The sequence below is a fragment of the Arthrobacter sp. LFS091 genome (assembly GCF_047977885.1).
In the GTDB taxonomy this organism is placed as follows: Bacteria; Actinomycetota; Actinomycetes; order Actinomycetales; family Micrococcaceae; genus Arthrobacter.
Map to the genome: position 1 here is coordinate 1 of NZ_JBFPFP010000011.1, position 94,141 is coordinate 94,141.

Below are 94,141 nucleotides of genomic sequence, written 5' to 3' on the forward strand. Positions count from 1 at the left end.
TCCCGGAGGAGGCGTCACCGGCGGACCGGTGGGCGGAGTGCCTGTGGTGGTCGCAGCGTTCGCCACGTGACCGGCGTCGATATCAACCTGCGTGATCGCGTACGTTGCCGTGGCCGTCACCGTCTGGCCTGGCTGCAACTCGCCCGGAGTACCGGGCCAGGTGTAGTCCAGCGCCGAAAGACCAGCCAGCGGATCCGTGATGGAGACGTTGGTGAGCTTCACGTTGCCGGAGTTCTTGGCCGTGAACGTGTACGTGATTTTGTCGCCTGCAACAGACGGGTCCTGAACGGCTGAGGCATCAGCCGTCTTGGTGAACTGCATCGCCGGAGCCGGGGTCAACGGGGTGTCCGTGGTTCCCGGAGGAGGCGTGACAGGCGGACCAACCGGCGGAGTGCCTGTAGTGGTCGCAGCGTTAACCACGTGGCCTGCGTTGATGTCAGCTTGGGTAATCGCGTAGGTTGCCGTAGCCGTCACCGTTTGGCCTGGCTGCAACTCGCCCGGAGTACCCGGCCAGATGTACGTCAGGGCCGAGAGACCAGCCAGCGGATCCGTGATGGAAACGTTGGTGAGCTTCACATTGCCCGTGTTCTTGGCCGTGAAGTTGTAGGTGATGGTATCGCCAACAGCTGCAGGGTTCTGAACGGCGGAGGCATCCGAGCTCTTGGTGAACTGCATCGCCGGAGCCGGGGTCAGCGGAGTATCCGTCGTTCCCGGCGGAGGCGTCACGGGCGGTCCAACCGGCGGAGTACCGGTGGTCGTGGCGCTGTTCGCAACATGGCCGGCTTCAATATCGGCCTGCGTGATGGCATACGTTGCCGTAGCCGTCACGGTCTGACCGGGCAGGAGTGTTCCTGCCGCTCCAGGCCAGGAGTACGTAAGAGCCGAGAGACCAGCCAGCGGGTCGGTGACCGACACGTTAGTCAGCGTGACGTTTCCCGTGTTCTTGGCCGTGAAGGTGTAGACGATGCGATCGCCTACAACCGACGGGTTCTGAATACCGGAAGCGTCTGCTGTCTTGGTGAATGCCATGGCCGGAGCCGGGGTCAACGGAGTATCCGTGGTTCCCGGAGGAGGCGTCACCGGCGTCCCCGTGGGAGGCGTACCGGTGGTCGTGGCGCTGTTCGCAATATGTCCGGCGTCGATATCAGCCTGCGTAATCGCGTACGTCGCCGTAGCCGTCACCGTCTGACCGGGCAGCAACTCGCCCGGGGTACCGGGCCAGGTGTATGCCAAAGCCGACAGACCGGCCAGCGGATCCGTGATGGAAACGTTGGTGAGCTTCACGTTGCCGGAGTTCTTCGAAGTAAAGGTGTACGTAATCACGTCACCAACCTTTGAAGGATCCTGAACAGCCGAAGCATCAGCAGTCTTGCTGAACTCCATGGCCGGAGCCGGGGTCAACGGAGTATCCGTGGTTCCCGGCGGAGGCGTCACTGCGGGCCCCGTGGGCGGGGTTCCCGTGGTGGTCGCCGCGTTGGCAACGTGGCCTGCGTCGATATCAGCTTGGGTGATGGAATACGTTGCCGTAGCCGTCACCGTCTGACCGGGCAGCAACTCGCCCGGGGTACCCGGCCAGGTGTAGGTCAATGCCGAGAGGCCCGGAAGCGGGTCGTTGATGACCACACCGGTGAGCTTCACATTGCCGGAGTTCTTCGAAGTGAAGGTGTACGTAATGACGTCACCAACCTTGGAAGGATCCTGGACAGCCGAGGCATCAGCGGTCTTACTGAACTCCATGGCCGGAGCCGGGGTCAACGGAGTATCCGTGCCAGCCGGAGGAGGCGTCACTGCGGGCCCCGTTGGCGGGGTTCCCGTGGTGGTTGCGGTGTTGGCAACGTGGCCTGCATCGATGTCAGCCTGCGTGATCGCGTACGTTGCCGTAGCGCTGACCGTCTGGCCCGGAAGCAACTCGCCGGGCGTGCCCGGCCAGCTGTAGGTCAATGCCGAAAGGCCCGGAAGCGGGTCATTGATGACCACACCGGTGAGCTTCACATTGCCCGTGTTCTTCGAGGTGAACGTGTAGGTGATCTGGTCACCCACAACAGACGGATCCTGGATGGCTGAAGCGTCAGCAGTCTTGCTGAACTCCATGGCCGGAGCCGGGGTCAACGGAGTATCCGTGGTTCCCGGAGGAGGCGTGACAGGCGGACCAACCGGCGGAGTGCCTGTGGTGGTCGCGCCATTGGCGACGTGACCGGCGTCGATATCAGCCTGTGTCACGGCGTACGTTGCCGTAGCCCTCACAGTCTCGCCGGGCAGCAGCTCCCCTGGAGTTCCGGGCCAGCTGTACGTCAGTGCAGACAGGCCAGCCAGTGGATCATCAATCACCACACCGGTGAGCTTGACGTTGCCTATGTTCTTGGACGTAAACGTGTAGGTGATCTGGTCACCCACAACCGACGGCGACTGGATAGCCGAAGCATCAGCGGACTTGGTGAACTTCATCGCCGGAGCCGGAATCAACGGGGTATCCGTCGTTCCCGGAGGAGGCGTTACCGGAGGGCCAGTGGGAGGCGTTCCGGTTGTCGTAGCACTGTTGGCCACGTGACCTGCGTCGATATCAGCCTGTGTAACCGCGTATGTTGCCGTAGCCGTCACCGTCTGGCCGGGAAGCAGTTCGCCCGCAGCACCCGGCCAGGTGTAGGTCAATGCCGAGAGGCCCGGAAGCGGGTCGTTGATGACCACACCGGTGAGCTTCACATTGCCCGTGTTTTTCGAGGTGAAGGTGTACGTAATGACGTCACCAACCTGCGAAGGATCCTGGATTGCCGAAGCGTCGGCGGACTTGGTGAACGTCAAGGCAGGGCCAGGAGTCAACGGAGTGTCCGTGCCGGCCGGAGGCGGGGTTACCGCAGGACCGGTGGGCGGAGTACCAGTGGTAGTCGCCGTGTTGGCGACGTGACCGGCGTCGATATCAGCCTGCGTGATGGCGTACGTTGCCGTAGCCGTCACCGATTGGCCCGGAAGCAGTTCGCCCGCAGCACCCGGCCAGGTGTAGGTCAATGCCGACAGACCCGCCAAGGGATCGTTGATGACCACACCGGTGAGCTTCACGTTACCCGTGTTCTTCGAGGTGAAGGTGTAAGTGATCTTGTCACCAACAACCGACGGCGACTGGATGGCCGAAGCATCAGCAGACTTGGTCAACTCCATGGCCGGACCGGCCGTCAACGGAGTGTCCGTACCAGCCGGGGGCGGGGTTACCGCGGGACCGGTGGGCGGAGTACCAGTGGTCGTAGCAACGTTCGCTACGTGACCGGCGTCGATATCAGCTTGCGTGATGGCATACGTTGCCGTAGCCGTCACCGATTGGCCCGGAAGCAGTTCGCCCGCAGCACCCGGCCAGGTGTAGGTCAAAGCCGACAGACCTGCCAGCGGGTCATCAATGACGACGCCGGTGAGCTTCACGTTGCCCGTGTTCGTGGACGTGAACGTGTAGGTGATCTTGTCACCCACAACAGACGGGTTCTGGATTGCGGACGCGTCAGCGGACTTGCTGAACTTCATGGCCGGAGCCGGGGTCAACGGGGTATCCGTGGTTCCCGGAGGAGGCGTTACGGACGGTCCTGATGGCGGTGTGCCGGTTGTGGTTGCCGCATTGGCGACGTGACCGGCGTCGATGTCGGCCTGGGTGATGGCGTACGTTGCCGTAGCGGTCACGGTTTGGCCGGGAAGCAGCTCGCCCGGGGTGCCGGGCCAGGTGTAAACCAGCGGCGAAAGCCCAACCAAGGGGTCGTTGATGGACACGTTGCTCAACGGGACATTGCCGCTGTTCTTCGAGGTGAAGGTGTAGGTGATCAGGTCGCCAACAACAGACGGATCCTGGATAGCCGAAGCATCAGCGGACTTGCTGAACTGCATGGCCGGAGTTGACGTCAGCGGCGTATCGGTGGTTCCAGGAGGAGGAGTCACCGGAGGGCCAGTGGGCGGCGTACCCGTGGTCGTTGCAGAGTTTGCGACGTGGCCGGCCGTAATGTCGGCCTGCGTGATGGCGTACGTTGCCGTGGCCGTTACGGTCTGGCCGGGAAGCAACTCGCCGGGAGTGCCGGGCCAGGTGTAGGTCAGAGCCGACAGCCCAGCCAACGGATCGTTGATGGAGACGTTGGTCAGTGGAACGTTGCCGGTGTTCTTCGAGGTGAAGGTGTAGGTGATCTTGTCACCAACAACCGACGGCGACTGGATAGCCGAAGCGTCAGCAGTCTTGCTGAACTCCATAGCCGGAGCCGGAGTCAGCGGGGTGTCCGTACCAGCCGGGGGCGGGGTTACCGCGGGGCCCGTGGGCGGAGTACCAGTGGTAGTCGCCGTGTTGGCGACATGGCCGGCATTGATGTCGGACTGCGTGATGGCGTACGTTGCCGTAGCTGTGACGGTCTGTCCGGGCAGGAGGGTTCCTGCGACACCCGGCCAGGTGTACGTCAAAGCAGACAAGCCAGCCAACGGGTCGTTGATGGAAACGTTGCTCAGGGACACATTGCCGCTGTTCTTCGCGGTAAAGGTGTAGGTGATCTTGTCACCCACAACCGACGGCGACTGGATGGCCGAAGCGTCAGCGGACTTGCTGAACTCCATGGCCGGAGCCGGGGTCAGCGGGGTATCGGTACCTGCAGGCGGCGGGGTAACAGGAGGACCTGTCGGAGGATTACCCGTGGTGGTGGCAAGGTTGGCTACGTGTCCGGCATCGATGTCGGCCTGCGTGATGGCATATGTAGCCATTGCGGTCACGGTTTCACCCGGCAGCAAGGTGCCAGGAGTTCCCGGCCACGTGTAGGCGAGCGGGGACAGTCCAGCCAGGGGGTCGTTGATGGTGACACCCGTCAGCGGTACGTTGCCCGTGTTCTTCGATGTGAAGGTATAGGTGATCTTGTCACCAACAACCGCCGGTGAGTTGATAGCCGAGGCGTCAGCGGACTTGGTCAATGCCAGTTCCGGTGCCGGTACGGCCGTATTGGTGAGAACACAACTGATGTCGGCGCCAGCAACCGGCACCAGGGAGTAAGCGCCATTTACGACGGCGCCGGTGGGCAAGCCTGCCTGGAGTCCGTTGGCGTCAACACAGCTGATCACCTTGCTGTAGCCGGACAGGTTGGTTCCGGACTCCGTCAGGTAGTACGTTGCACCTGCGTCAGCGACGTATTTTCCGGTAACACCCGTACCCGCAGTAACAGTGGATCCCGTACCCGACGTCGTCGCATTGGCAGTGTTGCTGACAACAGGTCCCGTCGCGGATCCGGTACGGATTTCAGTGGTGAACTGGTCCGAATCCATCAGGCGGGTGGCGTCCAGCGCCTTGCTCAGTTGCAGGCGCGGGGCCTTGACCACCAGGGTGGCATCTGCCGGAGGGTTCAGATTGGTGACGATGTTGGCCGGACCATTGACGTAGGTGCCCTCGGCCGCAGCCGTGACGTCCACGGTGATGGTGCACGAAGCCACGGCGTCAGCCAGGTCGCCACCGGTTACCGTGAGGACGTCACTGCCTGCAACGGCGGTCCGAATAAACGGGTTGGTTCCCGCGGCTTGGACACAAGTGCCGCCAATGTTCGGCGCGTTTGCGATTTTCAGCCCGGCAGGAAGGGTATCCGTGACGGACCAGTCGGTCTTTGCCTTGACGTCATCGGTGTTGGTGACCGTGAGCGTCAACGTGGAGGTTCCACCGGGCCCAATGAGCGCGGGAGAGAACGACTTGTCCAGTTGCGGGGTAACGTCCACGATCTGGGGAAGGTCGAAAGCGACGTCGTTGCCCGAGCCACTGGTGGCTTCGTTGCGCACTTCCAGGCCCAGCGAAGGAGTCGTGCCTTGCGGGACCTGGTAGGCCCCGGACTGCAGTTTGGTGATTTCGGTGACTCCACCGTTGGTGGTGTTGGTTCCACAGGGATCCAGCCCGGTACCCAGGACAAGTGGCGTGCCGTTGACGAGGAGGCTGAATGTCTCCTTGGCGTGGGCGGCGTGACAGTTGACCTGCGCAAAGTAGGCCGAAACAGCGTAGTAGTGGCCGGCAATGGCCGGGATCGTGTTGGACTTCGTGCGGAATTCTGTTCCAGCCGTGATCCTGCCGTTGCTTGCGTTGGTGTACTCAGACAGGACCTGGTTTTTGGCGGCCTCTGCTGCTGTCATTCCCTGCGCAAGGCCCAGTTTGACGGCCATGTCACGAATCTGTCCCCAGCCATCAGGCTGGTTATTGACACAGCCAGCGTCCGACGTGGGCAGTGGGGTGGATGAATTCAGGATCCACCCGTCGCACTGCCCGCCAGCTGGCGTGTACGGGGTATCAGCCGTGTACGTTTCATTGGCCGCCTTCGCCCCGCCCGTGTAATTGAGGAGGCTGATGGCGCCGCCGGTGGCGTCTTGGTTGGAGAAGTCCTCCGTGTAGACCGGAGTTCCTGGTTGGGTAATTCCCGGCGACCCCGGGACAGTCGCCAAGGAGGGCGGGGCCAAAGCGCCACCTACCCCCAATGACATCACTGCTGTAGCGACGACAGCCGCCAGCAGTTTCTGTGGACGTGTGTGTTTCATGGGTTCTCTTGTTTTCTTTCGGTCACACGGGGCGCCGGCCCTAGGAGGGCTTCGACGTCCCGTTTGGGCTACTCACCAGTAGTCCAGTACGCGCAACAGACGATTCGTGTCGCTGAAAGCCCAGGCTGTTCAGCGGGGACCCCGATACGCGGTGACCCAAACGCCTAGTGGAGGTTGCCGTCAGTTCGTGACGCGAAAAACAAGAGAATTTTTAGAAAGTTTTTTGAACCGCTCAGATACTCGGCCAGGGACGCTTATCCGTACTGGTTCGCAAACGTCTTGGTGACGATATTCTGCCCGCCAAAAAGGTAGTTCAGTGTTCCGCTGTTGGCCTTCGCAGGCATGGACACTCCCAGCTTGAACGCGAGACTCCCGCGGTCAAGGGAGTCAGTGGTGCATCGGATCCGACGCATCGTGGTATCGGTGGCGGCGCATGTCCATCCCGCCGGAGCCAACGTACTGCCTGCCACGAACGTCGACTGATCCGGCAACGCAAAGACAGCCTCGGCCGACGTCGGAGTTCCGTCGCCCTGGAGGGAGAACGCCACCCGAAGCTCCCTGCCTGTTGGGGTGGAACCAACAACGGCACTGAACGTCGCATCAACCGTTTGGCTCGGAGACGCCGCCGGAGCGGTTGCTGCAGGCGCCGTCGTCGAAAACACCGTACCGGAGCCCACCACAACGGCACCCCGCGAGGGTGTCACCGCCGAGGGAACCACGACGGCGGGTGGTTCCGGCGCTGCTGCCACAGGCAGGTCCGATTCGGGAACCGGTTCTGGGTCCTCCGCTGCGGCGCTGGGCTCAACAGACGGCCTTGCCGACTCAAGCGGAGCTGCCGACTCCTGTCCTGGAGGAACAGTGGCAACTGCCTGGTTTTCAACTGTCGATTGTGAACCGGTATTCATCTGCAACAACCAGACAAGGAGTCCGGCCAACGCGACTGCTCCCAAGACAAGCGACGCCGTCAGCTGCCATGCTTTGCTGATCCCACGGAGTCCCGCCGTGGAAGCATTGCCCGGCACTGCGGTGCTGCCGGCACCCGAAGATGCAGTCCCGGACATTGCTCCGGCTCCGATAGCGGCAATGACACCAGGTGTGAAGGCCAGCCCAGTGAACAGCGGGAACAGGATGGCACGCATGCCGCCTTGGACATCGTTGAGTTCAATCAGCAAGGCGGTGCACTTGGCACAACTATCCAGGTGGGCCGCGACCTTTTCCTGCGAAGTGCGCTTCAGCGCATTCCGGGCATACTTACCCAGCTGGCTGGCGTACTCATCACAGGCCCGGTCAACTGTCTGGCTGATGTGGTGCTGCAAGTAGGCCTGCCGAAGGCCCTCCCTGGCCCGGGTAGCCAAGGACGAAACGCCATTTGGCGTGAGCCCGACGAAGGGCGCGGCCTGCGAGGGTTTCAACCCCTCGATATCCAAGTGCCACAGCACGGCCTGCCAGCGCTCAGGCAGCGATTTGAACGCCTTGGCCATGATGGTGGACTCGAGAGCGCCGATGACGGGGTCATCATCCAGCACCGGAGAATCGAGAATGGCGTCATCCGCCGCGGTTGGCATCCGGCGGGCCTTGCGATTCCTGTCGTGGGCAGTGCGCCGCACCACGGTCAGGAGGTACGAACGGAAGAACTCCTTTGGGCCCTTGCCTTCCTTCAACAGCTGGAAGATGGCGGCGAATGACTCGGCAACAACGTCATCGGCGTCACTTGGGTTGTCAGTCTGTGCACGGGCAACGTACTGGGCAACTTTCAGGTGCCGTTGATAGAGCACATCGAAGGCCTCCGTGACGCCTTGCCGCACCAACGAGATGATCTGGGGATCACTGCCTGAGGCCTCTGCGGAAGTCAGGGACGCCCCTCCGGCCCCACCCGCTAATACTTGATCCATAAACAATAGTGTGCCATCACAAGCTGTGTGACTTGAATCCGCGACCGCTGCCCTGTAGAGAACTTGGTTTTTCGCATCACGATCCGGGCCCTCGCATTACTTGTTAGGCGAGAACTTCCCATCCCCAGAAGCCAAGCGAGGATCCATGGTCGTCAGGCGCCCACGCCCTTTCCTGAAATTAATGCGTGCCACCCACAAAAACCTGCTCGAACAACAGAACGAGATTGTCCGGTCTTTGCCCACCAACCGTTCAGGGCCGTTGGCCCGGAAGAAGAACGCGGGGCATGTCGCCCTCGTCTACGGAGCGGACCGGCCAGTGGCCATACCCGGCGATACCGTCATCTTTACGGCGTGGATCACCAACGACTCCACAAGTCACGTCCGGGATATCACACTGGTGCCAAGGTCCTTCACAAATGAGGGGATGGAGATGCTGGCATACACGTCGGAGCCGGTGGAACGGGACCTTCGCATCGGACTCCTGGCCCCGGGCCAGTCAGTCATGCGCAGTTTTTCCTATTTGGTGACGGAATCCGATCACGTTCACGGCGGCAGCATCATCAGTGCCATGCAGGTGCGCGGTACGTGCCGCGGCCTCGCAGTGCTCGATGAGCACGATGCCATCGTCTCCCTCAGCGGGACGCGAAAGGACTGGCCTTTTGGGCCCACAGGATACCAAGCCCCCGCCCGGACCTCCGGATACCAGCCCCAGGCCCACCTTGCCGGGGCCTAGCTCCGAGCTATACCGTGGCTAGGGCAGGAGGCATTCAAAAAGCAGTAAGCAGGGGGAATTCCGCGTGCCGGAAACGATTGCACGCCGGACCATCTATGACCAATTCATGGTGGCCCTGGGTGATGGGTATTGTCCTGAGGAAATGGCCGAGCTACTGGGGCTTCCGATTGCCACTGTTTCGCTTTGGCTGTCACGGCTCGGGAACCTGGCGTCTGACTTTGCCGCCAGCGCCGACGCCCCGCCGCCGCAGGCTGCAACTCCCGACACCCTCCCAAGTCTGACCTTGGTCTACACACCGGATGTCCTGGAGGCGTGCGCGGGCCAAGTGGTAACTTTCACCGCGAACATCCTTAACGATGACGTAGAGACGCTGCTGGATACCAGCCTGCTTCCGGCACGCCCCCTCGAGGCCACAACCGAGGTAGGCGCCGTCATCTTCGCCGCCATCACGTCACCTTTCGACATGGGCGACCTCCCCGCGGGCGGCATGAGCTCCATCTCGTTCAGCCACAAAGTCTCCGAGCATGAGGCCCGCAGCGGAGGGGAACTTGTGAGCCGCCTTTCCGTCAGGGCCACGAGCACCGGAAGCAACGCCGAAGTCACCGACCAATGCTGTGCCCGTGTGAAGCTCAGTTACATCAGGGCGGCCGGCTAACCCGCTACTCGTTGTCGGGCTCGCCGGTGGGCGGCTCTGCAGGCCAATCGACATCCTGTTCGTAACCTTCGTGCTTCTTCAGGTAGGCCGCGATATAGGGGCAGTGCGGAATGATGCGTTTGCCGGACGCCACTACGTCGTCCAAGGCAAAGTGGGCGAGCACTTTGGCCAAGCCCTGTCCGTTGAAGCCGGGCTTGGTTTCGGTGTGAATGAAATCGATGTGGCCGGGCCTGTCGAGGAACTGGGAGATCACCGCCAGCTCGCCGTCTACGTGAAGCTCATAGCGGTGAAATTTGTCGTTGCGCACCGTAGTGACGCCAGCGCGGAACGACTCTGCCAGTGAATCCGTGTACTCGGTCATGGTTCGAGATTGGCACTTAAATCAGGCGCTGGCAACGTGGGCGCCTGGGCCTCACTCCTTTCCGTAGCGTTTGCTTCCGGCTCGGCCTGCTGCGGCGTCGGAACCCTGCCCAGCAGCAGGACAGCGAGCGCGAAGCAGGCTGCTCCCCCACCCAGGAGGGAAAGCGTCAGGCCGTTGAAAGCGGCATCAGCGACCGGCACGAAAACCACGACGGCGGCCGTCACCACAGCGACACGTGAGGGACCGCGCGCGTGGTTGGCCGCCGTCGGACGTTCCTCAAGCCGGCCGAAAAGCCACACGACCGGGACAAGCAAGGTGACTACCGCGGCGAAGACGGGAATCCGCGCCCACCACCAGTCGGCAGTGCTGGCGTCGGGTATCGGCAGGTCCGTCAGCAACAGCAGGCCCGAGAATCCCACCAGCAGCGGAAGATGCCACAAGTAGATGGTCATGGATCTGCGGCCGGCGAGCGCCATTACGGTTTGGACCCATCGGGCACTGGCAACCCACCGCACGGCCGGCTGGAGCAGCTGGAGCGTTGCTGTTTGGGAGATGCCCAAGAGAAGCAAACAGAGGTTGGGTGGGTTGATGTTCACCACCATGTTTCCCGGATATACGGCCACGCCGGTGACGAGACCCAGCAGGAGGTTGCTGGTCACGGCTGCGCCCACGAGCCACGTGCGGCTGCGTCGCTCGAAGAAGCCGTCGGCCATCAGGAAACCCAGCTGCTGGACGGCGCACCAAACGAAAATCATGTTGGTGAACGCGAGCACGGGAATGGCTCCGCGGAGGGAATCAACAGTGATAATCGCTGCCACCAGGACACCGAAAACAACGAACGGCGACTTTTGATGCAACCGGGCCATCAGCGGAATGCTCAGTTGCGCGGTCAGGAATGCCGCAAGGAACCACAGAGGCATCGCGGCACCAGCGGTCATGAGCTGAATGACCTGGGGATGTACCCCCATGAGCAACGCCACCCATAGACCGCCCCACATCAGTGCAAGCAAGGCCATGGCGGGGCGCACCAGGCGCAGGAGCCGGAGCTGCGCGAAATCGAAGCCCGTTCCCCCGCGGGCCGCAAGCCGCCGCCACGACTGAAGCCCGGTCACCCCGCCCATCACGAAGAACAACGGAACAATCATGAGGAGCCAGAGCACTGGCGTGAACCAGCTTTGGTCCATGAGGACGTTTTGTGTCTCAACCGTGCCGTCTTTGTGCAGGACAGGACTGACCATCATGCAGTGCGCGGCAACAACCAAGAGCAGGCAGGTGAAACGGACAAGGTCGATCGCCGGATCCCGCCGCACAGCCTCATACAGGCCGGTGGCAGGGTGTGTTTGCCTGGCTCTATCCATGGCTCTCCCTACGAGCGCACCGCGCGCTGCCTCCATTGTCCGCCCGCTTAGGACAGGGGGCCAGCAGGCGTGCCGCTTGAGCCCTACCCGGGTGTCTTATGCAGCAGGCACTTCCGCTGCTCCGCGTCCATGGCCGCAGCGCACGCCGCAGCGGCCATGCCGAACGATCCATCAAGGACCGCCTTGTCGGCGCCCGCAGAGGCGCCGAATGCTGCGAACTCGGCCGTGTGGTGCACAGCGCCCCGGACGTCGTAGCCCACTATGGGGTGAATGGATGGCACCCTTTGGGAGACGTTGCCCATGTCTGTGGAAGCTACAGGGTCGGTGTTGAACACTACGTCCCTTCCCGTGGCCTTCATTGCTTCCTGGTACGCCCCGGACAGGAACGGATCCTGCTGCAGTTCTGCGTAGTCGTTGCCTTGGGAGTTCAGTTGCAGGGTGCAGCCGCTCGCGTGCGCACCGGCTTCGAGGCAGCGCCGGACCTTGTCCTGGATGAGGCGCAATTGCTCAATACCGGGTGCCCGCATTTCCACACTTGCCCGGGAGCGCTCCGGAATGACGTTGACGGCGCTGCCACCCTCGGTGACGATCAGCGACACGATCGAGCCAACGGGCAGCTGCTGCCGGGCCAAGGCCATGGCCAACTGCGCCACCACCAGCGCGTCCAACGCGTTGACGCCCTCGGACGGCGCTGCTGCGGCGTGCGCCGGGCGGCCTTCGAAGACGACGTCCCACATGGACATGGCCAATGACGAGCCGCCCACCACATCCGCTGCGCCGGCGTGGACCATCATGGCCAGTGAGACGTCGTCGAGGAAGCCCGCCTCGATCAGGTCCACCTTTCCCCCGGTGGTCTCTTCCGCCGGAGTTCCCAGGACCTTGACGGTGATGTCCAGCTCTTTGGCCACAGCGGCCAGAGCCAACGCTGCGCCCACCGCGCTGGCCGCGTTGACGTTGTGACCACAGGCGTGCCCAATATCGGGCAACGCATCGTATTCAACGCAGAGTGCTACCACCAGTTGACCGCATCCTAAGCGCGCGCTGAACGCGGTGGGCTGTTCCGGCTGTTGTTCGTCGAAGGTGAACCCGGCCTTTCGGAGCACCCGCTTGACCCGTTTGACCGCACGGAATTCCTGGCCACCCAGTTCCGGGTCGGCGTGGATGGCGTGGCTAAGGTCCAGAATGTCCGGTTTCCATCGCTGGACTTCGCGCTCCACTACAGCCTGGACGTCGGCCAGGGAGGCGGGCACGACGGCGGACCGTGCAGTTTCGCTGTCCAGCCCGGCGGTCATGCCGTCACCTCGGCGGCCTGTCGCTTCGGGTACCGGGCACTGGCCGCTGCGGCGATCAGTGCCGCCACGGCGAGGGCTCCCCAGATGGTCAGCAAACCGGTTTCGGTGATCCGTCCGTTGGCCACAGAGGCGGACGACAACAGCTTGACCACTGCTGCGCCCACGGCGATGCCGACTGACAACGCCAACTCGTTGAGTCCGGCGGCTGTTGACGTTTCTTCCAAGGGCACTCCTTCCACGGACAGCGAGCGGGTGCCCGCTTGGTACATGCCCAGGCTGAGGTTGAACATGGCAAAGCCGACGCAGTATCCGGCGAACGAGTCGTGCGCGAACATCATGACCAGGAACCCTCCAGCCAGCAGAACGCCGGCAAAGACCAACGTGGGCCGCTCTCCGAACTTCCGCAGCGCCCGTGCCGTCGAAAGGGACGCGACCAAGGAAAGTACGGATGCCAGGGCAAGGACAATCGCGATCATCAGCGGACTGAGAGCGAACCCGTACCCTGTTTTGTCCGGGTTGGAGTGCAGGAAGATGCCGTTAGTGCCGAAGTAGCTGATAGAAGCGAAGCCGAAGAAGAACGTTGCCACGGAAATGGCGCGGATCCGCGGCGTGGCCAGCATTCGGAGGTCCATGAACCGCCCACCGGCGGCACTGCCGTAGTCTCGCTTGACCCAGAAGGCCAGCAGGATAAGCCCCAGCAAGCCAGCCCCAAGGGTGCGGGCGTCCAGCCAACCCCATTCAGGCGCCATGGAGAGCGCCACCACGAAGCCGATCAGCCCCATTGCGCAAGCCAGCAACGGCGCAAGGGCCATTCCCTCACGGGTCGGGACTCCGGCGTCGGGCAGCAGGAACGAGCAAACAAAGGCGATGACCGCGAATGGCACCGCCACCCAGAATCCGAGTGTTGGGTTGGTGACACCAACGATTCCGGCCAGCAGTCCGCCGGCTCCCACCATGATCATGAGCATGCCGATCATGACACTGACGCCAGTGCGTATGTGGGCGGGGCTGGTGACTCGAAGGACACCCATCATGAGCGGGATGAAGCCCACCACGCAGGTCAACATCACTACACCTAAGGTCACCGTCCATAGCGTCGGCCACAACGCCATCTGCAAAACACCGACCGTCACTACACCCGTGGACCAGCGGAGTATGAGTCGGTAGCCGTAGCTGTCGCCGAGCCTTGAAATGATGGGCGTGAGGACGGCAAAGCTCACATTTGAGATGAGGAAGATGCCGTTGATGGTGGGATCATCAATCTCGAAGACCGGTCCCAGTGCGGGCAGGATGGGGTTTAGATACCCCTGGGTGACACCGCTGAGCGATTCAATGAGAGCCATCGCCAGGATCATGCCTGCGATGGTTTTGCGCGTAGTGGCCGCTGCCGGTGGTGCTGTCTTGCTTGCCATGAGCTTCCTAGGGTCCTGGGCGGATTCGCCGGTGGTGATGCGAGTCACAACGCTATGGCTGTCAGTTATGCTGACGTTCAAATTGTTTGAAACCCACACGAGGAAGTGCGTATTGAACGAATCGGCCATAGTTTCCGAGCTGGACCTCGAAATCGTGAATGCCCTCCAGATCAATCCGCGGGCGGAATGGAGCCGGATTGCGGATGCCCTGGGCCTGTCCGGCCCTACTGTGGCGAGGCGTTGGAAGGCGCTGGCCGAACAAGGACTGGCATGGATCACGCCGTCTCCGGGACAGCGCTACCTCAGTGCCGGATGGTCCGCTTTCATCCAGCTCTCGTCTCTGCCCGGCGAAAGCGAAGCCCTGATACAGAGGCTGTGTGAGGTGCCGGCGTTCGGCACCGTTTCCATGGTCACAGGCTCCCACGATGTCTTCATGGATTGCTTTGCGTCCAGCCACGAGGAACTTATGGACATCGTGACCGGAGCCTTTCCTGTGCTGCCTGGCCTCACCCATCGGGAGGTCGTCTTCGTCACCAAGCTTTACCGGCAGGCCTCGGAATGGCGCAGTGGAACACTTGAACCCGCACGCGCGCGGCTGGTCTCAGCTGAAGCCAAGACAGCACCGGCAAGCTACTCGCCGGATCACCTGGACGCCTCGTTGCTTGAGGAACTGGCCAACGACGGACGTGCCTCATGGGCTGAACTGGGAGAAGCCTGCAACGTCTCGCCGCAAACTGCCCGACGCCGCGTGGAACGCTTTCTGGCGTCCGGCTACATCACGCTGAGGTGCGATGCGTCCACTGCGGCGAACCGGGGCCTACGGGAAGTGACGCTTATGCTCAATGTTCCGGCACAGTACGTGGAGGACGTTGGCCGCTACTTCGCTGCACAGACGAACTGCAGGCTCAGCGCCCAGGTGCTCGGTTCGCACAACCTGGTGGTCACGTTGTGGGTCCGGGACTACCTGGAGGCACAGGCATTTGAGCGCGAATTGGCCGAGCGGGCACCAGGCAGCACGGTGATCTCCCGGCAAGCGGTAGTCCGGACATACAAGCGCCTTGGCCATGTCCTCGACGAATCCGGGCGAAGCCTCAGGGTTGTGCCGCTGCCGCTCTGGAGAGAAGGGTCTGGACGGGCTACGGAAACACCGGCAGGATCATAGCCATGACTACCTCTATTTTCGTGAATTTGCCTGTCAGCGACCTCGAGGCTTCCAAGTCCTTCTACACAGCACTTGGCTATTCCATCAACCCCAACTTCACAGATGACACTGCTGCCTGCGTTGTCTTCAGCGACACCATTTACGCCATGCTCCTGACGCACGCCAAGTTCAGCGAGTTCACCAAGCAGCCCATCGCGGACACCAAGAATTCGACGGCGGCCATTGTCGCCATTTCCGCCGAGAGCCGCGAAGATGTAGATGCTTTGGCGAACAAGGCCCTCGAGGCCGGCGGATCAGAGACGTATGACGCCCAGGATCTCGGATTCATGTACAGCAGGGCCTTCCGCGACCTCGATGGCCACCACTGGGAGGTGCTGTGGATGGATGACGCCGCAGCCCAGGCCGGTCCCCCGGAGCACTAATTTCAACACGCACGTCGCGGCACCGCTGTTCCGTCGTTGCCCAACAGCGGAACAGCGGGCCACCAACGTGTTCTAGCCGAGCGTCACGGCCAAAACGCCCAGGACGACGGCGAGCAGCGGCGTAATGCCTTGGGTGGTGGCTGCGCGGAGGTACTTTTTCCCGCTGGCCGCGAGGACCAGCGCTGCCAGGAGCATCGACCCACAGCTGCTGAACACGAGGGTCCAACCTACCTGTGGAGCCCCGGCCCAGACTGCGATGATGCCGATCAACGCGCCTATGGCCAGGAAGAGGTTGTAGAACCCCTGGTTGTAGGCGAGCGGCTTGGTGGTCTCGGCGTCGGCCTGCGAGGTGAGGCTGAAGCGTTTCCACGTGGATGGCTTGGTCCAGGTGATGGACTCCATGGTGAAGATAAATACGTGAAGCAAAGCCGCAATCAGGGCGAAAATCAGGGAGGCCAGAATCATGGTCTGATCCTAGCCTCCCGTGTTGTTGGGACCGGGCCGTCAGGCGCTCAGCAGCTCCAGCGTGGCGCCCGCGAATGCGCCCGCAGTGCCGTTCCAACGCGCCAACAAACCCTGGAGATTCTCGCCATCTGCCCGGTATGCCGCGGTTTCCGCCTCAAGGGTAGACAGGATGCCGGTGCGTAGTTCAGTGTTGAAGTTCACCTTGCCGACCCGCAGCGAGGGAGCTTTGGCGAGCTCGTCCGCCGGGATGCCCGAAGCGCCGTGCAGTACCAACGGGACGCCGGTCTTCGAGGCAACGTCCTGCAGTACATCCCAACGAATATTGGGCTCACCCTTGTACTTGCCATGCACGTTGCCGACGGCGACAGCCAGCAACTGCGCACCCGTCCGCTCCACGAAGTCGGCCACCTGCGCGGGGTTGGTGAGCTCCTCAACCGGAGTACCGGCGTCGTGCGTTTCACGGGCGGTACCGAATGCCCTGTCCTCATCGCCGGCCAGCCCGCCCAGTTCCGCTTCGATCACGACGTCGGTGCGTCCGGAAGCGTCCAGCGCGGCACGGACTTTGCGGACCAGGGCAATGTTGTCCTCGAACGGCAACGACGAACCATCGGCCAGGACGGCGTCCGCACCGGCGGCCACGGAATCGCGGATGACCTTGAGATCCGAAGCGTGGTCCAGCTGGACGGACACCGGGACGCTTGCGGAGTCCGCCAGGCCGCGGAGGGCTTTGATCAGGCGGAGTCCGTTGGGAGTGGAAGCCGTCTTGGGCGCAACCAGCAGGATGACGCCCAGCCGCGCTTCCTCGGCAGCCGAAACCACGGCCAGGGCGGTGGTGAAGTCGTAGCACGTGAAGGCCGGAACTGCGGAGCGGGAGGCCAGTGCAGAGGCGACCATTGAGTCCAGGGAAGCGCGCATCAGTGGCCCAGGCCTCCCACCAGGATCCAGGCCACGTAGGTGAGGACAAAGCCGGCCAAGCCAAGGATGGTGGTGAGGACGGTCCAGGTCTTCAGGCCGTCGGACACTGTGAGGCCGTAGTAGCGGATGACTGTCCAGAAGCCTGCGTCGGTCACGTGTGACAGGCCCAGTGCGCCGAAGCCGATGGCGATCACGATCACTGCGATCTGGGCGGGCGTGTAGCCGCCTTCCATGACGGCGGACGTGAGCAGGCCGGTGGTGGTCACAATAGCTACGGTTGCCGAACCCTGGGCGGCGCGAAGCGCCAGGGAGATGATGAAGCCGAGCACAATCACCGGCAGGCCAAGGCTGTCCAGCGTATGGGACAGCGCGGCACCGATACCCGAGGTGCGGAGGACTTCACCGAACACGCCACCGGCTGCAACCACCATGAGGATGGAGGCGATGGGAGGCAGCGCGCCTTCGAAGATCTCACCGGTTTCCTTGAGTGACCAGTTGCGGCGAACAGCCAGCAGGAAGAAGGAAAGGGCCACGGCCACGAGGAGCGCAAAGAACGGGTTGCCGATGAACGAGGCCACCCCGTACCAGTAGTTGTCCTTGGCGATGGTGAGGGTGCCAACAGTACCGAGGAGGATCTGCACAATCGGAGCGGCGATCAGGAACATGATCAGTCCGGGGCGCGGCGGAGCGATGGCGCGGGCGCCGGGGCCGTCGTGGCCGACGCGGACCAGTGAATCGGAGCCGAATTCTTCAACCTGGGCTTTGACGCCGGGAAGGAGCTCGTAGTCCTTGCGGTTCATGATGCTGGCAACCCAGTAGGACAGGAAACCGAGCGGCACGCAGATGATCAAGGAAATCATGGTGATGAGGCCGATGTCGGCTCCGAAGACACCCGCGCCCGCAACGATGCCCGGGTGCGGTGGGACGGCTACGTGGATGGAGAGCATGATGCCGGCCATCGGGAGGCCGAACTTAACGGGGTGGACCTTGGCGATCTTCGCGAAGGCGTAAACGATGGGCACCAGGACGATCACGCCCACTTCGAAGAAGACCGGGATGGCAACCAGGAAGCCGACGGCGGTCAACGCCACCGCAACGCGCTTGGCCCCGAGCTTCTCAGTGAAGTGGGTTGCCAGAGACTGCACGCCGCCCGAGACTTCGATCATCCGGCCAAGGATGGCGCCGAGGGCAATCAACAAAGCGACCTTGCCCATAGTGCTGCCCACACCGTTGGTGACCACGGTGAAGATGTCCTTCAGCGGAATCTGCGCGGCAACGGCCACCAGGATGCTCACTGCGAGGAGGGCTACGAAAGCCTGGATCTTGAAGCGGATGATCAGCACCAAGAGCAGTGCAATGCCTGCAGCTGCGATGGTCAGCAAGAGGGGTGTTCCCAGCTCCACTGCGGGTTTGATGGCGGGGGCATCGGCCGCCCGAACCATCAGCGAGTTAACGAGGGGGTTCATTGGGGGTGTCTCCTTTGACAAACCAGTCTAGAGAGAAGACCGGCGGGAGGTGGCGACGACGGCGGAGGGGGGACCGCCGTCGTCGCGGGTTATCTGGGGTGGTTAGGCGGTGCGCTTGGTGGGCGCGACAACCTTGATGACGGCGGAGTCGTCTGCGGCGGCGAGGCCCTGGGCCTGGCCGAGCAAGTAGAGCTGTTCAGCAGCTGCGGCAACCGGTGCGGCCAGACCTGCGGCGCGGGTTGCCTTGCCCACGATGCCCATGTCCTTGACGAAAATGTCCAGGCGGCTGAGGACCTCGGCTCCGTCCTCCGTGTAGGCCTCGAGGATGCGCGGGCCGCGGTTGGAGAGCATGAAGGAACCGGCAGCGCCGGCTTCCAGTGCGGCCAGGGTCTTGGCCTGGTCCAGTCCGAGGGCGTCGGCGAGGGCCATGGCCTCGGCAGCGGCGGCGATGTGGACACCGCACAGGAGCTGGTTGACGGTCTTGAGTGCCTGTCCATCACCGGGCTTGTCGCCGACGATGCTCAGGGTGGAAGCCAGCAGTTCCAAGGCGGGCCGGGCCTTTTCGAGTGCCTCGGGCTCTGCACCGACGACGATCAGCAGGTCGCCTTCGCCTGCGCGCTTAGGGCCGCCGGACAGTGGAGCGTCCACCAGGGCCACGCCGTATTCAGCGAGCTTGGCAACGGTGGCCGGGATGGCTTCGGTGCCAACGGTGCTGCCGAGGATCACGACGGCGCCCGGCTTCAGTACCGACGCAACGCCGTTCTCGCCAAAGAGGACATCGTTGAGCTGCTCGCCGTTGCGGACTGCAAGGAGCAGGGCGTCGGCGTCCTGGGACGCTTCGCGGGCCGAGGCGAAGGTCTTGATGCCGGCGGCTGCGGCAAGTTCCAGGCGGGGCTCGGCGATGTCGAAGCCGTGGACGGTCAGCTCGGACGCGAGGCGGGTGGCCATGGGCAGGCCCATGGCGCCGAGGCCCAGGACGGTGACGGTGTAGTTGCTGCTGGTCATGGTGTTCTCCATTGAAATTTTGCTGTTAGAAGGTGGCGCTGAGCTTGCGGGTGACCTGGGTCAGGGATTGGTCGTCGCCGACGTTGCCGGCAAAGACGATGTACGGGATGCCCTTCGCGGGACCATCCACCGGCTCCCAGAGCGAGACGATGCCCGGAAGCATGGGCCCTCGGACGATTGCGTGGCGGATTTCCAGGCCGTGCGCCGCGACGTCCGAGGACGTGATGCCGCCCTTGGCAATAACGAATCGAGGCGGGAACGTTTTGAGCGTGCGGTTCACCACGGCCACGACGGCGGCGGAGACGGTGCGGGCGATCTTCAGGCTTGCCGCGGCGTCGTCGGTCTTGATGAGGAGGCGGCTGGTGTGGACGATCACGTCGCCTTCGCGAAGAGCGCTGACGACGTCGGACACGACGGTTCCGATGTAGGGTTCGGCCTCCGCACCGAGCAGCCGCTCTACATCGATTTCGATGGTCCGCGCCGAGCTGTGCTCTGCGGTGAGGTCGTTGAGCTGGCGGGTGGTGACGCCCACATGGGAGCCCACAACGATCAAGCCGCCTGCAGTAGAGGGAGTGTTGCCGGCGTAGGCTTCCTCGGCGGTGAGGGCCGCGCGGATCTCCTGGCCAATCCGGCCACGGACGAACGGCGGACCAACGCGGTAGAGGAGCTTCTTGCCGCGTCGTTCAGCTTCTCCCAGGCCCAAGGCCAAGGCACGGAAGTCGTTCTCGGTGACGATGTCGGCCACGATCGGGGTGGAGTTGGTGGCAGACTCCAAGGCGTCGGCGATGGCCTTCGCGGAAATGGCGGGGTCCTGGGCGGAGGCACCGGCGCGGATGATGTTCAGGTCCAGGACGATCACGCTTTCTGCAGCGAAGCGGCCCTGCGACTTCTCCTCCACATACTTGGCCATCTCCGAGTTGGCGAAGCCGAAGCTTGCGTCCTTGGCGAATTCCGTCTCCGCCACCGGGGTGAGCGATCCGGCATCGCCGCGCATGTAGTGCACACCGCCGATGGTGACCCGGCCGGCGTCGGGGAAGGCAGGAACGATGACTACGCCGTCGGTTGCTTCACCGGTTTCAGCGGCGACGGTAGCGGCGATGACGTCGGGCTCCAACGGGTAATGGCCGCGGAGGGTGGAGTCGCTGCGGCTGACGAAGCCGAGCTTCACACCGGCCAGTCCGGCCGCGGCCAATGCATTGCGCACGACCTCTTCGTTACGGGATGCGGCTTCGGCGGGGTCCAGGCTGCGGGTGTTGGTGAGGACGTAGACGGCAGGCTTGGTGTTGTTTTCACTGATGTGGGTGAAGGCCCACGTGAAGTCCTGGACATCCCAGCGGGTGAGGACCGCGAGGTCTGCGACGGACTGCGTGCCGGTGGGGTCGTCGTCGAGGACCACCAGGATCTTCGGGGCAACGGCGGAGGACGCTGCAACGGCGTCGGCCACGAGCTGCGCGGGGATCTGAACTTCCGCGGGGAAAGCGGCCAGAACGTCGGCTTCAAAAGTCACTTTGCACTCCATCGTGGGAAATCTCTGTTGCTGTTTGGTGAATGTAAGATGTCAGACATCTAACATTTGAATGCCAGTGTGACACACAGCTCTTCCCTGCGCAAGATGCCCTGCGTCACTAGGCTGGGGCCATGGCTGACAGTGCGGTTCCGCTCCCCTTCGTGGACGTTCGCACGCCTGCCGACGCCGGCGATCACGTGCCGGCAGTACTGATCCACGGCTGGGCATCCAGTTCGTCGTACTGGGAACCCCTAGCCGAGAAACTGCTCGACGGCGGCCGGCCGGCTTGGATTCTGGATCTCCCCGGGTACCACCCGGGTGAGGAGTTGTCCGGCTTCGACTGGACACTGGACTCGGCCGCGAAATCCGTTGCGGCGGCCATCAAGAAACGCGGCGGCAAGCCGGTGCATCTGGTAGGGCACTCCATGGGCGGAAGCGTCGCACTGACGGTTGCGGCCAACTATCCGGAGCTGGTGGCGACGGTTGCGTTGGTGGGAATGGTGCCAGCCCCGCCAAATGAGGGATTCAGGGCCATGTTGGTGTCCCAGTTGGAACAAGGATTCTTCGACGCGGCCACCAAGGCGAAGCTCATGAATGCGTGGTACAGGCCGCTGACCGACGACGAGATGGCACGGCTGGGCAAAGGCTTCGACGTACCCTTCCCGGTGCTGTCCGCCAGCGCGCTGGCGGCGATATCCGGCGTCGAACCGTCAGTACCCGGGCGCGTCCAGGCGCCCTTGCTGGTCATCGCCGGAACCGGGGACCGGGTGCGTTCCATCGACCAGATGCGTGAATTCGTGGCTGCAGAACGCAACCGAAAACTGAAGACCATTCCCGATGCGGGCCACAGTGTTCACTGGGAACGGCCGGATGAATGTGCCCAAGCGTTGCACGGGTTTTGGAGAACGAGCTGGCAGCCGCCAGCGTAAGATGTCTGACATCCATCCGGTCCCGCGGGAAAATCCACAGGGCGCCGGGCGGAGCGAAGGACAGGAAACGGGGAAATATGGCACGCAAGTCGCTGGTCGGCGTCGTAGCTGATGAGTTGCTGGACCGCATTGTGGCGGGCGAATTCCCGCCCGGAACGGTGGTCCCGGGCGAGCTGGAACTCAGCGCCAAGCATGAGGTGAGCCGCATGACCGTGCGTGAAGCCATGAAGACCCTTGAAGCGCAGCGGATCCTCAGCGTGGAGCGAGGCCGTGGCACGTTCGTGAATCCCTTGAATCAGTGGGCCTCACTCGAAGCTGTCTTGCGCGCAGCTTCCGAAGGAACCAAGGACGCCGCGGCTGCCATCCAGCTGATCGAGCTTCGTCGGATGCTCGAGACCGGCGCTTGCGAGCTGGCCGCCGAACGGATTTCGGACGATGAACTCGCGGCCCTCAGGGAGCACGTGGAAAAGATGCAATCCGCACACGAAGTCAACGACCTCGGCGGATTTGTGGAAGCCGACCTCGCCTTCCATGACGTGATCCTCCATGCTTCCGGCAACGTGTTTGTGGCCGTCCTGTTCGAACCCCTGCACCGTGTCCTTGAAGCCCGACGCACGGAAACCTCGGCATTCCCCGAAATCCAGGAACACGCAATCGGGCACCACCGGAAGATAGCCGCCGCCTTGGAGTCACGGAATCCCAACGAGGCCCGGCTCGCCATGGACGCCCACATGCAGCAGACGCTGGACGACCTGAAGACGTACGTGCTGGAGGCGTAGCTCGCTGGCCAACTCACCGACGCAGGCTCTCCGACGGCAGCTCGCCGAAAGTCTTCAGATACAAGGCCGAGAAACGGCCCTGATGCGTGAATCCGCACAACTCCGCGACCGCCGTGACGCTCTGCTCGCGCGGGTCGGCCTCCAGCAGCATCTCCCGGGCCCGGTCCAACCGGATACTGCGGAGCAGCTCCGAGGGCGTTGCGCCGGTCTCCGCCCTGAGCGCGGTTTGCAGGGTCCGGACGGACACGCCCAGGCATTCCGCAATGTCCGGGACGGTGAGTTCTTCGAAGGCGTGGCGCTCCAGTAGCTCACGGCACTCACGCACCAGCCTGCTCTCGGCTTCGGGATCGCGGACGTCGTCACCTGGGCGTTCCATGGCCATCAGCAAACGCGACACCATGCTGTCCGTCAGGAGCCCCTGGACAAACACAGGAGCGGCACTAGCCGGCCGGCTGATCATATCGTCGTGAAGTTCGACGACGGCCCTCAGGAAGGCGCGACCCGCCCCACCGCTAAGGTCCATACCGTACCCCAGGTCCACGGCCCCATCGCCGTACAACTGCCCGGCGACGCGCTCCAAGGCCGGGCGGCGCACATAGACGATCAGGTGCGGGCTGCCACCGTCCCAGCTCATGGAGAACGGCTTATCGATCGGAGGGACGCTGGCCATAGTGGGACTGGACTCCACAATGGTGGACCCCACCTGCATGGTCGCATGGCCCGCCAACGGAATCTGCACAAGGTGGAAATCCTGCAAGCCCTCGGGGTCGATTCGGACGTCCGCGCCGTAATCCAGGAACTCGATTCCAACATCGGCCCGATGAAGGGACCGCAACTTCATGCCACGGCGGATGTCCTGGTCCGCGGCGCCAGCTCGTGGCTGCAGAACAGTTCGGCAATCTTCGCGTGGGCTTCGTCCACGTCCTTGGTGGCCATTGTCGGTCGTCCCCGCAGAACGTCCCGGGGAAGAATCCTCACCATCCGCCACCTACTTCACAGGGTTTTTTGCAGCTTTCGCCTTTCGGATGATCCCCGCGCCATGTGGATATTCCGGAGTGCAGCGGCTGTCTAGAGTCGCTTTTAGGACAAGTATGACCCAGCTCACAGCACCGAAACAACGCTCGAAAGGCAGGTGGGGAAAGTGAAGAACATCAAGCTCGTACACGATCGTCGCGAAGAGCGGGACGTGAACCACTTTGACTTGTGGGCCGCGGAACTCCTGGCAAGGGAAGCGCGGCTGACATCAGCGGCGTGGGTGGGCTGGCACGAGGAAGAAGACGAGCCTGCGTAATCCGGATGATGCCTGCGCCTAACGGATATTCACGCGGCCACGCGCTACCTAGAGTCGCAACCAGAACAAATATGACGCACGTCATAATTCCGCAACAATCCACCAAGGAAAGGCTCAAGCCATGTCAGCACTGAAGGGCAGGACGGCAATCGTCACCGGGGGCGTCACCAAGGTAGGCCAGGGAGTGGTTACCGCGTTGCGGGATGCCGGCGCCACCGTGGTGGTTGCGGACATAGCGCCCGACGGCGGAATGGTCACCAAGGAGCTCGGCGAAAGTATCCACTACTCCCACACGGACATCACGGACGACGCCGCCGTCACGGAACTCGTAGAGAACACTGCCAGGGAGCACGGAGGCCTGGACATCCTGGTAAACCTCGCCTGCACCTACAAGGACGACGGCGCATCCTCCGGCAGGGCCGACTGGCTCGAAGCCCTCAACGTCAACCTGGTGAGCGCGGTAATGGCGGCCAACACGGCCCGGCCTCACCTGGCAAAATCCGGGCACGGAGCCATCATCAACTTCACCTCCATCTCCAGCTCCGTAGCCCAGACCGGCCGCTGGCTGTACCCGGCCAGCAAGGCAGCCTTGGTCCAGATCACCCGCAGCATGGCCGTGGACTTCGCGGCCGACGGCATCAGGGTGAACTCCGTCAGCCCGGGCTGGGTATGGAGCAACATCATGGACTCCCTGAGCAACGGCAGCCTGGAAAAGACGGACTCCGTCGCGGCCCCGTTCCACGCACTGGGGCGGGTCGGCCGTCCGCACGAGGTGGGCGACGTCGTCGCCTTCCTTGCAAGCGACCAGGCCAGTTTCGTGACGGGAGCCGATTGGGCGGTCGACGGCGGCTACTCCGCTTTGGGGCCCGAACGCGCCGAAGAGACCATCCCGCTGCTCGCAGCCAACTGACAACAGCGATCCGAACCAACAGAAGAGGACACCACCATGACGCAACGCCACATCACCATCGTCGGCGCCGGCCAGTCCGGACTACAGCTGGGCATCGGCCTGCTGGACGCCGGTTTCCAGGTCACCACGATTTCCAACCGCACACCCGAACAAATCCGGGACGGCAAAGTCGCTTCCAGCCAGTGCATCTTCCATGACGCCTTGGAAAATGAGCGGGCGCTGGGGCTGGATTTCTGGCCGGACGCACCCACCGTGGACGGGATCTCATTCACCATCCCCCACCCCGAGGTGCCTGGCGAGAAGGCCATCAGCTGGGCCTCCCGCCTGGACAATCACGCCAAGTCGATCGACCAACGGGTGAAGTTCCCGCGCTTCATGGAAGAGTTCGTGGCGCGCGGCGGCGAGCTGGTCTTCGAAGATGCGGGGGTTGACGAGCTGGAAAGGTACACGCTGAACTCGGACCTGGTGATCGTGGCCGCCGGCAAGGGCGAGATCGCGCAGCTCTTCACCCGCGACGCCGAACGCAGCACCTATGACGCACCGCAGCGGGCGTTGGCCTTGACCTACGTGAAGGGCCTGACACCACGGGAAGACTACTCGGCAGTGTCGTTCAACCTCATCCCCGGTGTTGGGGAGTACTTCGTTTTCCCTGCACTCACCACCACCGGCCCTTGCGAAATCATGGTTTTCGAGGGCGTCCCCGGCGGCCCGATGGACACGTGGAAAGGCCTGACGCCTGAGGAGCACCTGGCGAACTCCAAGAACATCCTGCAGACTTTCCTGCCGTGGGAAGCCGAGCGCGCCACGGACGTGGAACTCACGGATCCCAACGGCATCCTCCAAGGCCGATTCGCGCCCACGGTCCGGCACCCGATCGCCACGCTCCCGAGCGGTCGGCAGGTACTGGGCCTGGCCGACGTCGTGGTTCTCAACGATCCCATCACGGGCCAGGGGTCCAACAACGCCAGCAAGTGCGCGGCGTCGTACCTGGACAGCATCGTCCAGCACAGTGGCGCCTTCGACGCCGGGTTCATGCAGGCCACGTTCGAGCGCTATTGGGATTACGCCCAGCACGTTGCACACTGGACCAATGCGCTCCTGGCCCCGCCACCGCCGCACGTCCTGGAGCTTCTGGGCGCGGCCAACCAGGAACCCGCCATCGCCCACCGGTTCGCGAACGGATTCAACCATCCACCGGAATTCCAGGAGTGGTTCATGTACCCCGACAAGGCAGCCGGCTACCTTGCCGAACTCGCCACCGCCAAAGTTTTGTAGCACACCCCTGCCAGCAAGGATTCAACCATGCGAAAAATAGCAATCGTCGGGGCCGGCGAATCCGGCGCCCAACTGGCCCTTGGCCTGCAACGGGCCGGCTATGAGGTGACGCTGCTGTCCGACCGCTCGGCCGCGCAGATCCGCACGGGCAAGGTCATGTCCAGCCAGTGCATGTTCTCCACGGCCCTCGACGCCGAAGCGCAGATGGGCACGGCGCTCACGGAATTTTATGAGTCGGGGGCCGTCCCGGGCATTAGGTCGATCCGGCTACACGTCCGGGCCGAACAAGCCATTGAATGGGAGGCACTCCTGGATGGGCCTGCCCGTTCCATCGACCAGCGGATCAAGAGCGCCCTGTGGATCGAGACGTTTGTTGCCAACGGCGGTGACTTCCGGATCGAGAAAGTCACCCCGCGCATGCTGGAAGAACTCGCCCGGGATTACGAGCTGGTCATTGTGAGCACAGGCAAGGGCGAAATCGGCCAGATCTTTCCGCGGGACAAGGCAAAGTCGCCCTTCGATCGCCCACAGCGGGTCTTGGCCCTGAACTACGTCACGTCTTCCGACAGCATGGACACCCACGGAGACGCCATCCGCATGTCCATGGCCCCCGGCATCGGCGAGTTCTTTACGTTCCCGGGCCTGACCGTCTCCGGCCCCTGCCGCATGATGGTTTTCGAAGGCGTGGTGGGCGGCCCCATGGACTGCTGGACCGACGTCGGAAGCCCTGAAGAGCAGCTGGAACGCTCCCTGCAGATCCTGCGTGAGCACTTCCCGCATGAGGCCGAAAATTTCGCCAACGCGCAACTGACCGATAGCGGGGCCACGCTCCTGGGGCGCATCACGCCGACCGTGCGGTCCGCCGTCGGGGAACTCGGGAACGGGGACCTGGTGTTCGGCCTCGGCGACGCCGTGGTCCTCAATGATCCCCTCACCGGGCAGGGCTCCAACAATGCAACCCTGGCCGCAAAGTACTACCTTGACTCAATCGTCCGCCGGGGCCAGCAGCCCTTTGACCGCGCATGGATGGAGCGCACTTTCGATGAGTTCTGGCGCGGATGGGGCCAATGGGCGGTGGAGTGGACCAACGATCTGCTCAAGCCACGCAGGGACCACCAGAAAACACTCCTGGCAGAGGCCGCCGAGCACCCCGCACTGGCGGCAAGCATTGTGGCCGGCTTCGACGACCCCCGAACCTCATACCCCTGGTGGTTCGACCCCACGGCCGCCGCGGACTTCATGCAAGCCCGGAAGGAGGACGATACCTCCGCCTTCGACCTCCGCGATTTCCGGGGCGCCTTGGGCCAGTACGCCACGGGCGTTACCGTGGTGACCACTGTTGCCGCCGACGGCAGGAAGGTAGGCATGACCGCGAACTCCTTCACGTCAGTCTCCATGGAACCCCCGCTGGTGCTGTGGTGCCCCAGCAAGCGGGCGCCCAGCCTGGGCGACTTTGAGGATGCCACGCACTTCGCCATCAACATCCTCGCCAGCGACCAGCACGTCCTGTCCCGCCAGTTCGCAACGCCCGCCACGGACAAGTTCGCGGGGACGGAGACCACCGAGGGCATCGCCGGTGTGCCGCTCCTCAACGGCGCCGTCGCTACGTTCCAATGCAGGACAGTCTCCCGGCATGACGCCGGTGACCACGTCATCTATGTGGGTGAAGTGGAGAGTTACAACCACGACGGCGGCGCTCCCCTGGTGTTCCATGCCGGCAAGTACCACGCAACAGCCAACCACCCGGATTTCTGACACCTCCTGAAAGGAGCGGTTCTGTATGAACGATCCCGTTGACGTCGCCATCATTGGTACGGGCATCAACTCCCTGGTCGCCGCGGCCGAACTTGCCCTGGACGGGAAGCGCGTGTGTGTCATCGAGCGCTCGGACCGGCTGGGTGGTTTCATCGACTCATCCGAGCGGACCCTTCCGGGTTTCATCCACGACACTTTCTCCTCCTGGCATCCCCTGTTCGTTTCCGGCGGCGCTTACGCAACCTTGGGCAAGGAACTGCAGGCCAGGGGCTTGGAGTACTGCAACACCACCGGGCCCGTGACGGCGAGCGTAGCGACGGACCCGGCCACCGGAGCCCACCGCGTGGTCATTGCGCAGCGGGATCCAGCGGAAACGGCCGCAGCATTCAAGGTCGCCTCGGACCAGGCTGCGTACTTGGCCATGCTGGATGACTTGGGCAGCAACGCCGGGACGGTCTTCGGAGCCTTCGGCGCGGAGCTGCGTTCCTTCAATGAGGTCGCGAAGATCGCGTTCGGGGCCTTGCGGCGGGGCCGGCTGGCAGGGACTGAAGCCTTCCTCAGGGACTCGGTGATGAGCGGACGGAACTACGTCCGCAGCCGTTTTGATGGCTGGGAAACCGACCAGCTGTGGTCGCCATGGCTCCTCCACGCAGGGCTCGGCCCGGACCAGGCGACCGGCGGCGTCATGTTGCCGGTGATGGCCATGAGCATGCACGGCTTTGGACTTCCGGTGGTCAAGGGCGGTGCTTCGCGGTTTGTTGCGGCGTTCGAGTCGCTCCTGAAGGACAACGGAGTGCAGATCATGCTGGGTACTGAGGCAGAAGAGGTCCTTGTCGGAGCAGGGTCGGTTAAGGGTGTTCGGACCTCGCATGGCGTGGTTGCAGCCGACACTGTCTTGGCGAATGTTTCACCGCAGGCGCTGTACACGCAGCTCCTCCGCCGGCCACCCGCCGCTGCTGCCGCGGCGGCTGGGAAATACCAGAACGGCCGGGGTGCCATGCAGATCCACCTCGCCCTGGACAAGCCTGTTGAATGGCTGGACGCGCGCCTGAACAAGGTTCCCTTGGTGCATCTCAGCAATGGCTCGGACAGCACGGGAATCGCTTGCGCCCAAGCCGAAGCCGGACTGCTGCCCGCTGAACCTACGGTGGTGGTGGGCCAGCAATGCGTGTTGGATCCGTCGCGGGCACCGGAAGGCAAGGCGACGCTGTGGCTGCAGTTGCAGGAAGTGCCATTTGCTCCGGTGGATGACGCTGCGGGAAAGCTTGATGTCAGTGAAGGCTGGACGGACGAGCTGAAGCAGGCCTACCTGGACCGTGTTCTTGACCGGCTGGAACCGTTCGCGCCCGGGACCCGTGACACCGTCCTCGCCTCGGACATCCTGGCACCCACGGACCTGGCCGCTACCAACCCCAACGCAGTCAAGGGCGACCCCTATGGCGGATCGGCCGAGCTGTTCCAGAACCTTTTGTGGCGGCCCTTCCCCGCGGCGGCAGGACACCAAACTGCCGTCAAGGGACTCTGGCACATCGGAGCGTCCACCCACCCCGGGCCGGGACTGTCGGGCGGCTCCGGGCATTTGGTGGCACAAAAATTGATCAAAAAAGCACTGAAACCACGCAAGCGATAGGAGAACAATGTCTGTTCTGGCCGGGCTCACAGCAGCCCTTTCGAATGGCTCGGTGGAAATCATCGACCTCACCACCCCGCTCAGCTCCGAAACCCCCATCCTGAACCTGCCGCAACCGTTCGCGAATACGGTTGGGCTGTCCGTCTCGCCAGTGAGTAATTTCGACGACGCCGGTCCGGCCTGGGCATGGAACGACGTCACCGTTGGCGAGCACGCCGGGACACACCTGGATGCTCCCGTCCACTGGATCACCGGCAAGGACGGAAAATCCGTGGACCAGATCGAACCCCACCGCCTGATTGGGCCCATCGCGGTGATCGACAAGACAGCGGAGGTCGCTGCCAACCCCGATTTCCTGCTGGAACCTGAACACTTCGAGCAGTGGCAGCAAGAGCACGGCGCGTTCCCGGAGAACTGCTGGATCGTCTTCCGCACCGGATGGTCGGTCCGGGGCGCCGACGCTGCGGCTTTCGTCAACGCGGACGACGCCGGACCGCACACTCCGGGGGTCTCTGCGGCAGGTGCCAAGTGGCTGGCCGGCAACGCCTCACTCAGTGGCTTCGGGGTGGAGACGGTGGGCATCGACGCAGGTCAGGCGGGTGCACTGGATCCGATGTTCCCTGTCCACTCGTTCCTCCTCGGAGCAGACAAGTACGGGGTAACGTCCCTTCGCAACGTGGATCGCCTGCCGGTCACAGGGGCCACCATGGTTGTTGCCCCGCTGCCGATCGTCGGCGGCACAGGCAGCCCGAGCCGCGTGTACGCCTTGGTGGAGCACGCATGAGCGAGGAGCCAAGGGTTTCAACACTCGTCGGGCGGACGCTGGCGAAGCTCGGCGTCGGGCATGTCTTTGGAGTAGTGGGCAGTGGCAATTTCGATGTGACCAGCACGCTCATGGAGGCCGGAGTCCCGTTCACCGCGGCCCGGCACGAGGGCGGCGCGGCAACCATGGCGGACGCTTACACGAGAATGTCGGGCAAGGTTGGCGTGGTGACGACGCACCAGGGCTGTGGCCTCACGAACGCCATCACCGGCGTTGGCGAGGCGGCCAAGAGCCGCACCCCCATGATCGTGCTCACGGCAGATACCCAGGCCGCCGCGATCCGATCGAACTTCAAGATCGACCAGGATGCCCTGGCCCGCAGCGTCGGGGCAGTCGCGGAACGGATCCACTCCCCCGCCACCGCCGTCGCGGACACCGTCCGGGCTTTCCGCACTGCTGTGAATGAGCGCCGCACGGTGGTCCTGAGCTTGCCGCTGGACATCCAAAGTGGAGCCGCCGGAGACGAGGTGGGTGCCGTCGTCGTACCTCAACCGCTGAAGGTGCGGCCGGACGCCGCCGGAGTTGAACAACTGGCGGGGCTGATCGCCGCGGCGGAACGCCCGGTCTTTGTTGCCGGACGTGGTGGGCGCGGCGCCCGGGAGGAACTCCTGGAGTTGGCCCGGCATGCTGGCGCGTTGGTGGCGACGTCGGCGGTAGCCAACGGCCTGTTCAACGGAGACCCGCACAACCTGGGAATTTCGGGTGGGTTCTCTTCGCCGCTGACCGCAGAGCTGATCAGCGGCGCGGATCTGATCGTGGGCTGGGGTTGCGCGCTGAACATGTGGACCATGCGCCATGGGCGGTTGATTTCTGCCGATGCGAAAGTGGTACAGGTCGACGTCGAAGATGCTGCGCTGGGCGCCAACCGGCCCATCACGCTGGGAGTACTGGGCGACTCCGCGCTCACTGCCTCCGATGCCCTGGCGGCGCTCAAGCAAGCACAGCCCGAATCAGCCGAAAAGTACCGCACCGAAGCCAACGCTTTGGCCATCAAACAGGGTGCGCGGTGGCGCGATATCGCCACGGAAGACCTCTCCACCGCCACGTCCATTGATCCGCGCGTGCTGACCCGCGAACTCGATTCCATGCTCCCAACAGAGCGGGTAGTGGCCGTGGATTCGGGGAACTTCATGGGTTATCCCAGCCAGTACCTGGCGGTGCCGGACGAGTTTGGTTTCTGCTTCACGCAAGCGTTCCAAGCCATCGGGCTGGGGCTGTACACGGCAATTGGCGCGGCTGTTGCCCAACCGCACCGGCTGCCGGTCCTGGGGGCCGGCGATGGCGGTTTCCTGATGGGCATCAGCGAACTGGAGACAGCAGTCCGGATGAAGCTGCCGCTGGTGTGCATCGTCTATAACGACGCCGCCTATGGGGCCGAAGTGCATCACTTCGCGTCGAACCATTCGCCGGAGGACCTGTCCAGCGTGGTGTTCCCGGACACCGACATTGCCGCGATTGCCCGCGGTTTCGGGGCTCACGGAGTCACCGTCAGGACCGTAGCGGACCTGGACGCTGTGCGCCCATGGATCGCGGCCTACGAAGCCGGAACCCAGGACCGGCCACTGGTCATCGACGCAAAGATCGCCTCAGACGGCGGCTCGTGGTGGCTGGCGGAGGCGTTCCAAGGGCACTAAGTACCGGGGTGTAGCAGCAGAGGCCGTTGCGGGCATCCACAACGGCCTCTGTCACCTCAATTCGGGCTTATGCGTCCACGTCCGTGTTCACGATGTAGACATCGCACGGAGCACCGTGTGCCACGCTGTTTGCGATGCTGCCCAGCACGCGTCCCAAGCCCTTCATGCGCTTGTTTCCCACCACGATCAGCGAGGCGCTGTTGGTCTCGGCGTAGTTGATCAGGGCGTTGGCCGGAGTGCCGCGGGCAGCGAAGTACTTGACGTTACCGGCGGGAATGTCCAACTCTTCGGAGACCTTGCGGGCAACGTATTCTGCCGAGTCCGCGGAAGAGACAGTGATGCGGTCGCTGCCGCTGCCGAATTCCTCAATGCGGTCATCGGAGAAACCGCTGATCACGTGCAGTTCCGCACCGAGCGCGGTGGCGAGCTTCGCTGCTGCCACTGCCGCCCGCTTGGCCGTTTCGCTGTTGTCGACGCCGACCACAATTACTTCTGACATGAGTACTCCTGGTTCAGGGGATTTACTGGGTACTGCTGCAAGAAATCTACACTCCATCCGTATCCGCCGGGGCAAGTACAGGCATACGGTGTTTACGGCGCGGCTGGTCCGGGTAGGGATAGGTCATCGGAACGATCACACGACCGAAAGGCAGGACCATGAGCGACGCACCATTCTCCCCGCAGACCGCCATCGTCACGGGATCGGATTCAGGCATCGGACGGGCTACCGCGGTGGCTTTGGCCCTGGCCGGCATGGATGTAGGGATTACCTGGCATTCGGACCAGCAAGGCGCCGAAGAAACCGCGGAGGAGGTCCGGGGGCTGGGCCGCAAAGCCGTCATCCAGCAGCTGGACACCACGAACATCCGCGGAACAGCCGCCGCCATCGGGAAGCTGGCCGATGAACTCGGCGGCGTCGACGTCTTCGTCAACAACTCCGGCACCGGCGACGGCATCAAGTTCCTGGAGCTCGACTACGACACTTGGATGTCCACCCTGGACACCAACCTCAACGGCGCATTCGTTGCCATGCAGACTGCGGCTAAACGCATGGTCAAAGCGGGACGCGGCGGACGCATCATCGCGGTGACCAGCGTGCACGAGTTCCAACCCCGGGTGGGAGCCTCGGCCTATGACGCCTCCAAGCATGGCCTGGGTGGGCTGATTAAAACCATGGCCTTGGAACTGGCCGAGTACGGGATCACCGCGAACAACGTCGCACCCGGCGAAATTGCGACCCCCATGACGGGGCAAACCGACCAGGACCCGGAGCAGGAGGAACGGCCGGGGGTTCCGCTGGGACGGCCAGGAGATGCCAGGGAGATCGCCGCAGTCATCGCGTTCCTGGCGTCCCCGGCAGCCAGTTACGTCAATGGCGCATCGTGGCCGGTGGACGGAGGAATGCTGCAAATGGGACCGCAGGCGGGATCGCACATTACCAGCAACGACTGGCGCGAAAGCTAAGCCCCGGCTGGCTCTGGCCGCCCGGTGGACAGTGAGCTAGTCTGCTTGGACGGCCTGCTTGGCGGGCCAGATTTTCCTTCCATATATTCGCAAGACGTTGATGAGGAGCACCATGGCTGGCCACACATATAGCGTTTCCGAAATTGTAGGAACTTCCAGCGAAGGCGTTGACGACGCGATCAAGAACGGCATCGCCACCGCGTCCCAGACCCTGCGCAACCTGGACTGGTTTGAGGTCAAGGAGATCCGCGGTCACCTTGAGGACGGCGCAGTGGCCGACTGGCAGGTCACCATCAAACTTGGTTTCCGCCTGGAGCGCTGAAAAGCTCTGCGCGAGATGACAGATAATGCCGATGTTTCAGAGGAACATCGGCATTAACTGTCATCTCGGCGCGCAGGCTCGGGCACCTGCGAGGCAGTGCCCACGTCGCCAAAGTTCAGCAGCGTCAAAGCGTCCGACGACGGCGAACCCGCCTTCGCCGAATACACCCTTAGCAGCTGGTCGGGGTCGTCCGGGAGACTGAGGGTTTCAAAGTTCAGTTCCAGGTCCCCCACCACGGGGTGGTGCAGCCGGACTGTGCCGGCGGACCTGGTGGCCACACGGTGACCGGCCCACCATTGGCGGAAGTGTTCGCTGTGCACGGCAAGTTCACCCACCAGCTGGTTGGTTTGGGGATCGTTGGGATGCCTGCCGACGTCCATCCGCAGAGCTCCGACGGCTTCGGCGGCTACCGTTTTCCAGTCCCTGAACAGGCTCCCCGCTGCTGGATCCAGAATGATCCACCGAGTCAGGTTGCGTTCGGGTGCGGGCAGCGCGGAGAAATCGGTGAAGAGCAGGTGCGCCATCCGGTTGGCGGCCAAGACGTCCGCCCGCCTGCCCAGCAGCATTGCAGGAACATCGCCGACGGCGTCCAGGAGTTGCCGCAACGCCGGACGCACCTTTTGCACCGGGCCCGGGTTGCCGGAGGAGCTGGCACAGTGTTCCAGCAGGTCCATCATGTGTGCCTGCTCCCCCGCGTCAAGGCGGAGCGCCCGTGCGACGGACTCCAGGACTGCCTTGGAGGGGTGGATGTTGCGGCCCTGTTCCAGCCGCGTGTAGTAGTCGGTGCTGACGCCCGAGAGCCTGGCGACCTCCTCACGGCGGAGTCCGGGGACACGGCGGGAACCGCCCGACTCCTGCGTCCCGGCGTCGTCGGGTGAGAGGCGGGCACGCATGACTTTGAGGAATTTACCGAACTCCGCGCTTTGACCCATCCGTCCATTCTGCCGTTCCGGGTGCTTGAAAGACCACCATTTTGGGTAGGACTACCAGACCTAGGAAAAACAGGATCAGGCAGGATTGCTGACTCAGCCCCCAAAACTGCATAGGCTCAGTATCGAGCCCCCGAAAACGCTTTCTGGAGTGTCACCACCCAAACCATCCAGTCGAAGGAGACCGTCATGCCAGAGCTGACATTGAACAACGGCGTCACCATCCCACAGCTGGGATTTGGTGTATTCCAAGTGCCTGCGGATGAAACGCAGAAGGTGGTGGAAGATGCATTGGAGGCCGGCTACCGCCACATCGACACCGCGGCCGCGTACCGCAACGAGGCCGGAGTCGGCGCGGCCGTCGCGGCCTCGGGGATTCCCCGCGAGGAACTTTTTATCACCACCAAGCTCCGCAACGGCGAGCAGGGCGAGGCTTACGACGCGTTCCAGCGCAGCAGGGACGCACTGGGCCTGGAGGTCATAGACCTCTATCTGATCCACTGGCCCGTCCCGTCACAGGGACTTTACACGCAGGCATGGAAGGAGATGGAGAAGCTGTATCAGGACAAGCAGATCCGGGCGATAGGCGTCTCGAACTTCCTATCCGACCATCTGGACACCCTCCTCCGGGAAACAGAGGTGGTGCCTGCCGTCAACCAAATCGAACTCCACCCCACGTATCAGCAGGGTGATCTGGCGAACAAGTGCCGCGATCTGAGCATCGCCGTCGAGGCTTACAGTCCGCTGGGACAGGGCAAGGACTTGAACGCCGAGCAGGTGGCGTTGGTGGCGGCGGCGCACGGCACCACTCCTGCCCAGGTGATCCTGGCCTGGCACCTGGCCCAAGGGACCATCGTGATCCCGAAGTCCGCTGACTCCACCCGCATGCGCGAGAACTTCGGCGCGGCAGACCTCACCCTGACCGAATCGGAATTGGCAGCAATCACCGCACTGGAGGCGGGCGCCCGCATCGGCTCCGATCCCGCCGTCGCCGCTTTCACCCAAATGTAGCCACTCAACGAGACAAAAGGACCCCGCAGCTATGCAGTACACCCACTTGGGCCGCTCCGGCCTGAAAGTTTCACGTCTCTGCCTGGGCACCATGAACTTCGGTCCGCAAACCGACGAAGCGACCGCCCACTCGATCATGGATTCCGCACTGGATTCCGGCATCAACTTCTTTGACACCGCGAATGTCTACGGCGGAGCCGAGCACCGCGGCTGGACCGAGGAAATCATTGGCCGCTGGTTCGCGAAGGGCGGCGAGCGCCGCGAACGGACCGTCCTGGCCACCAAGCTCTACGGCACCATGACGGACCGCCCCAACGAGTCCAAGTTGTCTGCACTGAACATCCGGCGGGCCCTGGATGCCAGCCTGAAACGGCTGCAGACGGACTACATTGATATCTACCAGTTCCACCACATCGACCGCGATACGCCCTGGGACGAGATCTGGCAGGCGATCGAAGTCGGGGTCCAGCAGGGCAAGATCCTCTACTCGGGCAGCAGCAACTTCGCGGGCTGGCACATCGCGCAGGCGCAAGAGGCCGCGCGCCGGCGGAACTACACCGGACTGGTCAGCGAGCAGTCCATCTACAACCTGTTCAAGCGCGAACTGGAGCTGGAAGTCATCCCGGCCGCACAGCAATATGGCCTTGGCCTGATCCCTTGGTCACCGTTGCAGGGTGGCTTGCTGGGCGGTGTGCTGAAGAAGGAAGAGCAGGGTGTGCGCCGCACAGAGGGCCGTGCGCTTGAAACCCTCAAGAAGCATGAGGACCAGATCCGCCAGTACGAGGATTTCGCGGACGAGCTCGGCCACGCCCCTGGCGACGTAGCACTGGCCTGGTTGCTCCACCAGCCCGCCGTGACGGCACCGATCGTGGGGCCCCGCACGCAGGAACAGTTGGACGCCGCCATCCGGGCACTGGATGTAACACTGAACGAGGACGCGCTCAAGCGGCTCGATGACATCTTCCCGGGCCACCGTCCCGCCCCTGAGGACTACGCCTGGTGAGCAGCCCCCTCCTAAACAGTCTCGGCCAAACTGCGGATACGGTCGCACCACGGAACATCCTGTTCATCGGTGGGACCGGGGTCATCAGTGCGTCAGCGGCTGAACGCGCCGTCGATCTGGGCCACCGGCTGACCATCCTCAACAGGGGACGGTCAGCCGGCCGGCCGGTCCCTGATGGCGCTGAGGTGCTGCATGCCGACATCCGCGATCCCCAGGCTGTGCGTGAGGTACTTCAGGGAAGGGAGTTCGACGCCGTTGCGGACTTTATCTCCTACACCCCGGACCAGGCGCTGGCCGGCGTGGAGATGTTCCGCAGGCGGACGGGGCAGTATGTATTCATCAGTTCCGCTTCGGCGTACCAGAAGCCGCCCACCACACTGCCCATCAGGGAATCGACGCCCTTGAAGAACCCGTTCTGGCAGTACTCGCGGGACAAGATCGCCTGCGAGGAAGTGCTGTTCGAGGCGTACCGTGAGCAGGACTTCCCACTGACGGTGGTGCGGCCTTCTCATACCTATGACCGGACCAAAATTGCCATGGTGGGTGGCTGGACGGATATCCACCGTATGCGTGTGGGGATGCCGGTCATGGTCCATGGTGATGGCACCTCGCTGTGGACTGTGACCCACAGCCGCGATTTCGCCAAGGCTTTCGTGGGCCTCCTTGGACGGCCACAGGCTGTTGGCGAAAGTTACACCATCACCTCCGACGAGTACCTGCCGTGGAACCAGATCTACCGCTTGTTTGCACGGGCGGCCGGGATTCCGGAGCCCGCGCTTTTCCACGTGTCCTCCGAAACCATAGCCGCCCACAGCCCGGAGCTGGGACCCAATCTGCTGGGCGACCGCTCCCACTCCGTGGTTTTCGACAACTCCAAGATCAAAGCCCTCGTTCCGGACTATCGGGCAACAATCCCCTTCGCGGACGGTGCAAGGGAGATCGTGGCGTGGCATGATCAGCATCCTGAGCTTCAAGTGGTGAACGAGGACTACATGGAGCTCAGCGATCGGCTCCATGAGGCTCTATGAAAGGAACAGACGGCCATGACATTTGCCCCGCTCATCGAGCTCAACGACGGCAACAGGATTCCCCAACTGGGACTGGGCACGTGGCCCCTGAATGACGCACAGGTGGCGGATGCCGTTGTGGAGGCTGTATCCCGCGGCTATCGCCATATCGATACCGCCGTGAAGTATGGCAATGAGAAGGGCGTGGGCAACGGCATCCGGGCCTGCGGGGTGGACCGCGGGGACCTCTTCATCACCACCAAGCTGGACGGGGAATTCCAGGGTTCCGGCAAGGCCGTTGCTGGTCTGGACGGCTCGTTGGAACGCCTGGGGTTGGACTACGTGGACCTGCTCCTCATCCACTGGCCGCTCCCCCGCCGCGACGAATTCGTCTCCACGTGGAAGACCTTCGAGGAACTCCGGGCGTCCGGCAAAGCACGCTCCATCGGGGTTTCCAACTTCAAGCCCGCGCACCTGGACCGCCTTTTCCGGGAAACGGACGTGGTTCCCGCCGTCAACCAGATCCAGGTCAGCCCTTCCATTCCCCGGCCCGCCGCACGGGCTTTCAACGAACGCCACGGCATCATCACCGAGTCCTACAGTCCATTGGGGGCCAGCAGCGAGTTGTTGAACGCCCCTGTCCTGGCTGCGGTTGGCGAGAAACACGGAAAGAGCCCGGGCCAGATTGTGCTTCGCTGGCACGTGCAGCAGGGCCTGGTTGCCATTCCCAAGACCGCCAACCCGGAACGGATGAAGGAGAACCTGGAGGTGTTCGACTTCGAGCTGGACCAGGATGACCTCAGCAAACTGCAAACACTCGACGCCGGCCCGGACGCGGGCGTCGACTCGGACGTTCAGGGGCACTGACCATGGAAACAGCAGAAACACTCATCTGGACCGGCTCCTACACTGCCGACAGGAACGGAAACGGGAAGGGCATCACAGCCCTTTCCGCCGATGACAACGGCCAATTAACCTCGGTCGGTCTGGCCATCGAGGCAAACTCGCCGTCGTTCCTTGCGCTGCACCCCACGCTCCCGGTGCTCTACGCCGTGGCGGAGGAGGGCAAGACTGTGCAGGCCTATCGCAGGACGGGTGCCGCTGAGCTGGAGGCTTTCGGGGAACCGTGGCCCGCGGGCGAGGCCACGTGCCACGTCGCTGCGGATCCCCAAGGCCGTTTCATCGTGGCCACCTGCTGGGGCGACGGCCAGGTCATCCTGTACGAACTGGACGACGACGGCGCCATCACCTCGCGCACCAGCGCGGAAGCCGCCGTCGATCCCCACACCGCAGTGGCTCCGGAGCCGGGCCGGCCCAGCCGCGCCCATTCGAGCCTGATGCTTCCCGATGGCCGCGTCATGACCACTGACCTTGGACACGACCTGGTGCGCATCTGGAAGTACGTGGCGGGTGAGGGGCTGGTGATCGACCACCAGGTGGTCCTGCCGGAAGGATCCGGCCCCCGGCACATGGCCCGCCACCACAGCGGCACAGTGTTCGTGGATACGGAGTACTCGGTGGAAGTGGCCGCACTCCGTATGCAGCCCGAAGGCACGTACGAGCTGACTGCGATGGTTCCGGCAAGCACCAACGGCGCAGAGGAGGGCGACGCGGGAGCTGAAATCGCCCTGTCTCCGGACGGCCGCTTCGCCTACGTTGGCGTCCGCGGAACCAACCGCATCTGCGTGCTTGCGGTCTCCGAGGACGGCACCGAAATCGAACCCCTGGCGGACGCGCCGTGTGGCGGCGAATGGCCGCGCCACCACTTGGTCCGCGAAGGCTGGCTGTACGTCGCGAACGAAGGTTCCGACGACGTCGTGAGCTTCAGGCTCCACCCGGAAACGGGACTGCCGGGTGGCCAGGTGGGCCGGGTAGAGACGGGTTCTCCCAGCGTCCTTGTCCCGGCGGGTTAACTGACACCGAGATGGCACTTGATGACAATCATCCGCTCAGACATTGTCATCATGTGCCATCTCGGCGAGTTTTCAGGCGGACCAGACCTCGACGTCGTCCGTGCCGCAGATGAGCTTGCGGCCCGTCGGTTCGAGGACGACCCAGAGCAACTCCTGGTGCTTGGAAACGTCGTCCACCCGACCGACCCCTGCGCCCCACGCGACATCGTAAATCCACACGGGATCACCGGCGCTGAGCTCAGACCATTCCGCCGACGGGACGTGGCGGTAATCGGCGGGCCTGTTCAGGATGGTGCTGGTCATGCCGGGACTTCAGCCGTGGATCGCCGCCGCCAAACCGTGGGCGTGCCCTGGTAGGACGGAAGAACACTGCCCTCTGCGAAGACTTGGACTGCTTCCGGGTCGGAGTCCGGGCTCCACAGGCCCGACGCCGGGCAGTGGGAACCGGTAGGCATGACGCGGGTGGCTCGTTCGCGCAGGAGGGCGATGCTCTTCATCGTTGAAACTCATCCTTGGGTAGTTCGGGGGATTTTGTGAAGCAGATCTCCTCAACCCTATGAAACTCAAGCGATGATCGTTATGGACAAATGAATAACGTTCTCCTGCGGCACAGTGCTTTTGCACAGGAACCCTGCGTGGCCCCGGCTACTTGTAGCTCAGGCTAAGAAAAAGTGCCTTCAGCTGCGCGTATTGCGTGGTCTTCATCCAGGCTTTGGCTGCCTCTGGAGTGGCGAAGGCCGGCTGCTTGGCGGGGTCGAAGATCGCGTAGGCACTCATGATTCCGTTGGGCACACGGACCTGATTGATACCTGAGCCCGTTTCCCCGGATTGCATCTCTGAGGCCAGGCGGACATCCATGATGTATGTGGGCGTCTGATCCAGCTCCGTGGTCGAAGGCGTTTCTCCCGGGTGAACCATCATGGCCGCCTGATGGGCAAAGAAGCCGAACTGCACGGGATCACTGGCTGAGGTTGTGGAAACCACTCCAGGTACTGTGGTGCGGTCGTAGACGGTTCGCTTCACCCAGCCGCCCGTCCCATCCGCGTAGTTTCCGTTGAACACGCGCGCTACCTCGGCCCCAGCGGCATCGAAAACAGTCACAATGCGTGAGGCTTCCGCGGTCCCGGGCGGATCGTACGGTCCCTGTTCCGCCCGGACACTCCAGCCCACCGGGTACGTGAAGGACAGGTGCCCGTCCGGGAAGGTGAAGGTCTGGCTCGTGGGAACCTGCACCGGCGGGACCACCGGAGCGGTTGTCGGTGCAGCAGGCACGGTGGGGGTCGGCGCCTGGGTGGTTGTGGGCGTCGGGCTTGCCGTGGGCGTTGCGGACGGCGTCGCCGTAGGAGTCGGCGTTGCGGACGCACTGGGTGTGGGGGTCGCCTCCGTCGACGTCACCGTGTTCGCGGGCGCCGGGGTTGAGGTCACGGTCCCGAAATTCGCTGCGACAAGCACCCCGGCCGTTACTGCGGCGGCGCCCAGCAGGAGCCCGCCGGCGATCTGGGCCTTGCGCCGCCGTCGGTTTTCCAGGGACGTGACCCCAGCCAGTGGGCTGCTGTCGCTGTACACAGTGGATCCCGACAGGATCTTGTGCAGGGCTTCTTCGCCGTTCGGTTCCGTCACTGGATCGATAGTGAGCGGGTCAATAGCTGAAATTTGGTTCTTGATCGGATCCATTGTCTTCAGACCCCCATCTTCTCTGTAGTCGGGTCGGCCCCTGCAGGCATCTGCTTCCGGAAGGCCGCGCGTGCCCGGTGGAGACGGACTTTCGCTGCTGATTCACTGCACTGCAGCACAGCGGCGATGTCGGCGATCCCCAGGTCGTCCCAGTAGGCCAGCTGCAATATGTCACGGTCCTTCTCGCGAAGGCGGTCCATCGCTTCCTGAACGGCAACGTTTTCCGAGTTGTCGCCAAACCGCTGGACCGCCGTCGTGCGCAATTTCTCCTGCAGCGCCTGCCGCCTGTCGCGGCTGCGGTACGCGTTGCCCACCAGGTTGCGGGCAATGGTCAACAAGTAGGCGAGGTCCGGGCGTGAGTCGTCCACCCATTTTTGCCACACGACGCGGAATACATCCGCTGCTATCTCCTCCGCCACATGCGACGATTCAACGCGTCGGCAAACGAACTTGTAGACGGATGGATAGCTGTCTTTGTGAATGGCGATGAATGCCAATTCGCGCTCGGAAAGCACGATTCCCCCTGAAAAATAGAACCCGGACCTGCAGGATACTTGTTTAGTTTCCGGCCCGGTCGCCATGGTTACACGCGGCGAAGAGTTTTTGCTGTGATCCCTGCGATAGTTTCGAGTCATGGTGAAAACAGGAGCGTCAGTTGAGTGGGCGCGTCAGCAGGTAGACCTCGGCCGCGTGCCGCTTTCGGTTCTGGGGATCGCGTCAAGCAACGGCATTGAGGACGTCGTAGCCTTCGGGTCCGACGGCGGCCGGCAAGCGACCGTCGACGACCACTTCGCGCTGTTCTCCGTTTCAAAGCCCATCAGTGCCCTGGCCGTCATGCGCCAGGTCGAGTTGGGAAAGCTATCGCTGGGCAACGCGCTCTCGACGGCGGTTCCGGGTTTCGGCGCCGGCCGCACCGACACCGTAACGCTGGAGCACCTGCTCAGTCACCGGTCCGGGATCACCGACCCGGAGCTCGACGACGGTGTCCCCCTCCGCGACGCCCTCACCTCGGCGGGCCAGACCTTCTACGCGGGATCCTTGGTCCAGTACTGCAACATCGCTTTCGAGGGTGCAGCAGCCATGGCCGAGTGGGCTGATGGGCGTCCTTTTGAGGAGCAGGTCCTGTCCCTGGCAGCCGACACCGGCGCAAGCGGCCTCACTTTCAGCACGGACTGCAACCCACATACGGTGCACGGAACCGAGGCGGAGGGACTGAACGCCGAGGCCATGTTCCAGCAAAGGCATCCGGGGGCGGGACTCTTCGGAACAGCGACGGACCTGCTCAATCTCGGAACGGAGTTGCTCAGGGATTCCGGCAAGGCCGTCCAACCAGCCACACTGGCAGCCATGCGCCGGCCTCGGACCACGGAGCTTTCACACATCACCACCCGGCCCAAACCTCTTCGCCACACCGGTCTGGGATTCCAATTGCCGGCCAACGAGTCCGAGTTGATCGCACGGGGGATCTACGGCCACCCCGGTTGGTCAGGAACGGAGTGGTGGATGTTCCCTGAGCAGGATCGCTGCGTGGTGTTCCTGACGAATGTCCTGGACACCCCGGACCTGGGCGTGGACACCACAGCGTTGTTCAACGCAGTGGCAGCTTCCTAGTCCCTGCGGGCAACCCGTCCCCGCCATGCGGACACAGCCCACACCATGGCGAACAATGCCACGAGGATCAGGCCCGCGTCGCCGAGGTCCACTTCGCCGAGCCACGAAGTCAGCGGGTCCTGCAGCCCAAAAGCGGCATTCGCGAACCCGCCCAGCGTGATCACGGAAATGAACAGGGCCGACACAGCCGAGATACCTGTTATCAGCGCGTTGAAGCCCAGCTTGCGCTGCGGATTGTTGATCGCGGATTTGTACATCTTCATCATGGCCACGCCGTTGGCGGAATCGCACAGGGTCATGGCTGCGGTGAACGCAAGCGGCAGCGCCATCAAGGCGAGCGGCGATACTCCGGCGAGTGACGCCGTCGTGGTTATCACCAGCAGCCCGATGGTGGTGGCGGTATCGAAGCCCAGCCCGAACAGGAAACCGATCACGTATATGTTTCGTGGCCGCTCCACCTTGGACAGTGGTTTGGCCAGCAGCCGGGCGACGAAGCCTTTCGCTTCGAGGTCTTCGTGGCGGACCTCGCTGCCGGCTTGCACGTCCCGGTACAGCTTGGTGGCGCTCACGAAGGCCGAGCCGTTGAAGAGGCCCATCGCCAGCAGGAACAGCCCCGAGACGCCGCTCCCGATCAAGCCCAGCACCTTGTTGCCTGTGGTGCCGTCCTCCATGAACTGCCCCACCAGCGTGGCTCCCGCCACCACCAGCAATCCGGCCAGCACCACCACCGAGCTGTGGCCCAGGCTGAACGCGAAACCCACGCTCACGGGGTCCTTGTGCTGGGCGACGAACTTCCGGGTGGAATTGTCGATCGCAGCGATATGGTCCCAGTCGTAACTGTGCTTAATGCCCGCCACGTACGCGGTGACCACCAGACCCAGCGCCAACGGTTGGGCACCGCCGGCGGCGCCGGCGAGCAGAAGAACGACGGCGGCGGCATGCAACGCGGATACGGCACCGAAGGTGAACAGCAATCGGGTCCGCAGGGAAAGGTTCTCGCGCTCCCGGTACATGGTGGCGAACTCAGTCAGCGCGGTCATCAGTACTTCCTCAGGTTCAAAGGCGCCTGGCCGAACCAACGTTCCCGCAGAACGCTGGTGCAGGCACCTAGTAAATTGTTGAGTTCCCCAGTGCTGTTCGACAACGATCGCAGCACGAGACCGGTGCTTCCGGCAAGGGTCTGCGTCAACGAAACACCCGTATAGGCGTCAAAGTCACTAGCCAAGTGGCTCAGTTCGTCAGCAAGTTCCTGGCCCACCCGTGGGTCCACCACCACCAACGAGCCCAGATGACTGAAACCCTCCATGAACCCCATCCCACTGACGTCGTTTACAGGCGGGCGGATCAAAAGGTTGTCCACCGCCAACAACGCCGGCCCGGCGTCGTCCTCGATCCAGATCTCGTTGCGCAGCCGCACCTCTTCATACTTGAAGGCAACACCGTCCGGCGACCATCCCGGCGTGACGACCTCCGCCATGACAAGGCACGACGACGGGTGGAGACTGATGCGCGAATTCTGCCGGTAGCTGGCCTCCCGGTAGGCGATCAACTGGTCGGGCACCAGCTCCAACCGAGCGCCCTCCCCCAGCCTGATGTTCATGCGCTGCTCAGCAAAGGACCCCGGAGTCCGGTAAATCTTGGTAGCCGACTGCGTGGTGAGCAGAAGGTCCGCCCCGTCTTCCACCTCCACGTCGACAAGGAACAAATCCGCCCCCAGATACGCCCCACCCGGATTGACCATGACGTAGCAAACCTGCCCACTCTGATCCAAGTAATGCGCCCGAAGCACCCGCAAAGCCCCCTCATGGAACTGCCGCGCAGCAACAGACCGTCCGTTCCGCACGGCGATCTGTAACCGGAGTTCACCCCTTGGCGACGTGACCGCCGAGGTGGGTGAGCCGGATTTTTGGGCCGCGGCGTGGCGGGCATCGCGAAGCGGGCACGGCCCAAAATCCGGCGAAGCCGCCGTCGCGATGCGGCTCATTGCGCCAAGTCGAGCATCAAGACATCCCGCCGGATCCAGCTCAGGACGTTTTCGAGCCCTTCGTCAGTTTTCAGGTTGGTGAAGCAGAACGGTTTGTTGCCGCGGAACTCCTTGGAGTCCCGCTCCATGATGGCCAGGTCCGCCCCGACGTGGGGGGCGAGGTCTGTTTTGTTGATGATGAAGAGGTCGGACTTGATCATGCCTTGCCCGGCTTTGCGGGGGATCTTCTCGCCCTGGGCGACGTCGATGATGTAGATGGAGAAGTCCACGAGTTCGGGGCTGAAGGTGGCGGAGAGGTTGTCGCCGCCGGACTCTACGAAGATGACCTGCAGGTCGGGGTGGCGTGCCTTCAGTTCTTCGATGGCCGCGGTGTTCATGGAGGTGTCTTCGCGGATGGCGGTGTGCGGGCATCCGCCGGTTTCGACGCCGATGATCCGGTCTTCGGGGAGGATACCGTTGGCGGCGAGGATTTTGGCGTCTTCGATGGTGTAGATGTCGTTGGTGATGGCAGCCATGGAGATGTCGCCGCTCATGTGCCGGGTGATGCGTTCCACGAGTTGGGTTTTGCCTGCTCCGACGGGTCCGCCTACACCGATCCTGATGGGTTCTGTCATGTGTTCTGTCCTTTGCATCAGTTAGCTCATGAACATGCGGGCACGTTGCCGTTCGTGCCGCATTTGTGAAATTTCAAGTCCGGGGCTTACGGCCCCAAAGTCGTCCCAGCACAGCTGTGCTACAACCTTGATGGCGGTAGCGACGGCGTCGTGCGCGTCCCGAAGTACCCGCTGCCCGGCGTTCTGCCCGAGCGGTATGGCGCGTACCGCGTTCTGCGTCAGGGAAGTGACGGTGGCAAAGAGGTATGCCGACAGCGCCTCCTCGAAGGGCACCCCCAGCGACCGGGCAATCACACCGAAGGCCAAGGGCTGGTGTCCCGATGCGCGGCCGTCGCGGACCAACTCCCGGTAGGCCTCCAACCCCGTGGACGGGAACACCTCGCCGCCGATCTCCAGGAGGCGGCCGCCCATCTTCAGGGAAGCTTCCCGCACCTCCCGGGCCAGCAACTGCCCGGACAACACGCGGTCCAACAATCCAACATCCATCCCTTCGTAAAGGAAGCGGATAGCCAAGCCATCGGAATAACTCAGCTGCTGCCCCACAAAGGCACCCAGCCAGGTACCAAATGAGCCCTCATCACCCACAAAGCCGCGCTCAATGTAGCCCTCAAACCCCAAGGAGTGGGCAAACGCCCCTGTAGGTAGCGCCGAGTCAGTCAGCTGTTGAAGAGCCAGCTGATAGCTAGTGCGAGTGCTCAGCATGGCGGAACGGCACCGGCATGACCCGCTCTTGCCTGTCGTAGGGGACGCCGACGCTCTTCACATAGTCTTCGACCGTGTGGTCGTACTGGCACACCATGACTTCGGCCCGGTACTCGGACGACGCATCAAAGAACTGCGCCTGCAGGTGCCGGTTGCCAAGCGAATGTGCCACCACTCCCATCTCATGGATGCTCCGGGGCGCGATCACCAGGACGTCGGTGGGCAGCACGGAGATGACAATCAGGTTGGTGTCTTCGATGGCCAGGATGTCGCCGTCACGCAGGTCCCCTGTTCCCGAGGGAAGCCGGATGCCGAGCTCCTTGCCGTGATCGGTGGTGACGCGCTGGATGCGCTTGACCAGCAGGCTGCTGGGGAGCACCACCTTTTCCTTGTGGTGACCCTCGTAGGCGTCGCCCGGTAATTCGTGCAGGTTGCCGAGGATTCTTTCGATGATCATGGATGTCCTAGAAGAGGAAGTAGCGCTGCGCCATGGGCAGCACGTCGGACGGCTGGGAGGTGACTTCTTCGCCGTCGACCGTCACTTGGTACGTTTCGGGGTCGACGCCGATGTCCGGGGTTTCGCCGTTGTGCTTCAGGTCCGCTTTGGTGAGGTTGCGGATGCCGGAAACGGGTTTGATGATGCGTTCGAGGCCGAGCTCGTCCGGCACCCCGGCCTCGATGGCTGCCTTGGAGAGGAAGGTGATGGAGGACTGTTGCAGGGCCTTGCCGTACGTGGCGAACATGGGCCGCATAGTGCGGGGCTGCGGGGTCGGGATGGAGCCGTTTGAATCTCCCATGAGAGCGTAGGCGATCTCGCCACCCTTGATGACTACTTCCGGCTTCACGCCGAAGAACGCCGGATCCCAGAGGACCAGATCGGCGAACTTACCCGGTTCCACCGAGCCGATGGTGTCCGCCATGCCCTGCGCGATGGCCGGGTTGATCGTGTACTTGGCGACGTACCGCTTGAGCCGGAAGTTGTCGCTGTCAGGCGAGCCATGGGGGGCGCCCGACGGATCATGGAGAACTCCCCGTTGGCGCTTCATGGCATCGGCTACCTGCCACGTGCGGGTGACCACTTCGCCCACCCGTCCCATGGCCTGGGAGTCGGATGAGGTGATCGCGAAAACACCGAGGTCGTGGAGCACGTCTTCGGCGGCGATCGTTTCCGCACGGATGCGGGAATCGGCGAAGGCCACGTCTTCGGGAATGTCCGGGTTGAGGTGGTGGCACACCATGAGCATGTCCAGGTGCTCTTCGATGGTGTTCTTCGTGTACGGGAGCGTGGGGTTCGTGGAGGCCGGCAGCACGTTGGGCAATCCGGCAATCTTGATGATGTCCGGTGCGTGTCCGCCACCGGCGCCTTCGGTATGGAAGGTGTGGATGACACGGCCGTCGATTGCCGCGATGGTGTCTTCCACGAAGCCGCACTCGTTCAGGGTGTCGGTGTGGATGGCCACCTGGACGTCATATTCATCGGCCACACGCAGGGACATATCTATGGACGACGTAGTGGATCCCCAGTCCTCATGGACTTTGAGCCCGACGGCGCCTGCGCGGATCTGCTCGGCGAGGGGCTCGACGGCGGACGCGTGGCCCTTGCCGAACAGGCCGATGTTGACCGGAAGCCCCTCGACGGCCTGAAGCATCCGCGAGATGTGCCAGGCGCCGGGCGTGATGGTGGTGGCCTTGGTCCCCTCAGCCGGACCGGTGCCCCCGCCCACCATCGTCGTGATGCCGTTGCACAGGGCCGTGGGAACTTGTTCCGGGGAAATGAAGTGGATGTGCGTGTCGATGCCGCCGGCAGTGAGGATCTTCCTCTCTCCGGCGATGATCTCCGTGCTGGCCCCAATGACGATGTCCACGCCGTCGGTGATCTGGGGGTTGCCGGCTTTGCCGATCTTGAAGATGTGCCCGTCCTTGAGGGCTACGTCCGCCTTGTAGATGCCGGTGTAGTCCAGGACGATCACGTTGGTGATGACGGTGTCCGGAATGTCTTCGGAGCGGGTCAATTGTCCGTTCTGGCCCATGCCGTCACGGATTACCTTGCCGCCCCCAAAGACCACTTCTTCGCCGTAGAGGGTGTAATCCTTTTCGATTTCGAGGAACAACTCCGTGTCAGCCAACCGAATGGCGTCGCCCGTCGTCGGGCCGTAAAGCTCGGCGTACTGCCGGCGGGGAATTTCGAAGCTCACTGGTGGTCCCTTTCCGCTGCGACGCCCGGGCGGGCTGACCCGTCAACCCCGGTTCCGCCGTCGAGCTTTCCGTTGACTGCGTTGCTGAGGCCGAAGACTTCGCGGGCCCCCGCGATCTCGATCAGTTGGACAGTTTTCCTGTCTCCCGGCTCGAAGCGCGCCGCCGTGCCTGCGGGAATGTCCAGGCGGCGGCCGTAGGCGGCTTTGCGGTCGAATTCCAGGGCGCGGTTCGCCTCGGCAAAGTGGTAATGCGAACCAATCTGGACGGGCCTGTCGCCGTGGTTGACGACTTCGACGGCGATTGCCTCGCGGCCGCTGTTGCACGCAATGGAGCCTGGCTGGAGCCTGTATTCACCGGGGATCATGAGGGCCGCCTATCGGATGGGGTTGTGCACGGTGACGAGCTTGGTGCCGTCAGGGAAGGTGGCCTCGATCTGGACGTCGTGGATCATTTCCGGCACGCCTTCCATCACGTCTTCGCGGCGGAGAAGGGTAGTGCCGTAGCTCATGAGCTCAGCTACGGTCTTGCCGTCCCGGGCGCCTTCGATGAGCTCGTAGCTGATGATCGCCACAGCTTCGGGATAGTTGAGCTTGAGCCCGCGTCCTTGGCGGCGCCGGGCGAGGTCGGCGGCCACTACGATCATGAGTTTCTCTTGCTCACGGGGCAAAAGATGCATCGGCTCTCCTGGAACTGGGCATGGGCTATGAAGTTGAAACCAGCCTAGGGAGCGCAGGTTTCGGTCAGGTTACCAAATGGTCTCACCCGCTGGTCGAATCTACAGGAATTGACCTCAACTTAAGTTGAGGTCCTAGCATCAGTTCCGGTGCGCGCACAAAATCCAGCGCATCCCGGCCAGTTCCCCAGAGGTGTTTGAATGAGCGGTTCCCTACCCGTGCCATCCCCGCGAGTCAGCGAGCTCTTCAAGAGCGCGTTCCGCGGCCATCCGGCAGGCGTCGCCATCGTTACGGCTACCGGACCCGACGGCGCGGTGGGGCTCACTGCATCATCGGTGGCATCAGTGGCCGTCGATCCACCGACGCTGGCATTCTCAGTCACGAGCGGGCGATCCGCTTCCGTCATTGCGGCGGCCCAGACGATCGTGGTGCACCTGGTAAGCGCTGACCAGTTGGAACTCGTCCGGATTTTTGCCAACCCGGCGGCTCCACGTTTCACCGACCACATGGACTGGGAGGTGCTGCCCACAGGTGAGCCCCTGCTCAGGGAGGCCCAATGGGCGCTTCGCTGCGAAATAGTCCACCGGGCAGCCCTGGGCAGCTCCGTACTTCTGGCCGCGGAGGTCCTGGATATCAGGTCCAGTGCTTCCAGTTCAGCTCCGCTGGTTTACCACAACCGCGAATTCCACACGCTGGTCCAGGGTATTCCGGCTGTGGCCTAGTTGTTTCGCCCGCGGGCCGCCACCCTCCAGGTGTCCACCACGGTGCCATTGCGGACCACGGTGACCTCATCCACCAGGTTCATGGCAAGGCACACATGGTTTGGGATGACCCGAAGCCTGGTACCCAGTGCAGGGAGTTCGGCAGAATCCGGCCACACAACGGTGGCGTGATGCTCCGAAAGTGCGGTGACCCTGGCTTCGGGATATTCAGGCAGCCGAGCGTAGCCAGTGGCCCAGTCGGGGCGGTCGCTGCCCAGGATTTTACTGCCCGCATCCACCACAACGCGTCGCACGTTTCCACCCGTGGCCTCGTGGCGGCTGACGACGGTGGCGGCTACCGTCAGGGCGATGTCCTCCCACGTGCAGCGTTCCAGTTCCAGTTGCTGCGCGTCGCCGAACACGTAGACGCCGGGGCGGAGCTCCGTGGCTACCGTTTCCCCGGCGATAAGGGCCGTCGGCGTCGATCCCCCGCTGATGGTGGTCACCTCGAAGCCCGCTTCGGTCAACGCCGTCGCGGCCCGGCCCAGTGCATCGTTTTCGTTGCTCGCGGCACCGGTGGGCATTCCCGGTTTGTAACTGTGGCCAGGGAACGTGAACACGCCCGCCACCGTCAGACCCGCTCCAGCAGCGGCACGGGCTACGTCCGCTGCTTCGCCAGGGAACACGCCGCTGCGGTGATGCCCACTGTCGATTTCGACGAGCACCTCAATCCGCCCCGCGTCGGCGCCCATCTGGTGACCCATCGCCGTCGCGCTTTCCGCAGAATCCACGCCCACAGCGATCCGGCCTGAGGCCGCGAGCGCCCTCAGGCGTTCAGCGCGTGGCGCGTCCACCCAGAGCGGGTAGGCGATGAAAATGTCCCTCACCCCGTCCGCCGCGAAGACCTCGGCCTCGCCGATGGTTGCGACCGTGATCCCCTCAGCCCCGGCGGCCAACTGCTTCCGGGCGATCTCCAGGGTCTTGTGCGTCTTCACGTGCGGGCGAAGCCGCAGGCCCCGGCTGAGCATGCTCGACGCCATGCGCTCTATGTTCCGGTCAAGGACATCGGCGTCGATCAGGACTGCAGGAGTAACCACTTCGGCGGGGATCACGTTCATGCCTAAAACACTAACGTCCTGGGGTGCGGACTGCTTTCCCTGAATGCCCGACGGCGGCGGCCCCGCCAGCTGTATCTTGTGGGCGTGCACAGGCGTACTGTCCCAAGTAGGAGATTTCGGGTGGTGACGGTCCGGGGTTGAATGATCCGGGTTGCGCTCGAACGCGAGCACAACCTCCGCCCAGCCGGAATTGCGTGAAATCCGGTCTTTCCGAAGTGAGGCCACATGGCCCAGGACACTGCAGTACCACCGCCCGAAGGCTTGCAGGATCTGCTCCACAGGAAAGACCAATGATCAACCACAGCCCGGGCGCTTTGCCTGATGAAGCCCAGCTGGACCTGACGGATTTCCTGGAGCACCTGCAAAACCTGCTGGTTAATAACACCGACATCCGCGAGTTCCTTGAGGACCTGGCAGAAATGACTGCCAGGAAGCTCACCACGCCCGCCAATACAGTTGCTTGTGGCGTGACGGTGATCCGGCGAAAGAAGCCGGTGGCCGTCGCGGAAAGCGACCTCCTGGCGCGCAGGCTGGAGGACATCCAGAACAGCTTCGATGATGGTCCGTGCCTGACAGCCCTGCGGACAAGGAAAATAACCCATGTGCCGGACATTCGGCACGAAGTTCGCTGGCCCGACTATATGAAGGCGGCGGCACGCACCAACGTCGGCTCCATCCTGGCGTTGCCCATGGAGCTGAACAACACCGCCGAGGCAGTAGTTAACCTGTATTCGACCCGTGTGCATGGCTTTGGCGAGGAGGATCTACTCACCGCGCAGCGGGTTACTGCCACGGGGGCCAAAGCGCTTCATCTGGCCCTGAAAATCGCCCAATTGAAGGACGCCCGTGAAAATCTTGCCGCCGCGTTGGATTCCCGGGCCGCTATCGATACGGCTGTCGGCATCATCATGGCGCAGAACCGTTGCAGTCGCGACAACGCATTCCAGATCCTGGTGAATGCTTCCAGCCATCGCAACATCAAGCTCAGGGCCGTAGCGGAGGGCGTGATCGCGCAGATTGCGGGCGACCAATGCATAACTGCGGTCTTTGACGAGTAGGTACGACGCTGTCCTGCGTCTCAGCATCGGAGGAGCGGGGGCACGTCACACACCGCTCATCCCCTTGCAACGCGCCCGCAACAAAGATGCACAAAGCTGGAGGCATACGCACGGCGACAGTTTGAGGGGAGCGCACATGACTATCGCGAACAGGGACCTTTTCCAGGCGTTGAAGACGCAGGCCAGCCTGGCCCAGGCCTTCGGCGCAATGCCGGGAACTGCCGAAGCAGCCCACGCACTGAACGCAGGCGAGTACGTCGAGGCCTGGCACAACGGCCGCCTCTACCATCGGGGAACCGTGGTCAAGACGGTGGCCGGAACCGAGCTCTTCTGGCTTCAGGATGAGACCGGAAGCCGACGACTGCTCGATATGGAATCCATGGAGATCGTGACCGTTGACGAACCTGTCGGGGCAGCCCCGGCGCAGGAACCGGAGCCCGGCCCGACCGCCACGGTCACACCTATCTCCGCATTTCCCATGTTCCACGACGGAACGCAGCAGATCGCCTAATTGCCTGCTGTCGCGGCACACTACGTTTGCGCAGGTGAGGGCCTCGATAGGCTGTGCCCATGTCACACGGATCCGTCAGATCAGCCTATGGTGCACGCGCCAAGGAGTACACCGAGCTTTTCGGGACCATCGACAACACCCATCCCGCTGATCAGGCGTTGATTGCGGCCTGGGCTCACGGGCTCGGCGGCAAAGTGATCGACGCTGGCTGCGGGCCCGGACAATGGACCAACTTCCTTCATGCCCTTAGGGTTGACGCGGAGGGTGTAGACATCGTCTCGGAATTCATCGAATCCGCCAGGCAGCACTATCCAAACACCGCATTCCGTGTGGGGTCGCTGGAACAACTGCAGGTACCGGACCAGTCCTTGGCGGGCATCCTTGCCTGGTACTCCCTGATCCACACCAGCCCGGATGACATCGCCTCCGTTTTGGCGGAGTTCTCCCGGTGCCTTGAACCCGGAGGCAGTCTCTTGCTTGCCTTCTTCGAAGGCGAAGCTGTCGAAGAGTTTCCGCACGCGGTGATGCCCGCGTACTTCTGGTCCGTCGCGGAGATGGGGAAGTGCCTCGACAGAGCCGGATTCCTGGTAACCAGCTCAAACTCCAGGAAAGACCCAGAGGCGCGCCCCCACGCGTCGATCATCGCCACCCGCACACCCGGTCCCGCGCTGGTTCCCTGAGCACACCGTTGTCCGGCGGGATTGACGAATTGCCGAGGGCTCGTGCGGCAATAAAAAACAGGCCGGAGACTCAACGTCTCCGGCCTGTCTTGGAGGGTGGGCCCTGTGGGGATCGAACCCACGACCCACGGATTAGGCGGCGGCCAATGTTGACGTGAAGCGTAAGGAGTCATTCTGCGTTACAGACAGGGCCATCCACGCTCACCCGCAGCAACGCAACTAGTCATTGAATGTCATCGCATGTCGTCGTTTTCGTTGGGTAAACGTTGGGTCGAAGCTGCTTGATCCGGTGCCCTTCGCCGGGTCTTCTGCATCGCTGCAACTGAGCAGACGTCAGCATTTTCTGTCAGGGCCGAGACGGTACGCTGGGGAAGTTCGATAAGGATCATGAAGAAAGCAGCGCACGATGTCCGACGTCTACCTCTATGCCGACGAAACAGGCAACCTGGACTACGACGGTGAAGGCAAGAATGGTGCGTCCACCTACTTCGGGTTCGGCACCGCGGTTTTCGTTGGAGACCATGCGGACGCCCTCTTCGGCGGCATGAAATTGAGGGCAGAAATCTCGAGCTCTGGCGTGTATCTGCCGGAAGGCTTCCATGCTGTCAATGACAAAAAGGACACCAAGGACCGTGTCTTCCGGCTTATCGGTGAGCAGGCTCCGCGCTTCGACAGCACCTTTTTGTACAAGGCTCAAGCATATGAGTCTGTCAAAAGGAAGGGCCAGAACTACCTGTACAAGATGGCTTGGTACCTTCACCTGAAAGAGGTCGCGATTCAGGTCTCCAACCGAGGCGATACCTTGTACGTGGTCGCAGGAACTTTCGGCACCGCAGCACGTCAGACGGCCGCGAAGATGGCTTTGGAGGACGTCTGTCACCAGATTAACCGTGATATTAAGCTCTGCGTGTGGAAGTCCTCGTCATCTTGGGGGCTCCAAGTGGCGGACTACGGTCTGTGGGCCATCCAGCGGCGGCTCGAGGGTAAGAGCTGCTCTTGGCTGGAGCCACATGTCCTACCAACCCTGAGGACCGAGTTCCACCCGTGGGGACGGCGAACGCCAGGAATCACAAAAGTTTAGTGCCGGCTATCCTGTCGGAAGACTTCCCTGGGATGTCTTGTCACCGGCACTCCTTATACAACCCGGTGTGCAGTTTGGTGTCAATACAGTGTCAGGAACATCTCAGTTCGAGCGCCACTGAGGCCGGCGGACACTAGGCGGTCGGGAGGGCTATCTGCTGGCTCGCGGGTGGAGTTCCCGCCAGCGGTCCACGTCAGACCAGGGGATCCGTAATGGGGAGTTCTTGCTGCCGCTGCCGGCCTTGTAGGCATTCGGGAAAACCCCTTGTCGCGCCATATTGCGGATGGTCACAGGGTGGTGCCCCAAGAACTCAGCCACCTGCTTGACCCTTGCATCACCGCGAAGGTTGTTAGAGGAAGTTGTCATGGCTCGGAATCTATCGAGCGTTACGCGTTGGGCCTAGTTTTCCCTACGCGGCCGGCGAGCCTACCCCAACATTCCCTATACAACAACCCGATATTCCCTAAACTGCCGGGAACTTGGCCCGGGGTGTTGATCTGAGTGGTTTGGGTCTGTTCCGTCGCCTCTGTTGCGGGGGCTGTCATGGTTTCCTCCAAGGGTTTTGTGTCGGTGCTGATGGGTACGCTTGTAGCTGTTCTGCTGCACAGGGCAGCGGCTATTGATAAAGGGGGAATGGCGAAGTGGCAGTGGTCATTTACAGCAATGAGGATGCTGAGCTTTCACGGCATAACGACGACGAGAACGGCCACCACGCCTACAAGATCCTGGACTCAGGAGTACTTCAGGTTCTCCAGGGCACGGGTAAAGCGAACAACGACTGGTCGGCAATTTGGGAGTATGGTCCCGGGGCCTGGCACAAGGTTCAGGGAACGCGGTTCATTAACGAAACAACCAGGACGCCGGGAGCAGATGGTTCAGCGCCTCGCCGTACCGGGAACGAAAACCGGATGATGGTTCTCTAGCGAGCCTTCAGCGAGGTCCTGTAGCTGAGGTCCTTGTGTTCGCTGACTTCACGCCACGTCTTGAACTCCGCTTGCGTGGCGTGAAGGTCCTCCACTTCGCTATCGCTGCGGCTGATCCGCCGAGCTCACGCATCATGACCTTTTAGCTTCCGGAGCCTGTCATGAACTGGGCTAGGTCATCGTCCGAGAGCTCGGCCTCGTGGCCGTCCAAGGGGTCACTGACGAGGGCATAGGGAATGCCAGGGCCGAACATCAGCCGTATCCGCTTCGGCACCACACCCGGCAGGTCGAGAACGAAATACCGGTATTCCCCAGAGTTCTGAATGTTTTGAAGGACGTTCGCGAGCTCATCAACCTTGATCCCCTCTGGCAACTCGATAGATGTCCCTGAGTAGTTGATAGCTGCTGGCATTTTGAGTCCTAACGATTGAAATTGAAGTGTCTTGCCAGGCTGGCCGGGAGTGGCCAGCGCTTTTAATTCGGATGCCCTGACACTAGGATTCAGGGCATGAGGAAACTTGGGGGAATCATCCTGCTGGCCGCCGTGATGGCCCTTTCGGCCTGCAGTGGAGCGTCGTCACCTACTGCCAGCTCGACGCCGACAGATGCGACCACCACGGCCAGGACCCATCCGCGGTGAGCAAGCAATGGCGGAGGGTACGTACTGCACTCAACCTTGACTGGGTAACCTCGCACACCTTCCGGAAGACCGTGGCCACGCTGATTGATGAACAGGGCCTCTCTGCCCGCGTTGGAGCAGACCAGCTCGGCCACGCCCAAATCTCCATGACCCAGGATGTCTACATGGGCCGCAAGACCGTACACACCGAAGTCGCCGATGCGCTGGACAGGATCGTTCAATGAATAGCCAAGATGATGACATGGAACCAACGTTTTCACCCCTCCCCGAGCAGATCGGCACAGGCCCGCTCGGCAAGGGTGCAGTGGCCGCCAGCGCAGCCGCTGTAAGCATTGCATTTCCGCCGATTGCAATCCCAGTGGCTGGCGTTACGGCTGCCTTGCAGGCCTACGGCGACCGACTCAACAAACATCAGCAGGAACGAATAGATCAAGTAGTCGGGGCGGCGTCCGGCAAGTCGGGCCTGACACCTATTGAACTCATCAACCGCTGCACTGAGGACGAGGATCTCAGGCTTGCCTTTGCCGAAGCTGTCGACGCTGCGAGACGCAGCAGGCTGCAAGGTAAGGCTGCGTCCTTGGGGAACGCTCTTGGCGCCATCCTGAGCGACGACGCACTCATCGATCAAGAGACTGTTTGGATACGCATTTTGAGCGTGGTTGAACCTCCGCACATTAGAGTCCTTCGAGGGTGGGTCTACCCATCCACTGAACCTGGCTCTGACACTCCAGCGTGGAGTTCCAACGGAACTCGAGCAGTCTTTGATGTAGCTGGACAGCTAAGCATCGGCCACGGCATTCTTCCGCTCGTTCAGGACCTAATTGGCGCGGGACTGCTCATGGCTCCACTCATCATGCACCAGCCGAATGTCTATCAGCCGGGCGATTTCAATCGGATGCTTGCGGCTACAGGCCTGGGAGTTGAGTTGTTTGCTCGGCTTCAAGACGGAGGGACAGAGCTGAAATAGTTGGGTTTCCGTTGGATTTGGGCCTGCAAACGAAAACAGGCCGGAGACTCTACGTCTCCGGCCTGTCTTGGAGGGTGGGCCCTGTGGGGATCGAACCCACGACCCACGGATTAAAAGTCCGATGCTCTACCAACTGAGCTAAAGGCCCCTCCAGCTGTAGAAACAGCCATGAATACTGTACCCCAACGTCAAGGCAGACGAGGAACTCAAGGTGACGGGCGCCGTCGTGCGTCCAAGCAACCGTTACTCGACCCCGCTAGAGCACAGGAGTACGGTGAACTCATGAGCGAACAGCCAGAACCGCGAGCGTACGGCGGAGCAAACCGGCATCACAAGCCGAAGCCCTTCGCGCCCATCGATTTTGAACCGTTCGCAGGGGGCGCCGACCCCGCGCGGGTTTCCGAGGCCGCCCACCTTGCTGCGCAGGCCTTGGTGAGGCGAGGCCGCGACAGCGACGACCCCAAGGTCACGCGTCGTCTGGTGAAACTGGCCGACGAGCAGGGCTTGGAAGCCATCGCCGAGATGTGGGCAGAAAGCCCCGCCCGCAGCCTTCCCGGCGCGCTGTGGCGGCTCTACGCCCTCCGCGCCGCTACCATCCAGAACCCCGAGAAGATCTCGGTCTACTTCAGGGCCGGCCGGGACACCGCGCAGGTCTCCAACGTCGTTGCCGGGGCTGCCGAGCCTCCCGGGGCCGAGGAAATGAAGACCATGGCTGACGCCATTCTCTCCGGCGCGTTCGACGGCGAGTTCGACGTCGCGCTGGAACGTTCCGCTGCTTTCTGCCGCGTGGTGGCACTCGGCCAGGCGACCCTCGCCGACGGCGCAGAGCACAGCAACGAAGGCCACGCCAGCAAGCTCACGCGCAATTCGCACCAGCTCGTCAAAACGGCCGAGGACCTTGAGCACGCCGCCAATGCATGGCGCCTGGGCGAGCTGGACTAGCCAGCAAAGAGGGCAAAACGTACCCACGTCGGCCCCCGACTGTCAATGTTGACTTAGCCGGCCGGACGGTGAAAACTAAAACTGGTGTCGAACCGCGAAACCCCCGGGCTTCAACATATAGCCGCTTCGAGCGGCCTACCGCCGAGAGGCGTATCCGGTTCGGCACCATTTTTATGCCCGGATGCAGAACGCCCGGGCCAGCACTGGGCCGAACCCGGGCAAACGCGCCAATCTACTTCAGGGTGACAGTGGTTTTGGCCTGTTCCTTCTTGTCGTGATCCAGCTTGCCGTCCGCCGCCGCAGGAGTCATGGTGGCCGAGATCTCAGCCTCCTTGCCGGGCGTATAGCCGAAGTTCTCGGCGATGTTGAAGGATTCGCCCGGTTTCAATACGAACGGGTCCTTTTCCTTGAGCTTCATGCCTGAGCTGCTCAGTCCGTACTTCTTGAAGCCATCGCTGCTGGAGTCGGACGGCATGCCACCGAGGTACTTCCAGTCCGCGTACTTGGCGCTGGGAGTGACCAGCGAGTGGCTCAAGGGGATGTCAGCGGATGATGTGTTGGTGACCACGTAGTTCACGTAGACGATCGGCGCACCCTTCTTCAGCAGGTTTTCCTTGGTTTCCTTGTCCAGGAACATGCTGTCCTTGGAGGCTACATCCGTGGCCACTTGGTAGATGTCGACGCTGAAGCTGTCGCCCTTCATGCTGCCAAGCTTGTCGCCCTTGTCCGTGATCGGGAGGGCCCAGGCCGCTGCCTTGTACGAGCCCGAGGATGCTGCAGCCCCGTCGGAACCTGCCGAGGCGGAGGCGGAGGAGGACGGGGCCGCTGAGGCCGCCGAAGAGGAGGACGACGACGGTTCGGAACCACCCGACGTCGTGCTGGTGGCAGTAGCTCCACAGGCGGTCAAGGCGAGCAATCCCGCCGCCGCAAGGCTGGTGATCTTCACAGTGTTGTTGATGCGCACGATTCCCCCATTGAGTGGATAAATTCATTGACGCGCCAAGTTTTGCATGGATGAAAGGGGCGCGGCGATGGGGAGCTCTGCCCTTCGGGGCCGGGGCGCTCACCAAGCAGCCGCGCGGGACCGGTAAAGTTGGGGACGAAACGGGCTGCGTCAAGTCAAGCCGTCCGCCGCCCTATCCGTCCCCAGCCCGGAAGCGACATGAAGCTGCGCCTTTTCCCCCAGGAACCCGCCGGACTCGTACTGCTCGCGCAGATGGCCGGTGTCATCGTGGCCGCCACCGGGACGCTCTCAGAAATCCTCGGAGCCCAGGCCAGCGAACACCAGCGCCTCGCCGAAGAACTGCACGAGCACGAGTCCAAGTCCCTGGACCTGCACTTCGCCCTCCTGACTCACATGCGCACCAGCTTCGTGAATCCACTCCCCCGCGAGGACATGTACACCCTCTCCCGCCACCTCAACGAGGCGATGGAAAAGCTCGACGCCGCGGGCGACCTCGTGTCCCTTTACAAACTGGACCGGCTGCCCAAGCGTGCCGCAGACCAACTGGAAATCATCAGCCGCCAGGCCGAGCTCACCGTGGACGCCATGCGTAAGCTTGAAGACCTGGACGAGCTGGAGGACTACTGGATCGAGATCCTCCGCCTTGCCAAGCGCGCGGAACGGACCCACCGGATCTGGGTCGCCGAGATGCTCAAGGACATGAAGTCGGCGCAGTACGCACGGCACCGGGACATCGCCAACCAGCTGGTGGAAGTAACCAAGGACATGCGGAAGGTCGCCACCCAGGTAGGCAGCATCATCGTCAAGGAATCCTGACGTGACCATCGTCTTCCTTGTCCTTGTGGTGGGGCTCGCCTCAGGGTTCGCGTTCCTCAACGGTTTCCGCGATGTCTCCAACGCGGTGGCCCTGTCCACCCGGACCCGCGCCCTCACGCCGTCCATCGCCGTGCTTTTGGCGGCAATCTTCAACTTTGTGGGCGCCATGCTGAGCGGCACCTTCATCCTCGCCTTCACGCAATCGTGGATTACGTTGCCTGCAGGCCCCGGCGGCCTGACCATGCTCGCTTCAGCCTTGGCAGCCTCCATCTTGTGGGGTATCTACGCGTGGTGGAAGGGCGTTCCCCTGTCCTCCACGAACTCGCTGGTGGGCGGCCTGATCGGTGCCGGCAGCGCAAGCATCCTGGTGGGCGAAAGCTCGATCGGCGGGGTGGACGGCGTCCTGCTGACCCAAGTGGTCCTGCCCCTGGTACTGTCCCCGCTGGTAGCCTTCGGGGCGGCGTACCTGCTGGTGTGGCCGGTCACCTGGGCTGCCCGCTATACACAACCCAATGTGGTGAACAGGCGTTTCCGGCGCGCACAAGCCGTCTCCACCGCAGCAGTCGCCTTCGGCCACGGACTCCAGGACGGGCAGCGCACAGCAGCGGTCATTCTCCTGGCAATGGTGGCCGCGGGGTTGTCAGGCGGGGACAACGTGCCGCTGTGGATCCTGCTGCTCACGGCCGTCATGCTCACCGCGGGAACGATGTTGGGCGGCTGGAGGATCTCGCACACCCTGGGCCATAAGCTCATCCGGATAGATCCCCTGCGTGGATTCGTGGCCCAGACCCTCACGTCCGTCATGCTCTTCATCGGTGCGATCGGCTTCCAGCTGCCGCTCTCCACCACCCACACCTTGACGGCGTCCGTCCTCGGTTCGGGGATCAACCAGCGCTTCCACACCGTCAACCGCCGGCTGGTGCGGAGGATCCTCCTGCTGTGGGTGGCAACCCCGGTGGTGACCGCCGTCGTCGCCTTCATCCTCGAGTTGGCGTTCTCCCCCCTCGCTAAACTGCCCAACTAGGGTAAGAAAAAACGACGGCGGCCGTACCCCCAAGGCGACGGCCGCCGTCGTTATGTGCCGGCTCCCCCCATAGAAGCCGGAACCCTACCTCCCGCTTATCCGAAGCGCCCGGAGACGTAGTCTTCCGTGGCCTTCTGGGCCGGGTTGTTGAAGATGCTGGTGGTGTCAGCGAACTCGATCAGCTTGCCGGGCTTGCCGGTGCCGGCGATGTTGAAGAACGCGGTCTTGTCCGAAACGCGGGCGGCCTGCTGCATGTTGTGGGTCACGATCACCACGGTGTACTGGTCCTTGAGCTCGTTGATGAGGTCCTCAACGGCCAGTGTGGAGATGGGGTCCAGCGCGGAGCAGGGCTCGTCCATGAGGATCACCTGGGGTTCAACGGCGATGGCACGGGCAATGCAGAGCCGCTGCTGCTGGCCGCCGGAGAGGCCGGAACCGGGCTTGTCCAGGCGGTCCTTGACCTCGTTCCACAGGTTGGCGCCCACCAGGGACTTCTCCACCAGCGCATCTGCTGCGCCCTTGGAGATCTTCTTGTTGTTCAGCTTCACGCCGGCCAGCACGTTGTCGCGGATGGACATGGTGGGGAACGGGTTGGGCCGCTGGAAAACCATGCCCACCTGGGTGCGCACAGTCACCGGGTCAACACCGGGGCCGTACAGGTTGTCCCCGTCCAGCAGGACCTCGCCCTCGACGCGTGCGCCGGGAAGGACCTCGTGCATGCGGTTCAGCGTGCGGAGGAAAGTGGACTTGCCGCAACCGGACGGGCCGATGAAGGCCGTGACGGACTTGGCTTCGATGTTGATGTTGACGTCCTCAACGGCCAGGAAATTGCCGTAGTAGACATTCAGGTCTTTGACGTCGATGCGCTTAGACATGGTGTTCCTTTGTTCCTTGGGGGTTCTGGAAGTGTAAACGTGGCCTGAAGGGCCAGGCCCGGCTAGCGTCCTGTTTTCGGAGCGAAGATGCGGGCGATGAGGCGGGCTCCGAGGTTCAGGAGCATCACCAGGATGATCAGCACCAGCGCGGCGCCCCATGCACGCTGGTCCGAGGGGCCAGGGTTGGACGGCGACGTCGGGTTGAGGATCTGCGTGTAAATGAACGTGGGCAGCGAGGCCATCCAGCCGCCAAACACGTTGTTGTTGATGGTGGTGGCAAAGCCTGCGGTCACCAGGATCGGCGCGGTTTCGCCGATAACGCGTGCGATCGCCAAGGTGACGCCCGACGCAATACCGGAAATCGCCGTCGGAATGACCACCTTGGTGATGGTGCGCCATTTACGGACGCCCAGCGCATAGGAAGCCTCACGAAGTTCGTTAGGGACGATCTTCAGCATTTCCTCGCTGGAGCGGACCACCACCGGGATCATCAGGACGGAAAGCGCGACGGCGGCTACCGCACCGGTCTTGGTGCCGGGGCCGACGATGGCGAAGAAGAACGCTGCCGCGAAGAGGCCGGCCACGATCGACGGGATGCCTGTCATGACATCCACGAAGAACGTGATGGCGCGGGCCAGCGGACGGTCGTTGCCGTATTCCACCAGGTAGATGGAGGTCAACAGGCCCACAGGCACGGAAATGACCGTGGCAAGAAGCGTGATCTGGATGGTGCCAAGCAGGGCGTGGTAAATACCGCCGAGGACGGGCGCACCGTCTTCCGCTGCTTTGTTGTCGAAGGCACCGGTGACACCGTTCATGGAGGTGCCCAGGAAGCCGGGGGTGATGAGGCCTGGAATGCCGTTGACCAGCACGGTCCAGATCACCGAAATCAGCGGCAGGAGCGCGATCAGGAAAGCACCGACAACCAGGCAGGTCGCGAGCCGGTCCTTGGCTTTACGGGCACCTTCAACGGCTCCGCTCCAGGAAACGAGGCCCACTGCGAACAGGATCGCGGAGACCAGGCCCCAGCCGAAGGCGTTGAAACCGATCAGCGCCAGGATGGCCGCACCCACGACGAGCGCGACGGCCAGCACAATGTAGGGCGCGGACTTGGGCAGTTGGCCCTTGGTGAGCGCGGAGCGTTTACGGACTGCTGTGGCGGTCATTTAGTTGGCTCCCGAGAATTCTTTGTGCCGGGTGATGATCCAGCGGGCGATCATGTTCACGCCCAGCGTGATGACGAACAGCACCAGGCCGGCGGCGATCAGCGTATTGACCTTGAGGCCGCTGGCTTCGGGGAAGTTCAGGGCGATCTCGGCGGCGATGGTCTGGTTGCCGGACTGGATGAGGCTGGCGGTCAGGACGCCGGAGGACAGCACCAGGGCAACAGCCATGGTCTCTCCCAGTGCGCGGCCGAGGCCCAGCATGATCGCGCTGACGATGCCCGGGCGACCGAAGGGCAGCACGGCCATCTTGATCATTTCCCAGCGGGTTGCTCCCAGTGCGAGCGCTGCTTCTTCGTGCAGCTTGGGGGTCTGCAGGAAGATTTCGCGGGACAGGGAGGTGATGATGGGAAGGACCATGACGGACAGTACGATGCCTGCGGTCAGGATGGTCTTGCCGGTTGCGGATGCCGGACCCGCGAAGATCGGGATCCAGCCGAGGTTGTTGGCCAGCCAGTCATACGCCGGAGAGATTTCCTTGGCCAGGAAGGCCGCACCCCATGCGCCGTAGACGACGGAAGGGATGGCTGCGAGGAGGTCCACCACATAGCCGAGGCCGGAAGCGAGCCGGCGCGGGGCGTAGTGCGAGATGAACAGGGCCACGCCGATCGCTACCGGAGTGGCGATGACGAGGGCGATCACAGCCGCGATGAGCGTGCCCACCACGATCGGGGCGATGTAGGCGAAGAAGCCGTGGCCGCCCTGGATGCTCTCGGGAGGTGCGGTCAACGCAGGGATCGCCTGCACCACAAGGAACAACGCGACTCCGAAGAGAACAGCGAGAATCAGGCACCCTGCGGCCATGGCGGCCCCGGAGAAAACCTTGTCCCCGGCGCGTCCTGCGCCTTGGGAGGTTGTCAGGGAGTTGGTGGTCACTTCACGATCCTTCAGTCTGGAGTGAACTGGTCTTACATGGCCAAGTTCCCTGCCCCGGTCCGGTGCCGCGGTGGCCACCGGAGTGCGGGACAGGGAACTTCAGTGTTCAGCCGGGTTCAGCAAACCCGCCGGGAAACCTTAGGCCTTGGCCTTGATGGTTTCGATAGCGGCCTTGGCCTTGTCCTGCAGCGTCTTGGAGAGCGGTGCGGACTTTGCGGCGTCAGCTGCGGTCTTCTGTCCTTCGTCGGAAACGACGTAGGTTTCGAAGGCCTTGACCAGATCGGCAACTGCCTTGGTCTCGTAGGTGGTGCAGACAACGTGGTACGAGACGAGGACTACGGGGTAGGCGCCCGCTGCGGTGGTCTTGCGGTCCAGCTTGATGGCGACGTCGTTGGCGGCGCGGCCGTCAACAGGCTTGCCGGCTTCGACAGCCTTGGCGGCAGCGTCTGCGGAGATCTTGACGAACTCTTCGCCGACCTTGATGGAAGCGGTACCGAGCTTGCCGGAAACAGCGGAGTCGTCAGCGTAGGTCACGGCACCGGGGGTGTCGGTGACGGTCTTGACGACGCCGGAGGTGCCCTTGGCGTTTTCGCCCTTCAGGGATGCGGGCCAGACGCCGGCAGCCTTGTCGGTCCAGACCTCGGGAGCTGCAGCTGCCAGGTAGTCGGTGAAGTTGCTGGTGGTGCCGGAATCGTCAGAGCGGTTCACCGGGGTGACCTTGAGGTCCGGGAGCGTTACGCCTGCGTTGAGGGCGGCGATTGCGGGGTCGTTCCAGTTGGCGATTTCGCCGCGGAAGAGTTTGGCGACCGTAGCGGCGTCGAGCTTCAGTTCCTTGACGTTGGGAATGTTGAAGGCGACGGCGATCGGGGAGATGTAGACGGGGAGGTTGATGGCACCCTCGGGGCCGCACTTGGCCTTGGAGGCAGCAAGCTCGTCGTCCTTCAGGTAGGCGTCCGAGCCGGCGAACTGTGCCGAGCCGTCGATGATCGCCTTGCGGCCTGCGCCGGAGCCATCCGGGGAGTACTGCACGGTGGCGCCCTGGTTTGCGGTGGCGAAGCCGGCCTTCCAGGCATCCATTGCTGCGCCGGTGGAGGAGGCGCCAATGCCGGTCAGGGTGCCGGTGACCTTGGTTCCGGAGGCTGCCGACTGGGTGCCGGCCGGAGTGCCCGTTGCGTTGTCTGAACCGCAAGCAGTGAGCGCGAGAGCGCCGGCTGCGATGACCGCGATTGCCGCGTTGCGGCCGAAGTGAGTTGCCTTCACTTGGATGTGCCCCTTCCAGGGATTCTTCGATGCGGGCCGAACGGAGATTTCGGCGTGCGCGAGCTGTGGACCTTTTTGTTCCTTTACTGAAGGTAAGGAGCGCAGGTAACGGGACCTGTGGTGGAAGGTGAACAGGAGATGAACGACGGCGGACCATTGGGTGATGTGGCGCGCGCCACCTTGAGCGTCGCCCGGGTTGCCGTCGTTGCGGATGCCAGGACAAATAGACTGGAGCACATGGCTGCCGCGAAGGGATTTTCTGCAAGCAAGAGGTTTCTGCGCGCCAGGGTCCGGACCGGCTTGGTTCGCAGCCGGAATTCGTTGACACCGGCCATCCAAATGACAGTGTGCGCCGTTGGTGCCTACGCCTTTGCCGAATACGTGCTGGGCCACCAGGGTCCCCTGTTTGCTGCCACGTCGTCCCTGATTGCCTTGGGCTTCTCCCGGGACCCCCGCCTACGCCGGGTTATCGAGGTGGGCCTTGGCTGCACCCTCGGGATCGTTGTTGGCGACTTGCTGCTCCACTGGCTGGGCGCTGGGATCTGGCAGGCCGCCGTCGTTCTTCTTTTCTCCATCCTGTTGGCCAGGTTCCTGGACAGCGGCACTATCTTCACCACCCAGCTGGGGCTGCAGTCGTTGTTGGTGGTGCTGCTTCCGGCTCCGGCCGGCGGGCCGTTCACGCGCAGCATTGATGCTGTGGTGGGTGGCGTGTGTGCGCTGCTGGTGACCATCCTGGTGCCCAAGGATCCGCGCAGGGAGCCGCGCAAGGACGTCCAACAGATCCTGCACGAGCTCGCCGAAGTGTTGCGGGAATGCGCCAAGGCCATGATCGAGAGCGATTCCACCATGGCCTGGCACGCCCTGATCCGCGGCCGCAATTGCCAACCGCTGGTGGACAGGATGCGGCAGACCCTGCGTGCTTCCGGCGAGGTAGCCACACTGGCTCCCGCACACCGGAGGCATCGCGACGAACTGGCAAGCCTGGAACATTCGTTGGAGTACATCGATCTGGCCTTGCGCAACAGCCGTGTGTTCGCGCGACGCCTGACCAGCGCCATCAACCATGCCGCACTCTCCGACGAAGCGATCGACAGCATCTCCGAGGTCCTGCAGGAAACCGCGGCCGCAATCGACGAGATGACCATCGGGCTCGCCGAACAAAGCGAGGGTACCCGGCGGGTCCATCTGCGGCGCGCCCGGAACGACCTCAGTGACATCGCCGCCCGGCTCCACCCGAAGATGCTCGACGTCCAACGGCTTGAGGGCGAGACCGTGGTCATGCTGTTCCGCCCTCTCATGGTGGACCTGCTGGAGGCCAGCGGGATGGAACCGGAAGAGGCACGGACGGTCCTCCCACCGCTGTAGCTCCTCCTGGGCCAATAGTGTCGGCCCCCGCCACTACGCTTGGACGCATGGCTTCAAAGACTTCCCGCGCATCAAAGACCCCCGCCTACAAGTGCGCCGAATGCGGCTGGACGGCCATCAAATGGGTGGGCCGCTGCGGCGAATGCCAGGCGTGGGGAACCGTCGAGGAATACGGCGCCACAGTGGCACGTACGACGGCGGCCGCCACCGTCCTGGAACCGGCCCGCCGTATCGCTGAGGTAGACGGAACAACCGCCGCGTTCCTGCCTACCGGGGTGGACGAACTCGACCGCGTACTCGGTGGAGGGCTTGTGCCAGGCGCTGTCATCCTCCTGGCCGGGGAACCCGGCGTCGGAAAGTCCACGCTGCTGCTGGACGTCGCGGCAAAGTTCGCGCGCACGGGCCAGGACGTCCTGTACGTCACCGGCGAGGAGTCTGCCGCTCAGGTGAAGCTGCGCGCCGAACGGATTGACGCCGTCGCGCACACCCTCTACCTCTCAGCTGAGACGGATCTGGGACAGGCCCTTGGCCAAGTGGAAAAGCTTGAGCCGAAGCTGCTCATTGTCGACTCCGTCCAGACGCTCAGCAGTGCAGACGTGGAGGGCAGCGCGGGCGGTGTGTCACAGGTACGTGAGGTAGCTGCCTCGATCATCGCCGCTGCCAAACGACGAAACATGACAACCCTTTTGGTGGGCCACGTGACCAAGGAAGGCACCATCGCCGGGCCGCGCCTGCTGGAGCACTTGGTGGATGTGGTGTGCCAGTTCGAAGGCGAGCGCCACTCCCGCCTTCGCCTGCTGCGGGCGGTCAAAAACCGCTATGGTGCCACGGACGATGTCGGCTGCTTCGACCTCAACGAGTCCGGCATTGAAGGCCTGGCGGACCCAAGCGGGCTTTTCGTGTCGCGCACGCGTGAACCGGTGTCCGGCACGTGCATCACGGTGACCATGGAGGGCCGGCGCCCCTTGCTCGCCGAGGTGCAATCGCTCCTTGCGGAGAGCCCCAATTCCCAGCCCCGGCGCGCCACAAGCGGACTGGAAAGCTCCCGGGTGGCCATGCTGCTGGCGGTCCTTCAACAGCGGGCAGGGTGCATGCTGCACAAGGATGACTCCTACGTTGCCACCGTGGGCGGGGTGAAGCTGACGGAACCGGCCACTGACCTGGCGGTGGCATTGGCTGTTGCCTCGGCGAAGTCGCGGAAGGCACTCCCCCAGAGACTCATCGCTTTCGGCGAAGTCGGGCTGGCCGGCGAGGTCCGTCCGGTTCCCGGAATCAACCAGCGCATCCAGGAGGCACACCGCCTCGGATTCACCCACGCGATCGTTCCGGCAAGCCCGGCGGGGGCCGGTGTGATTCCCGAGGGCTTCTCCGTGCGCGAGGTGGGCCACTTGGCAGAGGCCTTGGAGTTGCTGATTACTCAGGCATCATGATTGAGCTGCGGACCGCGGATCCCTAGGATAGGACGAAAGCGCAGCTCAGGAAGGCTCGGTGTTTGTTTTTGGGGGAGCAACCAGTGGAAGACAGCGCGTCCCGCAAGGAGAACCGCGCCGAGCTGTTGAGGGCGTTCACGTTGCCGGCGGTGATTGGCTTGGCGGTACTCGGTATAGCCGGGGTTAACTTCGCCAACTCACTGTCCCAGCGGGAGGCAGCTGCAACGCCGTCGGCCGCGGCCTGCGAAGTCACTCCGCGAAGCGAACTGGCCCCGGCGAACGGGACGTTGTTTGGCGTCAATCTGGATTACCATTCCAAGTCCTTGGCGACATTCGCCAAAGACCTGGGCCACAAACCCGCCGTCAGTGTTTCATTCACCGGCTTTCCGTTGACACCCAAGGATGAAGAAGACCTCCAGAAGGCCGTTGAGCAGATCCACGCAGACGGCCGCATGATGCTCCTGACGCTGGAGCCTGCCCAGGGCTTGAACGCCGTCACCGATGACACAGCCACGGCCTTGGCCAAGGACTTGGCGCGGTTCAACAAGGAGGGCGTCCCGGTCATCGTCCGGTTCGCGCACGAGATGAACGGCTCCTGGTACGCGTGGTCGCAGCAGCCCCAAAAATACGTGGCCGCGTTCCAGACGCTTGCCAAGGCAGTACATAGGGACGCGCCCGGTTCAGCCATGATGTGGGCACCCAACTACGGCGGCGGTTACCCCTTCGCCGGGGGCCAGTTCGAGGCCAAGCCGGGGACCCCGGAATTCGCTGCCTTGGACACTAACGGCGACGGCGCACTGACGATGAACGATGACGCGTATTCGCCCTATTACCCGGGTGATGAGGCCGTGGACTGGGTGGGCATGTCGCTGTACCACTGGGGCAACAAATATCCGTGGGGTGAGAACGAACTCCCAGAGCCCAACAAATTCACGCAGCAGCTCACGGGAACATATTCCGGCGCCAACGGTGACGACACCCTGCTGCCCGATTTCTACAACGTCTACGGCGTCCAGCACGGCAAGCCGGTAGCCATCCCTGAAACGGCGGCGCTCTTCGCTCCGTCGGCCGGAGGGGAACAGGAACTGGCCATCAAGGAGGCCTGGTGGAACCAGGTCTTCAGCCCTGCAACCCATCAGCAGTTCCCCTTGCTGAAGATGATCAACTGGTTCGAATGGGACAAGCAGGAAATCGAGGTCAAGGGCCGCGTTGACTGGACTATTTCCAACACGCCGGCCGTGCGGGAAGCCTTCACAGCTGCGTTGCCGGAATGGTTCCAGTACGGCCCGGACCAGCCCTGCCAGGCCAAGCCGTAGGGAGGCGGGCCCCACGAGCCGCTGATCCGTTAACCCTTCCGGGGTGTCGTTCCTTATCCGGCTGGACGGTAGGCAAGGATTGGTCCATGACAAAGCGGAATGTGCTTATTGGGGGACGCTTCTTCTTTGGCCTTTTGACCTTGGTGGCTGTTGGTGCGCAGCTGACGGTTCATGTGGGCTTGGGGTACGACGTCTGGAATTTCTTCTCCTACTTCACCAACCTGTCCAACATCTTCGCGGCACTTGTGCTGCTGATCAGCGGGTACAGGGTCCTGGTCCGGAAGCGGCCCAGCGAGGCTGACGACGTCACGCGCGGCACGGCCACGATCGCCATGGCCGTGGTGGGCCTGGTGTTCGGTGCTCTTCTGGCCGGGGAGGACCTCGGTTCCCTGCTGCCCTGGGTTAACTTCGTGGTGCACTACCTGATGCCCGTGGTGATGGTGGCGGACTGGCTCTTCCAGCCGCCGAGGACCACCCTCCGGCCGAAGCACATCTGGTATTGGCTGCTGTACCCCATTGGGTACCTGGCCTACAGCCTGATCCGGGGAGCTTTGGTCAATTGGTACCCGTACTGGTTCATTGATCCTGCCCGGGCCGGTGGTTGGGGTGGCGTCGTGATCTTCGCGCTGGCCATTTCCGTGGGTTTCCTCGTGGTGAGCCTGGCGATGATGTGGCTGGGCAACAAGATGAAGCGGCAAGTGGATTACTGAGTGGATTGGCCCGCGCGTAATTAACTACACCAACTTGTTATATCCGCCCACGTCAACGGGCTGCTTTCCCAAAGTGGGCCCCGCCGCAGAGCCGAATGTGGCCTCTTCCGCGGCTGCCCGAACATAACGAAATGACCCACTTTGGGGCTTGCTGGTGCGGTTAATGGCGTCCGGAAGCCCTATCATGGTGCTAGTCGTCAAAGGGGCATTTCTTCGCGTGTCCCCTGATGCCGGATTCAGCTTGTTTGTAAGCCGAGGCTTGCACCTTCGAAGGGAAACCCCATGGCCCGGAGCCCGGAAGAGTCGCTCAAGGCGACCCTGGCCAGAGTCGCACCCGGAACTCCGTTACGTGATGGCCTTGAGCGCATCCTTCGTGGACGTACCGGCGCCTTGATTGTGCTCGGATCGGACAGGACCATCGACTCCATCTGTTCCGGCGGATTCGATATCGGCATCGACTTCTCCCCCACACGTTTGCGCGAGCTCGCCAAGATGGACGGCGCCATCATCTGCGACAAGGATGCCAGCAACATCGTCCGGGCCGCAGTGCAGCTTGTTCCGGATTCCAGCATCGAAACCCAGGAATCCGGCACCAGGCATCGCACCGCCGAACGCGTGGCCATCCAAACCGGTGTCCCCGTCATTTCCGTCAGCCAGTCCATGCAGATCATCGCCCTGTACGTGAACGGATTGCGCCACGTGCTCGAAGGTTCCGAGAAGGTCCTGGCCCGCGCCAACCAAGCCCTGGCCACGCTGGAACGCTACAGCGCCAGGCTGGACCAGGTCACCAGCTCGCTTTCGGCCCTCGAAATCGAGGCCCTGGTGACCGTCAGGGACGTTGCCGTGACGCTTCAGCGGCAGGAAATGGTCCGCCGCATCTCCGAAGAAATCGCCCAGTACGTCCTGGAACTTGGTGAGGATGGACGCCTGTTGTCCCTCCAGGTAGAGGAGCTCACGGTAGGCCGCGGCCCTGGCAGCGAAGTCATTATCCGCGACTACTCGGACCCGGACGCCACCCCGGAGCAGATCGAAGAAGCCGTCCAGGCCCTCCTCAACCTTGGGCCCACGGAGCTGATCGACCTCAGCCGCATCGCCCACATCATCGGTTTCGCTGGCGGGGTGGAACAGTTGGATGCGGTGGTCCAGCCCCGCGGATACCGCCTGCTGTCCGGGCTCAAGTCCGTGCCCAAGGCTGTGGCCGACCGCCTGGTGGACTATTTCGGTGGCCTGCAGAACCTCATGGCTGCAACCATCGACGACCTGATGACTGTGGACGGCATCGGCGACCAGCGCGCCCGCACGGTCCGCGAGGGCTTGAGCCGCATGGCCGAAGCCAGCCTGCTGGACCGTTTCCTCTAAAGGCGACTGCCGCCGTCGAACGTTACTGGCGTGGAACCGCCTAGTTCAGCTGGAAGGTGGCCTTGGGGCTCGCCTTGTTTCCGAGCCTCGCCTCGAAGGTGTAGTAAGCGCCCCCGGCGCCGGGTTTGGCGTTGATCGCCGCGCAGCCTTCCAGCGTCCGGTTGCGCTGCCACGGGAAGTTGGCGACTTCGCTCTTGCCGGGCTGGATGGTCTTGATGAGGTCCACGCCGCCTGTCTGGCAGTCCTTGGAGGAGAAGATGCGGTCCGCTCCGCTCATCACCAGGTATTCCATCTGCGACGTTCCGACGTTGACCTCGCACGGAGCGGCGCCGCCGTTGGTGATGGTCATGGTCAGGAGCGGCATTTCCTCGGCACCATAGGCAGGTTTATCGGTTTTCGCGGCCACGGTCATGAGGTTGAAGTCGCACACCGGCGTTGCGGATGCCGAGGGCGATGGCGTTCCCGACGGCACTGTCCCCTGCGTCGGCGCCTGCGTGGTGTCAGGCGAAGCGACGGCTTGCGGTTCGGACTTTCCGGAAAGGGATCCGGTGATCGCAACAATGCCGGCCACCAGCAGCACGATCACCAGCAGCAGGGCGCCAAAAACAACCTGCCGACGACGGCGGTACACGGCAGGGCTCGGCCGGCGACGGTTTGTGGAGGTACTTTGTGGTGACGAACCGCGGACAGCACCTTTCGCCGGCGCTGATGAGCGCGCGGAGGACTGCTGCTTACCCTTGGTGGACATGGTTCTAGGCTAGGCTCGCAGCGGCCAGGGTTCCTAACCTCCACGCCGCTGGCGCCCAATCCGAGGCTGTGTGACGTCGGCCATGCGACTGCGCCGGGGTCGCCCCGGGCCGGAATCCACTAGAGTTGTGGGCAGTATGACACTTCCCGACACCCTCCAGCTGGCCTCGCTCCACAACGCCCTGGCCCAGTGGTTCGAGGACACGGCAAGGGACCTCCCGTGGCGTGAACCCGACTGCAGCGCGTGGGGAATCCTGGTCAGCGAAGTCATGCTCCAACAGACCCCCGTGGTCCGCGTCCTTCCGGTGTGGTTCGACTGGATGGAACGCTGGCCCACACCGGCCCACCTCGCCAACGAGCCGTCCGGAGAAGCCGTGCGCCATTGGGGCCGCCTCGGTTTTCCGCGCCGGGCACTGCGGCTGCACGCGGCCGCCGTCGCCATCCGGGATCAGCACAGCGGTTCGGTGCCCGACAACTACGACGAGCTCCTGGGGCTTCCCGGCGTCGGCAGTTACACGGCCGCCGCCGTCGCAGCCTTTGCCTTTGGCCGCCGGGAGACCGTAGTGGACACCAACATCCGCCGCGTCCACGCACGGCTCTTCGCCGGGAGCGCCCTTCCGGCACCAACGCTGACCGCCGCGGAGATGCGACTGGCCGAGTCGCTGCTCCCCCTCGATCCGGAACTGTCCGTGCGCTGGAACGCTTCCGTCATGGAGCTCGGCGCCATGGTCTGCACCGCACGCAGCCCCAAGTGCGCCGACTGTCCCGTCCGCGCAAGCTGTGCCTGGCTCGCCGCCGGTGAGCCGCCGCCGTCGTACACGCCCAAGGGCCAATCCTGGCACGGCACCGACCGTCAGGTCCGCGGAGCCGTGATGGCGGTGCTCCGTGAGGCTGCCACACCTGTCCCGCGCGAGATGTTCGAACAGGCGCCCGCCGACCTCGGCTTCGCGCCCTCGGGCATCGGCATTCCACTCGCAGCGTTGCACCGCCTCAACTCGGCGCCCGAACAGTTGGAGCGCGCCTTGGACGGCCTGCTGACCGATGGTCTTGCGGAAATGCACGACGGCGGCTTGCGGCTACCGGCGTAGGGCATCGGGCCCTACCCTGAAGCATGGGCAGAATTGGGTTGGCCTTGACGCTTGCGTGTACTGCGGGATTGCTGGCCGCGTGTTATCCGGAGCCTGTGGCGTGCCCGGCCATTGCGCGGGCTACCGGGGTGTCCGTGACCGTGGCCGCCTCCTATGCGGGCGACGTCGGTTCACTTCGGCTCAAGGCCTGCCAGGACGGTAGCTGCACGGAGAAGGTGCTGGTTCTGCAGCCGGGCTCAGCTGCCGTCGACCAGGGCTGCTCGCCGGAGGGTGTCTGCTCAGCGACGTCCTCCCATGACAGGACCCTGCAGGGCTTCATGGAGTTGCCGGCATTATCCGAAGCGCCCCTGGATGCGACGGTGAGCGGCACATCCATTTCCGGTGACGCCTTGCCAGTGCATACCCTGACGTTCACTCCGAGGGGCGACTTCCCGTTCGGCGAACAGTGCGGGCGGATTATTTCGGCGGCGGTGGTCCTTGATGCGGCGGGGCTACGGCAGGGGTAAAAGTATCGAACGGCGCCGTTCCTCTAGCGATTTGATTTAGCCAGCGGTATTCTCGTGTCATTCCGCCCGAGTCGCCGCCGGGCCTGCCCCTGCCGGCACCTGCGTCACAGTGTCCTTCGCGGCCTGGAAGGATGCCGGGTACCGCACACCTCTCTCGCTGGCAGAATGTGATGCCTGGATGGAGGCACTGCTGGACAGCTCCTGGATATCCCAGGCATACCGTTGCAGGTGCGCGACGGGAGCAGCCGGGGAGGGAGTGGTGTCCTACAGGGTCTTCCTCGACGCAGCGCATAAGCCGGTCCCGAAGCCTGCGGAGGTTGCGGCGGAGGGCTACCGACCCTTATCCCCGGTCAATTTCGCATCGTGAAAACTTGATTCCGATATTAAACACAGAGCGCCTCTGGAATTAGCAATCCGGAAACAAGGCACTCATAGCGTCTTGTGTGATCCCGGCCGTGACCCTGCACGGCCCCATGCACAGATAGGCGCACTCCTTGAAGATCCATGCACCTGAAACAGCCTCAACTCCAGCTGCGAAGAAGCCCTTATACAAATCCTTGTTCTTCCAAATCCTGATGGCGGTGGTAGCGGGAATCGTCATCGGGTACCTGTGGCCCAACATCGGGTCCGCGCTTCGCCCGCTGGGCGATGGCTTCATCCAACTCATCAAGATGATCATCGCGCCGCTGATTTTCCTGGTCATCGTCACTGGGATCTCAGCCGTGGGAGACGTAAGAGCCGTCGGCCGGGTGGGCGTGAAGGCCCTGGTCTACTTCACCGCCGCTACACTCTTCGCGCTTGCTTTTGGGCTGGTAGTGGCCAACGTCGTGCAGCCGGGCGCCGGCCTGAACATTGACCCCGCGTCCTTGTCCGAGGATGCCGTGAACGCCAAAACCACCACGGCCCCACCCAAGGATGCCGGACAGTTCCTGCTGGGCATCATCCCCACAAGCGTGGTGGGGGCGTTTGCCTCAAACTCACTCTTGCAGGTGCTGTGCTTCGCCGTCTTCTTTGGAGCAGCAATCGTGGTGGTGGGGCGGGAGAAATGCAAGCCGGTCATTGACATCATGGAAACCACGTTGGAAATCTTCTTCAGGATCATGGCCTGGGTCATGCGGGTGGCTCCAGTGGGTGCGTTTGGCGCCATGGCCTTCATCATCGGCCAATACGGGCTTAGCTCCCTGAGCACCTACGCCCTCCTGGTGGCAGCATGCTACGGCTCTGCCCTGATCTTCATCGGCTTGTTGTTTGTAGTGGCTTGGGCCTACCCTCGTGTTCCCCTGTGGCAGTTCATCAAATACTCGCGCGAAGAGTTCATGCTGGCGTTGGGCACGGCCTCCACCGAATCCGTCCTCCCTCGCATCATGACCAAGCTGACCAACGCCGGCTGTTCCCGGGCAACCACGGGACTGGTGGTTCCCACCGGATACTCTTTCAACCTCGACGGCGCGGCACTCTACCTGTCGATCTCCCTCCTCTTCCTCGCACAGGCCTTCGGGCACAACCTGGATCTGGGTCAGCAACTGGCCGCACTGGGCATTCTCATGCTGACCTCCAAGGGCATGGCCGGAGTCCCGGGATCAGCCTTCCTGGCCCTCTCGGCCACGGCTGGAGCCCTGGGAATCTTCCCGGTTGCAGGCGTGGCACTCCTGCTGGGGGCCGACCGGCTCATGGACTCCATGCGGGTTGTGGTCAACCTGCTTGGGAACTGCGTCGCCACTTTTGTGGTCTCCAAATGGGAGGGTCAATTCGATCGCGAGGCAATGCTGGCAGCTTTCCGCGGGGAGACCACGACCCCAGAGGAAGGGGACGCAGTCGCCGAACCGACTGTGCCAACGCTCAGCAGTCCGCAGCCCCGGCTGACCGCCGGTACGAACTCGGCGTGAAGCCCAGGAACTTCCGGAAGTCGTTGGTCAGGTGCGCATGGTCCGCATAGCCAAGTTCGACGGCGATCACGGCAAGGTCCGCTGTTGGATCGGACCGGGTGCGTTCGGCCGCGTCCTGCAGCCTTCGGCGACGGATGAGGGCGGAGGGACTCAACCCGATGTATTTTTTCGCGATCCGTTGCAACGTTCGCGGGGACACCGCAAGGAGCGATGCCGCATCTTCGATCCTGACAACCTCGGGGTCGGTCGCGATGATGTCCATCATCCGGTTCGCTAGCAGCGCCTCGTCGGACAACGCCACATCCAGGGAAACCAGCCACGCAACAAAGGCTTCCACTGCCCGCCCACGGCGGGTGCCGCCGTCGTGCGTTTCCATGGCCGCTGAAACGGCGGTGTGGAGGTTATGCAGGTCCAGTGCGAGACCTGTGTCGCGGAGGGTCTCCGGAGCATCGCTGAACAGCGGAACTGCGGCCGGTCGGAGCAGGGCTCCCACTGCCCATCCCTTGCCGCTCAGGTCACGGTACGCGGCGCGGGTGGTGGGGCCGGAGAATTCAACCACATCACCTTGCACCACCAGATTGGAGGTGGGGTAGGCGATCAGGTGTTGCCGGGACGATCGGCCAGGTTCGATGTCCCACTCGGGGATCCAGAACCACTGGACAAGGTGCGCCACCGGCTCCGGCGCAGGAAGCCGGTGGAAGGTGGGCAGCCGGGCGGGATAGAGGATGCCTTTGAACGAATCCGTCATTGGAGCCTTCCCGGAACCCAACCCCTCGCGAACCCGTCGCGAATCTCCAAGCGCTGGCCCCTACCAGGCACATAGCGTCATATCCATGACAGATACTACAAGCACAGAAGCCGCCACCGCCGCCAACGGCGAGCACACCACGCACGGCGTCCCGAAAGGGTTGACCAGCCTCACGCCGTTCCTTGCGGTGTCCAACGCCAAGGAAGCGATCGCGTTCTACCGGGACGTGTTCGGCGCCAGGGTGGTGGGCGAAACCGAGATGGGCGGGGTGGTGGTCCACGCGGAGCTCGACTTCGGAAACGGCCACCTGCAACTCGGCGAACCCAACCCCGAATACCACTTGGTCCCGTCGCCCGAGGGCGAGGACGACTGCTACTCCTTGGGCCTCTACTGCTCCGACGCGGACGCCCTGGTCCGCAAAGCGGAGCAAGCCGGTGCAACCATCAGGGAGCCGTTGAGCACTTTCGTTTCCGGCGACCGCTACGCAAGCCTCCGGGACCCCTTCGGCGTCCGGTGGTCCATCATGACCCGCGTCGAGGACCTCTCAGAGGAGGAAAGCAACCGTCGCGTCGAAGAGTGGGCGGCGCAGCAGGGCTAGGCCCAAGAAGGGCCGGCCCTAGCTCAGGCAGAGGCAGAAGGGGTGTCCGGCAGGATCAAGGAACACCCTGAACGTCTCGCCTGGCTGGTGGTCGGCCTTGCTGGCGCCGATGGCAAGGACTTCTTCTTCAGCCTTGTCCAGGTTGTCCACCACGACGTCAAAGTGCATCTGCTGCGGGATTGTCTGGCCCGGCCAGACGGGCGCCTGGTACACATCAACCTGCTGGAAGGAGATGCAGTTGCTGCCGTCCTCCGGGCGCACGTCGTACCAGTCGCCGTTCTCGTTGGAAACGTGCCATCCGAGCAATTCCGCGTAGAAGGCTGCGAGCGCTGCCGCGTCGGGGCAGTCGATGACAACGCTGGGGTGCTTGGCAATAGCCATGTTCTAGACCTCGTCTGCTGTTTTCTTCATGCGGGCCAGGGCGCTCTTGGTGCCCCGTTGGGTAAGTACGTGAACAACTGCGCCAACACCGGCGGAGACCACGGCGAAGACCAGGACGCCCGGCAGGGAGTCGTTCAGGTCCGTTCCGTCCTTCGGGGCGGGCTTGCCGGTCTTCTTCTCCCAGAGGCCTTCCAAAGTCTTGTTCGCGATGGCACCTGCGCCGAGGCTGACAGCAATGCCGAACAGTTTTACCAGAATGTTCACGAAGATCCTCCATTAAATAGCGCCTCGAAGCGAGGCCTCCCACAGCAAGACAGGGCCGCTGCAACCGCAGCGGCCCTGTCCACATTCCTAGTCCTTCTTGAAGGCGTCCTTCACCTTCTCGCCTGCGCCCTTGAGGTCGGCTTTGACCTGGTCGCCCTTGCCCTCAGCTTCGAGGCCTTTGTCGTCCGTCAGCTTGCCGGCAGCTTCCTTGGCCTTGCCGCCGAGCTTCTCGCCGGCATTCTCCATCTTGTCGTCAGCACCCATGTCGCACCTCTTTCTTCGTAGGAACCTTGTACCTCTACAACATCACTAATCAGCATACTTAGCAATATCTTGGTCGAAAAACTGCCTGGTTAGAGCTCGCCAAAACCCTCTTCAACCAGTTTCCGCACGTAGTCCACAGCCCTCTCGGCATCCTTCCCACGGGCTTCCACATGCAGCTCGGATCCCTGCCCCGCTGCGAGCGCCATCAACGCCATAATGGACATGCCGTCCACTCCGTTGACGGTCACGTCCGCGTCCATTCCGGACAGGCCGCCGGCGATCTTCGCCGCCGGACGCGCATGCATTCCCAAGGGGTTGATCAGGGTAAAAGTCCCGCTGGCGTCAGGTTCAGCAGTGCCTGTGTCGGCAGCTTGGGTTGCAGCCACTGAACTTCCACTGAAAGTTACGGCTTCGGCCGCTTTGAGCACATCCTCGACGCCGGCACCTCCCTGGGCAGCGACGGCGGCGGCAACCAGTCCCTCGACCAACGGCGCGTCGGCCAGCCGCACAGCGTCGGGAGCGCTGGCGAATTCCACCGCAGATTCGGCCGTCATCACGGCCGAGCCCAGGTCCGTGAGCACCACCACCCCGTCACCACCGGAATCAACCAGTGACTGCTCGACGGCGGCCAGCACCTTCTCCAGGCTGGTACCGATCCGGTCGTCGTCGGTTCCCCCGGCGGCGACGAGTTCGACGTCGGGCGCCATCTGGGCGGCGAGTTCCACTGCACCTTCAGCGATTTTGCTGCTGTGCGAAACCACCACGATTCCCACCGTCATGCGTCGCCGGTTCCTGTGCCGTTGCTGGCAGCTGTTGCGGCTGCCCGCAGGAGCAGCGCTGTTGATGCGGCACCGGGGTCGCGGTGCCCGGCGCTGCGCTCCCCCAGGTAACTGGCCCGACCCTTCCGGGCCACCAGTTCGTCCGTGGATTCGGCTCCGGCCTGGGCGGCTTCAGCGGCGGCGTCCAGGACCTCCCTTGGGTCTTTGCCTGCGGCCGCTGCCTTCTGTGCGGCTTCGACAGCTGGAGTCCAGGCGTCGATCATGGTTTTGTCGCCGGGTTCCGCCTTGCCGCGGGCCACTACGCCGTCCCGTGCTGCGGCGAGCGCCGCGGCCAGGGCTTCGGCGTCCACGTCCGCCAGATCGCCCAGCGAGGTAGCGGCGCGCAGGTACGCCGTTCCATAGAGCGGTCCGGCCGCACCACCCACCTTTGACATGAGGGTCATCGCCGCCACTTTGAGTGCCGCACCCGGCGTCTCAGGTGGGGCTTCCTCCAGTTTGGCAACAACCGCCTGGAAACCCCGGTCCATGTTTTCGCCGTGATCAGAGTCGCCGATTGCTCGATCCAGTTCGATCAGCTCCGTGCGGTGCCGGGCCATGGAGTCGGCGGATAGTTTCAGCCATTCCACGGCCCAGTCGACGCCCAATCCCATGCTCAGGCACCCCACCGCAGGGCTGCCGTGTGGACGGGCGCGTCCCAGAGCCTGGTCATCTCGTCGTCCAGGCGCAGCACGGATACTGAACAGCCCTGCATCTCAAGCGAAGTCACGTAGTTTCCCACCAGCGAGCGCTCCACCGTGGCGCCCCGTTCGGCGAGGACCTGCGCGGCCCGGCGGTACACGATATACAACTCACTCTGCGGGGTTCCGCCCATGCCGTTGACGAACAACAGGACCTGGTCACCTGAAGCGATCCCCAGATCCTCCAGAACGGGCTCCAGCAGCCGGTCCGTAATGGCGTCGGCGCTTTCCATGGGGATCCTGTGCCTGCCCGGTTCGCCGTGGATGCCGATTCCGATTTCAATTTCGTCATCGGCCAACTCAAAGCTCGGCGTCCCCGCGTGCGGCACAGTGCAGCCGGACAGGGCCACGCCCATGGTCCGCACGTTGGCCACAACACGTTCGGCCATCGCTGTGACAGCGTCAAGGTCATCCCCGCGCTGGGCGGACGCGCCGGCGATCTTTTCCACCAGGACGGTTCCACCCACTCCGCGGCGTCCTGCCGTGTACAGCGAGTCTTCCACGGCGACGTCGTCGTTCACCAGCACCGAACGGACGCGAACGCCTTCAGCCTGGGCCATTTCCGCAGCGGTTTCGAAGTTCAGCACGTCACCGGTGTAGTTCTTCACGATGTGGACGACGCCGGCACCCGAGTCCACCGCGACAGTCGCCGGAATGATCTGGTCGGGTGTGGGAGAGGTAAAGACCGCGCCGGGCACAGCGGCGTCGAGCATTCCGAGTCCCACAAAGCCTGCGTGAAGGGGTTCGTGCCCGCTGCCTCCGCCGGACACCAGGGCAACTTTGCCCGCTACCGGCGCTGCCTTCCGGACAACGAATTTGGGGTCGGGATGGACGTCCACGATGTCGGCATGGGCCATGCCAAAACCTTCGACGGACTCGTCCACCACGGCGCGTGGATCATTGATGAGCTTTTTCATTGGATGCTCCTGGGCGTGCTGTGGCTGGTGCTCTGACCCTACTACCGGCGGGCGGGCCCACGGTAGGTCCCGAGGCGAAGGGACGGCAGTTAAATGGTGGAAGGGGCAGCCCTTCGACCGCCCCTCCACCTGCTCTTTTGTTCACGGGTCAGTCATCGGCACCCGGCGCCGCAATCAACCCGGACTCACTCCGGGGACGGACCTCGGGCCAGAAGGCCGAGTAGAGGTCCGGATCCGGATGGCGTTCCCCGGCCCAGGACTCCCCGCTTGGCAACAATCCATACGGGATGTCGATCTGGAATGCGGAGAAGTCAGGAAAAATCACCCGATGGTCCATTGCCGTCCCAGCTCCCTAGTTGTTCAGCACGGCGTCGCCGCCGGCAGTCACAACATCTTCAAGCAGCACTGTCTGGTCGATCACCGGAAGCCCCACAACGTGTCCAAAACTGAACATGTTCTTCGGGTCAAGCTGGGCCTTCGCCTTCCGGAGCCGTTCGCGGACAGTGGGACCCCAGGGCCGCTCCCTGTCCTCGGCGTCGACGAAGTGGCCGTGCAGGTTAACAAAAGTCCCGCCGCTGGAGGCGTCGCGCAGGTCCTCGCGTACGGCGTCGAACACTACGGGAAGCAGCTCCACCAGAGGAGGGACAGCCATGCCAGCCATGAAGAAGCTGAACGCGGCGTCGCGCGCCCCAACGGTATCCTCGCCGTCGGCGCTCTTGGCCAAGGCGCCGCCGAGCAACCGCACCTCCGCCATCAGCACCGGGCTCTCCACTCCTGGTCCGAAGTGGCGCAGGATCGCGCTCTTCGCTCCGCCGTCCAAACGGTCCAGCAGGAAGCCACGCTCGCGCACGGGCACAGGCTGGTCCGGGTCCTGGTGGATACTGTCCAGCTGGGTGGAGTCCAGGGGGCCGGTCCCATCCATCATGAAAGGCGCACTCCGTCGCATCGGCTCCAGCAATTGCGTTGCCACGGCCGCGTCGCCCTGGTATGCGTAACGCAGATGCACGACGAACTTGCCCCGCAAAGGTTCGGGAATCATCTCCATGTCCGGGAGGCGCAGGAAAGCCAACGACGCCGACGCCTCCTGGGGCAGCGACGGAACCCATTCGCTGAACTGCTGGAGGACCGCCGGGGCATGCTCACCGTCGAAGTACAGCCCACCGGCGAAGAGGTCAGTGCCCGGGAACAAGTGGAATTCCATGGCCGTGACAATGCCAAGGTTTCCCTTGCCTCCGCGCAGGAGATAGAAAAGCTCCGAATTCTCGTCCTTGGTTACCCGTCGGTGCGTGCCGTCAGCAGTGACGATCTCGAAGGCGATCACATGGTCCGATGCGAACCCGTACTTTCGACCCATGATCGGCAAGCCGCCGCCCAACGTGTAACCCACCACGCCGACGTCGGTGGTGGAACCGCAGAGCCCCATGAGCCCGAATGTGGATGCCAGTTCCACGACGGCCTTCCAGCGGACGCCGGCGCCAACGCGGGCCGTCCGTTCGACGGGATCGATACTGAGCTCCAGCATTCGACGGGTGCTGATGAGCAGGCCGCCCTCAATGGCGTTGGTGGCTCCGTGGCCGGTGGATTGGACGGAGACGGGCATTCCGCGTTCTCCGGCCCAGCGGATCGCTGCCGAAACGTCCTCTGCGTCGAGGGCGCCGAAGGCAACATCCGGCTGGTGCTGAGTGGACAAATTGAAGGCCGCTACTTCGGCGGCGAAGCCTGGATCGGCTGGCGTGAACACGGGACCGCGCACGCTGAGTTGGAGTTGTGAAACATCTGGAGTGGAGGCGTGGGACTGCATGATCTTCTCTCAAATTGACCGATGTGGCGGAAGCTTCCCCAGCAAGCCGTTATCAGTTTATCCATCAACTTTAGATAAGAGAAGAGGTTTAAATCACCCATAATCGGGCAGGGCCCAGCCATGCGTCGGAGCTGGGGTCTAAAAGGGGTTTGGGCGCAGGTTAAAGCTGCTTGATCATGCGCGTATTGCCCAGGGTGTTGGGCTTCACGCGGGCAAGGTCCAGGAACTCGGCCACGCCTTCGTCATGCGAGCGCAGGAGTTCCGAATACACCTGCGGATCAACGGCCGACTGGTCCGCCATGACTTCAAAGCCGTGGCGCTTGAAGAAGTCCACCTCGAACGTCAGGCAGAACACCCGGCTCACACCCAGCGCCTTTGCCTCTTCCAGCAGGTTCTCCACCAGGACATGGCCCACGCCGCGGCCCCGCCAGGAGTCGGCCGCGGCCAGCGTACGGATCTCGGCCAGGTCCTCCCACATCACGTGCAAGGCGCCGCAGCCAATGACCTCGCCTGTGTTGGATTCGGCAATCCGGAATTCCTGCAGGCTCTCGTAGTACGCCACTGTCTCCTTGGCCATGAGGATCCGCTCCTCAGCCAAAGGAGCCACGAGCCTTTTGATCGCCGCTACGTCACTGGTGCGGGCAGGGCGAAGGCTGAAGGTCGAATCCACTCCCCCATACTAGCGAGGCAAACAGATGCGGGCCGCCGGCGCCGCGTATGACGGAGTGCGGGCACGACGGCGACGACCGGGACATTTGTATAGCGTGCGTCTAAGCGAGGAACGAGCGAGCACGCGGCAAGTGTCCCGGTTGTCGCACGGAAGGAATCGCCTAGACCCCCAGTTCCTCAGGCAACTCCACGTCCTCGCCCAGAAGCTGCTTGGCCAGGAAATGCTCCACAACCCCGTACCAAACCTTGGCGTGCTGCGGCTGGAGCACCCAGTGGTTCTCGTCCGGGAAGTAGAGGAAACGGTGCGGGCTCTGGCCGTTGTCGTCAGCAGGCAGCTGCGAAGAGGACAGGAGCTCGTACCAGAGCCGAAGGCCTTCCCCGATCGGCACCCGGTAGTCCTTGTCGCCGTGGATCAGCAGCATGGGCGTCTTGATGTTGCCGACATTCAGGTGCGGCGAGTTCTGTATCGCCATCTCAGCCGTCATTTCCTTCAACCAGTACTGGGCCGCGTCCGTGGTGGGGCCGAACTGGTCCAGCGCCCACAGGCTGGCGTGGGTGACGATCGCCTTGAACCGGTCCGTCTGGCCAGCCACCCAGTTGGCCATGTAACCACCGAAGGATCCGCCCATCGCTGCTGTCCGCGACTCGTCGATGTCCGGCCGCTCCACCACAGCATCGGTGATGGCCATGAGATCCGTGAACGGCTTCTTGCCCCACTCGCCCCAGCCGCGCTGGATGAACTCCTGCCCGTAGCCGGTGGAAAGCGCGGGATCCGGGAGCAGGACGGCATAGCCCTTGGCGACCAGCAGCCACGGGTTCCAACGCCAGGTCCAGGCGTTCCAGGAGCCGAGGGGTCCGCCGTGGATCCAGAGCAGGAGCGGGGCAGGAGCATCCGCGGAGGCGCCTTCGGGCAGTGCAAGATAGGCGGGCACGCGGGCACCGTCTTCCGAGGTGGTCTCGACCCGCTCCAAGCGGCCCCTGTAGACCGGTCGCTCCGCCGGCGCAGGCAGGCGTACCACCTCACCGGTGGCCAGGTCGATCCGCACTGCTTCGGTCGGGAACTCGTAGGAACTCCGCAGCGCGTACGCGGTAGCCCCGTCAGGTGAGACCACGACGTCGGAATAGGCTGCGGAGTCCATCGTCACGCGTGCGACGCCACCATCAGCGACGCCAATACGGAAAACCGGCGACGCGCCGTCGTCGTCCGCTTTCGCGAGTATGGCGCTGGCGTCGGGGAGCCAGGCGAGCGCGGTGGCCCAGCGGTCCCAGTGGTGCGCCAGCGGCTCCAATTCCGTGGTCTCGCCATTGGCTACGTTGAGCAGGTGCAGCTTCACTTGTGGAGCCTGAGTGGGCGTTGTGTCGCTTTCGCTTTCAACCACCAGCGTGCGGCCGTCTGGGCTGACGGGTCCCGGGAAGTAGCTCATGCCCTCGTGGTCCAGGAGGACTTTGACGTTGCCGGTAGCGACGTCGACGGCGGCGAGCACCTCGCGGCTGCCGGCTTTCGCGAGCGCCTTGGTGAGGCTGGTGTAGATGGTCTTGCCGTCTGGGCTCACTACTGACTTGGCCTCGCGCAGCGAACCGCCGACGCCGGGCGTCAGGTTGCGGAGTTTGAGCGACGGCGCGGCGTCAACGGTGGAGGGCTTGCCAGGCTCTTTGTCCTCGCCCTGTTCCACCGCGAAGAGCCGCGGCTCGGCCGGGCCCAGGTCGGCGTCCCAGTAGCGGACGGGGTAGCCGCTGTGCAGGATCGCCGACACCTTGTTGTCCTTGCGGGCCTTACGGCGCGCCTCGTCATTTTCCTCATCGGAGGATCCGGCCAGGACCTCCGCGGTGATGAATGTGGCGTCCACGTCTTTAGCGGCCATCACGGAATTGATACCGCCGGAGCGGGAGTGCACCACGCGGGCCTCACCGCCGTCGGCGGGCAACAGCCACAGCGCACTGACGGGGTCAGCGTCCGGGTTGTCCGGGTCCGGGCGCGCCGACGTGAAGTAGAGGTCGCCGGTGGAGGCGAATACTGCCCCGGTTTCGCCCTTGGAACTGCGGGTGATCCGGCGTGCCGGCCGCTGGCCCGTCGGGTCGATCTCCCAAAGGGCGGAAGCGAACTCGGTTCCCTTGCCGTTGAGCGTTGTCACTGTGGTGACCAGTCGCGTTCCGTCCGGACTAAGGGAGAGGCCACCGACCCGCGGGATGGAGAGGTAGTGGTCAAGATCGTGGAAAGGAGTTTCGGGCTGGTGGCCCGGGGCGTGAATGTCAGCTGAGTCCATGATCTGATTCAACATGGAATGTGGTCCCAATCACAGAGTGGTTCACTCACAGTGAAACAGTACTTTCAGATATTCCGTAATGCCTCGACCACGGCGGCGGTGCCGTCTTCCGTCGCCAGTGCGGTGGCTACGCTCTTGGCGCGGCGGGCGTACGACGGCGTGTTGCTGGCTTCGCGTATCGCCTCGCCCAGGCGCTCCGGAGTCAGCTTCTTATAGGGCACCGGCTCCGGACCGGCTCCAAGCGATGCAACTTTGGACGCCCACAACGGTTGGTCCGTGTACACGGGAACAGCCACCGTCGGAACGCCAGCCCGCAGACCGGCAGCGGTGGTTCCAGCGCCCGCATGGTGAACCACAACCGACATACGGGGAAAAAGCCACTCATGCGGAACACTCCCGACGCCGATTGCGTCATCCCCCAGGTAACCCTCAACGCCTTGGACGACGGCCCTTGCGCCGGCACGACGGGTAGCGTCCAGGATAAAGCCAGGATCGATGTCGGCGCTGCTGCCGAATCCCACGAAGACCGGAGGCGGGCCATCTGCAAGGAAGTCCACGAGATATGCGGCTGGTTGCCAGCCAGGGTTTTCAGCCGGCCACCAGTACCCTGCCATCACCAAGCCCGGGTGCCAATCGTCCGGCCTGGGCAGTACCGATGGGCTGATGCCGTAAAGCACTGTTGCGTGAGCTTTCCTTCGGCGACGCTCCCCGGCCGCGCGGCTTTCCTTGCGCAGGCCCAGTTCCCTGCGCAAGCGGGCGCTGGGACCGTCATATGGAGCTGGCCCAGCAGAAGCACGCTCCCCTATGATCCTGTTTCCCACGGGGCCGAGGCTCCGGGCCGAGTTCATCAGGACAGGAGGGTAGGCCGCGCTTGGCTCAGTGGGCTGCAGATGGGCGCCGATAGCCGGAATGCCGAAAGCCTCAGCAACATCGTAGGCGTACGGCGCCACCGAGTTGGCGAGGATCACGTCCGCGCCAGCCTCCGCTGCCGCCAACGTCCCTGTCGCCGCATTGTCCATGTACTCGCCGAGCTTCTTCCAGAAGGAGACCACATTTCCGGCTGATGCCTTGGCACCAGGCGCGGGATGTTTGATCAGCTCAGCAAGGTTTCCCGGCAGTGGCCTGAACTCGCACCCTGATTCCACCACCAAAGGCGCGTAGGCCGGGTTGGCGGCTATGGCGACCTCGTAGCCTACGCCCTGCAGGCGATGCCCGAGGCCGGCCATCGGAACCACGTCTCCTCGCGTGCCTGGCGCCACCATGAGTACGCGCATGTTTGTCCCCCTGGAGTCTTTTCCATCGAATGAGCCTGAAACCCACCTTAGGGCGGACAACAGAACCCCGCCCACTCCTTTCGGAATGGACGGGGTCCTTTGCGTCGTTGCCTCTGCCTTACGCGGTCGGAGCGATCTCCGGAATGCGCGGCTTGGCGTTGCCTTCAAACGTGAACTTCGCGTCGTCGCCTTCGCCCTCGACGTCAACCACAACGATGTCGCCGGGGTGGATGTCGCCGAACAGGATCTTCTCGGACAGCTGGTCCTCGATTTCGCGCTGGATGGTGCGGCGCAGCGGCCGGGCACCCATCGCGGGATCGTAACCACGCGTGGCCAGGAGAACCTTGGCGGCGGGCGTGAGCTCGATGCCCATGTCCTTGTCCTTGAGGCGGCGCTCCAGGCGGGTCACGAACAGGTCCACGATCTCGATGATCTCGTCCTGCGTCAGCTGCGGGAACACCACGACGTCGTCAACACGGTTGAGGAACTCGGGGCGGAAGTGCTGCTTCAGCTCTTCCGTAACCCGGGCGCGCATCCGGTTGTAGCCGGTCTGGGTGTCCGTGCCGGACTGGAAGCCCGTGGCCACGCTCTTGGAGATGTCGCGGGTACCAAGGTTGGTGGTCATGATGATCACGGTGTTCTTGAAGTCCACCACGCGGCCCTGGGAGTCGGTCAAACGGCCGTCTTCCAGAATCTGCAGGAGCGAGTTGAACAGGTCCGCGTGGGCCTTCTCAACTTCATCGAACAGGACGACGGAGAACGGACGCCTGCGGACCTTTTCGGTCAGCTGACCACCCTCTTCGTAGCCGACGTAGCCCGGAGGAGCACCGAAGAGACGCGAAACCGTGTGCTTCTCGGAGTACTCGGACATGTCCAGCGTGATGAGCGCGTCCTCTTCACCGAACAGGAACTCGGCAAGTGCCTTGGCGAGCTCGGTCTTTCCGACGCCCGTGGGGCCGGCGAAGATGAACGAGCCACCTGGGCGCTTGGGGTCCTTGAGGCCTGCACGGGTACGGCGGATAGCCTGCGACAGGGCCTTGATGGCCTCGTCCTGGCCCACAACGCGCTTGTGAAGCTCGTCTTCCATCTTGAGCAGGCGCGAGGACTCTTCCTCGGTGAGCTTGAAGACCGGGATGCCGGTGGAGTTCGCAAGAACTTCAGCGATCAGGTCCTCGTCAACTTCGGAAATGTCGTCCATGCCGCCGGACTTCCAGTTGCGCTCCTTCTCCGCGCGTTCGGCAATGAGCTTCTGCTCCTTGTCACGCAGCGAGGCAGCACCCTCGAAGTCCTGGGCGTCGATGGCGGATTCCTTCTCCATCTTCACGTCTGCAATGCGCTCGTCCATGGCCTTGAGCTCCGGCGGAGCGGTCATGCGGCGGATGCGCAGGCGGGCGCCGGCTTCATCGATAAGGTCAATCGCCTTGTCCGGCAGGAAGCGGTCCGAGATGTAGCGTTCGGCCAGCTGAGCGGCCGATGCCAGGGCACCATCGGTGATCGTTACGCGGTGGTGTGCCTCGTACCGGTCGCGAAGGCCCTTGAGGATCTCGATCGCGTGCGCAACGGAAGGTTCCTTGACCTGGATCGGCTGGAAACGACGCTCGAGGGCGGCGTCCTTCTCGATGTGCTTGCGGTACTCGTCCAGCGTGGTGGCACCGATGGTCTGGAGTTCACCACGGGCAAGCATGGGCTTGAGGATGGACGCAGCATCAATGGCGCCTTCAGCAGCACCCGCTCCGACGAGGGTGTGGATCTCGTCAATGAAGAGGATGATGTCGCCGCGGGTGCGGATTTCCTTGAGGACCTTCTTCAGGCGCTCTTCGAAGTCACCGCGGTAGCGGGAACCGGCAACCAGCGAACCGAGGTCAAGCGTGTACAGCTGCTTGTCCTTGATGGTTTCGGGGACATCGCCTCGGACGATCGCCTGGGCGAGGCCTTCGACGACGGCGGTCTTACCAACGCCGGGCTCACCGATCAGGACCGGGTTGTTCTTGGTACGGCGGGAGAGGACCTGCATGACGCGTTCCATCTCCTGCTCGCGGCCGATCACGGGATCGAGCTTGTTCTCGCGGGCAGCCTGGGTCAGGTTGCGTCCGAACTGGTCAAGCACCACCGAACCGGCGGGGGTACCTTCCGGCTGGCCCTGGCCGGAACCGCTGCCGGCGGTTTCCTTGCCCTGGTAGCCGGAGAGCAGCTGGATGACCTGCTGGCGGACCCTGTTGAGGTCTGCGCCGAGCTTCACCAGCACCTGTGCGGCCACGCCTTCGCCTTCGCGAATGAGGCCGAGCAGGATGTGCTCAGTACCGATGTAGTTGTGGCCGAGCTGCAGTGCTTCGCGGAGCGAGAGCTCAAGCACCTTCTTGGCACGCGGCGTGAAGGGGATGTGACCGGATGGGGCCTGCTGGCCCTGACCGATGATCTCCTGCACCTGCTCGCGAACACCATCGAGCGAAATGCTCAGGGACTCGAGCGCTTTGGCTGCGACGCCTTCACCCTCGTGGATCAGACCCAAGAGGATGTGCTCGGTACCGATGTAATTGTGGTTGAGCATCCTTGCCTCTTCTTGGGCAAGGACGACCACGCGACGGGCACGGTCCGTAAATCTCTCAAACATTTCGCCACACTCCTAGCTACGACGTACTTTGATGCTACGTGCCGGAGCAACACTTTTGGGGCGTGTTCGCCACAGGGGAAACATGACGGGGTTGCGGAATAAAACAGGCCCTTCCCCCTTGACCCGGGGCGTCCTGCGGTGGGATGCTGCCAAACCGCTTCCAGATCCTGCCTACCACCAGGGCCGCAAGGTATTCATTAGCAGTATCAGGCATCGCGTTGCCAGCCGATTAGCCGCTCAAATCCCCGGTCACTCGGCCGGCTGGTGATTCACAGAATATTCCATGGTTCGGAGTGCCCGGCACTTGCACATACTGCCTCTTAAAACATCAATGCCCCGGCAGTAGCTGCCGGGGCGTTGAAGCGATGAATCAGGAATTGGCCTTTTGGTACGCTTCCTGAATTTCAGCCTGAATACGTCCGCGACTGTTCACCGTGTAACCGTTATCACGGGCCCACTGCCTGATCTGTGCGGAATCCTGGCTGCGTGCCGCTGTTGCACGCCCGCGGGTGGCGCGGCCGGACGACGTCTTCCTGGCCTTGGCCACGTACGGTTCCAGGGCCTTCCGAAGCGAAGCAGCGTTTGCGGTGGACAAGTCCATCTCGTAACTGACGCCATCAAGGCCGAAGCGGACAGTTTCATCCGCGGCCCCTTCATCCAGGTCATCGACGAGGATGATTTTTACTTTCTGTGCCATGAGTTGCCTCTCTTTTGGAGGGTTGGATAATCAGAAATTCCCCGGATTCCTTTGTTGATTATCGTTCACTGCAAGCACGCACGTCAAAGCACAAATGGATTCATCCATGAAGGGAACCCATTTAGGGGGCTATTTAGTGGCAGGGCCTTCGGATGCCGGGCCAATATTCTTCGAATTCGCTTCCGCCTGCGCGCGGGCTTCCGCCTGACGCTCCGATTTGTCCGCATTGAAGATTGACTTCATGGCAAACCAAAAGATCAACCCAACAACAACCGACGGCGCCAGGACTGCGATGTACTCCATGATCAGTGTCCTTCGGGCTTCAACAGGGGGAACAGGATGGTCTCGCGGATGCCGGCACCGGTGAACAGCATCACCAGGCGGTCAATACCGAGTCCGATGCCACCCATGGGCGGGGCACCGTATTCGAGGGCGCGGAGGAAGTCCTCGTCCAGTTGCATGGCTTCGTCATCGCCTGCCGCCGAACGCCGTGACTGCTCAGTCAGCCGCTCACGCTGGATGACAGGGTCAATGAGTTCCGAGAATGCCGTTCCGCGTTCCATGCCGCCAATGATCAGGTCCCAGGCCTCGATGAGCCGGCCGTCTTCGCGGTGCGGGCGGGCCAGCGGCTGCGCGGAGGGCGGGTAGTCGTACACGAACGTGGGGTTCAGCAAGGTGGGTTCGACGATCTCGCCGAACAACTCAACCACGATCTTCTCGGCGTCCCATTTGGGGTCCACCTTGACCTCGTGCTTTGCTGCGATGGCAAGCAGCTCATCCACAGTGGTGTCCGGCGTAATTTCAACGCCCACTGCTTCGGAGAGACCCGGGTACACCGAAATCCAAGCCCATTCGCCGTCGAGGTTGATCTCACCGGCGTCGGTCTGGATGGTGCGCGTGCCGACGACGTCGGCGACGTTGAGGATGATTTCCTTCATGCGCTCGGCCATGACGAACTGGTCTGCCCAGGCCTCGTAGCATTCAAGCGTGGTGAATTCGGGGCTGTGGGTGGAGTCCACGCCTTCGTTGCGGAAGACGCGCCCCATGTCGTAGACGCGGTCAATGCCGCCAACGACGGCCCGCTTCAGGAACAGCTCGGTGGCAATGCGCAGGGTCATCTTCTGGTCGAAGGCGTTCATGTGCGTTTCGAACGGACGGGCTGTGGCGCCGCCATGGACCAGCTGCAGGATGGGGGTCTCCACCTCCACATAGCCGTGACGGTCCAGCGTGTCCCGGACCGAGCGGGTGATGGCGGCCCTCTTGTAGACCATTTCGCGGGCTTCATCGCGCACCATGAGGTCCACGTAGCGTTGGCGAACGCGGGTTTCCTCGTTGAGTTCCGCGTGCAGGACCGGGAGCGGTCGCAGCGCCTTTGAGGCCATCGACCAAGAATCTGCCATCACGGAAAGTTCGCCGCGGCGTGAGGAAATAACCTCACCCTTGATGAAGACGTGGTCGCCCAGGTCAACCAGGGCCTTCCAGTCCGCAAGCGCTTCCTCGCCGACGTTGGCCAGGCTGAGCATCGCCTGCAGCCGGACGCCCTTGCCGTCCACGCCGCCTTCCTGGATCGTGGCGAAGCACAACTTGCCGGTGTTGCGGATGAACACGACACGACCGGTGACGCCCACGGTGTCGCCCGTGGTCTCGTCGGCCTGGAGGTGCGCATATTTTTCGCGGATTTCGCTGAGGGAGTGGGTTCGCTCAACCCCCACCGGATAGGCCTCCGTGCCGCGCTCGATCAGCTTGGTGCGCTTCTCCATGCGGATGCGCATTTGCTCGCTGGCATCGATGGGTTCTGCGGAGGTGTTCGGGGCTGGGGTGTTTGCGGAAGTCACAGTCCTTAAGTTTACCGTTGATTACGGCTCTTCACTTCCGGGTCCTGGGATCCGCCCAACGAATAGACTCAGGCTGTGGAGACATGGACGGTTGAAACGAACGACGGCGGTGGCCAGCTTGAGGTGCACACCTTCCGGCCAGCGTCGGCTGCGGCGATTCCGGGGTCGAAGGCACCTGCTGAACCAGCCGGCGTCGTACTTGTCCATGGCACTTTGGTGACCGATTCCCTTTACTGGCCGTTCGCGCGGACTCTTAGCGTGATGCTCGGGCGCCCTGTCCACGTCTACAACCGTCGCGGCCGCGGCCATTCCGCTCCACAACCACCGGACTATTCGGTGGAGACGGAGATAGCGGACCTCCAGGCGGTCATGGAGAAGAGCGGTTCCGACGATGTAGTAGCGCACAGCTATGGCGGATTCGTGGCGCTGCAAGCCGCCCGGCGCTTCAGCATCCATCGCCTGGTGACCTACGACGCCGCAGTGTCCCTGTCCGGCAACCTCAGCAGCAGGTGGCGGCCAGAGCTCGAGGAAGCAGTAACGGCCGGGCAGCTGGATCATGCCTGGGCGCACCTGGTGCAGGGCCTTGGAACGGCCGGGCCCATCTCGTACCTGCCCATGGGGGCGCTGCGGACGCTCAGCGTATTGTCCGCGCGAACCCGGTTGGGGCTGGAAATGCGTACCCTGCTGCCCACTGCTGTTACCGAGATGCGCGCGGTACTGGACGCCGATGCCCACCTTGACGACTTCCTGAAGTTCTCTACCCCGACGCTCATGCTCAGCGGCGGCTGGAGCCCCGCGTACTTCGCCGAGACCGGGCGCATGCTCAGTGGCGCCGTGCCGGCGATCGAGTTCGCCATAGTCCCGCTGCAATTCCACGAAGGTCCCCTGCGTCCGGGCCGTCGGCTCGCCGCCCGCGTCGCCCGGTTCCTGGCGGCAACCCATAATGTCGGTCAGCGCACCGTCGCGCCCTAGGATGTTTCGGTGAGGGAACAGAGCATCAGGACGCACGACGGCGGCGAACTCGCCTTGTACACGTACGGCGCGGAAGACGCGCCCGGTGAACGCCGCGTGATTGTTATCGGCGGAGCGTTCCTCACAGCCCTGATCTACCGGCCCTTTTCGATCGCCCTGGCCAAAGGACTCGGTCCTGGCTGGGCCGTGGACGTCTACGACCGACGCGGCCGGGGCAAGTCGACAGAGCAACCGCACGGCTACTCCATGGCCACCGAAATTGCCGATGTCCGCACCATCATGGACGCTACAGGCGCGCGCAATATCCTTGGCCACAGCCTGGGCGGATCCGTTGCCCTCAACGCTGCACAGGCCTTCGCCGGCACCCGTCACGAACCGGACAAACTGGCGGTCTATGACGCCGCCGTGAATATCGACGGGAGCATGGACACGGACTGGCTGGAAGGATTCGCTGATGCCGTCAACAAAGGCGAAGTAGGCCGGGCGCTGGCCCGGATGAAGCGTGGAATGAACCAGGGAACCGCCCTTGCGAAGGTTCCTGAGCCAGTCCTGGCGGGGTTGATGGCCATCGTCTCGCACACCAAAGTCAACCAGCTGTTCCGTGACCTCATGCCAACAGGCGTCGGCGAACTGAAGGCAGCGTTCGAAGCCGCCGACACACCCCGGGACTTCTCCGTGTTGCCATCCACGACTCACTTCATGGTGGGAAAGAAGAGTCCGAAGTTCTACAAGGTCGCTGCGTCACGCTTGAACAGGGCGGTGCCGGGCAGCACTTTGGAAGTCTCCCCGAAAGGATTCCACGGGTCCGTTCCGGCAGCCGTCAAGGAACTTGTGTCCGATATCTCCGAGTACTTCACGCGCTGACGGTTTCCCACACACGAACAGGCATAGTGCCTGCTTTCAGGTGGCTCGGTTAGGCTCAATTCATGACGCGCGACATCATCATGACCCCAGACGGCGGACACCTCGAAGTACTCACCACCGGTGGTGAGCTGACTTCGGCAGGATCCGGCGTGGTAGTTGTTCCGGCCTCCATGGTTACCGCTTCCGATTACACCCGGTTTGCCCAGAAATTGAGCGAAGCCCTGGGCAGGCCCGTGCACACGTTCAACCGTCGCGGACGCGGTGACTCGTCACCGCAAGCCGAAGACTACACATTGGAAGCCGACATCCGGGACCTGGAGGCGGTCATGAAACACACCTCCAGCACGGACGTCTTTGGACACAGCTTCGGTGGAGCCGTAGCACTCCACGCAGCGCGGACGCTTCCGGTGGAGAGGTTGGCTGTCTATGACCCGGCCGTTTCCGTCAACCACAGCGTCAAGGCCGAATGGGCACCGGAATATGAACGCGCAGCTGCGGCCGGGGACTACGATCGAGCCCTCGCCGTACTGATCAAGGGAGTGGAAACGGAAGGCGCCCTCGGGCGCATGCCCCTGTCCATGCTGACCCTGGCCAACAAGCTGACAGCAGGCACGCCCATGGGCAAACAGATGCGCGAGCTCATGACCAGCGGCGTGCGGGAAATCAAAGCCGTCATCGCTGCGGACATGCCAGCTGAGCCGTTCCTGGAACTCCCCTTGGAAACGCTGATCGTAGTGGGCGAAAAGAGCCCTGCCTACTTCGGTGTTGCCTGCGGCCAAATCCACGACGTCCTGTCAGGGTCGAGTTACACCATACTCGCCGGCTTCGGGCACGATGGCCCCAACAAAGCGCCGGACAAGCTGATCTCGGAGTTGTCGGAGTTCTTCTCCGGCTAACCCTCACCCCCTGGTGCCGGCTCGGACAACCTTCGCGGCTGGCGCTGGGGTGTTTGGTGGTTAAATGTGGGAGACCCCCCGACCCGTGTGGGTTGGGGGGTCTCGACCTTAATGGTTGTCCGGCGGTGTCCTACTCTCCCACACCCTCCCGGGTGCAGTACCATCGGCGCTGTGGGTCTTAGCTTCCGGGTTCGGAATGGGACCGGGCGTTTCCCCCAC

General features: G+C 63.2%; 96 protein-coding genes, 1 tRNA gene and 1 rRNA gene. 44 read left to right on the forward strand and 54 right to left on the reverse strand.

All coding sequences use genetic code 11. The features are described from left to right. The coding region (locus tag ACNQOP_RS18765; protein ID WP_416405419.1) for a hypothetical protein at positions 1–6,510 on the reverse strand (6,510 nt) is incomplete at its 3' end. 254 nt (positions 6,511–6,764) lie between these two features. Beyond that, entirely contained in the window at positions 6,765–8,402 is a 1,638-nt protein-coding gene (locus ACNQOP_RS18770; protein WP_416405420.1) for a sigma-70 family RNA polymerase sigma factor, read from the reverse strand. 181 nt (positions 8,403–8,583) lie between these two features. Between ACNQOP_RS18770 and ACNQOP_RS18775 the strand changes: the two genes are divergently transcribed. Together ACNQOP_RS18775 and ACNQOP_RS18780 are read left to right on the forward strand one after the other, a co-directional pair. Beyond that, positions 8,584–9,135: a hypothetical protein gene (locus tag ACNQOP_RS18775; protein ID WP_235520281.1), complete on the forward strand. Its 552-nt coding sequence runs from the start codon at positions 8,584–8,586 to the stop codon at positions 9,133–9,135. A gap of 64 nt (positions 9,136–9,199) precedes the next feature. After that, positions 9,200–9,790 (forward strand): hypothetical protein, encoded by a 591-nt coding sequence (locus ACNQOP_RS18780; protein WP_416405421.1) that lies wholly within the window; start codon positions 9,200–9,202, stop codon positions 9,788–9,790. 4 nt (positions 9,791–9,794) lie between these two features. Here the strand turns inward: ACNQOP_RS18780 and ACNQOP_RS18785 are convergent, their stop codons facing one another. The 4 genes from ACNQOP_RS18785 to ACNQOP_RS18800 all read right to left on the reverse strand — a co-directional run bounded on the left by ACNQOP_RS18785 (position 9,795) and on the right by ACNQOP_RS18800 (position 14,213). Continuing rightward, complete coding sequence (locus ACNQOP_RS18785) at positions 9,795–10,151, reverse strand: GNAT family N-acetyltransferase (protein ID WP_235520283.1); 357 nt, start codon at positions 10,149–10,151, stop codon at positions 9,795–9,797. After that, positions 10,148–11,509, reverse strand: coding sequence for an acyltransferase family protein (locus ACNQOP_RS18790; protein ID WP_416405422.1), 1,362 nt, complete (start codon positions 11,507–11,509; stop codon positions 10,148–10,150). Before ACNQOP_RS18790 ends, ACNQOP_RS18785 begins: the two co-directional genes overlap by 4 nt. An 83-nt stretch (positions 11,510–11,592) precedes the next feature. Beyond that, positions 11,593–12,801 (reverse strand): amidohydrolase, encoded by a 1,209-nt coding sequence (locus ACNQOP_RS18795; protein WP_416405423.1) that lies wholly within the window; start codon positions 12,799–12,801, stop codon positions 11,593–11,595. Continuing rightward, entirely contained in the window at positions 12,798–14,213 is a 1,416-nt protein-coding gene (locus ACNQOP_RS18800; protein ID WP_416405424.1) for an MFS transporter, read from the reverse strand. Before ACNQOP_RS18800 ends, ACNQOP_RS18795 begins: the two co-directional genes overlap by 4 nt. Before the next feature lie 112 nt (positions 14,214–14,325). On the opposite strand from ACNQOP_RS18800, the gene ACNQOP_RS18805 reads away from it, so the two are divergent. Next, positions 14,326–15,375 (forward strand): Lrp/AsnC family transcriptional regulator, encoded by a 1,050-nt coding sequence (locus tag ACNQOP_RS18805; protein ID WP_284986891.1) that lies wholly within the window; start codon positions 14,326–14,328, stop codon positions 15,373–15,375. 2 nt (positions 15,376–15,377) lie between these two features. Continuing rightward, positions 15,378–15,797 (forward strand): VOC family protein, encoded by a 420-nt coding sequence (locus tag ACNQOP_RS18810; protein ID WP_284986890.1) that lies wholly within the window; start codon positions 15,378–15,380, stop codon positions 15,795–15,797. A 72-nt stretch (positions 15,798–15,869) separates the two neighbouring features. Here the strand turns inward: ACNQOP_RS18810 and ACNQOP_RS18815 are convergent, their stop codons facing one another. The 5 genes from ACNQOP_RS18815 to ACNQOP_RS18835 all read right to left on the reverse strand — a co-directional run bounded on the left by ACNQOP_RS18815 (position 15,870) and on the right by ACNQOP_RS18835 (position 21,155). Beyond that, positions 15,870–16,262, reverse strand: coding sequence for a DUF1304 domain-containing protein (locus ACNQOP_RS18815; protein WP_284986889.1), 393 nt, complete (start codon positions 16,260–16,262; stop codon positions 15,870–15,872). Between the two features lie 39 nt (positions 16,263–16,301). Beyond that, positions 16,302–17,177, reverse strand: a complete 876-nt coding sequence (locus tag ACNQOP_RS18820; RefSeq protein ID WP_416405425.1) for a class II fructose-bisphosphate aldolase — start codon at positions 17,175–17,177, stop codon at positions 16,302–16,304. Then, positions 17,177–18,643 carry a GntP family transporter gene (locus tag ACNQOP_RS18825; protein ID WP_349470829.1) on the reverse strand — a complete coding sequence of 489 codons (1,467 nt, stop codon included), beginning with the start codon at positions 18,641–18,643 and terminating at the stop codon, positions 17,177–17,179. The genes ACNQOP_RS18820 and ACNQOP_RS18825 overlap by 1 nt, the downstream gene beginning before the upstream one ends. Before the next feature lie 102 nt (positions 18,644–18,745). Further along, positions 18,746–19,648, reverse strand: coding sequence for an NAD(P)-dependent oxidoreductase (locus tag ACNQOP_RS18830; RefSeq protein WP_349470828.1), 903 nt, complete (start codon positions 19,646–19,648; stop codon positions 18,746–18,748). A 25-nt stretch (positions 19,649–19,673) separates the two neighbouring features. Next, entirely contained in the window at positions 19,674–21,155 is a 1,482-nt protein-coding gene (locus ACNQOP_RS18835; protein WP_416405426.1) for a four-carbon acid sugar kinase family protein, read from the reverse strand. Between the two features lie 131 nt (positions 21,156–21,286). On the opposite strand from ACNQOP_RS18835, the gene ACNQOP_RS18840 reads away from it, so the two are divergent. Continuing rightward, positions 21,287–22,084 carry an alpha/beta fold hydrolase gene (locus tag ACNQOP_RS18840; RefSeq protein ID WP_416405427.1) on the forward strand — a complete coding sequence of 266 codons (798 nt, stop codon included), beginning with the start codon at positions 21,287–21,289 and terminating at the stop codon, positions 22,082–22,084. A gap of 77 nt (positions 22,085–22,161) precedes the next feature. Further along, positions 22,162–22,863, forward strand: a complete 702-nt coding sequence (locus tag ACNQOP_RS18845) for a FadR/GntR family transcriptional regulator (RefSeq protein ID WP_416405428.1) — start codon at positions 22,162–22,164, stop codon at positions 22,861–22,863. A 13-nt stretch (positions 22,864–22,876) separates the two neighbouring features. On the opposite strand, the gene ACNQOP_RS18850 is transcribed toward ACNQOP_RS18845, so the two are convergent. Continuing rightward, positions 22,877–23,704 (reverse strand): AraC family transcriptional regulator, encoded by an 828-nt coding sequence (locus ACNQOP_RS18850; RefSeq protein ID WP_416405429.1) that lies wholly within the window; start codon positions 23,702–23,704, stop codon positions 22,877–22,879. A gap of 300 nt (positions 23,705–24,004) precedes the next feature. Here ACNQOP_RS18850 and ACNQOP_RS18855 point away from each other — a divergent pair, with 300 nt between their 5' ends. The 7 genes from ACNQOP_RS18855 (at position 24,005) to ACNQOP_RS18885 (ending at position 32,181) form a co-directional block, all read left to right on the forward strand. Beyond that, entirely contained in the window at positions 24,005–24,154 is a 150-nt protein-coding gene (locus ACNQOP_RS18855) for a hypothetical protein (protein WP_257370268.1), read from the forward strand. Between the two features lie 121 nt (positions 24,155–24,275). After that, on the forward strand, positions 24,276–25,064 hold the full coding sequence (locus tag ACNQOP_RS18860; protein WP_416405430.1) for an SDR family oxidoreductase: 789 nt from the start codon (positions 24,276–24,278) through the stop codon (positions 25,062–25,064). 36 nt (positions 25,065–25,100) lie between these two features. Beyond that, positions 25,101–26,339: a styrene monooxygenase/indole monooxygenase family protein gene (locus ACNQOP_RS18865; RefSeq protein WP_416405431.1), complete on the forward strand. Its 1,239-nt coding sequence runs from the start codon at positions 25,101–25,103 to the stop codon at positions 26,337–26,339. A gap of 27 nt (positions 26,340–26,366) precedes the next feature. Next, the gene (locus tag ACNQOP_RS18870; RefSeq protein WP_416405432.1) at positions 26,367–28,094 is read left to right on the forward strand and encodes a flavin reductase; all 1,728 of its coding nucleotides are present in this window, start codon (positions 26,367–26,369) and stop codon (positions 28,092–28,094) included. 25 nt (positions 28,095–28,119) lie between these two features. Further along, on the forward strand, positions 28,120–29,724 hold the full coding sequence (locus tag ACNQOP_RS18875; protein ID WP_416405433.1) for a phytoene desaturase family protein: 1,605 nt from the start codon (positions 28,120–28,122) through the stop codon (positions 29,722–29,724). Positions 29,725–29,731: 7 nt separating this feature from the next. Next, a complete protein-coding gene (locus ACNQOP_RS18880) occupies positions 29,732–30,508 on the forward strand; it encodes a cyclase family protein (RefSeq protein WP_416405434.1) in 777 nt (258 codons plus the stop codon). After that, positions 30,505–32,181, forward strand: a complete 1,677-nt coding sequence (locus ACNQOP_RS18885; RefSeq protein ID WP_416405435.1) for a thiamine pyrophosphate-binding protein — start codon at positions 30,505–30,507, stop codon at positions 32,179–32,181. The genes ACNQOP_RS18880 and ACNQOP_RS18885 overlap by 4 nt, the downstream gene beginning before the upstream one ends. 67 nt (positions 32,182–32,248) lie before the next feature. On the opposite strand, the gene ACNQOP_RS18890 is transcribed toward ACNQOP_RS18885, so the two are convergent. Further along, positions 32,249–32,680, reverse strand: coding sequence for a universal stress protein (locus ACNQOP_RS18890; protein WP_349470815.1), 432 nt, complete (start codon positions 32,678–32,680; stop codon positions 32,249–32,251). 158 nt (positions 32,681–32,838) lie between these two features. Here ACNQOP_RS18890 and ACNQOP_RS18895 point away from each other — a divergent pair, with 158 nt between their 5' ends. Both ACNQOP_RS18895 and ACNQOP_RS18900 read left to right on the forward strand, forming a co-directional pair. Beyond that, positions 32,839–33,645, forward strand: coding sequence for an SDR family oxidoreductase (locus tag ACNQOP_RS18895; RefSeq protein ID WP_416405436.1), 807 nt, complete (start codon positions 32,839–32,841; stop codon positions 33,643–33,645). 112 nt (positions 33,646–33,757) lie between these two features. Next, positions 33,758–33,967, forward strand: a complete 210-nt coding sequence (locus tag ACNQOP_RS18900) for a dodecin (protein WP_211710990.1) — start codon at positions 33,758–33,760, stop codon at positions 33,965–33,967. A 53-nt stretch (positions 33,968–34,020) separates the two neighbouring features. On the opposite strand, the gene ACNQOP_RS18905 is transcribed toward ACNQOP_RS18900, so the two are convergent. Continuing rightward, positions 34,021–34,899, reverse strand: coding sequence for a helix-turn-helix transcriptional regulator (locus ACNQOP_RS18905; RefSeq protein ID WP_416405437.1), 879 nt, complete (start codon positions 34,897–34,899; stop codon positions 34,021–34,023). 186 nt (positions 34,900–35,085) lie between these two features. On the opposite strand from ACNQOP_RS18905, the gene ACNQOP_RS18910 reads away from it, so the two are divergent. From ACNQOP_RS18910 to ACNQOP_RS18930, 5 genes are read left to right on the forward strand one after another with little or no spacing between them, the layout of a single operon-like run. After that, entirely contained in the window at positions 35,086–35,907 is an 822-nt protein-coding gene (locus ACNQOP_RS18910) for an aldo/keto reductase (protein WP_284986871.1), read from the forward strand. Between the two features lie 31 nt (positions 35,908–35,938). Then, the gene (locus ACNQOP_RS18915; RefSeq protein ID WP_416405438.1) at positions 35,939–36,910 is read left to right on the forward strand and encodes an aldo/keto reductase; all 972 of its coding nucleotides are present in this window, start codon (positions 35,939–35,941) and stop codon (positions 36,908–36,910) included. Beyond that, the gene (locus ACNQOP_RS18920) at positions 36,907–37,938 is read left to right on the forward strand and encodes an NAD-dependent epimerase/dehydratase family protein (protein WP_416405439.1); all 1,032 of its coding nucleotides are present in this window, start codon (positions 36,907–36,909) and stop codon (positions 37,936–37,938) included. Before ACNQOP_RS18915 ends, ACNQOP_RS18920 begins: the two co-directional genes overlap by 4 nt. 15 nt (positions 37,939–37,953) lie before the next feature. Beyond that, complete coding sequence (locus ACNQOP_RS18925) at positions 37,954–38,784, forward strand: aldo/keto reductase (protein ID WP_284986868.1); 831 nt, start codon at positions 37,954–37,956, stop codon at positions 38,782–38,784. Positions 38,785–38,786: 2 nt separating this feature from the next. Continuing rightward, positions 38,787–39,830 carry a lactonase family protein gene (locus ACNQOP_RS18930; protein WP_416405440.1) on the forward strand — a complete coding sequence of 348 codons (1,044 nt, stop codon included), beginning with the start codon at positions 38,787–38,789 and terminating at the stop codon, positions 39,828–39,830. Positions 39,831–39,902: 72 nt separating this feature from the next. Here the strand turns inward: ACNQOP_RS18930 and ACNQOP_RS18935 are convergent, their stop codons facing one another. The 4 genes from ACNQOP_RS18935 to ACNQOP_RS18950 form a co-directional block, all read right to left on the reverse strand. After that, entirely contained in the window at positions 39,903–40,133 is a 231-nt protein-coding gene (locus ACNQOP_RS18935) for a hypothetical protein (RefSeq protein ID WP_416405441.1), read from the reverse strand. Further along, positions 40,130–40,327 (reverse strand): hypothetical protein, encoded by a 198-nt coding sequence (locus ACNQOP_RS18940; RefSeq protein WP_235520313.1) that lies wholly within the window; start codon positions 40,325–40,327, stop codon positions 40,130–40,132. Before ACNQOP_RS18940 ends, ACNQOP_RS18935 begins: the two co-directional genes overlap by 4 nt. Positions 40,328–40,475: 148 nt before the next feature. Continuing rightward, on the reverse strand, positions 40,476–41,450 hold the full coding sequence (locus tag ACNQOP_RS18945; protein WP_416405442.1) for a hypothetical protein: 975 nt from the start codon (positions 41,448–41,450) through the stop codon (positions 40,476–40,478). 59 nt (positions 41,451–41,509) lie between these two features. Then, positions 41,510–42,019 carry an RNA polymerase sigma factor gene (locus ACNQOP_RS18950; RefSeq protein WP_257370286.1) on the reverse strand — a complete coding sequence of 170 codons (510 nt, stop codon included), beginning with the start codon at positions 42,017–42,019 and terminating at the stop codon, positions 41,510–41,512. A gap of 118 nt (positions 42,020–42,137) precedes the next feature. Here ACNQOP_RS18950 and ACNQOP_RS18955 point away from each other — a divergent pair, with 118 nt between their 5' ends. Further along, positions 42,138–43,115: a serine hydrolase domain-containing protein gene (locus ACNQOP_RS18955; protein WP_416405443.1), complete on the forward strand. Its 978-nt coding sequence runs from the start codon at positions 42,138–42,140 to the stop codon at positions 43,113–43,115. On the opposite strand, the gene ACNQOP_RS18960 is transcribed toward ACNQOP_RS18955, so the two are convergent. The 8 genes from ACNQOP_RS18960 to ACNQOP_RS18995 are packed head-to-tail and all read right to left on the reverse strand — an operon-like array spanning position 43,112 to position 49,287. Continuing rightward, a complete protein-coding gene (locus ACNQOP_RS18960) occupies positions 43,112–44,155 on the reverse strand; it encodes a HoxN/HupN/NixA family nickel/cobalt transporter (protein WP_416405444.1) in 1,044 nt (347 codons plus the stop codon). The two genes, ACNQOP_RS18955 and ACNQOP_RS18960, sit on opposite strands and share 4 nt — an antisense overlap. Continuing rightward, on the reverse strand, positions 44,155–45,099 hold the full coding sequence (locus tag ACNQOP_RS18965; protein WP_416405445.1) for an urease accessory protein UreD: 945 nt from the start codon (positions 45,097–45,099) through the stop codon (positions 44,155–44,157). Before ACNQOP_RS18965 ends, ACNQOP_RS18960 begins: the two co-directional genes overlap by 1 nt. Continuing rightward, positions 45,096–45,713, reverse strand: coding sequence for an urease accessory protein UreG (gene ureG / locus ACNQOP_RS18970; protein ID WP_416405446.1), 618 nt, complete (start codon positions 45,711–45,713; stop codon positions 45,096–45,098). The genes ACNQOP_RS18965 and ureG overlap by 4 nt, the downstream gene beginning before the upstream one ends. Before the next feature lie 21 nt (positions 45,714–45,734). After that, positions 45,735–46,415: an urease accessory protein UreF gene (locus tag ACNQOP_RS18975; RefSeq protein WP_416405447.1), complete on the reverse strand. Its 681-nt coding sequence runs from the start codon at positions 46,413–46,415 to the stop codon at positions 45,735–45,737. Next, complete coding sequence (gene ureE, locus ACNQOP_RS18980) at positions 46,396–46,872, reverse strand: urease accessory protein UreE (RefSeq protein ID WP_416405448.1); 477 nt, start codon at positions 46,870–46,872, stop codon at positions 46,396–46,398. Before ureE ends, ACNQOP_RS18975 begins: the two co-directional genes overlap by 20 nt. 7 nt (positions 46,873–46,879) lie before the next feature. Continuing rightward, complete coding sequence (gene ureC, locus ACNQOP_RS18985) at positions 46,880–48,610, reverse strand: urease subunit alpha (protein WP_416405449.1); 1,731 nt, start codon at positions 48,608–48,610, stop codon at positions 46,880–46,882. Then, a complete protein-coding gene (locus tag ACNQOP_RS18990) occupies positions 48,607–48,975 on the reverse strand; it encodes an urease subunit beta (RefSeq protein ID WP_416405450.1) in 369 nt (122 codons plus the stop codon). Before ACNQOP_RS18990 ends, ureC begins: the two co-directional genes overlap by 4 nt. A 9-nt stretch (positions 48,976–48,984) precedes the next feature. Then, positions 48,985–49,287, reverse strand: a complete 303-nt coding sequence (locus tag ACNQOP_RS18995) for an urease subunit gamma (protein ID WP_235520323.1) — start codon at positions 49,285–49,287, stop codon at positions 48,985–48,987. 198 nt (positions 49,288–49,485) lie between these two features. Between ACNQOP_RS18995 and ACNQOP_RS19000 the strand changes: the two genes are divergently transcribed. Beyond that, positions 49,486–50,007, forward strand: a complete 522-nt coding sequence (locus ACNQOP_RS19000) for a flavin reductase family protein (RefSeq protein WP_416405451.1) — start codon at positions 49,486–49,488, stop codon at positions 50,005–50,007. Here ACNQOP_RS19000 and ACNQOP_RS19005 read toward each other — a convergent pair. After that, positions 50,004–51,104 carry a D-TA family PLP-dependent enzyme gene (locus tag ACNQOP_RS19005; RefSeq protein ID WP_416405452.1) on the reverse strand — a complete coding sequence of 367 codons (1,101 nt, stop codon included), beginning with the start codon at positions 51,102–51,104 and terminating at the stop codon, positions 50,004–50,006. The two genes, ACNQOP_RS19000 and ACNQOP_RS19005, sit on opposite strands and share 4 nt — an antisense overlap. Positions 51,105–51,394: 290 nt before the next feature. Between ACNQOP_RS19005 and ACNQOP_RS19010 the strand changes: the two genes are divergently transcribed. From ACNQOP_RS19010 to ACNQOP_RS19025, 4 genes are all read left to right on the forward strand, one after another. After that, entirely contained in the window at positions 51,395–52,162 is a 768-nt protein-coding gene (locus tag ACNQOP_RS19010; protein WP_416405453.1) for an ANTAR domain-containing protein, read from the forward strand. A gap of 136 nt (positions 52,163–52,298) precedes the next feature. Next, positions 52,299–52,673 (forward strand): hypothetical protein, encoded by a 375-nt coding sequence (locus ACNQOP_RS19015; RefSeq protein WP_416405454.1) that lies wholly within the window; start codon positions 52,299–52,301, stop codon positions 52,671–52,673. A gap of 59 nt (positions 52,674–52,732) precedes the next feature. Beyond that, positions 52,733–53,353 (forward strand): class I SAM-dependent methyltransferase, encoded by a 621-nt coding sequence (locus ACNQOP_RS19020; protein ID WP_416405455.1) that lies wholly within the window; start codon positions 52,733–52,735, stop codon positions 53,351–53,353. 406 nt (positions 53,354–53,759) lie between these two features. After that, the gene (locus ACNQOP_RS19025) at positions 53,760–54,434 is read left to right on the forward strand and encodes a DUF3800 domain-containing protein (RefSeq protein WP_416405456.1); all 675 of its coding nucleotides are present in this window, start codon (positions 53,760–53,762) and stop codon (positions 54,432–54,434) included. Between the two features lie 150 nt (positions 54,435–54,584). Here the strand turns inward: ACNQOP_RS19025 and ACNQOP_RS19030 are convergent, their stop codons facing one another. Continuing rightward, the gene (locus ACNQOP_RS19030; protein ID WP_416405457.1) at positions 54,585–54,800 is read right to left on the reverse strand and encodes a helix-turn-helix transcriptional regulator; all 216 of its coding nucleotides are present in this window, start codon (positions 54,798–54,800) and stop codon (positions 54,585–54,587) included. Positions 54,801–55,075: 275 nt separating this feature from the next. Here ACNQOP_RS19030 and ACNQOP_RS19035 point away from each other — a divergent pair, with 275 nt between their 5' ends. Then, entirely contained in the window at positions 55,076–55,357 is a 282-nt protein-coding gene (locus ACNQOP_RS19035) for a hypothetical protein (protein ID WP_416405458.1), read from the forward strand. Between the two features lie 142 nt (positions 55,358–55,499). Here the strand turns inward: ACNQOP_RS19035 and ACNQOP_RS19040 are convergent, their stop codons facing one another. Both ACNQOP_RS19040 and ACNQOP_RS19045 read right to left on the reverse strand, forming a co-directional pair. Then, positions 55,500–55,769 (reverse strand): hypothetical protein, encoded by a 270-nt coding sequence (locus tag ACNQOP_RS19040; protein WP_416405459.1) that lies wholly within the window; start codon positions 55,767–55,769, stop codon positions 55,500–55,502. Between the two features lie 89 nt (positions 55,770–55,858). Continuing rightward, on the reverse strand, positions 55,859–56,005 hold the full coding sequence (locus ACNQOP_RS19045) for a hypothetical protein (RefSeq protein WP_416405460.1): 147 nt from the start codon (positions 56,003–56,005) through the stop codon (positions 55,859–55,861). Between ACNQOP_RS19045 and ACNQOP_RS19050 the strand changes: the two genes are divergently transcribed. Beyond that, positions 55,994–56,221, forward strand: coding sequence for a tyrosine-type recombinase/integrase (locus tag ACNQOP_RS19050; RefSeq protein ID WP_416405461.1), 228 nt, complete (start codon positions 55,994–55,996; stop codon positions 56,219–56,221). The genes ACNQOP_RS19045 and ACNQOP_RS19050 overlap by 12 nt on opposite strands. Continuing rightward, entirely contained in the window at positions 56,218–56,964 is a 747-nt protein-coding gene (locus tag ACNQOP_RS19055) for a hypothetical protein (protein WP_416405462.1), read from the forward strand. Before ACNQOP_RS19050 ends, ACNQOP_RS19055 begins: the two co-directional genes overlap by 4 nt. 75 nt (positions 56,965–57,039) lie before the next feature. Here ACNQOP_RS19055 and ACNQOP_RS19060 read toward each other — a convergent pair. Next, a tRNA-Lys gene (locus ACNQOP_RS19060) sits at positions 57,040–57,112 on the reverse strand. A 134-nt stretch (positions 57,113–57,246) separates the two neighbouring features. Between ACNQOP_RS19060 and ACNQOP_RS19065 the strand changes: the two genes are divergently transcribed. Continuing rightward, positions 57,247–57,906 carry a hypothetical protein gene (locus ACNQOP_RS19065; protein WP_309995448.1) on the forward strand — a complete coding sequence of 220 codons (660 nt, stop codon included), beginning with the start codon at positions 57,247–57,249 and terminating at the stop codon, positions 57,904–57,906. A 232-nt stretch (positions 57,907–58,138) separates the two neighbouring features. Here the strand turns inward: ACNQOP_RS19065 and ACNQOP_RS19070 are convergent, their stop codons facing one another. Next, positions 58,139–58,870 (reverse strand): hypothetical protein, encoded by a 732-nt coding sequence (locus ACNQOP_RS19070; protein ID WP_416405463.1) that lies wholly within the window; start codon positions 58,868–58,870, stop codon positions 58,139–58,141. 198 nt (positions 58,871–59,068) lie between these two features. On the opposite strand from ACNQOP_RS19070, the gene ACNQOP_RS19075 reads away from it, so the two are divergent. Continuing rightward, entirely contained in the window at positions 59,069–59,686 is a 618-nt protein-coding gene (locus ACNQOP_RS19075; protein ID WP_211711016.1) for a DUF47 domain-containing protein, read from the forward strand. A gap of 1 nt (position 59,687) precedes the next feature. Further along, on the forward strand, positions 59,688–60,710 hold the full coding sequence (locus tag ACNQOP_RS19080; protein WP_416405464.1) for an anion permease: 1,023 nt from the start codon (positions 59,688–59,690) through the stop codon (positions 60,708–60,710). A gap of 95 nt (positions 60,711–60,805) precedes the next feature. Here the strand turns inward: ACNQOP_RS19080 and pstB are convergent, their stop codons facing one another. From pstB to pstS, 4 genes are all read right to left on the reverse strand, one after another. Next, entirely contained in the window at positions 60,806–61,585 is a 780-nt protein-coding gene (gene pstB, locus ACNQOP_RS19085) for a phosphate ABC transporter ATP-binding protein PstB (RefSeq protein ID WP_235520333.1), read from the reverse strand. Between the two features lie 62 nt (positions 61,586–61,647). Next, the gene (gene pstA, locus ACNQOP_RS19090; RefSeq protein WP_257370302.1) at positions 61,648–62,751 is read right to left on the reverse strand and encodes a phosphate ABC transporter permease PstA; all 1,104 of its coding nucleotides are present in this window, start codon (positions 62,749–62,751) and stop codon (positions 61,648–61,650) included. Next, positions 62,752–63,684 (reverse strand): phosphate ABC transporter permease subunit PstC, encoded by a 933-nt coding sequence (gene pstC / locus ACNQOP_RS19095; RefSeq protein ID WP_235520335.1) that lies wholly within the window; start codon positions 63,682–63,684, stop codon positions 62,752–62,754. A gap of 138 nt (positions 63,685–63,822) precedes the next feature. Next, positions 63,823–64,944, reverse strand: coding sequence for a phosphate ABC transporter substrate-binding protein PstS (gene pstS, locus ACNQOP_RS19100; RefSeq protein ID WP_235520336.1), 1,122 nt, complete (start codon positions 64,942–64,944; stop codon positions 63,823–63,825). Positions 64,945–65,181: 237 nt separating this feature from the next. Here pstS and ACNQOP_RS19105 point away from each other — a divergent pair, with 237 nt between their 5' ends. From ACNQOP_RS19105 to disA, 5 genes are all read left to right on the forward strand, one after another. Further along, complete coding sequence (locus ACNQOP_RS19105) at positions 65,182–66,309, forward strand: FUSC family protein (protein ID WP_235520337.1); 1,128 nt, start codon at positions 65,182–65,184, stop codon at positions 66,307–66,309. A gap of 47 nt (positions 66,310–66,356) precedes the next feature. Next, entirely contained in the window at positions 66,357–67,739 is a 1,383-nt protein-coding gene (radA, locus tag ACNQOP_RS19110; RefSeq protein ID WP_235520338.1) for a DNA repair protein RadA, read from the forward strand. 83 nt (positions 67,740–67,822) lie between these two features. Then, positions 67,823–69,055 (forward strand): glycoside hydrolase family 26 protein, encoded by a 1,233-nt coding sequence (locus tag ACNQOP_RS19115; protein WP_416405465.1) that lies wholly within the window; start codon positions 67,823–67,825, stop codon positions 69,053–69,055. Positions 69,056–69,141: 86 nt separating this feature from the next. Further along, positions 69,142–69,765, forward strand: a complete 624-nt coding sequence (locus tag ACNQOP_RS19120; protein ID WP_257370305.1) for a Pr6Pr family membrane protein — start codon at positions 69,142–69,144, stop codon at positions 69,763–69,765. Positions 69,766–70,047: 282 nt separating this feature from the next. Continuing rightward, positions 70,048–71,124 carry a DNA integrity scanning diadenylate cyclase DisA gene (disA, locus tag ACNQOP_RS19125; RefSeq protein ID WP_235520341.1) on the forward strand — a complete coding sequence of 359 codons (1,077 nt, stop codon included), beginning with the start codon at positions 70,048–70,050 and terminating at the stop codon, positions 71,122–71,124. A gap of 40 nt (positions 71,125–71,164) precedes the next feature. Here the strand turns inward: disA and ACNQOP_RS19130 are convergent, their stop codons facing one another. Further along, positions 71,165–71,872 carry a hypothetical protein gene (locus tag ACNQOP_RS19130; protein WP_416405466.1) on the reverse strand — a complete coding sequence of 236 codons (708 nt, stop codon included), beginning with the start codon at positions 71,870–71,872 and terminating at the stop codon, positions 71,165–71,167. 136 nt (positions 71,873–72,008) lie between these two features. On the opposite strand from ACNQOP_RS19130, the gene ACNQOP_RS19135 reads away from it, so the two are divergent. From ACNQOP_RS19135 to ACNQOP_RS19145, 3 genes are all read left to right on the forward strand, one after another. Continuing rightward, positions 72,009–72,959: an A/G-specific adenine glycosylase gene (locus ACNQOP_RS19135; RefSeq protein WP_416405467.1), complete on the forward strand. Its 951-nt coding sequence runs from the start codon at positions 72,009–72,011 to the stop codon at positions 72,957–72,959. A gap of 23 nt (positions 72,960–72,982) precedes the next feature. Next, complete coding sequence (locus ACNQOP_RS19140; RefSeq protein WP_416405468.1) at positions 72,983–73,465, forward strand: hypothetical protein; 483 nt, start codon at positions 72,983–72,985, stop codon at positions 73,463–73,465. 494 nt (positions 73,466–73,959) lie between these two features. Further along, the gene (locus ACNQOP_RS19145; protein ID WP_416405469.1) at positions 73,960–75,351 is read left to right on the forward strand and encodes a cation:dicarboxylate symporter family transporter; all 1,392 of its coding nucleotides are present in this window, start codon (positions 73,960–73,962) and stop codon (positions 75,349–75,351) included. On the opposite strand, the gene ACNQOP_RS19150 is transcribed toward ACNQOP_RS19145, so the two are convergent. Then, positions 75,305–76,099, reverse strand: a complete 795-nt coding sequence (locus ACNQOP_RS19150; RefSeq protein WP_416405470.1) for a helix-turn-helix domain-containing protein — start codon at positions 76,097–76,099, stop codon at positions 75,305–75,307. The two genes, ACNQOP_RS19145 and ACNQOP_RS19150, sit on opposite strands and share 47 nt — an antisense overlap. 85 nt (positions 76,100–76,184) lie before the next feature. Between ACNQOP_RS19150 and ACNQOP_RS19155 the strand changes: the two genes are divergently transcribed. Then, the gene (locus ACNQOP_RS19155; protein WP_284986845.1) at positions 76,185–76,697 is read left to right on the forward strand and encodes a VOC family protein; all 513 of its coding nucleotides are present in this window, start codon (positions 76,185–76,187) and stop codon (positions 76,695–76,697) included. Positions 76,698–76,715: 18 nt separating this feature from the next. On the opposite strand, the gene ACNQOP_RS19160 is transcribed toward ACNQOP_RS19155, so the two are convergent. The 15 genes from ACNQOP_RS19160 to lysS all read right to left on the reverse strand — a co-directional run bounded on the left by ACNQOP_RS19160 (position 76,716) and on the right by lysS (position 91,190). Then, the gene (locus ACNQOP_RS19160; protein WP_235520348.1) at positions 76,716–77,078 is read right to left on the reverse strand and encodes a VOC family protein; all 363 of its coding nucleotides are present in this window, start codon (positions 77,076–77,078) and stop codon (positions 76,716–76,718) included. 3 nt (positions 77,079–77,081) lie between these two features. Further along, positions 77,082–77,342 carry a DUF4235 domain-containing protein gene (locus tag ACNQOP_RS19165; RefSeq protein ID WP_257370313.1) on the reverse strand — a complete coding sequence of 87 codons (261 nt, stop codon included), beginning with the start codon at positions 77,340–77,342 and terminating at the stop codon, positions 77,082–77,084. A gap of 87 nt (positions 77,343–77,429) precedes the next feature. Further along, positions 77,430–77,606, reverse strand: coding sequence for a CsbD family protein (locus ACNQOP_RS19170; protein WP_018780110.1), 177 nt, complete (start codon positions 77,604–77,606; stop codon positions 77,430–77,432). An 89-nt stretch (positions 77,607–77,695) separates the two neighbouring features. Continuing rightward, positions 77,696–78,385, reverse strand: coding sequence for a dihydroxyacetone kinase phosphoryl donor subunit DhaM (dhaM, locus tag ACNQOP_RS19175; RefSeq protein WP_416405471.1), 690 nt, complete (start codon positions 78,383–78,385; stop codon positions 77,696–77,698). Further along, complete coding sequence (gene dhaL, locus ACNQOP_RS19180) at positions 78,382–79,035, reverse strand: dihydroxyacetone kinase subunit DhaL (protein WP_416405472.1); 654 nt, start codon at positions 79,033–79,035, stop codon at positions 78,382–78,384. Before dhaL ends, dhaM begins: the two co-directional genes overlap by 4 nt. Before the next feature lie 2 nt (positions 79,036–79,037). After that, the gene (gene dhaK, locus ACNQOP_RS19185; RefSeq protein ID WP_284986842.1) at positions 79,038–80,039 is read right to left on the reverse strand and encodes a dihydroxyacetone kinase subunit DhaK; all 1,002 of its coding nucleotides are present in this window, start codon (positions 80,037–80,039) and stop codon (positions 79,038–79,040) included. A gap of 148 nt (positions 80,040–80,187) precedes the next feature. After that, complete coding sequence (locus tag ACNQOP_RS19190) at positions 80,188–80,364, reverse strand: hypothetical protein (RefSeq protein ID WP_284986841.1); 177 nt, start codon at positions 80,362–80,364, stop codon at positions 80,188–80,190. A 27-nt stretch (positions 80,365–80,391) separates the two neighbouring features. Then, positions 80,392–81,840 (reverse strand): FAD-binding oxidoreductase, encoded by a 1,449-nt coding sequence (locus ACNQOP_RS19195; protein WP_416405473.1) that lies wholly within the window; start codon positions 81,838–81,840, stop codon positions 80,392–80,394. Between the two features lie 160 nt (positions 81,841–82,000). Beyond that, positions 82,001–82,510 carry an amino-acid N-acetyltransferase gene (locus ACNQOP_RS19200; protein ID WP_257370319.1) on the reverse strand — a complete coding sequence of 170 codons (510 nt, stop codon included), beginning with the start codon at positions 82,508–82,510 and terminating at the stop codon, positions 82,001–82,003. A 160-nt stretch (positions 82,511–82,670) separates the two neighbouring features. Then, positions 82,671–84,788 (reverse strand): prolyl oligopeptidase family serine peptidase, encoded by a 2,118-nt coding sequence (locus tag ACNQOP_RS19205; protein WP_416405474.1) that lies wholly within the window; start codon positions 84,786–84,788, stop codon positions 82,671–82,673. Positions 84,789–84,838: 50 nt separating this feature from the next. Next, a complete protein-coding gene (locus ACNQOP_RS19210) occupies positions 84,839–86,047 on the reverse strand; it encodes a glycosyltransferase (protein ID WP_416405475.1) in 1,209 nt (402 codons plus the stop codon). Between the two features lie 118 nt (positions 86,048–86,165). Continuing rightward, positions 86,166–88,658 (reverse strand): ATP-dependent Clp protease ATP-binding subunit, encoded by a 2,493-nt coding sequence (locus ACNQOP_RS19215; protein WP_235520367.1) that lies wholly within the window; start codon positions 88,656–88,658, stop codon positions 86,166–86,168. 370 nt (positions 88,659–89,028) lie between these two features. Beyond that, positions 89,029–89,355 (reverse strand): histone-like nucleoid-structuring protein Lsr2, encoded by a 327-nt coding sequence (locus tag ACNQOP_RS19220; protein ID WP_211711044.1) that lies wholly within the window; start codon positions 89,353–89,355, stop codon positions 89,029–89,031. Positions 89,356–89,484: 129 nt separating this feature from the next. Further along, a complete protein-coding gene (locus ACNQOP_RS19225) occupies positions 89,485–89,658 on the reverse strand; it encodes a hypothetical protein (RefSeq protein WP_235520368.1) in 174 nt (57 codons plus the stop codon). A 2-nt stretch (positions 89,659–89,660) separates the two neighbouring features. After that, positions 89,661–91,190 carry a lysine--tRNA ligase gene (lysS, locus tag ACNQOP_RS19230; protein WP_416405476.1) on the reverse strand — a complete coding sequence of 510 codons (1,530 nt, stop codon included), beginning with the start codon at positions 91,188–91,190 and terminating at the stop codon, positions 89,661–89,663. 75 nt (positions 91,191–91,265) lie between these two features. Between lysS and ACNQOP_RS19235 the strand changes: the two genes are divergently transcribed. The 3 genes from ACNQOP_RS19235 (at position 91,266) to ACNQOP_RS19245 (ending at position 93,922) form a co-directional block, all read left to right on the forward strand. Further along, a complete protein-coding gene (locus tag ACNQOP_RS19235; protein WP_416405477.1) occupies positions 91,266–92,162 on the forward strand; it encodes an alpha/beta fold hydrolase in 897 nt (298 codons plus the stop codon). A gap of 9 nt (positions 92,163–92,171) precedes the next feature. Then, complete coding sequence (locus tag ACNQOP_RS19240; protein ID WP_416405478.1) at positions 92,172–93,026, forward strand: alpha/beta fold hydrolase; 855 nt, start codon at positions 92,172–92,174, stop codon at positions 93,024–93,026. 62 nt (positions 93,027–93,088) lie between these two features. Beyond that, positions 93,089–93,922: an alpha/beta fold hydrolase gene (locus ACNQOP_RS19245; RefSeq protein WP_257370329.1), complete on the forward strand. Its 834-nt coding sequence runs from the start codon at positions 93,089–93,091 to the stop codon at positions 93,920–93,922. Between the two features lie 117 nt (positions 93,923–94,039). On the opposite strand, the gene rrf is transcribed toward ACNQOP_RS19245, so the two are convergent. Further along, positions 94,040–94,141, reverse strand: a 5S ribosomal RNA gene (rrf, locus tag ACNQOP_RS19250); the annotation flags it as partial.

Bases quoted from the DNA above. Each gene is read 5' to 3' on its own strand.
- ACNQOP_RS18770 (WP_416405420.1), bottom strand. From the start codon at position 8,402: ATGGATCAAGTATTAGCGGGTGGGGCCGGAGGGGCGTCCCTGACTTCC.
- ACNQOP_RS18775 (WP_235520281.1), top strand. From the start codon at position 8,584: ATGCGTGCCACCCACAAAAACCTGCTCGAACAACAGAACGAGATTGTC.
- ACNQOP_RS18785 (WP_235520283.1), bottom strand. From the start codon at position 10,151: ATGACCGAGTACACGGATTCACTGGCAGAGTCGTTCCGCGCTGGCGTC.
- ACNQOP_RS18790 (WP_416405422.1), bottom strand. From the start codon at position 11,509: ATGGATAGAGCCAGGCAAACACACCCTGCCACCGGCCTGTATGAGGCT.
- ACNQOP_RS18795 (WP_416405423.1), bottom strand. From the start codon at position 12,801: ATGACCGCCGGGCTGGACAGCGAAACTGCACGGTCCGCCGTCGTGCCC.
- ACNQOP_RS18800 (WP_416405424.1), bottom strand. From the start codon at position 14,213: ATGGCAAGCAAGACAGCACCACCGGCAGCGGCCACTACGCGCAAAACC.
- ACNQOP_RS18810 (WP_284986890.1), top strand. From the start codon at position 15,378: ATGACTACCTCTATTTTCGTGAATTTGCCTGTCAGCGACCTCGAGGCT.
- ACNQOP_RS18815 (WP_284986889.1), bottom strand. From the start codon at position 16,262: ATGATTCTGGCCTCCCTGATTTTCGCCCTGATTGCGGCTTTGCTTCAC.
- ACNQOP_RS18820 (WP_416405425.1), bottom strand. From the start codon at position 17,177: ATGCGCGCTTCCCTGGACTCAATGGTCGCCTCTGCACTGGCCTCCCGC.
- ACNQOP_RS18825 (WP_349470829.1), bottom strand. From the start codon at position 18,643: ATGAACCCCCTCGTTAACTCGCTGATGGTTCGGGCGGCCGATGCCCCC.
- ACNQOP_RS18830 (WP_349470828.1), bottom strand. From the start codon at position 19,648: ATGACCAGCAGCAACTACACCGTCACCGTCCTGGGCCTCGGCGCCATG.
- ACNQOP_RS18840 (WP_416405427.1), top strand. From the start codon at position 21,287: ATGGCTGACAGTGCGGTTCCGCTCCCCTTCGTGGACGTTCGCACGCCT.
- ACNQOP_RS18845 (WP_416405428.1), top strand. From the start codon at position 22,162: ATGGCACGCAAGTCGCTGGTCGGCGTCGTAGCTGATGAGTTGCTGGAC.
- ACNQOP_RS18850 (WP_416405429.1), bottom strand. From the start codon at position 23,704: ATGAAGTTGCGGTCCCTTCATCGGGCCGATGTTGGAATCGAGTTCCTG.
- ACNQOP_RS18860 (WP_416405430.1), top strand. From the start codon at position 24,276: ATGTCAGCACTGAAGGGCAGGACGGCAATCGTCACCGGGGGCGTCACC.
- ACNQOP_RS18865 (WP_416405431.1), top strand. From the start codon at position 25,101: ATGACGCAACGCCACATCACCATCGTCGGCGCCGGCCAGTCCGGACTA.
- ACNQOP_RS18870 (WP_416405432.1), top strand. From the start codon at position 26,367: ATGCGAAAAATAGCAATCGTCGGGGCCGGCGAATCCGGCGCCCAACTG.
- ACNQOP_RS18875 (WP_416405433.1), top strand. From the start codon at position 28,120: ATGAACGATCCCGTTGACGTCGCCATCATTGGTACGGGCATCAACTCC.
- ACNQOP_RS18880 (WP_416405434.1), top strand. From the start codon at position 29,732: ATGTCTGTTCTGGCCGGGCTCACAGCAGCCCTTTCGAATGGCTCGGTG.
- ACNQOP_RS18885 (WP_416405435.1), top strand. From the start codon at position 30,505: ATGAGCGAGGAGCCAAGGGTTTCAACACTCGTCGGGCGGACGCTGGCG.
- ACNQOP_RS18890 (WP_349470815.1), bottom strand. From the start codon at position 32,680: ATGTCAGAAGTAATTGTGGTCGGCGTCGACAACAGCGAAACGGCCAAG.
- ACNQOP_RS18895 (WP_416405436.1), top strand. From the start codon at position 32,839: ATGAGCGACGCACCATTCTCCCCGCAGACCGCCATCGTCACGGGATCG.
- ACNQOP_RS18900 (WP_211710990.1), top strand. From the start codon at position 33,758: ATGGCTGGCCACACATATAGCGTTTCCGAAATTGTAGGAACTTCCAGC.
- ACNQOP_RS18905 (WP_416405437.1), bottom strand. From the start codon at position 34,899: ATGGGTCAAAGCGCGGAGTTCGGTAAATTCCTCAAAGTCATGCGTGCC.
- ACNQOP_RS18910 (WP_284986871.1), top strand. From the start codon at position 35,086: ATGCCAGAGCTGACATTGAACAACGGCGTCACCATCCCACAGCTGGGA.
- ACNQOP_RS18915 (WP_416405438.1), top strand. From the start codon at position 35,939: ATGCAGTACACCCACTTGGGCCGCTCCGGCCTGAAAGTTTCACGTCTC.
- ACNQOP_RS18925 (WP_284986868.1), top strand. From the start codon at position 37,954: ATGACATTTGCCCCGCTCATCGAGCTCAACGACGGCAACAGGATTCCC.
- ACNQOP_RS18930 (WP_416405440.1), top strand. From the start codon at position 38,787: ATGGAAACAGCAGAAACACTCATCTGGACCGGCTCCTACACTGCCGAC.
- ACNQOP_RS18935 (WP_416405441.1), bottom strand. From the start codon at position 40,133: ATGACCAGCACCATCCTGAACAGGCCCGCCGATTACCGCCACGTCCCG.
- ACNQOP_RS18940 (WP_235520313.1), bottom strand. From the start codon at position 40,327: ATGAAGAGCATCGCCCTCCTGCGCGAACGAGCCACCCGCGTCATGCCT.
- ACNQOP_RS18955 (WP_416405443.1), top strand. From the start codon at position 42,138: ATGGTGAAAACAGGAGCGTCAGTTGAGTGGGCGCGTCAGCAGGTAGAC.
- ACNQOP_RS18960 (WP_416405444.1), bottom strand. From the start codon at position 44,155: ATGACCGCGCTGACTGAGTTCGCCACCATGTACCGGGAGCGCGAGAAC.
- ACNQOP_RS18965 (WP_416405445.1), bottom strand. From the start codon at position 45,099: ATGAGCCGCATCGCGACGGCGGCTTCGCCGGATTTTGGGCCGTGCCCG.
- ureG (WP_416405446.1), bottom strand. From the start codon at position 45,713: ATGACAGAACCCATCAGGATCGGTGTAGGCGGACCCGTCGGAGCAGGC.
- ACNQOP_RS18975 (WP_416405447.1), bottom strand. From the start codon at position 46,415: ATGCTGAGCACTCGCACTAGCTATCAGCTGGCTCTTCAACAGCTGACT.
- ureE (WP_416405448.1), bottom strand. From the start codon at position 46,872: ATGATCATCGAAAGAATCCTCGGCAACCTGCACGAATTACCGGGCGAC.
- ACNQOP_RS18990 (WP_416405450.1), bottom strand. From the start codon at position 48,975: ATGATCCCCGGTGAATACAGGCTCCAGCCAGGCTCCATTGCGTGCAAC.
- ACNQOP_RS18995 (WP_235520323.1), bottom strand. From the start codon at position 49,287: ATGCATCTTTTGCCCCGTGAGCAAGAGAAACTCATGATCGTAGTGGCC.
- ACNQOP_RS19000 (WP_416405451.1), top strand. From the start codon at position 49,486: ATGAGCGGTTCCCTACCCGTGCCATCCCCGCGAGTCAGCGAGCTCTTC.
- ACNQOP_RS19005 (WP_416405452.1), bottom strand. From the start codon at position 51,104: ATGAACGTGATCCCCGCCGAAGTGGTTACTCCTGCAGTCCTGATCGAC.
- ACNQOP_RS19010 (WP_416405453.1), top strand. From the start codon at position 51,395: ATGATCAACCACAGCCCGGGCGCTTTGCCTGATGAAGCCCAGCTGGAC.
- ACNQOP_RS19015 (WP_416405454.1), top strand. From the start codon at position 52,299: ATGACTATCGCGAACAGGGACCTTTTCCAGGCGTTGAAGACGCAGGCC.
- ACNQOP_RS19020 (WP_416405455.1), top strand. From the start codon at position 52,733: ATGTCACACGGATCCGTCAGATCAGCCTATGGTGCACGCGCCAAGGAG.
- ACNQOP_RS19025 (WP_416405456.1), top strand. From the start codon at position 53,760: ATGTCCGACGTCTACCTCTATGCCGACGAAACAGGCAACCTGGACTAC.
- ACNQOP_RS19030 (WP_416405457.1), bottom strand. From the start codon at position 54,800: ATGACAACTTCCTCTAACAACCTTCGCGGTGATGCAAGGGTCAAGCAG.
- ACNQOP_RS19040 (WP_416405459.1), bottom strand. From the start codon at position 55,769: ATGCCAGCAGCTATCAACTACTCAGGGACATCTATCGAGTTGCCAGAG.
- ACNQOP_RS19055 (WP_416405462.1), top strand. From the start codon at position 56,218: ATGAATAGCCAAGATGATGACATGGAACCAACGTTTTCACCCCTCCCC.
- ACNQOP_RS19065 (WP_309995448.1), top strand. From the start codon at position 57,247: ATGAGCGAACAGCCAGAACCGCGAGCGTACGGCGGAGCAAACCGGCAT.
- ACNQOP_RS19075 (WP_211711016.1), top strand. From the start codon at position 59,069: ATGAAGCTGCGCCTTTTCCCCCAGGAACCCGCCGGACTCGTACTGCTC.
- pstB (WP_235520333.1), bottom strand. From the start codon at position 61,585: ATGTCTAAGCGCATCGACGTCAAAGACCTGAATGTCTACTACGGCAAT.
- pstA (WP_257370302.1), bottom strand. From the start codon at position 62,751: ATGACCGCCACAGCAGTCCGTAAACGCTCCGCGCTCACCAAGGGCCAA.
- ACNQOP_RS19105 (WP_235520337.1), top strand. From the start codon at position 65,182: ATGGCTGCCGCGAAGGGATTTTCTGCAAGCAAGAGGTTTCTGCGCGCC.
- radA (WP_235520338.1), top strand. From the start codon at position 66,357: ATGGCTTCAAAGACTTCCCGCGCATCAAAGACCCCCGCCTACAAGTGC.
- ACNQOP_RS19120 (WP_257370305.1), top strand. From the start codon at position 69,142: ATGACAAAGCGGAATGTGCTTATTGGGGGACGCTTCTTCTTTGGCCTT.
- disA (WP_235520341.1), top strand. From the start codon at position 70,048: ATGGCCCGGAGCCCGGAAGAGTCGCTCAAGGCGACCCTGGCCAGAGTC.
- ACNQOP_RS19130 (WP_416405466.1), bottom strand. From the start codon at position 71,872: ATGTCCACCAAGGGTAAGCAGCAGTCCTCCGCGCGCTCATCAGCGCCG.
- ACNQOP_RS19135 (WP_416405467.1), top strand. From the start codon at position 72,009: ATGACACTTCCCGACACCCTCCAGCTGGCCTCGCTCCACAACGCCCTG.
- ACNQOP_RS19140 (WP_416405468.1), top strand. From the start codon at position 72,983: ATGGGCAGAATTGGGTTGGCCTTGACGCTTGCGTGTACTGCGGGATTG.
- ACNQOP_RS19150 (WP_416405470.1), bottom strand. From the start codon at position 76,099: ATGACGGATTCGTTCAAAGGCATCCTCTATCCCGCCCGGCTGCCCACC.
- ACNQOP_RS19155 (WP_284986845.1), top strand. From the start codon at position 76,185: ATGACAGATACTACAAGCACAGAAGCCGCCACCGCCGCCAACGGCGAG.
- ACNQOP_RS19160 (WP_235520348.1), bottom strand. From the start codon at position 77,078: ATGGCTATTGCCAAGCACCCCAGCGTTGTCATCGACTGCCCCGACGCG.
- ACNQOP_RS19170 (WP_018780110.1), bottom strand. From the start codon at position 77,606: ATGGGTGCTGACGACAAGATGGAGAATGCCGGCGAGAAGCTCGGCGGC.
- dhaM (WP_416405471.1), bottom strand. From the start codon at position 78,385: ATGACGGTGGGAATCGTGGTGGTTTCGCACAGCAGCAAAATCGCTGAA.
- dhaL (WP_416405472.1), bottom strand. From the start codon at position 79,035: ATGGGATTGGGCGTCGACTGGGCCGTGGAATGGCTGAAACTATCCGCC.
- dhaK (WP_284986842.1), bottom strand. From the start codon at position 80,039: ATGAAAAAGCTCATCAATGATCCACGCGCCGTGGTGGACGAGTCCGTC.
- ACNQOP_RS19195 (WP_416405473.1), bottom strand. From the start codon at position 81,840: ATGCAGTCCCACGCCTCCACTCCAGATGTTTCACAACTCCAACTCAGC.
- ACNQOP_RS19205 (WP_416405474.1), bottom strand. From the start codon at position 84,788: ATGTTGAATCAGATCATGGACTCAGCTGACATTCACGCCCCGGGCCAC.
- ACNQOP_RS19210 (WP_416405475.1), bottom strand. From the start codon at position 86,047: ATGCGCGTACTCATGGTGGCGCCAGGCACGCGAGGAGACGTGGTTCCG.
- ACNQOP_RS19215 (WP_235520367.1), bottom strand. From the start codon at position 88,658: ATGTTTGAGAGATTTACGGACCGTGCCCGTCGCGTGGTCGTCCTTGCC.
- ACNQOP_RS19220 (WP_211711044.1), bottom strand. From the start codon at position 89,355: ATGGCACAGAAAGTAAAAATCATCCTCGTCGATGACCTGGATGAAGGG.
- ACNQOP_RS19225 (WP_235520368.1), bottom strand. From the start codon at position 89,658: ATGGAGTACATCGCAGTCCTGGCGCCGTCGGTTGTTGTTGGGTTGATC.
- ACNQOP_RS19245 (WP_257370329.1), top strand. From the start codon at position 93,089: ATGACGCGCGACATCATCATGACCCCAGACGGCGGACACCTCGAAGTA.